The following is an 88,359-nucleotide window of genomic DNA, read 5'->3' on the forward strand; positions in this document are numbered from 1 at the left end:
ATTTGGCATATCGTTCGTTCATATTTTCTTTGTTTTTATTATTATCGGTAATGGTTTGCAGCGTTCCGCCTTATTCAGTCGGTAGTGCTGTTTGTTATAAACTCTTTTTTCTTTATTCTTTTGCCGTTACATGTAAAGCCATAAGCAAAAGCTGCATCTATGGCTTGTTTTGCACTCTCAAGAATATAATGATACAAATTATCATATTTACTAAAGCATGGAGAAAGAATGTAGAAGTTTTTAATATTTAAAGGAATATAAATCCCCGTCATATCGGATATTCCATAGCGTGCTTCCTCCAAATTTGGTACTGGTATGGAAATAGATATTTCAAACTCTTTATTAGATGGGAAACGTTTTGCCCGTTTGAAAATCCCAATCCCCCCATTAGTATTTCGAAGATTTATCTGTATGAGAAGTTTCCAATCTCCCAAATCATCTAAGTTGATTTGGTTATTGTAATCTTCCATATAACCATTCAACTCTCGGTAAATTGAGCGCAGTAAGTCCAATTCTCCAAGTTCGGGGATTTCACTACTTATTAAAACTGCATATTGATTATTCATACATTCATCCTTATATCCAGAGTTTATAATGGCTTGGAAAGGAACGCCGTTTAGGAGTTAGCTTTCCTTGTTATCAATTTTATATTCTTCATATTCAAGAAACGCAGTATCAATATCTCCTTCTAATAGGTAGTAGAAACAATCTTGTATCATATCAACCCATTCTATGATTTGCTTTTGCTGCTCTTGTGTAACAAAATCAGCTCCGTCAATCCACCTCCTGCCTAAATGTATTATGCTATATACATCACTTAGTAGGGTTTGATTGATCGTTGGCTTCATAAAATCATCTGCAAGAACTTTAAGACATTCCATTATCTCGATAAAATTACACTCATATAGTTTTCCTTGAAATGGACGAAGTGAACCAAGAAATCCATTTTCCCATTTCTCATTTTCTATATCATTGTTTTTACAAGAATGGAAACTTAATAAAATATATGCTTCTTCTTTTGTCATTGCGTTTCTGTTTAATTATTGATAATGTTGGGTGGCTAACCGACCTTTCAGGGGAGGTTGAGCCGCTTGTTAGTGTCATTTTTTATCTTATTCTCAACCAATTAATGAACATATCTGTAAATGATTGGGATAAAAATCTATTCTCAGATAAGTCTAAATCTCCTAATGGTTGTAAAAAAATAAAAGTAGGTTCTCCAAAATAAAAACCGATACAATTATCGCCTCCATCAGTGCCAATAACCAAAGATTTTTTCGACAAATACTTTTGTATTTGGTATTCTTTGTTCAGTTGCATCAAATCTTCAATCTTCCATAATGATAAATATTGACTACCAATATTACCTTCTCCACCATTACTCCATAACATAAATTCCTTATAATCATCGGGTAATGGAAACAACTTTCCCACACTCAACATTATTTGTTGATCACATGGAGGATTGGAGTGCCAACTTTTATTGATTTTTTCTATTATCTGTTTCATTATAATTTTATATGACACTAACGTTATACTATCAGCCGATTTGGCTGTTATTTTCTTTAAGTATCAGACCTCGTCTTCCTCCATCAACAGATCGTCCAACGGGCTTTTGATATTGCTTTTGAAAGTGTCGGCTATGTGGACATACCTTTCCGTTGTCTTGATGTTGTTATGTCCCATAAGCTCTTTCACAATCTTGATGTCGGTTCCTTGCTCCAGCAAGTGGGTGGCGAACGAATGGCGCAGCAGGTGCGGATAAATCCGTTTCGTGATTCCCGCTTCCCGGGCCGCTGCCTTCAGCCGTTTCGACACGATACTCTCGGTGAAAGGTTCGCCCGGTCTGTGTTCAAAAAGCCACACTTTCGGTTTGTATAGTCTGTTATATTCCGTCAGCTTTTTCATCAACGGTTTTGATAGCAGGGTGTAGCGGTCTTTTTTTCCTTTACCCTGCCGCACCCGTATCAGGGAGCGGGATTCGTTGATGTCGCCGGGTTTCAGTTCCAGCAGTTCGCTGATGCGCAATCCTGCGGAATAGAGTATGGAGAACATGCAGAAGAAGCGCAGGTCTGTCACCGTCGCGTCGAGTATCTTCTTTATTTCCTCCTTGCTCAACACGTCGGGCAGCGTCTTCTCCCGTTTGGCACGGTTCACCTTGTAACACCGCCGTTCCTGACCGAGAACTTTCTCGTAATAGAACTTGATGGCGTTGATACGCTGGTTTTGCTGGCAGGAGGATATGTTTTTCTCGTGGATGAGATACAGCAGGTAGTCGTTTATCTCGCCGGGGGTAACCGTTTCAATCTTACGCCCCTCGAAATGCTGTTGGAAATCGCGGAAATAGGAGGTATATACCCTTACGGTATGGTCACTGTAACGCACTTGCTGAAGTTTTTCCAGATAGCCTTCCGGCAGTGGCGGCCGTTTGTCTTCCTCTTTACGGGGGGCGGTTTCCTTGATGGCAGAATAGTCTATAAACGCCATTTTCACATAGCGGTCGAAGAACTCGGCAAGCACGAAATCTTCTGCCGGCAGATAAGCCCTGCCGCCGACAAGCAGTACGTTTTCTTCCTTCGACAGCGACAAGCGGATGTCATTGTCATTACCGAAAGTCACTTCGACAAATTCTCTCCCGTTTCTTATCACCGGAGAAAGTTTGATCTTGGTTTTTGGGGTATATATTTCCATGCCTCACGTTTTGTCGGATATTGAAACCCGTTTTCGCAAATTTATAAAAAAACACGGGTTATCCATGCGCTTTATTGACATTTAACAATAGATCCCGACTACCTGACAATAAGGTGAGGAGCCACGAAAATACCCTCTGCCAAATCCGTCCTTCCCGGCACTCCGTTTCTCCGATTTCCTCTGCCCTGCGCCACAAGCGGCCACTTCTGTGCCCGATGCTTCCATAGCCTTTCCAACTCTTTTACGTTCAGCCGGTTCCCCTTACTTTCGTTCCCGCATCGCTATTGGTGCTAACTAAAAACACTCGTAATTATGGACGAAAACGTAAAGAACGACGCTAAACAAGTCATGCTCGTTCAGAATGCCGACGACGGACGACTGCAAGCCGTTACCGGCGTGGATCGGGACGGCAATATCCAGACCGCCGACCCCACGGATCAGAATGTGGCGAGCCTGCTGAACGTGAACACGCAGGATTCAGCCCTCGAAGCCTTCTTCAAAAAGTTCATGGAACAGGCCCAGAACCCCGTCCACACGGGTATCTTCGTCATGACGGAGAATGCCCTGAACAAACTTATCCGCATCGACTTCGACCCGGAGATTCTGGAAAATTACCGTATCGACCCCTCCGAACGGCTTCAGACGCAGGAGCAGCGGCAGTTCGAGCCGCTGGACGTCACGAAGATAGACCTGGCGGATATGGAGAAGAAAGGTATCCGCATGGAGGACATCGAGCCGCACCTGAAAGCCATGTCTTACGGACATAAATCCAACGGGCTGGTGGAGATGAACCCCGAACTGGAGAACGGGATGCGTGTTTCCACCAAAGGGCGCGTGTCGCTCGAAGAGCAGGCGGACGGCTCGCTGCGCGTCGTGCCGCATTACTGGCAGGAACGGCCCGACCTCGACGCCCCCTTCCACGGGGTGCTGCTCGACGAGGAGGCGAAAACGAACCTGATGAACACCCGCCACGCCGGGAAAGTGATCGACCTGGAGCTGGAGCCGGGCAAGCTCACGCCCTGCTACGTGTCGATAGACAAATGGACGAACACGCTGGAACCCATGCCCGTTTCGTTACTCGAAAAACGTGCCCGCATCAAGGAGGCCGACCTCTCGGAAGGCAAGCAGATGGATTTCTACGGCGGCGGCAAGGTGTTGCTCGAAGGATATACCACCCGCGCGGGTTATAAGCGGGATGCCTATATCCAAATCGACGCGGCCGAACGTAACTATTCCTTTACCTACGACGGTTTGGATCGCAACCGCTACGCCCAGGAGAACAAGGAGATTTACCGTCAGAAGGCCGCCGAGAAAAACGGACGGCAGGAAACTACGGCCTCCGAACGACAGCCCACGCTCACGATTCACCGGACAATCCTCAAAGCCTCCGTGCCCAAAGAGGCTTATGACCAGTGGACGGAAGCGGTGAATGATCCCTCCAAGCGGGCGGATGTCAAGGCTTTCTACATCAAGGGCATGGTCAAGGACGGGCAGGGTGAGCCGTTCAACGCCTGGGTCAAGCCCAACTTCGAGCGTAACAAGATGGACTTCTTCCGCTGGAATCCCGACCGTGCGAAACGGCAGGGAGCGGAGGTCAAACCCGCCGTTGAAAGCCGTACCCAGGTCGCCGTCAATTCCGAGGGCAAGACCGTCGAAGCGGTCAAAGGTGTGAAAGAGCCGCTCAAGCAGGGACAGCAGGAAGCCACCCCGACGCAGAAGAAAAATTACCGCAGCAGCAAAAAGAGCAACTCCAAAGGTGTCAAGGTATAACGTATGAAATGGTTCTACATGCAGGCCGGAGCCATGCCGCTCCTGATCGCGGCGCTGGCCGCCTTGTACCTCCGGCCGGGTAAACGCAGCCCCCCGGAGGAGGCGGACGACGGACGGCAGTATTACGACGGGAACGGCAACCATGTCTATTACGACCGCCGGCTGATCGCCCGTCCGGAAAAAGAGAAAGAAGAAGAACTACAAGAAAACAACCACTGAAAAATCCGAATCATCATGCAAGTAATTATCGCAGAAAAGCCCTCGGTGGCGCGTGAGATCGCCGCCATCGTGGGAGCCACGAACCGTAAAGACGGTTTTATCGAGGGAAACGGCTACGCCGTAACCTGGGCCTTCGGCCACCTGGTCGGGCTGGCAATGCCCCAACAGTACGGCATCGCGGGTTTCCGCCGGGAAAACCTGCCTATCCTGCCATCATCGTTCATCCTCCTGCCCCGGCAGGTTCGGGAGGGTAAAGAGTATAAGGCCGACCCGGGTGTCGTGAAGCAGCTCGGTATTCTCCGGGAATTGTTCGGCATGGCCGAGCGCATCATCGTCGCGACCGACGCGGGGCGTGAAGGGGAGCTGATCTTCCGCTACATCTACTCTTACCTGGAATGCCGCACCCCTTTCGTGCGGTTATGGATCAGCAGCCTGACCGACCGGGCCATCCGCGAGGGGTTACAACACCTCCGCCCCGGCAACGAATACGACAACCTTTACCTCTCGGCCAAAGCCCGCAGCGAAGCCGACTGGATCGTCGGTATCAACGCCTCGCAAGCGCTTGCCGTGGCTGCCGGGCGGGGCGTCTGGTCGCTCGGACGGGTGCAGACCCCCACGCTGGCGATCATCTGCTCCCGTTACCTGGAGAACAAGGCGTTCAAGCCCGCCACCTATTTCCGGCTGAAGCTCTCCACGGCAAAGGAGGGCACGGAGTTCACCGTCCTCTCCACGGAGAAATTCGACGGCAGGGAGAAGGCGGAAGCAGCCCGCGCCGAGGTTATCGGCGTCCGAACGGTACGCGTCGTGAACGTGGAGCGCAAGGAGGCCAGGGAACAGCCGCCTCTCTTGTACGACCTGACGACACTCCAGAAAGAGGCCAACAGCCGGTATGGTTTTTCGGCAGAAAAAACGCTCGACATCGCCCAGTCGCTTTACGAGAAGAAGTTCATCACTTATCCCCGTACCGGCTCACGCTATATATCGGAAGATGTGGCCGAGGAGATTCCGGCACTCATCGGGAACATGACACGCTATCCCCGTTTCGCGGAATACGCGGGCAGGATGGATACCGCATCTCTCTCCCGCCGAAGCGTGGACAACGAAAAGATCGCCGACCACCACGCGCTGCTTCCCACCGAGAACCTCCCCTCCGAACTGGATGCCGACCACCGCATCGTCTATGAGATGGTCGCGGGGCGGATGCTCGAAACCTTTTCCGGGGCCTGCGTGAAAGAAAACACTTTCCTTACCCTGCAAAGCGCGGGACATGATTTCACGGCCCGCGGCAGTATCATGGTCGAGACGGGCTGGCGGGCCGTCCTGAATGAACCTGTCGAAGAGAAAGAGGAGGACATGACCCTCCTTCCCGACATCGTGCAAGGCGACGAGCTGCCCGTCAAAGGATGCGGCACGGAACAGAAACAGACCCGGCCGCGCCCCCTTCACACGGAATCGAGCCTGCTAGCGGCGATGGAAACCGCCGGACGCGAACTGTCCGACGAGGCCGAACGCGAGGCGATGAAAGATGCCGGCATCGGCACGCCCGCCACCCGTGCCGCCATCATCGAAACGCTCTTTGCCCGCGAGTATGTCAGGCGAGAGAAAAAGTCGCTTGTACCCACGGACAAGGGACTGGCCGTGTATGCCGTGGTCAGGGACAAGAAGATTGCCGATGTCGCCATGACGGGCGGCTGGGAACTGGCCCTCTCGAAGATCGCCACCGGGGAGATGGACGCCCCGACGTTCCATCGCGGTATCGAGGTCTTCACCTCGCAAATCGCCAAAGAACTGCTGGAAGCAAGAATCGACGGCGCGGAGAGTGACACAGCCTGCCCGCGTTGCGGCAGGCCCGTGGTGTTCTATCCCAAACTCGCCAAGTGTCAGAATCCCGATTGCGGCCTGACCGTATGGAGAACCGTGGGCCGCAAGGAGCTGACCGACAAGCAGCTCGCGGAACTGCTGACCAAAGGCAAAACCGGCACGATCCGGGGATTCGTCAAAAACGGCGGCGGAACGTTCGACGCGGCCCTCACGCTCGATGACCAGTTCAAGACCTCGTTCGTTTTCGAACCGCGCGATACTCCCAGGCAGGGAAAGAGGAACAAACGGAAATAATCGTTACCTTTGCCACTGGAAAAGACCTGTCATAACGAGATACGCTTGTTTGATAAGGATTTTTTCAGTGGTCGGCGCTTCGGGTGGGAACCCGGGGCGCCTTTCTCTTCCCCGATTATCAACGACCACTAAAAATTCTTATCATGCCAGACAAGCAACACCATACCCCCACGGGGGAATTGTCCTATTACGGACTTTCGTTACTATCCTACCTCAAGGACAGCCACCCGGAACTCATCGCCGAAAGTGAGTTCATCGCCGAGCGGGCCGACAGCGCCGCCCAAGCGTACAGCGAGGCGATCCGTTCGGGCTGCAACCACATCGAGGCCGAAGAAATTGCCCGCGAGGAACTCTGCCGCGGACTGCACTTTTCACCCTACAACACGCTGGTAAACATCCTCTGGAGGGAATTCGAGGCGGAGATTCCCGAGGATACCGCCCGGCAGGCGGCTCTACGCCTGCTGCCCCTCTGCCGCGGGGTGCTGGAGAAGTACGACCTCACGGACGACTTCGCCGACACGCCCGACTACGAACTGTTCTATACCGAACTGACGGGAACCGTCCAAATACTTCTCGAAGATGGCATTCAATAAGAAAACCCACCTCCGCCAGAATATCGACGCGCTGAAGACGGCCTTCACGCTCGACAGGGAACGGCGGGCGCCGACTCCCGAAGAAGAAAGGACACTCGGCGCATACAGCGGCTTCGGCGCCATCAAGGAAGTGCTGGAAAACCCCACCGGGAAACCGGACAAGGACGGCATGGCAACGCTCGTGGCCGAGTTGCACGAGGTCATCAGGGCGAACACCCCCGACGAACGGGAATACAAGCGCTACATGGACGGGATCAAGAACTCCGTCCTGACGGCTTTTTACACGCCCCCGAAAGTGGCAGACGCCATCGTGGAGGCGATATGGGACACGCGGATCGTCCCCAAACGTATTCTTGACCCCAGTGCGGGAACGGGGGTTTTCGTCAGTGCCGTGGATTTCCACGCCCCCTATGCGGAGATCACCTGCTTCGAGAAAGACCCCGCCACGGGGTTGATCCTGAAGCACCTGCACCCCGAAAAACGGGTGCGGGTACAGGGATTCGAGCGCATCGAACCCAAATACGCCGGTTACTACGACGTGGCCGTGAGCAACATCCCTTTCGGGGACGTGGCGCTCTTCGACCCGTTCTTCTCCACCCATACCGACCCCGTGCGGCGGCAAGGCACACGGGCGCTGCACAACTATTTTTTCATGAAGTCCGTCGATATGGTACGCGAGGGCGGCCTGGTGGCATTCATCACCTCGCAGGGAGTATTGAACGCCGAGCAGGGACGCCCCGTGCGCGAGTGGCTGATGAACCGCTGCGAGCCCGTATCGGCCATCCGGCTGCCGAACAACCTCTTTACAGAACACGCGGGGACGGAGGTCGGCAGCGACCTGGTTATCCTGCAAAAGAAAGCCGCCACGGGGGAACTGTCCGAACGGCAGCGGGATTTCATCGAATCCCGCAAGCTGTCGAACGGCATCCGGATAAACAACCTTTTCCAGTCGTTCGACAGGGTGATCCATACCGAGGCCAAAGTAGGCAAAGACCCCTACGGCAAACCGGCGATGGAGTTCACCCACGCGGAGGGCGTGGACGGCATCGACCGGGAGATGCGGCGTATGCTCTCGGAGGATTTCAACCGGCATTTCAACGAGAGTTATTGCCTGGAACATGCTCCGGAACAGACACCCGGTACACCGGAGCGGGAATTGTCCCGTCCCCGTCAGGCGGAACGCCAGCGTGCCGAAAGACACGAGCCCCGCCTTGCCGGAGAAATCGTCAAGGAGATTATCGCCGATGCCCGTAACCTTCAGCAGCAGCGGGAAGAGGAGGAAAAACGCCGCGTCGTCGCCGAAATGGCGGCACAGGGCTACCATGTCGATACCGAAACCGGGGAGATTACCCGAATCGAAAACAAACCCGGACAAGTGTTACCGGATTCTGCTGCCACACCCGCCGGAGAACCGACCGGGGAGGATCTGGCCGACTTCGGGGCCTGGTCGAAAGAGCGGGAGAATCGCTTGTGGGGGCAGCACCCGCCGAAACCCGAAGATTTCGGCATGGCAGATACTCCCGTGCAGCACGTGGGCGGAATAACGGAACCGAAACCGCGGGAGGGCTTCGCCGGGTCGCTTTTCGACACGGTGGAAACGGCGGCTCCCGTACCTGCCACCCAAGCTGCCGAACCGGTAAATGTGCAGCAGGAACCGTTGCTGACGCTCTACGATCTGTTCGGCTTCAGCGCCGAGGAGCGGCGGCAGGCAGAACTCGGTATATCCAAGAAAAGGAACAGCCGCCGGGGAGCAAAGCGGAAGACGCCCCGACAACCCTCATTATTCGCCCCGGCCTCCTCTCCGGAGGAACAGAAGAGCGAAATGCCGAAAACGACGCCACCGGAGCGTGATCCCGAAGACTTGTATGCCTCCCTGAACTGGGAGGACAACCCGCCGATCAACGGCTTTTACGAGATGATGATGTCGCTTACCCCGGAACGGAGGGCGGAATTGCGCCGACAAAGCGCCCGGCAGCAGGAAACCCCGGAACAGCGGGAACGGCAGGCGGTACGCCCCCCGACGGAAGCCCCGAAAGGCAAACGGAAACAAGCCGCCGGTACGCCGAGAACGGGCGGCCTGTTCGACACGCCGGAAAATCCGGAGGAGGAAGAACCCGGTAAAGAAATGCCGCAGATACGGGAGGCGGATATGAAACCCCGACCGTTCGAGGGGGAGGTCGCCCCCTATTTCCGCGAGGGAACACTCGTCACGGACGGACAAAACCGGGTCGGCTACCTGCGGGAGACTGAATCCCTGCAACCCATGTTCCACCCGCTGGAACTCACGCCTGCACAACGGACGAAAGCCTCCATGTATATCGAGATACGCGATGCCTATTACCACCTTTATAACAACGAGGCGGAAACGCTGACGGCGAACCCCGCCCTGCGGGAGATGCTCAACCGGCTTTACGACAATTTCACCGAACGCTTCGGACGGCTCAATGACAAACGCAACCTCGACCTGATCAAGATGGACGCGCGGGGGACGGAGATTCTGTCGCTGGAGCGTTACATCGACGGCAAGGCACGCAAAGCCGACATCTTCGAGCGTCCCGTGGCCTTCAATCCCGATGAGATCACGCACGCCGACGACGCTTCGGAGGCCCTTGTGGCCAGCCTGAACAAGTACGGCCGGGTGGAACCGCACTACATGGCCTCGCTCACGGGAACTACCGTGGAGGGAATACTCGGGGAACTGAAAGGACGTATCTATTACAACCCGGAAACGGACGGCTACGAGGTTGCCGACAAGTTCATCGCCGGCAATGTCATCGGGAAAGCCGAACGGATCGAGGCGTTCCTGCGGGAGAATCCCGACCACGCCCCGGCCCGGGAATCGCTGGAGGCTCTGCGCGAGGCGACGCCCAAACCCATCGCTTTCGACGACCTGGACTTCAACCTGGGCGAACGGTGGATTCCAAAAGGTGTTTACGAGCGTTTCGCCTCCTCGCTCTTCGATACGGAGGTGAAGATCACCTTCGCCTCCAACCTGGACGAGTACGGCGTGAAGGCGGAAGCGACGAACGTGAAGATCACGGAGCAGTATGCCGTCAGCGCGCAGACCCGTAAGTACAACGGCCTGCACCTTTTGAAACACGCCCTGCAAAACACTTCGCCCGACATCACCAAGACCGTCCTCAAATGGGTGGACGGAGAACGGCGGGAGGTCAAAGTGCGTGACGGGGAGGCCATACAGCTCGCCAACAGCAAGATAGATGAGATCCGGGGTGCTTTCCCCGAATGGCTGCGCGAGCAGTCGTCCGACTTCAAAGACCGCCTGACAGACCTCTATAACCGTACTTTCAACTGTTACGTGCGCCCGAAGTACGACGGGACGCACCAGGAATTCCCCGACCTCGACCTCAAGGGGCTGGGAATCGACAAACTGTATGACAGCCAGAAGGACGCGATATGGATGGACAAACTGCTCGGCGGCGGGATAATCGACCACGAGGTGGGCGGCGGAAAGACCCTTATCATGTGCTGCGGGGCCTACGAGAAGAAACGCCTCGGGCTGGCCAATAAACCCATGATTATCGGGCTGAAAGCCAACATCCATGAAATAGCCCGGACGTTCTGCACCGCTTACCCGATGGCCAAAGTCCTCTACCCGGGCAAGGAGGATTTCACGCCCCGGAAGCGTGAGCGCATCTTCCGGGAGATACGCAACAACGACTGGGACGCCGTGATCCTCTCGCACGAACAGTTCGGCATGATACCCCAGTCCCCGGAGATACAGCAGGAGATATTGCAGGCCGAGCTGGACTGTGTGGAGGAGAACCTCGAAGTGCTCAAAGCACAAGGCAGGGACGTTTCCCGCGCCATGATGAAAGGGTGTCAGAAACGCAAGGCCAACCTGGAAGCCAAGTTGCAGAAGGTGGCGCACGCGCTGGAAACACGCAAGGACGACGCCGTGGACTTCCGCCTCATGGGTATCGACCACCTCTACGTGGACGAGAGCCACAAATTCAAGAACCTGACTTTCACGACCCGGCATGACCGGGTGGCGGGCCTCGGAAATCCCGAGGGGTCGCAGCGGGCGCTCAACATGCTTTTCGCGCTGCGTACCATACAGCAGCGCACGGGCCGCGACCTGGGGGCGACGTTCCTCTCGGGAACGACCATCTCCAACTCGCTCACGGAACTGTACCTGCTTTTCAAGTACCTGCGCCCGAAGGAACTGGAGCGTCAGAATATCCGCACCTTCGATGCCTGGGCGGCCATATTTGCCAAGAAAACCATCGACTACGAGTTTTCCGTGACCAACGAGGTCGTGCAGAAAGAACGGTTCCGATATTTCATCAAGGTTCCCGAACTGGCCATGTTCTACTCCGAGATTACAGATTACCGCTCGGCGGAGGATATAGGGATCGACCGACCGCAAAAGAACGAGATATTGCACAATATCCCGCCGACACCCCAGCAGACGGAGTTCATAGAACGGCTGGTGCAATTCGCCAAATCGGGCGATGCCACGCTCCTGGGCCGCCTGCCGCTCTCGGAGCGGGAGGAAAAGGCGAAAATGCTCATTGCCACAGACTACGCCCGCAAGATGTCGCTCGATATGCGTATGATAGACCCCGAACTATACAGCGACCACGTGGACAACAAGGCGAGCCACTGCGCCCGTATGATTGCCGGTTACTACCGCCGTTTCGAGGCGTACAAAGGTACGCAGTTCGTATTCTCCGACCTGGGAACCTACAAACCCGGAGCGGGGTGGAACGTCTATTCCGAGATACGGCGTAAACTCGCGGAGGATTACGGCATACCCCAAAGCGAGGTGCGGTTCATCCAGGAGGCGACCTCGGAAAAAGCGCGCAAGGAGATGATCGCCGGTATGAACGCCGGAAAAATCCGCGTACTCTTCGGATCGACCGAGATGCTCGGGACGGGAGTGAACGCGCAGAAACGCTGCGTGGCGATACACCACCTGGACTGCCCCTGGCGTCCCAGCGACCTGGAGCAGCGCGACGGGCGGGGAATACGCACCGGGAACGAGATCGCCAAACTCCATGCCGACAACAAGGTGGACGTGATATTATACGCCGTCGAGAAGTCGCTCGACGCCTACAAGTTCGGGCTGTTGCACAACAAGCAACTGTTCATCCGCCAGCTCAAGACCAACAACATGGGAAGCCGTACCATCGACGAGGGGGCCATCGACGAGAAAAGCGGCATGAATTTTTCCGAGTATGTAGCCGTCCTCTCGGGAAATACAGACCTGCTGGACAAGGCCCGCCTGGAGAAGAAGATCGCCACGCTCGAAAGCGAACGCCAGGCATTCGTGCGCGGCAAATCATCGAGCCGCTACAAGCTGGAGCAGATCACGGAGAAGATAGAGAAGAACAACGACCTGATACGGCGTATCGGCAAGGATCTGGAACACTTCAAGGCCCGCGTCGAGTTCAACGAGGACGGCTCGTACCGCAATCCCGTGAAACTGAACGGGCTGGAAACCTCCGACCCCAAGCTCATCGGGAAACAGCTCAACCGTATCGCCGAAACGGCACGCACGCTCGACAGGCTCGAACCCATCGGGAGCCTCTACGGGTTCGAACTGCTCGTCCAGAGCGAAACGACCGGGAAAGACGGGCTCGACCTGGTGCAGAACCGTTTTTATGTCCGGGGTGAAGGGGATTATCTATACCAGTATAACTACGGGAATATCGCCTCCGACCCGCGACTGGCGGCGATGAACTTCATCCACGCGCTCGCGACCATCGAGCCGACACTGGAAAAATTCCGGAAAAAGAACGAGGAACTGGAGAAAGATATTCCCGTCCTGCGGGAAGTGGTGGAAAGTTCCTGGCGCAAGGAGCCCGAACTGACGGCCCTGAAAACTGACCTGACGGAAATAGACCGCAGGATACAGCAAAGCCTCAAACCGATAGAAGAGAGCGAGGGAAAGGAGGCGGAGGAGGATAACGACGTGTGCCGGGAACGGCATGACACGGCGGAAGAGCTCCCGAAGGAAGACAACACGGCGGCCCGTATTCCTTCCCGGCTGCGGCAGATTGCCGACGCCTCCGGGGGGCGCATCGTGATCGCGGGCGTGGGCAGCCCGCCGGAGAACGGCCCCGCAAAGAAAGGGATTAAGATGTAAGCGAAAAGCCGACGGAAGTACAGATTTCCGTCGGCTTTTTTCATATGCCCATGAGCGTTGTTGTCACACTTCCTGCAAGAGTGTTTGCAGCTCCTCCTGCGTGGGAAGATAGGTCATGTACTGGGCGGCGAAGACCTGCTTTTCATCTTCGGGCAGCGTATAACGGACGACCGCGTCGTTTTTCTCCGCGCAGAGGACGATACCCACCGGAGGGTTATCCCCGGGATTCATCAACTCACGGGTGTAGTAATTGACATACATCTGCATCTGCCCCAAATCCTGATGGGTCAGCTCCCCGGATTTAAGGTCTATTAAAACGAAACAGCGGGCCAGGTAATTGTAAAAGACCAGGTCGATGTAGAAATGCTTGTCGTCGAAGGAGATACGCTTCTGTCGCGCGACGAAGGCGAAGCCTTTCCCGAGTTCGAGCATCAAGCGCTGCAAGCGGCTGATGAGCAGTTGCTCCAGATCGGTTTCCAGAAAATGCTCTCCCTGGGGGATACCGAGAAACTCCAGGATATACGGGTCGCGGATGATCTCTTTGGGTTCGACACGCCCGGGTTCGGTACGGGAAATCTCCTCTTTCACGGCTTTCTTGTCTCGGCTGGCCAGCAAGCGGTCATAGAAAAGCGTGTTGATTTGGCGGTCGAGCTGCCGGACACTCCAGTTTTCCTTGACGCACTCGTGCAGGTAAAAATCACGGGCGGCATCGCCCGACACCTTGAGAAGCGTGCGGCAATGCGACCAGCTCAATTTATCACACAGCGTGTGATATTTCGGGTAGCACTGGTAAAACTGCCTCATGTACCGCAGGTTGGTGGCCGTGAACCCGTTTCCGAACTCCGCCACGAGCCGCCTGGAAAGGGTGTTGATGACAGCCTTGCCATATCCGGCACGGCCGGTTCCCTGCTGCTCGTACTCCACTATATATTTCCCTACCTGCCAGTAAGCCCTCACGAGGGTCGAATTGACATGATGTATCACCTTCGCGCGCGCTTCCTGCAAGATATGGCGCACGTTATGCAGCAGCTCTTCCTCCCCTTTGTCGGCAGGATATATTTTATCTGTTTCTTTCATTGTTCATTATTATATAGGCTTCCAAGTGCAAACATACTGATTTTACGGCAAATATCGAACGGTTGTACCGCCTTGTCGTGCCTTATTCCATGTATCTCCGCGTTTTTCCATGACGCCGGACTCTCGGGACAGGGCCTAACCGGAACCGGCAGGACGATCCTTTTTCAGCTTGCGGAAATTACTGAAGTTACGCTCGATGAACCGCAGGACGTCCGATTCCCGGTAGAAGGTCTTGTGATAGATCATCTCGTAAGGCAGCTCTCCCGAGGTGCGGTAACGCTGGAGTGTGCGCTTGCTGATATTGAGCATACGGCACAGGTCGTAATTGTCCAGAAGACGCTCCCCGTCAGGCAGGATGGAAAGCGGTTGCTCCACGTCCCCCGCGCACAGCTTCTCAATACGTTCCAGCCGTTCCGAGAGCCGCTGCATCCATCCGTCGAAATATTCCTTATCCAGAAACATGGCCTACTCCTTTGGTCGGTTTTTGCGCCGCACGGAACGCTCCTTCAGCACACGGCGGATTTCCGTGAGGGAATAATACAGCTTCCGGTTGATGGCCGAATAGGTGATCACGTGATCCGAGCGGAGGCGTTGAAGGGTACGCCCGCTGATGCCCAGGTAACGGCAGACCTGCTCGCCGTCCATCCATTCGTCGTTTATATACTCCTTATTCCATGCACGCCCCTTTTCAGGGAGAGAGGCGATTGCAGCCTCTATTTTCTCTATACGCCCGACAAGCTCGTTATAGGCTCGCGAACTGATCACTATGATTTTCATACTCCTTTGTTTTTTAGTCTGTTACAAAGGTCGGGCTTATATGGACAGCTTAAAACGAGGTCGGTACGACTTTTTTTTGATAATTTGCAGTGAACTGATTCTCAACGGTTCATGCGGTGAAGAAGGCAGTGTTTTTTACCGAAATCCGCGGCCCGTACTCGGTATTTTTATTGGCAGAAATGCGATAGCATACTGTGATTCAACGCTTAACGGTGTTCTAATCCGGACGGGGCTACAACGGAACACCCGTATCGGCTCCTTATACGGGTGCAAATACGGGCGTTCGGGAAAGTTCCTTTCGAGAGTTACGGGGGAAAACCGACCTCGGTTCTTTTGTTATATACAACACTGATTATCAGTGCTTCTATAAGAAATAGAGTGCTTTACCGGTTCATGTTCTACTCGGAATTGCCGTTTTTCTTGTTTCGCTTCCACGTCTGCATACGTTTAAGCAGGGCCTCTTTCGCCTTGTCAAGCCACGGTGTCGGGTTGTTTCGGATTTTCATATCGCAGAATGTCCTCGAAAGGTTCATGTCGAGGTGTACGTTGAAAGCGTTGGAAATGTAGCTGGCAAGTTGCGTGAGTGGCACATTGCCGAAACAGCCTTTACTGTCGAGCAGGTAAATAAGTTCCGTCAGATCCGTCTTCGAGTCCTGCCATGTCGGACGCACGTCAGACAATGGCAGAACCATGTTCCGGAGGTTCGTGCTCTCCAGTGATTCCAATTCGCCCATAAGATAAACCGACAACATATCGTTGGCCAGGATTTTCGCCACCTTGAAATCCGCGTTTGTCGAAAACTGCGGGTCGAGTTCATAGTAGAAGGTTTCCAGGTATTGCTCCGTGTCGGTCTGCCCGCGCAGGAAATAGAGGCTGTCCAGGTGTGTAGCGCCGCTGCGGAAATAGCGGATAAAGTCGAGGCGTTTCTGCGTGTACGCGTTGATGGCCCGAACATGGGCGTCCAGGTACTCCCGTTGTGCCTCGATACTTCCTACCGGACGGTTCATCTCGATATTGTAGAGCTTGCGGTAATAGATCAGACGGCAAAAAAGACGAGGTTTGATTTCTTTGAAGAACTTTATTTCCTCGTCATCGTTTTGAAAACGGTAGCCGATGATATATTGTTTCAAACGGTCGAACGCTTCTCCCAGGACACGTGACGCTTCAAGCGACTTTTTCAACACGTCGGTATCCCGCGATTCGATACGTTCGATACTCCGCAGGACTTCGCTGTTTAATTTTTCTATAAATGCAATCATAATCCGTCTTGTTACTTTCGCGTATAAAGTTAGCGAATCGAAAAACCGGCGGATTACGATTTTTATCTTTCTCTTCGTTTTTTTATCACGGAGCCGATTTTAATGTCAGATCCGACCTTCCTGGCGGATGGAAGTGGGATTGCTCCCCATATTCCGCTTGCAAAAGTCCGTAAAGTGGGATTGGGCGGAGAAACCGCACATGTAGGCTATTTCCTGCAACGTGTAGTGTGTCGTCCGCAACAACTCCCCGATACGTTCGATACGGCGCTGACGTAACCACGAGGAGGCCGAGCAGCCGAAAACCCGCTGGAAACGCCGGCGGAAGGTAATCGTGCTGGAATACCCGCAAACCCCGGCGAGTTCCGTGACGTTATCCGAGGCAAGATAATTCGATTTGACACGGGAGATGAACTCGTAATCGTCCCCCAGGTGCAACAGCTCCTCGAACTCCCCGACATCGGCGGGAGTGAGATGTTCATAAGAGGCGTCGAGCATTTTCAGCATGACAGCAGCGTTACATTCAACGGGCATACCCAATGTCTTACGGGCTTCACGCAGGTAATTCTTGAACCGCAGCCGCAGCGTGTCGTGATGCGGGTAGGAACACTCGGACAGAATGGTGCAAACCGTCCGCAGTTCATCGACACAACAGTAGCCGAAATACCACGTTACAAGACGCTCGACGTAATGGACGATATGAAATTCCTCCGAAAGCATCAGAAGAAGCAGGAACGGGGTGAAATCCTGGTATTCCCTCGTTATGGGACGGGGTGCTTCGTCAAGCAAGGAGGCGATGTCCCGCATCAGCAGAGAATCTCCCGAGTACGCTTTTATTTGTTCGGAACTGCGGGCATAATCCCGGTAACGCGATATGACCGCCGACAAAGCATTGAACTTCACGGCGTGAACGCCTTCTATAAAGGAAGGGCGAAGACTGTTGTAAATGGATAAGTCGGTTTGCATAAGTCATTTCTATAAAACGGAGCCGCATCCCCTTGTTGCCAAAACTCCGCAAGTCGTTACTTATGAACCGCTTGGAACACGGTACGAATCCTAATTACAAATATATCGCATCTGATAATCCGGAACAAATATCAGCAGGTAAAAATGAAAATAAACCTCGTTATTTTTGATTATTACCTGCAATAATATTATATTTGCAAACAAATAAGAGTTGTTTGACAGCATGAGAAATATAGTGTATCAAAGCACTTTACCAATTTCTTATCCGTTGCCCATTCTCATGCGAGTTTCTTTTAATCTATTTGTAGTCAATTAAATACCTTCAGACTACATCAAATATATTAAAAGAATATCGTTATAATTGTTATGCCGTATGGGAGCTCACAGACACTCTGTTTAAAAATCGGGAATATTTTATAAATCATATAACACGTTCTATTGGACAAAAATACAAACTTACAATACTTCCGTAATTAGTTTCTTGCATGATACTATTATATAAGTAACAAACAACCTAATCCTCTCTTAGTGAATACATATACAAATATTAGGTAGTTCGAGACAAAACACGTAAATTTGTGCCTCGAATTAGAAATAACAGTATAAATCACTATAAATAAAAACTTTATCACTATGGAGTACAATTTCAAAGAAATTGAAAAGAAGTGGCAGAAAAGGTGGGTAGAAGAGAAAACCTACCAAGTTACGGAAGATGATTCGAAGCAAAAATTTTATGTACTAAACATGTTTCCTTACCCATCAGGAGCTGGTCTACACGTAGGTCATCCGCTGGGATACATTGCTTCAGATATTTACGCCCGTTACAAACGACTGCAGGGCTTCAATGTACTCAACCCGATGGGATATGACGCTTACGGTCTGCCGGCAGAACAGTATGCCATCCAAACCGGACAGCATCCCGCCATCACTACCGTCAACAATATCAACCGCTACCGCGAGCAGTTGGACAAAATAGGTTTCTCTTTCGATTGGAACCGTGAAATCCGCACGTGCGACCCGGAATATTATCACTGGACGCAATGGGCCTTCCAAAAAATGTTCAACAGCTATTATTGCAACGATGAACAGCAAGCCCGTCCTATCGAAGAACTGGAAAAAGCCTTCGCCATCTACGGAAACAAAGGACTGAACGCCGCTTGCAGCGAAGAAATCAGTTTCACTGCCGAAGAATGGAACGCCAAAAGCGAAAAAGAAAAGCAGGAAATCCTGATGAACTATCGTATCGCTTATCTGGGTGAAACAATGGTAAACTGGTGTGCCGAATTAGGAACTGTACTGGCTAACGACGAGGTAGTAGACGGAGTCAGCGAACGTGGCGGTTTTCCTGTTATCCAGAAGAAAATGCGCCAATGGTGTTTGCGTGTATCTGCGTATGCACAACGCTTGCTTGATGGATTGGACACGATCGAATGGACAGATTCTCTGAAAGAAACCCAAAGAAACTGGATCGGACGTTCGGAAGGTGCTGAAGTGCAATTCAAAGTAAAAGACAGTGACCTCGAATTCACAATTTTCACCACTCGTGCAGATACCATGTTCGGTGTTACTTTTATGGTATTAGCTCCGGAAAGTGAATTGGTGGCACAATTAACGACTCCTGAACAAAAAGCAGAAGTAGACGCTTACCTCGACCGTACCAAAAAACGTACGGAACGTGAACGCATTGCCGACCGTAGCGTTACCGGTGTATTCAGTGGTTCGTATGCTATCAATCCGTTCACAGGTGAAGCAGTGCCCGTATGGATCAGCGATTACGTACTGGCCGGATACGGAACAGGAGCTATTATGGCTGTACCTGCTCATGATAGCCGCGACTATGCATTTGCCAAACATTTCGGATTGGAAATCCGTCCGTTGGTAGAAGGTTGTGATGTAAGCGAAGAAAGTTTCGATGCAAAAGAAGGTATTGTTTGCAATTCTCCGCGTCCGGATGTCACTCCTTACTGTGATCTTTCATTGAACGGACTGACTATCAAAGAAGCGATAGAAACGACCAAGAAATATGTAAAAGACCACAATCTGGGCCGTGTGAAAGTGAACTACCGTCTGCGTGACGCTATCTTCTCCCGCCAGCGTTACTGGGGTGAGCCGTTCCCTGTTTACTACAAAGACGGAATGCCTTATATGATCGACGAAGCCAGCCTGCCGCTTGAACTTCCGGAAGTCGCTAAATTCCTGCCTACCGAAACAGGTGAACCTCCATTAGGACACGCAACTAAATGGGCTTGGGATACAGTAAACAAATGTGTAGTAGAAAATGAGAAGATTGACCATGTAACTGTCTTCCCGCTGGAGCTAAACACCATGCCGGGATTCGCCGGTTCTTCGGCTTACTATCTCCGCTACATGGACCCGCATAATAATAAGGCATTGGTTGATCCGAAAATTGACCAGTACTGGAAAAATGTAGACCTATATGTAGGTGGTACCGAACATGCAACAGGGCACTTGATTTATTCTCGTTTCTGGAATAAATTCTTGTACGACATGGGTGTGTCTGTAATGGAAGAGCCATTCCAAAAGTTAGTAAATCAAGGAATGATTCAAGGTCGCAGCAACTTTGTATACCGTATCAAAGATACCAATACTTTCGTTTCACTGAACCTGAAAGATCAATACGAAGTTACTCCTATCCATGTAGACGTAAATATCGTATCCAATGATGTTTTGGATTTGGAAGCATTCAAAGCATGGCGTCCTGAATATAAAACAGCCGAGTTTATCCTCGAAGACGGAAAATACGTTTGCGGATGGGCAGTTGAAAAGATGAGTAAATCAATGTTCAATGTAGTCAATCCGGACATGATTGTTGAGAAATACGGTGCAGATACACTTCGTATGTACGAAATGTTCCTCGGCCCGGTAGAACAGTCTAAACCGTGGGATACCAACGGAATCGACGGTGTACACCGTTTTATCCGCAAATTCTGGTCGCTGTTCTACAGCCGCACGGACGAATATCTGGTGACAGACGAACCTGCAACGAAAGAAGAATTGAAGAGCCTTCATAAATTGATTAAGAAGGTGACAGGTGATATTGAACAGTTCTCTTACAATACATCTATCAGCGCATTCATGATTTGCGTAAACGAACTCTTCAACCTGAAATGCAGCAAGAAAGAGATTCTGGAACAGCTCGTTATCACGCTCGCTCCTTTCGCTCCGCATGTCTGCGAAGAGTTGTGGGACGTATTGGGACACGAGACTTCCGTATGCGACGCCCAATGGCCTGCATACAATGAAGAATATCTGAAAGAAGATACTGTCAACTATACCATCTCTTTCAACGGAAAGGCACGTTTCAATATGGAATTTGCAGCAGATGAAGCTTCGGACGCTATTCAGGCGGCGGTATTGGCCGACGAACGTTCGCAGAAGTGGATTGACGGCAAGACTCCAAAGAAAATCATTGTCGTTCCGAAGAAGATTGTAAACGTTGTAATTTAAAGTATTAAGTAATAAGTATTAAGTATTATCCGTAGCCGCTATCCCAATATATCCGCCAGGTTAATACTTAATACTTTATACCTAATACTTTAAAAATCCTATTACTTAAAATCCTATGCATAAACTATCAAAAGCAGAAGTAATGAGAGAAGTGAAAGATTATATCTACATCACTCTCGGATTGATAAGCTATTCTTTGGGATGGGCTGCATTCCTGTTACCTTATCAGATAACTACCGGAGGAACTACCGGTATCGGAGCTATTATCTATTATGCAACGGGATTTCCAATCCAATGGTCATACTTCATTATTAATGCAGTTCTGATGACCTTTGCCATCCGGGTATTAGGTCCAAGATTTAGTATAAAAACCACTTATGCTATTTTTACACTGACTTTTCTGCTTTGGTTATTCCAGTTGGTGGTGAACAATTATGTAGAAGCGCCGGATATGACGCCGGACGGTAAACCGTTGTTACTCGGTACAGGGCAGGATTTCATGGCCTGCATTATCGGTGCAGCCATGTGCGGTGTAGGTCTGGGTATCACTTTCAACTACAATGGAAGTACGGGTGGAACAGATATTATCGCCGCTATCGTCAATAAATACAAAGATGTATCACTCGGACGAATGATTATGATTTGTGATGTATTCATTATCAGTTCCTGTTACTTTATATTTCATGACTGGCGCCGGGTTATTTTCGGTTTTGTCACTCTGTTTATCATTGGCGTTGTGCTCGACTGGATTATCAACAGTGCCCGTCAATCGGTTCAATTCTTTATCTTCTCAAAGAAATATGACGAAATAGCCGACCGGATTATTAAAGATGCCGACCGGGGAGTTACAGTACTCGACGGTACGGGATGGTACAGTAAAAACAATGTGAAAGTATTGGTAGTACTTGCCAAGAAACGTCAGTCACTCGACATTTTCCGTTTGGTAAAACGCATTGATCCAAATGCTTTTATCTCTCAAAGTTCTGTTATCGGCGTGTATGGCGAAGGATTCGATAAGCTAAAAGTGAAATAATAACTGGTTGATAAGTATTGAACCACCTTGTTAAAACAAAAAAATAAGATGATGAAACGCAAACTTGTATTTGCTACCAATAACGCTCATAAACTGGAAGAAGTAGCCGCTATCTTAGGAGACCAAGTGGAATTACTAAGTCTCAATGATATCGGTTGCCAAACAGATATTCCCGAAACTGCCGAAACACTGGAAGGAAATGCGCTATTAAAATCTTCCTATATCTATAAAAACTATCATCTGGACTGTTTTGCCGATGATACAGGATTGGAAGTGGAAGCCTTGAACGGAGCTCCCGGAGTTTATTCCGCCCGCTATGCAGGAGGTGAAGGACATGACGCCCAGGCTAATATGCTCAAACTCCTTCACGAACTGGAAGGAAAGAAAAACCGTAAAGCGCAATTCCGCACCGCTATTTCGTTGATATTGGACGGAAAGGAGTATCTCTTTGAAGGAGTGATAAAAGGCGAAATTATCAAAGAAAAACGTGGTGATTCCGGATTTGGCTACGATCCTATATTTAAGCCTGAAGGCTACGACCGGACTTTTGCCGAATTGGGAAATGATATAAAAAACCAAATCAGCCATCGTGCACTGGCTGTACAGAAACTTTGTGAGTTTCTGCAAAGCTAATTATACATACCCACTTAAAATATAAAACACAATGAAGAAAATTACTTTATTTACTTTACTTACGTTACTGTTATGTACTTCATGTGTAACAAAAAAGAAGTTCATGCAGGCAGAAATGGCAGCTACTATAAGCAAAGATAGTTTGCAAGGATTATTGACCGACTGCCGCAATATAAACGCGCAAATGTCGGCACAAATCAAGAACCTTTTGCGTGATACCACCAAAATGGGAAACAGTATCCGCCAATATCAGAGTATGCTGAACGTGAATATGACCGAACAGGAAAAACTAAATGCCCTGTTGAGCCAGAAGAAAAACGAGCTTAACGAAAGAGAACGTACCATCAATGAGTTGCAGGATATGATTAAAGCGCAAAACGATAAGGTACAGAATCTTTTGAGCAATGTAAAAGATGCCTTACTTGGTTTCAGTACCGACGAACTGACCGTTCGCGAGAAAGACGGAAAAGTATATGTAGCTATGTCCGATAAACTATTATTCCAATCAGGAAGTGCCCGCCTGGATAAACGCGGAGAGGAAGCTCTCGGCAAACTGGCGGAAGTACTAAACAAGCAGACGGACATTGATGTATTTATTGAAGGTCATACGGATAACAAACCGATCAATACTGTACAATTCAAAGATAACTGGGATTTAAGTGTGATCCGTGCCACTTCCGTAGTTCGTATCCTCATCAAGAATTACAATGTGAATCCTTTGCAGATTCAGCCTAGTGGCCGCGGTGAATATATGCCTGTGGATGATAATGAAACAGCCGAAGGCAGAAGTAAGAATCGCCGTACGGAGATTATCATGGCTCCGAAACTGGATAAGTTGTTCCAGATGCTTCAAAGTTCGGAAGGACAAAACTAAGAATTTCATATTGAAAAAAGGAAGATGCAGATTCAAAACGCTGTATCTTCCCTTTGCTTTCTACTATTCAACGAAATAATTTCATCCTTATCTCGATATCAACTTTATACGTGTAATCAAAATGAAAAAAAATACATATTTTCTTTTCACCAAGATAGTGGCACTCGTAATGATGTTAGGTATTGCAGTGAATTGTGTCGCTTTTTCTACACTTCCGGAATCAGAGCTTGTCTGGAAGAATGTTTCCGGCATCGGAAAGAAAATGTCTGTATATTGCATTTTTACTGACAGTAGGGGGATAGTATGGTTAGGGACAAATAATGGCTTATTCTTCTACGACGGCGTGACGACTCATGCAGTAAGTGAGACGGAAATAGGAAGAAATCCTATATACTCCATCATTGAAAATGACGGCGTATTATTGTTGGGTACGAATAAGGGGCTTATGACGTTTTCCTTTTATAGGAACACACTCGAATATTATAAAACTGATTCTCCCAAAGAAATAAGATGTATGCTGTTGATTGATGACATACTTTGGGTTGGTAGCATATACGGAATGTATACTTTCAATCTAAATACAAAAGAAATCAAAAATGTTTCTGAAGGATTGCCGCACAAGTCAGTATATTCAATTCTAAGAGATTGTAGAGGAATATTATATGCAGGGACGTATGACGGTCTCGCAAGATGGGACTCGAGTGATAAAGTATTCAAGGAAGTGAATATTCCGGAATATGAGAAAACCTCAAACAATCTGTTTGTCAACTGTTTGCTCGAAACGTCTGACCACCAATATATTTATGTAGGAACCGAGGGAACATTGTACTGCTACACTCCTATGACAGGGGCTTGGGAGAAAAATGCCCATGTGAATGGAAACAACATCAAGAGCCTCACACAATCAGACAACGGGCACCTTCTCGTTGGAACCGACAATGGCGTATTTGATCTTTCCGGCAATAACGTCAAACAATACTTCCACGACTCGCGACAAGAACAGACGCTTTCAAACAATGAAATATGGTGTATTCATTCCGATAATACAAATAATGTATGGGTAGGACATGAGGTAGGATTTTCCATAGCTTCAAGTTCTAATGCCATACGTATTGTCAAGTTAAGTACTCTCACTCTTTCAGGCGAAGGAAACGACATACATTCAATTTATAGAGACAGGCAAGGAGTTTTGTGGATCAGTGGAACCAATGGCATTATAAAACTTGCTGAAAACGAACCGGCAAAGTGGTATCGACCTTCGAAAAAGCCACATTCCCTATCCCACAATCACATAAGGGCTATAAAGGAGGATTCTGACGGGAATATCTGGTTTGCCACTGATGGAGGACTAAATTGCTACAACGCCGTGGCAGACAATTTTGATGTATTCCACATAGTCGACAAAGAGGGCAAACATTCTTCAAACTGGGTTTATGCCTTAGAGGAAGACGGTGCCAATTATATGATTGGCAGCTATCTGGGAGGACTCCATTATGTGTCAAAATCCAAGTTCGATTCTTCGGGCGGGGTAATTGTCTCCGACAATTCGATTAATGTCAGCTCACCGATTTTTAAGAATCTGAATTTAAAGTTGAATAATGACCTTATAAATAAGGTTATAAAAGATCCTTCCGGCAATATTTGGATATTGTGCTTCAGCGATAACATATTGACGGAAGTTACGCCCGACGGACGTGTAGAAAGATACAATATAGAAGAGATGACTGGTAATTATCCCACTCTTCTTGCTCTGGATGAACAAGGAAGATTATGGTGTGCCTTTAAAGGCGGTGCAGTTGTCTTCAATAAGGACAATTCCCATCATATTATCAAATTCCCAAAAACCGATGGCGATGAAAGCATATTGGCTATTGGAAAAGTTGGAGAGGGCATGTGGATATCGACTGTGACCAATGTATGGAACATCGATGGCAAAACCTTTGAGGTAAATCTCTTGCCGATACCGCAAAAGTCGTATAAATCCATCTTCGCCGATTCTGTAACCCAAAAAGTTTATTTAGGTGGAATTGATGAGATTACCGAAGTTGACCCCCGTATCATAAACGATGGGACTGATAAGGCAAAGATTAAGATGATTCTGACAAGTGTGAATGACGGTATTTTTGATTTGTCCCGGCTGAATCCCGAGGAGAAAGGACTGACTATTCCCTACGGTGGAAATTTGACGCTTGTTGTCAGCAACCTCGACTATTCTCCCGATGCATTGCAACGGTATATATATAAGTTAGCCAAATCGCAGACCGACACCATCGGCAGATGGATTATAATGCCTGAAGATTTCAACACCATTTCGTTGTCCGAACTGAAGATGGGCGACTATTTCATACTGCTGAAAACAGTGGGTACGTTGGGGCCTGCATTTTCATTGCCGTTGAACGTACAAGCGCCCTGGCCTCTGTCATGGTGGGCTTTCTGCCTGTATTTCTTAATGATTCTTGCCATTATAGCATGTGTCATATTATATATGCGTAAACGTAATGCCCGACTTATTCAGGAAGAAGACAGACGCAAATCCCTTGAGAATGTAGAACGAAAACTGACTTTCCTTTCCAGCATCTCTCATGACCTGAAGACACCGCTTTCAATGATTATGGGGCCGGTAAGCGTGCTCAAAGAAAAAGTGAAGGACAAAGAAATGCTGAAAAGTCTCGAAACTGTCTATGAAAATGCTGTCAAGCTAAACAATATGATACACCGTACGCTTGAAATCAATCACTTGGAAGACGGGGGAGAAAACTTATTGATACTTTCTACATTCAATGCAGTTGATTTCTGCAAAAGCATTTTTGAAACATTCAAGGAGAATCATCCGCAAAAGAAATTCGTATTCCATTCCTCGGTGCCCCAGCTTTTAATAGAAGCTGATGCAGTTAAGTTTGAATCTATCATCACCAATCTTATGTCAAATGCCTGCAAGTATTCTGAAGATGATTCTACCATCTCATGCGGCATAAGCCGTGTTGACCGGAATATTCATATCGTGGTGTCGGATGACGGCATCGGTATAGCCGAAATAGACCAGCCTCTGATATTCCAACGTATGTTCCGTGCACCTTCTACATCCAAGATGCGTGAGGGTACCGGTATCGGTCTGTACCTTATCAAAAAATACATCGAACTGATGAAAGGCAAGATTGAGCTTTACAGTGAAAAAGGTCAAGGCACATCGTTCATTGTTACCTTACCTTTGTCAGAGAAATCCATAATCGAGCATAATACAGATATGGATAATGCTGATTATAAGAAACCCAAAATTCTGATAGTCGAAGATAACCGGCAAATATCAGAGTTCATATATGATTTGTTAAAGAAGGACTATATATGCTTGTCGGCGGAAAATGGACGCGCCGGACTCTCTATCGCGCAATCTTTCATTCCCGATTTGATTATATCGGACGAATTGATGCCTGTAATGAAAGGATTGGAAATGATACAACGCTTAAAACAAAATACCCGTCTGGCAAATATCCCTATTATCATGCTTACCGCAAAAACAGATAATAGTACGGAGAATGAAAGCGTCAAACTAGGTATTGACATCTTTATGTCGAAACCTTTTGAACCTTCAGTGTTATTGGGCAGGGTCAAGCATCTGCTGCAATCGCGCGCCAAGTTGCAAGAGGCCATTCGTATCGAGGCCATTACCGAGGTAAAACCCATTGAGGCGGAGTCTGTGTCGGAAAAACAACTGGCCAGGATTTCAAAAGTCATAGAAGATAACATTTCCGACCCGGATCTGAATGTCAATTTTGTCTGTGAGAAGTGTGAGATGCCCAATAAACAGTTGTATCGTATCATTAAAAAATACATGGGGGTCGGGCCTCTGGATTATATCCGCAATGTAAGACTTCAGAAAGCCGCCATGCTATTAAGCCAGAAAAGATTTACCGTGTCCGAAATCTGCTATATGGTGGGATTTAAAACGCCGTCATATTTTGCCAAATGTTTCCAGGAACGGTTTGGTGTGAAACCGAGCCAGTACCAGTCTGATGACAAATCCGTGATATGATTTCAGACATAAATATCAAATATTTCGTTTAATCGGCGTGATGTCTGAACTGTTGCATCAATTGTCCGATTATTGACCAGAATCCTTTTTTTAATCACATACCTTTGTTCCCAGAAGTAGATATCGAATGGATTATCCCCCGTTTGATAGCCTTAAATTATTTTATTAATTAATATCATGTTGATCTATGGTTAATGCTTATGGAGCTTCCGAGGTAAAGACTTGGTTAATGGGAGTATTACTCTCAATACTACTGTTGCCCGCTTCGGTATACGCTCAAACACAAAGGACGGTTACGGGCACCGTCGTCGATGAAATGGGAGAATCTATTATTGGAGCTTCTGTCAAAGTTGCCAATGCTCCTGTTGGAGTAATCACTGATTTTGATGGCAAATTTACGCTAAAGGTTCCTTCCAAGACCAAACAACTTATCATTTCCTATGTAGGATATATTACGCAGACGGTCGACATCACATCTGATGTGATTCATGTGAAAATGCGAACCGACAATCAGCTTCTCGAAGAAGTGGTCGTAGTTGGTTATGGTGTGACCCGCAAGAGTGACTTGACCGGTTCTGTCAGTACAGTAAAGGCTGATGATTTCAATGGAGGTATCGTCAATTCTGCCGAACAGCTCATTAACGGTAAAGTATCAGGTGTCCAAATTATGAGTTCAGGAGGTTCCCCGTCAGCAGGCAACACAATCCGTATTCGTGGCGGAGCATCTCTGAATGCTTCCAACGACCCTCTTATTGTTGTCGACGGTGTGCCTCTTGAAAGCGGCGGTATCACCGGTAGCGGTAACTTTATGAGTATGATTAATCCTGCGGACATTGAAAGCATGACCGTGCTAAAGGATGCTTCGTCGACAGCCATTTACGGTTCGCGCGCATCAAACGGTGTATTGCTTATCACGACAAAGAAGGGTGGAAAAGACCGCTTAAAGGTCAGCTTCGTAACCAACAATTCACTTTCAACAAAGACCAAAGTCAGCGATGTGCTCGATGCCGACCAGTTTAAATCCGTTATCACGACACAAGGTACCAATACTCAAAAATCACTGCTTGGAGATGCCAGGACTAACTGGACTGATGAAATCTTCCACACCGCCTTTGCTACCGACAATAATGTCAGCGTATCCGGCCGGGTCGGAATGTTGCCTTTCCGTGTGTCAGTTGGTTATTTAAACCAGGAAGGTATCCTTCAATCAGACAGAGTGGAACGTTACACGGGTAGCCTTGTCCTTAATCCCTCATTTTTTGACGATCATCTGAAACTCACGCTTAACGCCAAAGGGTCTGTAAGCGAAACCCGTTTTGCCGACTCCGGTGCGATCTATGGCGCGGCTTCATTCAATCCGACCATGCCTGTCCATTCTGCGAACGGGGCATTCGGTGGCTATTTTGAATCTGTCAGCCCGGGCGGTGTTCCCGACGCGACGCTCAATCCTGTAGGCAGACTTGATTACATCAGTCACAAAGCAGAGGTCAAGCGTATGATCGGCAACTTTGACGTCGACTACAAATTCCACTTCCTGCCCGAGCTGAAAGCTCATGTTTCACTCGGTCTTGACTATGCTGAAGGATGGGGTGTTTATTACTGTCCGGAAGGTGTAGGCCTGAACTATGAAATTGGAGGTACAAACAACAAATATGGCCCTCAGACCAATACGAATAAACTTTTTACCGCTTATCTCAATTACAACAAGAACATCGAGAGCATCAAGAGCAACTTTGATATCACAGCCGGTTACGACTACCAATATTGGAAGTCCAAAACTGCAGAATATGATGAATATAACGTATATGGAGAAGTACAGAAGTCTGTTGCCCCTACAGATCAGCGTCACTTATTAATATCATGGTATGGCCGCTTGAATTACTCATTTGACAGCCGCTACCTGTTGACGGCGACCATGCGTTCCGATGGTACATCAAGATTTTCTCCTGATAACCGCTGGGGTTATTTTCCATCGGTCGGTCTTGGCTGGAGAGTTGACGAGGAAAAGTTCATGAAAGGAATTTCATGGTTAGACAATCTCAAATTGCGTGTAAGCTATGGTGAGACGGGTCAGCAGGATATTAATAACAATTATGGCTACATGCCGGTATACAACATCAGTAATCCCGGAGCATACTATCTTATGGGGGGCGAATATATCCCCATGTATCGTCCTCAAGGCTATATCGGTGACTTGAAATGGGAGACAACCACCTCGTGGAATTATGGTTTTGATTTTTCTGTATTGGACAACCGCCTTAGCGGTAGCTTTGATTACTATACCCGCAAAACCAAAGATTTGCTGGCTGAAGTGCCGGTTCCGGCAGGCGCCAATTTTAACTCGCGCATGACTACCAATGTAGGCAATGTTGATAGCAGGGGAGTGGAATTAAACATAAATGCGACTCCTATTGCCACTAAAGACTTCAACTGGGATGTAAGTTTCAACGCTACATGGCAGACCATGAAGGTTAAGAATCTGTCGCTTGCTCCCGGAACAACGACCGTAAATACACTCACAGGACCTACTTTCGACTCTTATTCCATACAAGTGCTTTCCGAGGGTTATGAACCATATATGTTCTATCTCTACCATCAACTTTATGATGATAACGGCAAGCCTATTGAAGGAATGTATGCTGATATCACCGGTGATGGCGTGATTGACAATAATGACCGCTATCGCTGCAAGTCTCCTACTCCGGATTGGATTCTCGGCTTCAGTACCAACCTGACATGGAAAAAGTGGACTTTGGGCTTCGGTTTACGAGCCAATATCGGCAACTATGTTTATAACGGCAATGCTATGAATATGGGTGCCTGGGAGACTGTAAGTTTCAACACATACCAGATCAATAATCTCAACCGCAGTTATCTTGAAACCGGATTCCAGCATCGGCAGCGGTTATCCGATTATTATTTGGAGAATGCCTCGTTCCTTAAGATGGACAACATTTCACTCCGCTACACATTCGGTAAACTCGCTTCCTGGTGCAGTAACCTATACGTAAGCGCAATGATACAGAATGTATTTACCATAACAAAATACAGCGGCGTTGATCCGGAAGTGCCCAATGGATGCGACAATTCGTTCTATCCACGCCCGCGTACCTATTCAGTTTCTGTCGGTATCGACTTTTAATTATTCACAATCATAGATAAATTGATTATACAATGAAAACTTCAAAATATATCACAGGGTTGCTGATGGCAATAATGATGAGTGTTGTGAGTAGCTGCTTCGATGATCTTGACCAATATCCTCATATTGAGCAGACTCCCAAGGATATCTATACCTCAGTCCCCAATTATAGGCAAGTACTTGCCAAACTTTATGGCTCGTATGTCCTTGCAGGTCAGGATAAGGGCGGTGGTAACACCGATATCAGCGGCAGCCGCGAATTCGACTATATGCGTTGTTATTTCAATTTGCAGGAAATCGGGACTGACGAGACGGCTATGCTTTCGTACGCTTCTGACAACCAGACCGGACTTACATTCCTTTCATGGGATTCCAATGATGTATGGGTTTACGACACTTATTACCGGATCTATTATACCATAGCACTTTGTAATGAGTTTATCCGTTATTCGAGTGACGACGCTTTAGCTAAATTTAGCGAGGATGAACAGGTTGAACTCCGGAAAATGAAAGCAGAAGCACGTTTCCTGCGCTCACTCGCCTATTCCCATGCGCTTGACCTTTTTCGGGATATACCCTTTGTGGATGAGAATTCTCCTGTCGGAACTTTCCTTCCACCCAAATACACCGCACAACAGATATTTGACTATATAGTCCGGGAGCTTGAAGAAGTATCCCTTCAGCTTCCTGATCATCCTGAATATCCACGCGCCGGCGCAGCTGCCGCCTATGGTATTTTGGCACGGGTTTATCTCAATGCAGAAACTTATGGCTGTGGCAATCACTATGATGACTGTGTGAAAGCCTGCAAGTCGCTGATTGACTTGGGTTATGATACGCTTGAACCGAAATTCACCAGACTTTTCGGTGCCGACAACCACAAATGCACCAATGAAATTCTTTTTGCATTCGCTGTAGACAACGAACAAAGCGTATCATGGGGCGCAAGTACCTATATCGTCTGTGCGCAAACAAGCTCATTGTACGGTGCGGAAATGGGTGTCGGGACACAATCTTGGGGAATGTTCCGTTGTCGTAGCCAGATTCCTCCGCTTTACGAGACAAATGACAAGCGCAATCTTTTCTACACTACCGACCGTGATCCGAAAATCACCGATGTCGGTGACGAAAACGTCGGCTATTTCTATAAGAAATGGAACAACTTGACTGATGAAGGAAAGGCACCTGCCAAGACCACTGACGGTGTTTGTACCGACCTTCCCATCATACGCTTGGCTGATGTATATCTGATGCTTGCCGAGTCGTATCTGCGTGGTGCAACAAACATTACATTAACAGAGGCTTTAGGTTACGTAAACAAAGTAAGAGAACGGGCCTTTGGCAATTCTACCGGCAATATCCAGGCCGCAGACCTTACACTCGACTTCATTCTTGACGAACGAGCACGGGAATTATCGATAGAGATGGTCAGACGCACAGATCTTGTCCGTTTTGACTGCTTTACTACCGACAAATATCTTTGGGACTTTAAAGGCGGCCAGCCTGACGGTACGGCAGTGGATAGCAAATATAACATCTATCCCATACCTTATGCTGAACAAACCGCCAATCCAAACATGAAACAAGATTATTAAAACCATAGTATCCAATGAAAGCATTATATAAATTCTTAACGGCAGCCGTTATGGCCGGAAGTTTTGCTTCCTGTTCAACGGATATCGAGATGCCGAAACTCCAGGGATTTGACAACCTTGATCCTAGGGAACTCATCGCATCGACAAACGAAGTGGTAATGGAAGGAGTGAACGAAAGTAACGAAGCGGTGACACTTACATGGGGAGATTATCAACTATCCGTCGATAACCCTTCTTATGCCGTTCCGGATGGAAGCGTCAAGAACTATCTGGAAATGTCACCAACTTCAGACTTTTCACTCATTGAATTCGTGTCAGTGGAAGGCCTTACGAAAACTTTTACAGAGAAGGAATTAAACCCGATTCTTATCCGTCTCGGCTATCAACCCTGGCAGAAAGCACCTTTACATATCAGAGTGAGATATGTAGTTGCCGAAAATGTCGCATATCAGTATAGTATGCCTATTGAAATCAACGTATCACCTTATGGCCTACGTATGAATCGAATGGATGTACTCGCTACAGACAAGACAACGGTATTGGCAGCCCTTTATTCACCGTCAGAAAATGGCATCTATACAGGGTATGTAGCTGCTTCCGGTTGGATGAACTTCTACCTCCAAGAACGCGACAATACGATTTGGGGTAGTCAACCCGGCTCAGCATTCACGATGAGTAAAGATGGAGTTACATTCTATAATTTATGGTTCCCCGGAGATGCAGGCTCTTATCGTGTGACTGCCGACACTAACGCAAAAAAATGGACTGCAGAGTATCTCAACAGCATGACGCTCACTTCAGCTGCAGGTACGAATACTGAAATGAAATTCAAGCAGTCTACCAATTCATGGTCGGCCAAGGTAACAACCACCGGAGCTGAAACCTTCTCTGCAAAAGCTACTACCAAGAAATACAACATAGAGAACGAAGGTGGTATTGATAGTGATCCGATTGACTTCGGTCAGCTCCTGTCAATTTCAGAAGCAGGTAACTGGATTGTAACCATTAACATGTCGGGAGAGAATCCAACTGCGACCTATGAAGTAGACGAGACTCCGGTCGTAACATACGATCCTTATCTTGAGATGATAAACATCGAGAATCATAGCGATGTGAAATGCCGCTTGTTCTCTTCGAAAAGCAATGGTGAGTACATGGGCTTCTATTACGCCGGCAAATGGGAGAATTATAAGTTTGCAACAGTGGGTAGAGAAACTGTTTACGGTTCAAACCCGCAGTCTCTTCAAGAACTTGATTCGTCAAATAAGGCATATAATATATATGTGGATGGTGGAAAAGAAGGTCTCTACCTCTACTATGTGAATCTTCCTGAAAACTATTGGAATGCGAAAGAAATCCAGTCTTTGACGGTGTTCGGAGATCATGATTTGAAGAGTGCCATGACCTATGACAAGGAAACGAAAGTCTGGACTGCGGAATTAGATATTCAAGAAGTGGGATGGGGTATGCAGATTCTCATTGATGAAGATTGGAGCAACCATTTCAAGTCTAAGGGCGACGGCGTACTCGGCTATCTTGAAGGTGACAATATTGTACCTCCCGGATCCGGCAAATACCTTCTGACTGTCAACCTCTATGATATGGGTAATATGACTTATACCTTTACAGCTTTATAATCAATTATAAATATACGATCATGAAAAGAATAAATATAGCATTACTTTCTGTGATTTTAGCTATCACCATTACATCTTGTCTGGACGAGCATGAGTTCAAGGAACGTCCAACGGTCGACCCGCCTGCTCCTACCGAGCATTTCGCATCAGGTGCTGACATTAGTGGAGTAACAGAATTTGAAGCTAAAGGAGTGAAATTCTATAACAAAGCCGGGGAAGAACGCGAATGTACGGCCCTGATGAAAGAATTGGGGATGAATACCATCCGTCTTCGTGTATTCGTGGATCATGCTCTTGATTTGTGCGAAAAGGAAGATGTACTTGTGAAGGCTAAACGTGTACAGGCTCTCGGAATGCGCCTGATGATAGATTTCCACTATAGTGATGATTTTGCTGACCCGGGAACTCAAGACATACCTGCAGCCTGGATAGACTACGATTTGAATCAGATGAAACAAGCCGTGGCAGATCATACGGTAGATGTTCTTTCAACACTCAAAGAGAATGGCATTGATGTGGAATGGGTGCAGGTCGGCAACGAGACAACCGGCGGCATGTTATGGCCTATGGGGAATGTGGATAAGAATATGGGCAACTATGCTGTCTTGACACAGGCCGGTTATGATGCTGTCAAGTCAGTTTATCCCGACGCCCAAGTGATTGTTCATCTGGATCGCGGCAATCTGCTCGATATCTATACCCGCATATTCAACGGTTTAAAGCTGAACAATACTAAATGGGACATCATCGGCATGTCGTTCTATCCCGATGCCGGCGACTGGCAGAAGCAAACCGATGCGTTGACAGACAACATCATAACCCTGTCCGAAAAATACGGTACTCCTTGCATGGTCGTAGAGACAGGTATGTTACGTAATGATCCTGGTACGGCACGGGAATACTTTGAATATCTTTTCGATAAAATGATGAACGATACCAAAGGATACTGTAGAGGCATCTTATATTGGGAACCGGAGACTTATAGGGAATCAGGCTATGATAAAGGCGCTTTCAGCGACGATGGCAAGCCCACAGAAGCTCTTGAACCTTTTAACATGAGTCAATATGAATAAGAAGTGTCAGATATGGATGGCTGCTGTACTGGCAGCCATCACACTCCCCGCATCCGCCCAACGTACAGAAACCAAACTTACCGACGGATGGGAATTCCGCCGGGACGGACTTGAATCCGACAAGACATGGAAGGCGGTAACAATCCCGCATGATTGGGCTATTTATGACCCGTTCTCCCGTGAGAACGACCTGCAACACGTCACAGTCGAACAAAATGGAGAAACGGAAGATACCTGGAAAACAGGACGTACCGGCGGACTCCCTTTCATTGGCAAAGGTGCTTATAAACGTATCATTGAAATACCCGACACAACAGATTGCAGCTATACCCTCGTTTTTGACGGCGCCATGAGCAATGCCAATGTAAGTATTAACGGCAAGCATGCCATTGCCTGGCCCTATGGATATAATTCATTTTATACAGTTATCGATTCATTGATCCGACCGGGAAAAAATGAACTGATTGTAGAACTTGAGAACAAGGTAAAGCAATCGCGCTGGTATCCCGGTGCCGGACTATACCGGAATGTCCACCTTGTCAAGACTGATAAAATCCATATTCCCACGTGGGGTACATACATCACTACTCCCACAATAACTCCCGAATACGCGTCCGTCAAACTTCAGACGGAGATTGACGGAGCCGGAAAAGGAAAGTGGGTGGACGTCATCACCGAGATAAAGAGTCCGGACGGAACAGTGGTCGCTACATCCAAAACTACTTATGTCAGCCATGGTCAGCCCTTGATTCAGAATTTCATTGTAAACAATCCCATTCTCTGGTCGCCCGAAAAGCCTGACCTTTATACAGCATCCATCCGCCTGATTGTTGAAGGAAAAAATGTGGATACCTATGACACTTGTTTTGGAATACGCAAGATAGAATATATTCCGGAGAAAGGTTTCTTTTTAAACGGAAAAGTAACAAAATTCAAGGGAGTCTGCAACCACCACGATCTCGGCCCGCTCGGTGCAGCCGTAAACGAAGCCGCTCTTCGTCATCAGGTTGAACTTTTGAAGGATATGGGAGCCAATGCGATACGTACCGCTCACAATATGCCGGCACCTGAACTCGTTAAAATTTGCGATGAAATGGGTATGATGCTTATGATTGAACCTTTTGATGATTGGGGGTTCCGTCCAAAGTCAGAGAATGGTTATGGAAAAATATTCAATGACTGGGCCGAATGTGATATCACCAACATGATAAAGCAATATCGCTCCAATCCGTCAGTCGTGATGTGGTCTATCGGTAATGAAGTCCCTTCGCAATGGGGGCCTGATGGAATTTCAGAACTGATGATGCTTCAAGATCTGATACATCAGCTTGACCCTACACGCCCTGTCACATGTGGTATGGATCAGATTGGCGCTGTCCTTGAAAATGGTTTTGCTGCCGCTCTCGATATTCCGGGCTTCAATTATAAACCTCAACACTACGACAAGGCTTATGAGAAACTTCCGCAAAAAATGATACTTGGCGCCGAGACAGCATCCACTTTCTCTTCACGCGGCATCTATTATTGGCCTGTTATATATCGCGGCCAAGTATTAGTATATCATCCCGAGAATCAGAGCAACAGCTATGACAATGAAAATGCATCATGGTCTAATGTTCCGGATCTTGATTTCATTATGGATGATGATAAAGAATGGATGATAGGGCAGTTTGTATGGACTGGATTCGATTACCTTGGAGAACCGACTCCGTATGATACGGACGCCTGGCCTTCACATAGCTCTGTATTTGGAATATTTGACTTGGCCAGTCTTCCGAAAGACCGCTTTTACCTTTATAGAAGCCTTTGGAACAAGGAAGACCATACCCTGCATGTTCTCCCCCATTGGAATCTTGAAGGTCGGGAAGGTAAAAAGGTTCCTGTTTACGTCTATACCGACTATCCGGAAGCTGAATTGTTTATCAACGGTGTGAGTCAAGGTCGTCAACGCAAGTTAACCCGTACTGAATATGAGTCGTCAACAGATTCGCTTGCTCTTCAGAAACGTTATCGCTTGATGTGGAATGATGTTATATATCAGCCAGGGGAAGTTAAAGTGACAGCATATGACGAGAATGGAAATCCGGCAGACGAAAAGATAATCAAGACAGCCGGTAAACCTCACCATCTCGTACTTTCGTCCAATCGCACTTCTATGAAGGCCGACGGTGAAGATTTAGTTTATATAACAGTTCAAGTAGCTGACAAAAATGGAAATCTGGTACCGACAGATACACGAAAAGTAAACTTCAAAGTTTCAGGAGCCGGCAAATTTCGCGCTGCTGCAAACGGTGACCCTACGTGTACCGAACTGTTCCATGAACCGGACATGACATTGTTCAGCGGTGCTTTGACTGCTATTATCCAAAGTTCTGAAGAATCCGGTAAAATAGTTTTTGAGGCTTATGCAAAGGGGGTTAAACCCGCAAAAATAATTTTGAATGTAGAGTAATTAGTGTTTTTTAATAGGTATTGATAATGAAATATAGTTTTATGCATAAGATATTTTTTGCTCTGATTACTGTTGCTAATGTCGTTTCGGCAGCAGCAACGGTAATCAGTCCCCCTGTTATCCCCGGTGATGAGGATATGGAAGCAGAGATTAAGCGCTGTGTTGCATCAATGACCATTGAGGAAAAAGTGGGTCAGATGTGCGAACTTACGCTTAGTGTTATCAGTTCGGCAGATCCGCGTTGGAATCCTACGCTCACACTTGACAAGACGAAACTCAATCATGTGATTTCCCAGAAGAAAGTCGGTTCTATTCTCAATACGGCCGATATTGCCATTACTCCCGAGCAGTGGTATCGTGTTGTCAAGCAAGTACAGGATGAATCAATGAAAGGTATCGGTATACCATGTATATATGGACTTGATATGAATCACGGCGCAAGCTATACTATGGGGGCGACACTTTTCCCGCAGAATATAAATATGGCTGCCACGTTCAACCCGAATCTTGCATTTAGTGGCGGAGAGATTACGGCCTATGAGACTCGTGCCTGCAATGTTCCATGGACATATAATCCCACTGTCGACCTTGCGCGAAATCCCCTCTGGCCGCGTTTCTGGGAGAACTATGGAGAGGATGCCTATCTTTCTTCGGTTATGGCAACTGCTACTGTCAGAGGCATGCAGGGCACCAATCCCAATAAGATAGACCGTTTCCATATTGCTGCCAACATTAAACATTATATGGGCTATGGATCACCTGTCAGTGGCAAAGACCGTACATATTCCTCTATCAGTGAGCAGGAGATGCGCGAAAAACATTTTGCTCCTTATCTCGAAGCCATCGTTAAGGGTGGCGCATTGTCGATAATGGTCAACTCAACGACTAACAATGGTATTCCCTTTCATGCCAATGCCCGTTATCTTAACCAGTGGCTGAAAGAAGAACTTGATTGGGATGGACTTATCGTGACCGACTGGGCCGATATCAACAACCTCTATCAGCGTGAATATGTAGCTGCCAACAAAAAGGAAGCGATAGCCATGGCCATAAATGCCGCCATAGACATGGCAATGGAGCCTTACGACACTGATTTCTGTGATTTGTTGATTGAGTGTGTTAATGAGGGTTTAGTGCCAATGAGCCGTATTGATGATGCTGTTAGTCGTGTGCTCCGCATGAAATACCGGCTCAATCTCTTCAAGGTGCCTAACACCAAGTACACCGATTATCCTAAATTTGCAAGTAAGGAATTTGCCGATGTATCCCGGCAAGCCGCTGTCGAATCAATGGTACTATTGAAGAATGATGACCATATACTTCCTATTAAGAAAGATATGAAAATACTGGTCACCGGACCGAACGCTAATTCTATGCGGTGTCTTAACGGAGGATGGACTTACTTATGGCAAGGCCACATGACTGATGAACTTCCCATATCGAAGAACTACAAGACTATTCTTGCTGCCATGGAGGATCGTTTCGGCAAAGATAATGTTGTCTATGAACCTGGCATGACCTATGGTCTTACCGATCAGTGGGTCGGTAACTGGGGTGTGGAACATGTCGGGGATTTCGACAAGGTTATAGCTGCCACCAAGGATATTGACATTGTCGTAGCTTGTATCGGTGAAACCAGTTACTGCGAGACTCAAGGGAATATCAACGACCTCAACCTGTCTCCTAATCAGATAGATTTGGTGAACCGCCTTTATGCTACCGGTAAACCTGTTGTATTGATTCTCAACGAAGGTCGTCCGAGGCTTATTAACTCTATAGTTCCGGGAGCAAAGGCTATTGTCAACATTATGCTTCCTTCCAACTATGGTGGTGAGGCACTTGCAAGCCTGTTGGCAGGCGATGAGAACTTCAGTGGTCGTCTGCCGTTCACCTATCCCAAACATCATGGAGCTCTTGTCACATACGATTATAAGAAAGGAGAAGTTTCAGCTACTATGGCCGGTGTCTATAACTACGAAGCAACTATAGATGTACAGTGGCTCTTCGGCTATGGCCTTAGTTATACTACTTTCAAATACTCCAACCTGTGTGTCAACCGTAAAGAATTCACCCATAAGGATACGCTTTCTTTCTCGGTTGATGTCACCAATACCGGCTCTCGCAAAGGTATGGAAAGCGTACTTCTCTTTTCCAGCGATCTTGTGGCTACTACTTCTCCGGATATAAGACGCCTGCGCGCATTTGACAAGATAAGTTTGAAACCTGGCGAAACGAAAACGGTGACATTAAAACTTCCCGCAAGCGACCTTGCTTACGTTGGTTACGATGAACACTGGATTCTTGAAGCTGGCGATTTTCGTATTACAACAAGAGATCAAGCTATAAATATCAAAGCCACCGAAACTTATCGTTGGACTACTCCAAATCGTTAAAATACAGATAGAAAATGATGAAAAATATTATTTTAACAATGGCTGTAGCTGCATTTTCTACAGCATCATTGGCACAAGCGCCTCAGCTTCGTACCGACAATATCGATGAAATTCTCAATGCGATGACACTGCGTGAGAAGGCAACACTGCTGGTTGGTGAGCTGGCTGCTAATCAAAATGCCCAAGGTACTCAAATAGGCAATACGGAGAAATACATACCCGGTGCGGCAGGAAATACTTATAGTATTCCGCGTCTGGGAATACCGCCGACGGTAATGGCCGACGGACCTGCAGGTCTGCGTATCTATACCAAGCGTAATTACGATAGTAATACTTACAATTGTACAGGTTTTCCTATCGGGACAAGTCTTGCAGCATCTTGGAATGAAGACATTGTATATCGTGCCACTAAGGCCATGGGAAACGAAGTACTCGAATATGGTGTGGATGTACTTTTGGCTCCCGGTAACAATATCCAACGAAATCCTCTCTGCGGCCGCAACTTCGAGTATTTCTCCGAAGATCCTGTCCTTAGCGGAAATATAGCAGCCGCTTATATCAATGGTATTCAAAGTAATGGTGTAGGTACTTCACTCAAGCACTACGCTTTCAATAATCAAGAAACACGCCGTTTAGGTAATGATGCCAGAGTGTCACAACGGGCAGCTCGCGAGATTTATCTTAAACCATTTGAAATTGCAGTGAAAAAATCACAGCCATGGACAGTGATGAGTTCTTACAACAAGGTTAACGGTGAGTATACCAACTCACGTCGTGACCTGCTCACCGACATTCTTCGTAACGACTGGGGATACAACGGCATAGTGGTGACTGACTGGGGTGGATACTTTGACGCGGTTAAATGTATTACTGCCGGTAATGACCTTGTAGAACCAGGCTCACCTAAATTTATCAATGAGATAGTGGAAGCTGTGGAAAGTGGCAAACTCGACCAAAAGTATGTTGACGCCTGTGTGCGTCGCATGTTAGCATATATCGTTAAGACTCCACGCTTCAATAAATATAAATTCAGCAGTAATCCCAATCTAAAGGCTCATGCTCAGATAGTGCGTGAGGCTGCTGCCGAAGGTACAGTCTTACTGAAGAACAATGAAAATCTGCTACCACTTAATCATATGGAAAATGTAGCTCTCTTCGGTTGCGGCTCTTATAGACCCATTGCCGGAGGTACCGGTTCTGGTGATGTAAATAAGGCTTATATCGTGTCGCTTGTCGAGGGGATGCGCAATGCCGGTTTTAATGTTGACAATAATCTAGTGTCTGAATATACCAAATATCTATGGGCTTACGATGAAAAGATGGCAAAGCTGGAGTGGTGGCAAAGAAATCCTGTAGCCCCGGAATTTATTCCGGACGCTTTGGCAGATGCTGTCAAGAATAACGATATTGCCATCGTCACCATCCAACGTCAATCAGGTGAAGGCCGTGACCGTCCGGCAGCTGACTTCGAGCTTGATGCCGATGATAAAGCACTGCTTACTCAGGTGGCTGATGCGTTCCACAAGGCAGAAAAGAAGGTTGTGGTAGTGCTCAATGTAGGAGGAGCTATAGAGACCGCTTCATGGAAAGATATTCCCGATGCTATCCTGTTGCCATGGCAGTGTGGACAGGAAATTGGACACAGCATCGCCGATATGCTGACAGGCAAGGTAGCGCCGTCAGGACATTTACCCATGACATTACCCGAGAAATTAAGTGACCATGCTTCTACGAAAAATTTCCCGCTTGATTCTCCCGACATAAGTGGATGGGGCGATGAAAATAAGAATGACCGTAAAAACATAGATTATACAGAATATGAGGAAGACATATATGTAGGCTACCGTTGGTTTGACAAGCAGAGACTGAACGTATCTTATCCATTCGGATACGGACTTACATACACCACATTTGAGTTTGAGGGACTAAAGTTAAACGTAAAGAATGGGGATACATATTCTGACGATATCATAGAGGTCAGTGTCAACGTTAAAAACACAGGTATCACCGCTGGCAAGCAAGTTGTTCAGGTTTATGTGACAGCCCCTAAAGGAAATCAGGACAAACCGGAACAGGAACTGAAGGGCTTCGCCAAAACACGTTTATTAAAACCGGGTGAAAGTCAGTTGCTCACTATCTGTATTCCAAAGATAAACCTGGCATCCTTCTATGACAAGAAATCAGCCTGGATTGTTGATGGCGGCACATACGTTTTCCGTATCGGTGATAATAGTCGCAACATCCTTTGTGAAGGCAAAATAAAGATTAAAAAACAACAGGAGAAAGTCAGTGTCAGCTTATAAGGGATTTTAGTATATGTTCTCTATTATCCACTAAGAAATAGACAACAATGTTTAAAACTACAATAAAAAAGGATTATGGCTTTTTATCAGCTATAATCCTTTTTTATTGTAATATCTCCAGATAAACTAAAATTTATAATCCCAACTTAGCCGAAATCTCCAACATTCGTTGAATCGGCTTCACTGCCTTCTTAGCCACCTCCGGATCTACTGTAATCTCCGGTGACTCATTCTTCAGACACTCATAGAGCTTCTCTAACGTATTCAATCGCATGAAGCTACACTCGTTACATCCACACGTACTATCGTTCGGTGGAGCAGGGATAAACGTCGTCTGCGGACACTTCTTCTGCATCTCATGCAAGATACCCGATTCGGTAGCCACAATATAGGTGTTTTCCGGATGATTCACTGCATACTTCAACAATGCTGCCGTAGACCCTACCACATCCGCCAGTTTCAAAACCGTACTTTTACATTCGGGATGTGCCAGCACCAATGCTTCGGGATGCTGCGTCTTCAATTCCACAATCTTTTCAACAGAGAACTGTTCATGCACATGACAGGCACCGTCCCAAAGCAACATATTCCGGTTCGTAACTGAGTTGATATAATTCCCCAGATTTCGGTCCGGACCAAAGATTATTTTCTCATCTTTGGGGAAGCTTTCCACAATCTGCTTCGCATTGGTGGAAGTCACCACCACATCCGTTACCGCTTTCACTGCAGCCGTCGTATTGACGTAAGAAATAACGGTGTATCCCGGATGCTCTTTGACAAACTGCGCAAACTGATCCGCCGGACAACTGTCCGCCAACGAACAACCTGCCGCCATGTCGGGCACCAGCACTTTCTTGTCCGGACAAAGCACTTTTGCCGTTTCCCCCATAAAGTGAACGCCACACATCACAATAATATCCGCTTCCGTTTTGGCTGCCCATTGAGCCAATGCCAAACTGTCGCCAACATAATCAGCGATGTCTTGTATTTCCCCCTTCTGGTAGTAGTGTCCCAAAATGATTGCATTCTTTTCTTTCTTTAGCTCGTTAATAGCCTTTATGAGTTCATTCATAATAATATTCTTATTTCTTTCCTTTTAAAAAAAATCCTTTGTTAGTGATGATAGCCTGTTAATAATGTTAGCAAATAAATACGATTTTTCTTGCCGGATAAGTTATTAGTCCATACTTCTGTTTTATGAGTTGGTTATGAACTGATGTAAAGGACAAGATATTCTATTCTACTTGCTTCATTATCAATGAAAGCATCGTTAAATGCCGTCAAATAGGAGTTTGCTATTAACTCCCTGTTGATAAAGTGCAAAGTTAAAAACTTTATGGATATAAACAGGCAGATAAGTGCTGAAAAATATGTTTATGTCTGTGTAGAAAGTTTTGGGTTAGTTTTTTGGAATGTTCATAACGAAGGCCTCTTATACCTTCTTTTGAATAATGCAAGAATTATTTTTCAAAATCTTTGCCGATAGTTTTGACAGGTTTTAAACCGTTATCAACATCTTGTTAACTGAAAAGAATTACCTTTGTGGACAAGAACATAATAAAAGAAAAGACGTATGCGTAAACTGAAAATAACAGAACTGAACCGTATCAGTGCCGAAGAGTTTAAACAGGTTGAAAAACTGCCTCTAGTAGTAGTGCTGGACGATATTCGTAGTTTGCACAATATAGGTTCTGTGTTCCGTACTTCGGATGCTTTCCGTATTGAATGTATCTATCTGTGTGGTATAACAGCTACCCCGCCACACCCTGAAATGCATAAGACTGCATTGGGTGCGGAGTTCACTGTCGACTGGAAGTATGTTAATAACGCTGTTGATGCTGTTGATAACCTCAAAAACGAAGGGTATATCGTTTATTCTGTAGAACAGGTGGAAGGAAGCATCATGCTTGATGAACTTCAGCTGGATAAAACCAAGAAGTACGCTATCGTAATGGGAAACGAAGTGAAAGGGGTACAGCAGGAGGTTATTAACCATTCGGATGGCTGTATAGAGATTCCTCAATACGGAACGAAACACTCTTTGAATGTTTCCGTAACTACCGGTATTGTGATTTGGGATTTGTTCAAAAAGTTACGTTAATAGCTATAATACAGGATTGGTTAATAAGTTGTTTATAACGAGTTAATAGCTTAGTTAATTCATTTATAATCAATAACTATGTATTGTTTATAACTATATGGAACCATGTTGATTCTATGGATGTTGGGAAGTTATTATTATAGTTGTTGATAGTTTGTTTTCAGGCTGTTAATACTTGAGTTGTCAGGTATTAACAGCCTATATGATACGTATTAATAGCTGGGAACTTAAGTATTAACTTTTGAGAAAACAGAAATTAATACCTTGCAGGAAGCTTGTTAATTCTTGAAATGATAACTGGTAGGGTTGAGTAGTTGATAAATTGGCTTGTAAGGTTGATAAACTTATAAGCCGATTGATTTTAGATCTGTCCGTTCTCCACCATCAACACCACACGTTCTGTTAGTTTATCCTCACCTTGCGGATCATATTCTTTTTTTAAACTGGCTCCGAATAATGCAGCAAAAGTCTGATAGAATCCCGCTTTGAAAGGTCCCATAAATGCTTTCACCAGTTCATAGCTGGTAGAATTGCTTTGGCGGTCTATTAATTTAATCAACAGTTTTCCCTGTGCAAAAGAAAGTTTCTTCATTCGGGGAGTATATTGCTCTTTCAATCCTTTTTCAACCCGTTTGATATGTTTCTGGCGGGCTTTCTCATTGGGTAATGTCTGAAGATATTCGTAAGTTTCGATGATGGCCTGGTTAATTTCTCTGGAGATAGGATATACCTTTTTCACATTGCGGATCAGTCGGTAATATTCCTGGCGTTCTTTTTCATTCTTGAATTTCAACGGACGGAAAATATACACAGTTCTTAACTGGACACATGGAATGGTATCTCCATTGTAGATACACATCGGAACCAAATATCCATTGATGCTTTGTTTTTCTTGAGCTTGCAGGCGCAACGAACAACAAACAATAGCAAACAGCGTCATTACTACTATGTTAAGCCTCCTTTTCACGATACAAAAATAGAATTAAAATTTTATTATTCAGACATTTCTCTTCGATGTTAACCTATTTAAAGTATCTTTGCGGCCTTATCTGTTAAAAAGCAGGAAGAATAAACCATTTTATTGATGAAAACGATTCAACTTTTACGGTTGATAAGTATTATAAACAGCCTGTTAATAATTCCTGCTTGTAGTGCTCAAAACCCTTCTGAAACTCTTTTGGAGGATATTCTTGAAGATTTATCTGTTAATAACGATACTGATAACTCTGTTAATACTCCTAATTGGGAAAATGAATTGGAAGAACTTTCCAATCGTATGCAAGAACCAGTAAATTTGAATGTTGCTACCCGTGAACAACTCGAACAGTTTCCTTTCCTTAGTGATATTCAGATTGAACATTTGCTGGCTTACATCTATATACACGGACAGATGAAAACTATCTATGAACTTCAATTGGTAGAAGAGATGGATAAGCAAACAATCCAGTATCTATTACCCTTCGTCTGTATAAAAGCTATTAACAATGAACCTTCTTTTCGGTGGAAAAGTCTGTTGAAAAGCGCAGCAAAGTATGGAAAGAATGAACTGTTAACTCGCTTTGATATACCATTTTATAAGCGGAAAGGTTATGAACATACCTATTTAGGACCTTCTGTTTATAACTCTGTGAAATACAGTTTTCGGTATAGTGACCGACTCTATGCAGGAGTCGTTGCTGAAAAAGATGCTGGAGAACCTTTTGGAGCTTTACATAATCGCTACGGCTATGATTATTATTCCTTTTATCTGTTATTAAAAGATTGTGGACGATTAAAAGCATTAGCTGTTGGTAACTATCGGCTTAGTTTCGGACAAGGTCTGGTGATTAGTACTGATTATTTGATGGGAAAAACAGTTTACGCTTCTTCTTTCAATAACCGTAATAGCGGGATAAAGAAACATTCTTCTGCTGACGAATACAACTATTTTCGAGGAGTAGCTGCCACTGTTTCTTTGACAAAAGATTGGGATATTTCTGGTTTCTATTCACACCGTTCTCTGGATGGAGTAATCACTGATGGAACAATCACTTCTATCTACAAAACCGGGCTGCATCGAAGTCAAAAGGAAGCGGATAAAAAGAACCTGTTCACCATGCAATTAACAGGTGGACACGTGAGTTATCAACACAACCGTATCCGATTGGGTATCACCGGTATTTACTACCTTTTCAACCGACCATACGAACCGGAATTAACAGGTTATTCCAAATACAATCTTCATGGAAATAACTTCTATAATCTGGGAATAGATTATGCTTACCGATGGCATCGTTTTTCTTTTCAGGGAGAGACGGCAATCGGAAAACAAGGTTGGGCTTCTTTGAATCGTTTGCAATATTCACCGGTTCAAAACACTCAAATCATGTTGATACATCGGTTTTATTCTTATAACTATTGGGCTATGTTTGCCCATTCATTCGGTGAAGGAAGTACGACACAAAATGAACAGGGATATTATATCGGCTTGGAAACTTCTCCTTTTGCTTATTGGAAGTTTTTCGCCTCATTCGATTTATTTTCCTTTCCGTGGAAAAAATACAGAGTGAATAAACCCTCTCGTGGAACAGATGGACTGTTTCAAACCACTTTCACTCCACGCAGCAATCTATCCATGTATCTAAGGTATCGTTATAAACAAAAAGAGCGTGACTGGACAGGTAGTAAAGGAACACTAACACTTCCTATTTTTCACCATCAACTTCGCTATCGTTTGAACTATTTTTGGGGAGATGTGTTAAGCAGTCGTACAACTTTAGATTATAATCATTTTCATTCTCAGGACAGAGCTGCTAATAAAGGATATCAGGTTACACAAATGATATCCTCCCAACTGCCTTGGGCCAGGCTGTTTGCTGACGTTCAGGGCAGTTACTTTTTTACAGACGATTATGACTCGCGTGTATATGCTTCGGAAAGCGGATTGCTTTATACGTTTTATACTCCGTCTTTTCAAGGTCGTGGATTCCGGTGTAGTATCCGTTTCAAATATGAACTGAACAAACACTTTCTATTGATAACCAAGTTCGGCGAAACCGTCTATCTGGACCGTAACGAGATAGGTTCCGGCAACGATTTGATCTGTGGAAATAAAAAAGCAGATATACAAATGCAACTGCGTATTAAGTTTTAGGCTATCTTTGTACGCAACTAATTGGAGAAATTAGTAGACAAAGTGAGCAGTTTAATTTTGCGGTATTGACTATGGATTATTAGTTGATAAAGTATGTAAATTGTAAATGATAAAATTAGAATAAGATGACTATTATTTTTTCTTCACCCATCTTCGGCCCTATCCATTCCCGCCGTTTGGGCGTTTCTTTGGGAATCAATTTGTTGCCGGATGACGGTAAGGTTTGTTCATTCGACTGCATTTATTGTGAGTGCGGTTTCAATGCCGAACATCGTACGAAGAAACTTCTGCCTACCCGTGAAGAAGTCCGCACAGCTCTCGAAGAGAAATTGAAAGATATGCAGGCAAACGGTCCTGCTCCCGATGTATTGACATTTGCCGGAAACGGTGAACCGACTGCGCATCCTCACTTCCCGGAAATCATAGAAGATACGCTTGCACTTCGTGACAAGTATTTTCCAAAAGCGAAAGTAAGCGTATTAAGTAACTCTACGTTTATTGATCGTCCTGCCGTATTCGAAGCACTGAATAAAATAGATAATAATATCTTGAAACTGGATACGGTGGATGAAGAATATATTCATTTATTGGATCGTCCTAACGGAAAATACTCTGTTAAGAAGACTATCGAAAAGATGAAAGAATTCAAAGGAAATTGCATCATACAAACGATGTTCCTGAAAGGAAGTTATCAGGGAAGAGATGTAGATAATACATCCGACAAGTATGTGCATCCCTGGATAGAAGCAGTGAAAGAAATTGCTCCCTGTCAAGTGATGATTTATACGATTGACCGGGAAACTCCCGATCACGATTTGCAGAAAGCTACGCATGAAGAGTTAGACCGTATTGTGGCTTTATTGGAGAAAGAAGGCATTTCGGCAACAGCTTCTTATTGAAAATATAATTCGAATAGGAATCATCTTTCTAATCTGACAATAAATGAAAGATTAAACATCAAACATAAGAGAGCGAACTCTAGAATTCAGCAGTTTTACACTCTTACTCTATTGTTCGCTTTCTTCTATTATTTTATTTAAAAAGAGCTGTTTTATTAGTTATCGTATCAATAATTGATTATCGCGCTGCTATCAGATACTAAGTATATAGGATGTCAGACTACTATCCTGATCAAAATTAAGTTTCCGTTTGAGCCTGTACTTCTTCAATTCGACAGAACGAATTGCAATCCCCATAATAACAGAAATTTCTTTGGTAGATAAGTTGGCGCGTATCAGACAACAGAATTTCAATTCCGAAGGTGACAAGTCCGGATAAACCTTTTGCATGCGTAGCATAAATTCATAGTGCACTTCTACAAAGTAGTTTTCAAAAGATAATAACTTATCTTTTTCCGTAGCGCCCTGCTGAATAATTTTCATTAATCGGAGGTAGAGCTTGTTAGGATACCGGTCGCCCAGTTCATTCTTTTGTGTTTCCACTTCTGTAGAAATAGCGTCCAGCAATTCTTGTTTTTGAGTTAAGAAACGCATCCGGTTTTTAAGTTCACTTTCTTGGTTCCTTACTTTCTCCTGCAGTTGTTCGTAGGCTTGGTGTTGCAGTTCTTCCACATGTTTCTTCTGTTCCTCTTCGTATTGTTTGAGTAATCTTTTCCGTTTTCGTTCGCTGAAGAGAGTCACTATTCCGACGGTGATTATTACCAATAACAATATATATAGCGCAATCATCCATGTTCGTTTGTAGAGAGGCGGAGATACGAGTATCGGGACTATTAATGTGTTTTGATTGCTATCTTTTATTTCGAGTTGATAAGCACCGGACGGCAGGTTGGTGAAGTAAATAGTACCTGACGTCTGCCATGGACTCCATTCATTCGTTACCCCAGGAAGGCGGTAAGAGATGGAAGTGGCATGACTCCCCAGTCCCGTAGTGACTTGAATAGTGATATTGGTGGCGGTATTAGGTAATTCTATTTCCTGCTGGTGGAAATCTACATAAAAAGTATTGTTATCATAATCGTTGAAACAGAAAGTCTCTATCTGTAACGGGCACGGATTGGAGACATGGTGGTTCACCATTCTATTGTTGATAACAACAGTTCCTTCACAGGTAGAAACAAACGTAATTGAATCATTAATCGATTTCAGATTATAATGTTTGTCGTAAAGCATAAGTTCATTATCAACAAATGGCCAGTGCATTATTAATTCGGCAGATAAATCCGCAATGTGATAGAGGAGCAACTCTTCATCCGTAGCTACCCAGATATTGTTCTTGTAGGCTGGTTTTATAGATTGCAACTTGTTCAGATATACTATTTCCCTGCTTATTTGTTCTTGTTTTCTGAAACTCTTTCCGGTAATATCGAACATGTATATTCCTTTAGGCGTCGCAAACAGAATTTTATCTTCCACTTTTACCAGACTGATTCTGTTATAATTGGCATATCCGTCTATTTCGGCGAAGTTCTCGAAATCCGTTATCTGATTTAGGTCTTTGTTGATACGTAGGCGGAAGATTCCTTTTTCCGGATGGATAGCCCATACCGTATGAAGATTTTCTGGCATGATGTTGGCGTAATCTTCCGTATTCATAAGTAAAGACTTGTATTTCCAGGTGTTGTTTTTATATTCGAGCAGGGCAATACCAGAATAAGAACGTAAGAAGATATATTCATCGCCACGATCAGCCATATATTCAAACTGTCTGACACCGTTTATGTTGTAGAACGGTTCGAAATTGGCTTGACCGGCTTTCATTTTAAATAGCTGGGTAGTAGTACCGCATAACAATTCATTTTTTAAGTTGCAAAACTGGAGAGGGTACATGGAAGTTTGCATTTTCCTGCCGTCTTCCTCATAAAGATAAATACCTTGATTGGAGCCGATATAAGTCTTTCCATCGAAATAGGCTGCGTCGAAGAAAGTACCTATATCAGTGTTTGTCTTCCAGAGATAAGTTGCCGGTTGGAGGATAACCGATGAAATTCCGTTGTCGAGCGAAAGCCATAGAAAGTTTTCGTTGGCGAAACACAAACCGTGAATATTGAGATCTTGCAATTGCGAAGAATGATAATGTGTCTGTTGTCCGTTTTTCAGGTTAATCAGGAATAAGCCGTCGCCAATGGTTCCTACAGCAAGTATCTCGTCTTTCCAGATACTTCCACAATCAATTCGGACGGGAATCTGATTTTTATTCTCCAATTGGATGAATGGGGTTACCTTATTTTCTTTCAGGGTGAATATTTTTCCACTGGTCTGTCCTATGATATACTCGTCATTAGCGATTTGATACATGAATTTAGTTTCTCCGTTCAGAAAGGTGGTATCCTCACAAAAGCTCTTCAGTTGGCTACCGCGAATCTGCATAAGAGGACCGCCGCACTTTTGAGTAAACAGCCTTTTCCCTATCGGATAGAGAGAAACATAACAATCATTTCTGACTAGGTAATCCATCTCCTTACCGTCATACCAGATAATGTTGCCGAAGGAATGGAAATAAACTTTGCCTTCAGTTTCTCCTATGCTCCAGAAAGTTTCTCCTTTGATTCCCAGTTTATTTACCAACGGTAGAAGGGAGATATAGTTTATTTTTCCGTTTGCGTCATATTTCCAGTAGCCGATATTATTATCGCCTGCTGTATAAATTCGGTCACCGATACAACGCACTGTACGTACGGTACTACGTTCACCCGGTTCGAGAAGAGTCCAGTCGTTGCCGTTGTATCTTAATAATCCGTTATTGTTGCTGCTATATAGAATCTGTTCGGGAGAAATCGTAATGCCCCAGTTCTGAATTCCGCCTTTATAGTTCTTATAATTATAGTTGGTGATTTGCACAGGTGTCTGTGCTATACCTGGAGAGAGGCAGGTAAAGGATAATAAAATAGATAGTCCAAAAAGAATCCAATTGTATCTCATTCGTATTGTATTAGCATGGAATGTACTTATTACAAAGATAAAGAGAAAAATCGAAGATACAATAAAGCAGTTTAATTTGCTAGCAGTTAGCAAATATTTGGTGGAATCACGAGTAAAGGCTTGTTGTTGAATGATAGATATATGCCGGACCATCAATTGTTAGTCCGGCATATATGCTAAAAACACAGTTACCTTGTTACCTGAAAAGTTCCGCAGACGCTGTTTGCGCCATTCCATAATCCGTCTGTTCCTGCATAGACATAAGCTCCGTTGTCTATCCGGTAGCGGAAAGTATAATAATAAGTTCCTGCTTCTGAAACAGCCGGAGTAAAGCCTTGATAATAATACTCATTTCCCCAGTCACTATTCCAGGGACAAGTGGTCCATGTCCAGCCAGCACCAGAAGGGTTCGGATCTGTTGCAGAGTAACCAATTTCACACGTCACATGTTTGTTTCCGGAAGTTGCCGGTTCTGCCAAATTGGTCAGTCCGCTAATGAATACTTTCGAGCCGGCATTGAATTTTTCTCCCACACTGATGTTTCCTCCATCCCATTGGAGATTTGCCCAAGTGACGGAGAGCTTACTATAGTCTATACCATCGTCTTCTTCTTCCTCTCCTTTCACTTCGAAGGTTTTAAACGTACTGGTTGTCCCGTTCCACAATCCGCTTGTTCCTGCGTAAGCATAAGCTCCTTCGTCTATTCGGAAACGGAAAGTGTAATAGTACGTTCCTGATGTGGATATTGCAGGTGTTTTTCCCTGGTAATAATGATTGTTATCCCATTGTCCGTTCCAGTGGCAAGATGTCCATGTCCAGCTCTCATTTGACGGATCGGTATCTGTTGTGGAGTAACCTATTTCACATGTTACGTGTTTATTGGCCGTACCAGTTTGAAGATTCGTCAGTCCTTCAATATAAATCTGTGCACCGGTTTCAAACTGCTCTTCTTTTTCGATGGGATTTTTAGCCACCCAGCTGCCAAGTTCTGCCCAACTGACAGATAATTTACTGTAATCTTCTATGCTTGCGTATTCATCTTCTTCCTCTCCTTTCACTTCAAACTTTCCGTTGACGTTTACTTCTCCATCCCATAATCCGCCTGTTCCTGCATATTTGTAAGGTCCCGAACCGTTACGGAAACGGAATGTATAAAAGTAAGTGCCGACAGTGAGATTTTTAATACGTCCCTGATAATAGAAGTTGTTGCCCCAGTCTTGATTAAATGGACAGGAAGTCCATATCCAATCTTCTCCGGACGGATCTGTATCAGTAAGAGAATAACCGATATCGCAGGTAATTTCTTCTCCTGTTTCGCTGTCAACAGAATTGGTGATGCCGTCGGCAAACACACACGAACCAGCTTCAAAATCGTCTCCCTCATTGATTACGCTAGCGGCACACCATTGCAAATTGGCCCATGTGATAGGAAACTCTTCATCCGGTCTTTCTCCTTCATCCTGAATACTTTGCTTGACGGTCAGGGTGATTACCTCTTCGTCTTGTAGGAAAAAAGTAACATGTCCTTCGCGGGGCTGACCTGTTGCATTGTCGGAAACAGTGACAGCTACATTCGCTATGAAACTCTCATTTACTCCGGGATAGTTGTCCGGGCTTATGGTAATCCAGTATTCGGAAGCAACGGCACTCCAACGACGGGTAGCATTTACTTTGACGGCAAGAGTGCTTTTATATCCGGTGAATGACAATTCATTCTTGTTGATAGTCAGAGATGCCGGGGCTATCTCTTCGGAATCTTTACAACTCCAAGTGAATAGAGTCATGCAAAGAGAGATAAATATATAATATATGTGTTTCATACTGTTTAATTATTGGTTATTAGTTTTATGCTTATTCATATCTGAATAGGGCTGATCTATTTTATATCTGATTTTACCTATTCACATATGAATGAACAGGTTTTACCGTAAATAGGTTGTCACACGATATATACCCGGACTCCAGACTGCCTGATAGGAAGTAGGTGAATAAACAAATATCTTGTTGCTGTGGTCGGCATTGTAATTGTTACTCTTTTCCGATGTAAACATACGACGTCCTTTGGCAATCAGTACAGCGTTGTGGTAAGTCTCGTCACCATTGAGCAAACGGGTGGCTTTCCATTCACCGTCTGTATCATAACCACCTTCCCATACTTGCTTGATATAGCCCGTTTTCTTTTTGTTGGTAGAAGTGAAATAAACCTTAAAGTTGATTCCGGCAACGACGAACTCATTCTTTCCGGTTTGGATAATCAATCCGTAAGCATCTTCGGCATCGTATTTAATACATAGTTGATAATCGCCCATCGTCACTATACGTTCCGATTCACCCGGCATTTTCATTACGCCAATCATGCGGCTGCTACCTTGGTATTCGGAAATAAGCGGCATCAATTCATTCAGCACTTTATAGGATTGGGCAAAGACGAAATTATCCGCTCCATCTTCGATACCAAAAGGTGAATAACAAAGTGCACTGTGTTCGCCGAATGCCCAAAATGCATTAGCCGGTTTCATCACTGCTTCGGGAATCAGCAACGGATTGTCTGCCCGGTGATAGTCTGCCACAATATTTTTGAAGTCAGACAGATAAATATCCGGAGCAAGCACATCGATATGCGGTGCGGCTGCTTTCCAGATGTCCATTACACGGGATACCGGTCCGCCGTTGGGGTAAACTCCGGGCATGTCATCAGGCTTTTGCACCAGCCAACAGTTGCAGAAGGTAGGTAGCGAATAAATCTCTTTCGCACCGGCAGAGATAAAATCTATGTAAGTGGCATACTGCCAAGTAGTGTAGAAACTCTTGCTCCAGACATTATCTCCGAATACCGTTTTCCATGTGCCGGAAGTCTTGGCTCCATTCTCATCCCATACGGAAAGCAGCTCTTTACGCAGGTTTTTGCGGTTCTTTTTCATATATTGGATAAGTGTCTGCGGAACCTCCTGTCCATATGCCGCAAGTGAGGCTTTCGAGTAGTCCATATCCTGAAAGATACCCACTTCGTTTTCCGGTTGCAGGGCGATGATTGTTCCCGTTGTCTGATCCACCTTTTTGATGTATTCCACCAATGTTCTGAATGCTTTGGCATCCGCTTTCATAGTATTTTCGCAGAAAGGGGAAAGCGTTTCGATTTCTTTGCCTTCCACGCTTTTCACGCGGAAAAAACGCTTGGTATCCTCTTTCACCCAAGTAGGCGCATAGCTCGATTCTCCGTTTTTCCAGCTGCCGAACCACAGGATAGACAGTTTGAGTCCGTTTTTCCGGGCTCCATCTATCATATTGTCTATCAATGTATAATCAAATATACCCTCTTGCGGTTCAAACTGTTCCCAAGCGATTGGGGCGAGCACCGTATTCAGGTTCAGTGTTTTCAAGGGAGTCCACAGATTGTTCAGATATTCGGTGGTTGAGGCCGAAGAGTTGTGCAATTCGCCTGCCAGCATGATGAAAGGTTTTCCGTTCACTATCAGTTGCCAGCTTCCGTGTTCGTTTTTTACGAGTTTGGAGGGAACTTCAGTATTTGTTGAAGTCTGGGCCTTCATTGTGGAAATTCCCGTTATTAAAATCAGGCACATTATGGTAGTCAATAATTTCTTCATCGTTGTTATTTATCTTAAAGTTACAGGAATAGAATAAGACTGGTTTGCACCATCGGTCACTGTGAGCGTGTATTTCTTTCCTCTAAGGATGGAGTTGTCGAAGAAAGAAATGATATTGGTTCCTGCTGTCAGTTCGATATTGGTGCGATAAATCTCTTCGTTTTTCGTATTAGCCAGTACAAGCAGTCCGTTACCCGAATTCTTCGTATAGAAATCTATTTCATACTTTTCACGATCGGGATGACGCATCATATCATATACATGGGTTGCGGTGTTGACTGTTGCCAGATAAAATCCCGGGGTATATTCGGGACTCGTTCTGATTTCTGCCAGTTGGAGGCCTTTTTGCACATATTCGTTTTTCATCAGGAGTTTCCAGATAAGTCCTGTACGGTAGTTTTCCATCATGATGGCCATTGGTGCATGTTCCATTGCCAGATATTCCGTTCCTACCGATTTATCAGAAGGGCAGTAGGATATGTTAAGTCCGTAAGTACCGTTTAGTTTTGGATAATTTCTTATCAGGTTCATCAATACTTGTGTAGAGTAGAACGGGGTATATGGAAAAGCGCTGATTGCTGCCGTAGGTGCAATGATACCGTCGTCTTTGAATGGTTCACGCGATTTGTATTCAGGATTTTTGCCGCACCCTCCACAGGCGGTTAGTCCCCAGTCGGATTCTGAATATTTATACTCTTCTGGAGCTTCGTATATGCAGTAATGGCGGTTGATCATTGTATGGCTTACGTTCTGTGTCCAGTAGTAGGTATATTTGTCTTCCATGGCTCTGGGATCCAGTCCAAGGAAAGAATATTGAGACAGGAAAAGTGCATTGCCATATTCAGTGCCTAATGGCATCAGGTAACCATATGTTTTTCTGCCGGGAGTGGCAAAGTTGCGGCCTTGCCAACAATTCTTGTAGATATCTGTCGATACTTTATGGTTGTCCGGTGCTGCCATAGCCAATATGTATACCAACAGAGTTTCGTTCCAGCCTATCAAAGGTAGTTCGTAGGTATTAGTATCTTTGTGCCATATCCAGTATAAGCGGCCGTTGTTTACGAAATGGTTCCATTCGATGGTCTCCCAAAAATAGTTTGTCGTTTCGCGGATTTCCTTTTCAGCTTCGCTGTTACCGGTGAAATATTCGCAGGCAGTTAGTAATCCGCCCATCATGAAAGCTGTTTCCACAATTTCTCCGGCCTCATTCTGGTTTCCGAAGGGGAGGATTTTGCCGTCGGGTCTGTACCAATGTGCCCAGGCTCCGGCAAAACGGTCGGCTGTTTTCAGGAAGCGGACTATCTTTACGATATGTTCGGCAGCATCTTCACGACTGATCCATCCACGTTCCACTCCTATCACAAGATTCATAATGCCCATTCCTGTGGCACCTGTGGTAAGGGTTGTTTTACTTGTAGATCCGTTGTAAGCCATTCCGGTTGTCTGATTAGCGCCTTCATAGAAATAACTGATAACCTTCTGCTGCTGATCGTTCATGGCAGCTTTCACGGTAAGCGGCGAATAGGTGTTGTCGTTGTTCACGGTTGATTCGCCTACTGTCGATTCATCTTCCACGCAGTTCCACAGCATGAGTGCCGAGAACAGGGTAGCGGTTATATTTAATATCATCTTTGACATATTTATAATTGTTATTTGGTTTCGATTAATATTTAGGATTTTGTTGCAACTTACCATTCGACTTGTCGATTTCCGTTTGCGGGAGAGGGAATACCTCGTGCTTGCCGACAACGAAGTTGGCTACTTTGTCTTCGGCAATTCCCCAACGTACCAGGTCGAAGTAACGTTCAAATTCCAGCGCCAGTTCGATGCGGCGTTCGTGACGGATTTTCTCTCTTAATTCGTCTTTGTCGGTAGTCTTTATTTCGGGTAATACCGACTGACCGTTACGGGCACGGGCTCTTACCATTTCCAGCTTTCTCTTTGCTTCATCAAGGTCATTGGTTTCGCAGGCAGCTTCGGCGTGCATCAGTACGATGTCGGCATAACGGATGATGCGGAGATTGCTCCAGTAACCATAACACCAGTCGGCACGTCCGTAGAGCGAACGTTCGCTTTTCCGACAATAGGCTTTCCTGTTGAAGTATTTGTAGTTGCTTGCCACCACTTCTTCACCATCCACTTTTTCACCGTGTTCCAGTATAGTAGCACCGAAACGCGGGTCGTTACTTTCGTAATCGTTCATCAGATTTTCACTGGGTGCATTATGTCCCCAACCTAAGTTCGGGAATCCGCGGACACCGTTCATCAGGCACCATTGGTTGTTTTCGCCGATGATAGAGATGTTTTGGTCCGGTTTGTAGTCGGCGTTGATTTCCCAGACAGATTCGGGACCGAATTCGTTCTCTTCCCAAAATATTTCCGCATAAGGAGTAGAGAGGTCATTATCTTCGGAACTGATGATTTGTCCGGTGTAGGTCAGACAGTTGTCGTAATCCTTTTCATATAGGTAAGTTTTGGCGATGATGGCACGGGCGGCGTTTTGGGTGGCACGTCCGATGTTTCCCGAGTTAACTGCTTCTTTGCGGGTAGGCAGGTCGTTTATCACTCCGATCAGTTCGGACAGATACTTGTTGCGGATAACCGTTGCACTAAGCTGGTCGGCCATTGCTTCATCCTTTCCCATTACTCTGTCTACGTAGGGTACTGCACCAAATGCCTGTGTCAGTCGGAAGTATGCTGCTGCACGGATAAAATAGGCTTCGGCCCTGTACTGTCTGGTTGCTGCTGTTTCCCCATTGGCTTCTTCTATGTCTTTCAACATTTGCAAGGCTTCGTTGGCTTTGGTGATGGCAGTGAATTGAAGAGAATAATAGGTATTAAACATACTGTTGGCCGGCGTGAATGACATGGTAGGAAACTGGCTGAAGTCTACCCCACCGTCGCCCGAAGGTCCTCCGGGGTGACTGTTATCCGTTGTATGACATTGCATGGCCGTTATAGGCCAGGTCTGTTGGGCGAATACATTGTATCCGTCCATTAACGTGGCAAGGACGAGAAGTTCCTGCGCGGTACCCATATCATAATTGCCTTCGTGATATTTACCTTTCGGTGCATTATCGAGGAAGGTGTCGCTGCAAGAGGTACAGGCGAACAATATTGCTATTATATAAGTAATTCGTTTCATAATTCGTTGATATTTCTAATGACTTAATTTTTAATTCAACAGTTGATTGGGTGAGCCACTTACTCAACTGGTATTTCTTTTTAGGTCAACGGTGGATGGGATGAGTCATTTCGCTCAATCGATGTTGACTTAGAAATTAATGGATAAACCTACGGTATATACCGATGGTAATGGATAAGTATCTCCCTGGTCCATCCCTCCTTGCAGAGCACTTCCTCCTATTTCGGGTGTGTATCCGGTGTTATGTTTGAAAGTCAGCAGATTTTGTCCGCTTACGTAGACACGTAAACCGGATATACCCAACTTACTGATAGCCGATGATGGCAGTGTATATCCCAGCTGCACATTGCGCAGTCGGAAATAGGGGCCATTTTCCAGCAGATTGGTCGAAGAAAGATAATTGTGTCCACGTGATTTATCAAGAATCGGTTCTTTGTTGGACGTTCCTTCGCCGTGCCATCTTTGCAGACTTTTCTCGTAAAAGTTGGTTGTCGTCCACGATACGGTTTTCTTCAAATCTAAAATCTTATTACCGCTTACACCATTAAAGTCTACGTTCAAATCAAAATTCTTATAGCCGAGCATAAAGCCGAATCCATAGGTAAAAGTTGGCATCGGGCTACCGAGGTAAGTACGGTCGGCATCCGTGATCTTTTTGTCACCGTTTAAATCCTTATAGCGGATATCGCCTGGTTTCGCTGTCCATGTCATCGGGTAATAGTTGTCGATCTCTTCTTGTGTCTGGAAGATTCCGTCTTGTACGTAGCCGTAATAAGAACCGATAGGATGACCTACGGAGGTACGATGATAATCTCCTGAAATAATGTCCGAGTTGTTATCACCCAGTTTGGTTACTTTATTCTTTAAGGTGGCGCCGTTGACATTGATACCATAGTCCACATCTCCTATCCGGTCTTTCCATGAAAGGCTGAATTCGAATCCTTTGTTGTTGATGGATCCGGCATTGGTAATGGCATAGCCTGCACCTATCGAGGAAGAAGGTGATACATAAGCCAATAAGTCATCGGTCGTTTTGCTATAATAACCGAGTTCCATGCCTAGGCGGTTGTTGAAAAGCTGTGCGGAGATACCCACATCGATACCTGTCATGACCTCCCAATGAATGTTTTTGTCGATATCATAACTAAGAGTAGGAATAAACTGCGTCACTCCGTTGATGATGACTTGTTTCCCTTTCGGGTTGATGGTTGGGTAGTAAAGATAGTTTCCTATCTTGTCATTTCCTAGTTTACCCCAACTGACTCTTAACTTAGCGAAGTCTACCACTTTTTTCAGCGGCTCCATGAAGGCTTCTTCACTAATTACCCAACCCAATCCCACAGACGGGAAATATCCCCAACGATGAGACGGTGAAAACTTGGAAGAACCGTCGGCACGGAAAGTAGCGGTAAGTAAATAACGATCTTTGTATGCATAGTTCACACGTGCCAGATAAGAGATAAAAGATTCCTCGTTCCACCAGTCACCTGCGGAAACACGGTTGACGGACCCCATGCTAAGCATCCAAAGATCATTGGGTACGATATTCATTCCGTTAGCCAGACTGTCTACTTTGGCGTTGAAGCCTTCACTAATAGCTTTTCGTGCCGTATATCCCACTGTTGCATCAATACGATGATTGGTTATCATCTTTTTATAACTTAAAAGGAAATCTGCCTGGAAGGTGCGAGCCTCATCGCTTTTGCGATAGAAATTGGTAATATCGTTCTTATGTGCCGAATGGCTGGTAGAGTTATTCACGTCATAGCGTGGTGTATACTGTTCGCCCCGATAGAGTCCGAGGTCCATATATCCGGTTGCTTTCAACGTAAAATCTTTCAGGAAGTTCCACTCACCATAAATGTTACCGATGATGCGGTAATCACGATACTTCTCCGTATCCTTGTAAAGCTCCATTTGTGCTACTGGATTGTTCACGTTAGATTGTATATCGGCAGACGGATGATAGAGCGAACCTAGATTTTCCGGATCGTAATCTTCTTCCGGAGCATAAGGTACATAGGTAGGGAGTGCCATAACAGCATTTTGGATTTTGGCGGAAGCAGGTTTGCTATCCATCTGTGAGAGGTTGATGTTTCCTCCTGCTTTCAGATTCTTGGTAATGTCATAATCCTGTGAGAAACGTACGTTGAAACGTTGATAAGTATTATATTTCAGTATACCGTCCTGCTTGTAATAGCCGACTGATAATAGAGACTTGCTGTTCTTCCCGGATTTGGATACCGTCAGGTTATGATTGGTAATCATCGCTCTTTCTCTTAATACTTTGCTTTGCCAGTCGGTTCCCGTACCCAGCATGTCGGGTACCCATGAAGCAGCGTTTGGGTCCTGATTCTGCAACATCTCATTGTAGAGCATGGTGAATTCAGTTGCGTTAGTCAGCTTTACCCGATCGCGTTTCCAAACGGTTTGTGCACCGAAATACCCGTCGTAGGTAACCGATGTCTTGTCTCCTTCGGCACGTTTGGTTGTGATAATAATTACTCCGTTCGCTCCCTGTACTCCGAAGATAGCAAGAGAGGAAGGATCTTTCAGAATTTCCATGCTGGCAATGTCGCTGTTGCTCAAAAACTTGATGTCCGACATCAACATACCGTCCACTACATACAAAGGATTACTGCTGGCATTCAACGTACCGATACCACGAATTTTAATATCCGGTTCCGCACCTGCCGATCCGGAATTGGTCACCATCAGTCCTGGTATTTTTCCTTGCAGGGAAGACATTACATTATTAGTAGGCGAATTTTTAAGTTCCTCACCGGATACAGAGACAATCGCTCCGGTTAAATCCCTTTTGCGGGCCGTACCGTAACCGGTTACTACTACCTGTTCTAACTGGTAATTATCATTCTTCAGATAAACATTGATTCCGCTTGAACGGTTTTGATAAGTGATAGGAATAATTTCCGTTTTCATACCGATAAAACTGACCACCAGTTTATCTCCTATTTTCACGCCTGACAGTGAGAAGGAACCGCTCATATCTGTTTGAGCTCCGTTGGTCGTTCCTTCAATTAATACTGCGGCTCCCATTAATCCCATTCCGGTTTCTTCTTCGAAAACTGTCCCCCGGATATTGAAATCCTGCGCTTGTACTAGGCAGGTACAAGATAGAAAGAATAGATACAATACTACATGTTTTATCATTCTCTTAAGATTTTAAAGTTAATGAATCTGCTATCGTCAACAAAAATAGATTCAGATAACGGGAGTTCCTAAAATTCTTCCCCTACAAAACTTTCAGTTCTTTTATCTGATACCCGACAGCGGCACATCAAATATACATCATATTTCGAATTTGAAATATAATGGTTTGTATATTAACAATTTACATCCTGTGTTAATCTACAAATCCGTCATATACTTTTTAGCGGTAACGATTAATCAACATGTTCTTTATGAGTATTTTTCTGCCTTATTTATCTTATAATTGATAGGATATTTTTATTTGTTCATCAGGTAATATTAGTCGTTTTGTCTGCATGGGACTAATCACTTCTTCCCATCCTTTAGCCAACTCTATTGCATTTATTCATTAAATGCACTTGAACAACCGTTGTACATCCGTCTGGTTGCTCAAGTCTATCCTGGTGGTTGCTTAAGTGCAAACAGGTACTGAATTGAAAGGAAAGTTTTGGAAGGATACTATGATGAAAATGTAGAACCTATATGCTGATAAATAGGATATTATATGAAAAATGCAATTTTCTTGCAGAAAAACGTAAAAACACCCTATTGTTTCTTGTAAACTTCCCTTAAAATAGGGTTCTTTTGAGGGTTAAACGATTGATTATTAACCTTGCCACATTTTTGTTTTTCCCCGTATAATACGTAAGATAAGAATTAAAATGTGGCAAGTCTAGCTTCCTTTCTTCACATAATCTTTCGGCAATATCCCGAACTGCTTCTGAAAGCAATGGGCAAAGTATGAAGGATTATTGAATCCTACAATGAAACAAACCTCATTGATCCGGTATTCTCCTTCACGCAGAAGTTCTCCGGCAGTCTTGAGACGTATCAACCGGATATAATCATTGGGCGGCATTCCGGTCAGCCCTTTCAACTTGCGCTGTAAGTTGGAACGGCTGATAGCCATCTCTTCTGCCATCTTATCGATGGTAAATTCTTCATTGGTGAAATTTCGGGTAATGATTTCATTAATCGTGTTCAACCATTTTACGTCTGTTTTGTTCATTAATGTCTGGTCGTATGACATATTCGGAACGGTTGTAAAGTGGTTGAACAGCATACGCCGGTTTTCCAGCAGATTATTGATGGTGGCTTTCATGTGGCTTGGAGAGAAAGGTTTTTCTATATAAGCGTCTGCGCCATAATCAAGACCCGCAATTTTCGAATCGATGCTGTCGAGTGCCGAAAGCAGGATAAACGGGATGTGGCAAAGCATATTGTCGGAACGGATGGACTTTAGTAGTTCAAATCCGTCCATGTGAGGCATGACGATGTCACTGATAATCAAATCCACCGTTGTTGTTTCCAGACATTCCAATGCTTCCTTACCATTGGTAGCGGTATGAATCGTATAGGCGTTTCCCAGATTCTTAGCCAGAAATTCCAACATATCCGTCGTGTCTTCCACTACCAGAAGAGAGTAACCGGCGGGTTCGCCCTCTTCTTCCAAAGCGGGAACCTTGTCGGGCATGGAAATGACGGCGTGGGCCGTCGGAATTCTTTTCTCCAAATAAGGAATTTCGACGCACACTTCGCAACCATCGGTATAATTAGGGTTGATATAAACTCTCCCATTATGCTTTTCGACCAATAATTTAACCAAGCTTAGTCCGATACCTACTCCCGATCCGTTATTACCGGCATTTCCCACTTGATAAAACGGTTCGAACACCTTACCGCATTCCTCTTGCGGAATCCCCGGACCGTCATCACGTACACAAATAGAAAGAATACGTCCTTCGGAAGACAAATGTTCGTCCATAATCACCCTGATACAGGTACGGGCATATTTCATGGCATTGGTCAGCAGATTACTGACGATTTTTGTTAAAGCCTCTTGATCTACATTATATTGCAAATGTTCCTCGGGCAGAGAAACACTGAAAGATATTCCGGTCAGGGAGATGGCACGGAAACGGTCGATGATATCCTCAATCATCCGGTTAATATCTACTTCATTGAATGAAAGCGTATCCCCTTCCTTATCCACTTTGCGGAAGTCGAGCAGTTGCTTGATAAGCTCCATCAGCCGGTTGGTGTTCTTCTGTATCACAGACCGGTTGCTTTCTACTTCACTGTTCCATTCACGGGTTTCCAAAATAGCTTCTAGCGGAGCTTTGATAAGGCTTACCGGAGTCTTGATTTCATGTGCCACTTGAGTGAAGAATGTAATTTTCGACTGGAACAACTCCTGATTCTTGATTTGTTCCATCTCTTTCATCTTTCTTACTTTCACAGCCTGTTGCTTACGCAGATAAAGCCTAACCAGAAAATATGCGAGACCACATGCAATTAGTAAATAGAAAATTTTGGCATAGATCGTTTTCCAGGGTGGAGGAAGAATTTCAATATGCAGGCAACAGTCGTCATTGCTCCAATCTTCATCGTTGTTACTGGCTTTTACACGGAAAGTATATTCGCCCGGAAGCAGGTTGAGAAAAGATACATTATGTTTGTCCGTGTATATCCATTCTTTGTGAATACCGTCCAGTTTGTAGGCATATAAATTCTTGCTGGGAGCCACATAACTAAGGCTTTCGAATGTGATGTCGAACGATACCACCTGGTAAGGAACAGTTACCTGTCCGCTAAGAGCAGGAATACGTTTGCTAAGGCTCACCTTGTCATCGGGACTGTGCATATATACCGCCGAGATAGACGCCGTAGGTCTTACCTTATTAATAGATAACTTGAACGGATAGAAACTATTAAACCCGTTCACCCCACCGAAATAGAATTTCCCGTCACTGGCTTGCAGGGAAGAACGGAAATTGAACTGGTTGCTTTGCAATCCGTCCTCGATGGTATAGAGTTGTGCCCGTTTGTTTTGCAGTTCATACCGGATCAGTCCCCTGTTGGAAGAAAGCCAATAGTTACCCGATTGATCATCCAGTATGCCATAGATGATATTGTTTGGCAGATTCTCTTTGGTGGAGAAGTTTTCAAAGCGGTCTTCCTGATAGTGATAACGACAGATGCCACCGCCTTCGGTGCAGAACCATAGGTGCTGTTTGTGATCGATATACACACGGATTACCCAGTTGCTACAGGTAGAAGCTGGGTTAGCCGGATCGTTACGGTAGTTGTGCAGCTTACCGGTCTGGCGGTTGTAACGCCAGATACCGTCTCTTTTACTTGCCAGCCATAAGTCCCCATACTGGTCTTCCACCATATCGTAGATAAAGATATGGCTTAAAGGCTCCAATGTCCGGAAAGAATCACTTTCCGGGTCATACTGACAGAATCCGGAAAGCGTACCCAAATAAATGCTGCCATCCTTCGTTTGATAGATGGAGTAGATATGATCGTTAGGAATAGAGTGTGGGTTTGCGCGGTTATGGCGGTAGTTTTTCGTTTTTCCCGTTTGAATATCCAGGATATATAATCCCCGGGAAAAACTGCCAATCCACAATTTTCCTTCATTGTAGAGCAGTGCATGGATATTGTGATAACCGATATTAGGGTTACTGCTTCTCAACAGATGGTTTTTAAACTTCTTCGTCCGGGGATCAAAGAGATTCAGCCCCCGTCTTCGGTAACAATCCAAATGTTACCGTCGGGATCTTCGCAGAATTGGCTGATAACATTTCCCGAAAGAGAATTTTCCGTACCATTGGGATAATACCACTCGATATCCTTATGCTTGGGAGACAGGTAACTCACTCCACTGAAATAAGTCCCGATCCAGATTCCCCCCTCCCTGTCCTGATAACAGGCATAGATACTTTCTTTATTTTGTTCGTCGTCGGTAGGCAGACATTCTCCTGTTGTGGTGTTGAATGTATAAAGTCCGTCGTCGGAACCGAGATAGAAAGAGTTGGCCGTCCGTTGAAACAAGGTGCGGATGCGCGGAATGGTAAGCGTGTCCCCTTCTCCGAAGTAATAGCGGAATTGCCCCGTTTCCTTATTGAAACGTGCCAGTCCTCCATACCATGTACCCGCCCATAATACTCCCTGCGAACTTTCCATCAAAGAGATAATCTCGTTGCAGGCAGGGCGTCCGAAAGAAGTGTCCTCGGATATATACCCTGTGAAGTTGTCCGTCCGTTGGTTGTATTTCGCCAGACCGTTCCGAGTGCCTATCCAGATCGTCCCGAACGAATCATTATAAATCACCCACACATGATTGTCCGGCAATGAATGAGGATCGGAAAGAGAATGTAGATACTGCCTCAACGTACCTTTTTTTTCGTTGTAGACAAACAGTCCGTTAGCTGTTCCGATCCATAACTGCCCGTTGTTGTCATAAGCCATTCCGAAAGCACTGTTGACTGTCACCCCGTCTTCCGTCTGTGCATCGAATACGGAGAACTTTTCCTCCCGCGAGTCGAATAAATACAGCTTCTCTGTACTGGCCACCCAAATCTGATTGTTATCCTGATGGCGGCAGATCGTTACTATATTCATATAACTGTTTCCACTGTTTTCTGACGAATGTCCGTAGTTGGTAAATTCGATACCGTTGAAACGATTCAACCCATCCTGTGTTGCAAACCACATATATCCGATGCTATCTTGGAGGATGCTCCGGACGCAATTGCCCGATAACCCTGATCTAACGTCATATTTCTTGTAGATATTGGCGAAGACCAGAGAAACCGATGCCAGCAGTATACATATAGATAAGATGGATCGTTTCATAATTTCCTTTCTTTAGTTATCAGGTTCGGTTTAATCCTGTTCAGTTCTGTTTTTCAGTTTAATTTAATCCCGTTCAGTTTAGCCCCGTTCATTCCGGTTTAATTCCGTTTAGTTTTCGTAGGCAGTTATCTGCTCCACAAGCTATGATAGCCTGTTTTATTGGCGATATATCTTCTGTTTGCAGGAACTATATACCCTGCATGTTGGATCTATATACCCAACACGCAGGACATATATTGCCAACAGATTGGATCTATATCTCCTGTAACCCGGGTAACTATCCCCTCTATAGAGCTCTTTATTTCACGTCATCCCACGTATCCGTGCGGAACGGGAAAGCACTCAATCCGAAAGTGTTGCGCAGCGTGATATTTCCTACGTAATTACGGAAAGCATAGCGCACGGCAACCGGTTGGGCAACCTCTTCGCTTGATACTTCTACCGTGTTGGTACGTCCTATAATCTTCGCTTTCGCTGGATAGAACTTCTTGTCGGCTCCTGCAATCTCGAATCCCTCCAGTTGGGCGAAAGTAGGGAACAGTCCCGCAGGTGCGTTATTGAATGTTACTATGGCCTTGTTGTCCTCATAGTCTACTTTAGTCATCATCGGACCGTTGGACGGCAATCGGCCGATGCCGTATGTTTTAGTCAATGCAAGCGTAGCCAACCGAAGCCCTACTACATCTTTCTGTGGCGGATGGATGCAGAATTCATCACCAATATCCGTAGTGGGTACGATGCCCGAATTAGGAATCGTTTTCAGGGCTTCCATCTGTGCTTCACGCAATAAAGCGGCACCCGTATCCCGGCTGTCCTTATATTTATGAGGAGCAATCTGCACATAATAGAAAGGCATAGCGGGATCTTCCCATACATTTCTCCATAGCTGCACCATAGCAGTCATCATCGGAGCATAGAATTGATAGTTGGATATGTTCGATTCTCCCTGATACCAGAGGAAACCACGTGCCGTGAAGTTCTTAACAGGCCATAACATCGAGTTGTACAGACATTCCAAACGTTGATGAACTCCCCTCTTGGGATTTTTGGCAGCTTCAATATCCATACCTTCAACGATTTTCAATGTCGGTTCATCCATCCATGCTTCGATAGCCGAACCTCCCCAACTGTTGATAACCAGTCCTACCGGGAGATGGAGACTTTCAGTCAGTTGTCTGGCAAAGAAATAGGCGGCAGCACTGCAATCAATGGTCGTTTCAGGTGACGATACTTCCCATTTTCTTTTCTCAAAATCCATGCGACGTTCTGTTTCATTAGTTCTCGGAACAGTGATAAAACGAATACGGTCGCGGTAATTTCCCGAGTTCAGTAGCGTTTCAAGCGAGTTGTCAATGGGTTGCGCTGCATTTCCCATCATACGCATTTCCATATTCGACTGTCCGGAGCATATCCACACTTCCCCTATCAGTATATCCGAAAGAGTGACCGGAGTGCCGTCACTGATGGTAATAGAATAAGGTGTATAACCCCCTTCAGGAGTGTCTACTTTCACCATCCAAGCCCCGTCTTTATCCGTAGACGCCTGATAAGTCCGGTTGTTCCACGAAGTAGTGACGGTTACTTTTTTGCCGTCCGCCCAACCCCATAATTTAACGGAACTATTCTGTTGAAGTACCATGTGATCCCCCATCATTGCAGGGAGTTTTATCTTACCTTGTGTGACAGGGAAGAATAAAAGTGATAAAACGAGAATTAAAAGATGTCTTTTCATACTATTATTTATTATAAGATATTTAATAAAATGTGTATGAAACAAAATTACAACCTATTTTTTTAATAGTATAAAATTATTTGTTCATTTTCTGATAAAAATAGATTGTAATTCATTGAAGCTAATAATATCGATCCGATAAAGGGTTCTTTTATTCTTGTTTTTCGAGATTGTTCATTCTTATTAATGCTTCGATAAAATAATAATCAGCATAAGTAAGCGGAACGTCTACTTCTCCTTTCATCGGCTTATGTCCGACACTGTGTTTGAGAATAAAATTTCCATTAGTGTTGGGAGCTGCCAGATATTCAGGGGAAGATAATGTGCGGAGTTGGCGCTTTGCTATACTCCGATACTGGATCTTCTTTTCCGGTAGATATTCACTTAATTCTGTCAGTGCTGAAGCCATGATGGCTCCTGCAGATGCGTCTCTCAAATCATTGGGGATATCCGGAGAATCAAAATCCCAGTATGGAATGCCATCTGAAGGTAGAAGCGGAATGAACATATCTGCAATGGATTGCGCTTGTTTGAGATAACGTGATGAATGAGTCGTTCGGTACATCATTGTGAATCCATAAAGTGCCCATGCTTGTCCGCGTGCCCATCTGGAGTGATCATTATGTCCTTGCACAGTTTGCTTCTTTATTATTTTCCCGTTTTCAGGATCATAGTTGACAAGATGGTAAGTGCTGTAATCCGGTCGGAAATGATTCCTCATTGTTGTGTTTGCATGTGTAATGGCAACAGTTTTTAAATAAGGGTCGTTATACTGATTACCTACCCACATGAGCAGTTCAAGGTTCATCATATTGTCTATGATAACCGGGAATTTCCATTTATCGCGGGAGGAGTCCCAGCTACGGATGGAACCAATGATAGGATTGAATCTTGTTGCTAATGACATAGCGCCATTATGGAGAATATTCAAATACTCTTTGTTGCCTGTCAATCTATATCCATTACCATAACTGCAAAATAGCTGGAAACCGATGTCATGATCTGTTTTGAGGAATTGCAGTGGAGCAAGTTTTTGTGTATAGGTGTGGGCTAGTTTTTTTATATTTTCAGAACCGGTATATTCATAAAGGTACCACAATGTGCCTGGATAAAAACCGCTACACCACCAATAGATATCTGAAGTGATGAGTCTGTTTTTTGAGAAACTGCGTGGGACTCTATCTTTTTCCAGGGTGGAAGCCATGTTGGTATATTGGATAGAAGCTCGTTCCATGACTTCCTGTGTTATTTGTTGGATGCTCTTTTCTGTCTGGGCATTCGTATATATGACTGTTAATGACAGAGTCAGCAAGATGATTATTTTTCTCATTATTTTTTTGATTGAATTTTTAATTAATATTCTTTGGCTCTTTAGCAAATGTAGTGGTAAATACCCTTGTATCTTTCGCACTCATTTGTGCTTCAAATCCTACCATTGTCACCCCTGGATTGGCTTCATCATATTTATTGTCTGTAGAGGCCGGCCATGTTTTCAGAGTAAACGGGTGATTGTTTTGTTCTTGTACGGTCAGATACAGGATTTTTCCATTCTGTGATAACTTGATACAGTGGTTTGAGATTATTTCTGCTGTTGCAGGTGTAGCCATGGCCCAACGCACCAGAGGAGTTTTGTTTGCACGGCTTTTGATTTCATCTTTTATAACCAGTTCCAGATCACCTCCGTTATCAATGAATTCGGCGGTGCGTACAGGGGCATCGACATCGTAATCATTTCCATTTCTGTTTACTCCAAAGCACTCGAATTTGGCGCCAAGTTTAGTCCCGATAGCCTTCATATAATCTGTTCGTACAAAAGCTTTTCCTTGATAATGATATTGATTGTTATTAATGGTAATAACATTGTGACTGAAGTTATTGAGACGGAATATGCTCCATCTTGTAGAACTTTGGCTGCTGTTCCAAAGATCTATACCCGCAGCTTCGAGAGGAGCATATTCCTGCATACCTAAATCCATTGCCCAACGTTCTCCATAGGCATCGTATACGAATGTTGCGCCATCCATGTGACCATGACTTGTGTTTGAACGTCCTCCTTTCATTCCGAAATATTTATCAGTGTCTGAGTAAGTCCAGTCTGTATGAATGAGTACTACCGGAGTATCTCCATCTCCCCACCATAACTTTTTTTGTGGGGCGGAAATAGTTCCTTTTACTTGCTCGGAATCGATGAATCCCATGATAATAGGCAATAAGCGGCGTTCTTCGAATTTGCTGGCATATGCTCCTTTTTTTAGCAACCTGAGTTCATTAAACAATAACGAGCTGTTTCCCTGTTTTTTAGCAAACCACCACATAGGTAGTTTAGGTTCTTCGGGTTCGGTGCAATCCGAGTAGTTAAAACATTTTCCAGTTGTTCCGGCCATGAATAACATATATTCTGCGGTTTTCAAAAAACCGGCAGTTGTTTGGGATAATCCGTTATCTGTATTGAACACCTTTTCCAGTGCAGCGATTAATATTACTTGATAAGTAGTTCCATATCCCCAATACATATATCCTTCGGGGTAATTCCCGTCAGTGCCGTAGGTAGTCATGCCTTTGGTTTTGTTACTGTTAAAGCTTTGTTCTATGATTTCAACAGCACGGCTTTTGTCCTTCTCGTAAGTAACGAGTGCAGCGGCCAGTAACCCTCCATTGCATACTTGGTTCCAATTTGTAGTTGTTTCAATAAACTGTTTCGAATAAGTGGGGTCAGTAGCAGTTTTAAATGCGTAGTTTTCAAGTGCCGTTTGAGCCATCTTTCTGGTTTCAGGCTGCAGATCATTATATAGCCAGTCTAATCCGATTGCAACGGCTAAAGCCATTTCTCCTATATCCAGATAATGGGTTGGATTCCAGTCGGGGAAGGAACATACCGAACGAATATCCTTCTCTGCCTGATTCAGATAAGTATAATCATTGTTCATTCTATATCCGTATGCCAGATGGCAAATTCGTTCCAGTGCTTTACGTGAAACAGTCAGAAGTCGTTTGCCACTTTTTTGATAAGTGAGAGTGGAGGCTCCGACAAATTCTTTGTTGCATCTGTTTATGATGATCTCATGAATGATTTTAAGTATGGAGTTATTTGTAATTTCCTGTTTCAAGTGATCAAAATCTTGGGCGTTTAGGAATAATCGTGGATGCTCTCCTATTTTGGAATAGTCGAATATGCCATTGGGATCAGCTGAAGGATCATCCTCATCATCCGGTTGCGAAGAAGAGTCTTTCTCTGGTAAAACAGGCTTTTCAATTTCTGGAATATCTACATCGCAACTTCCGAAAGTGAATATAGCTCCCCATAATAGAAGTGTATATAATAATATTTTTTTCATGTGTCTATTTATTTTTAATAAGGTTGAACTTTACTTTGATTGTAATTTTTTCTTTGGGATTTAGGGCAATGTCATATCCCACTCTACACGTACCCGGATTTTCATAATCGTAGTCGTGAGGTGGAGTATTATCCCAAATATGCAGATTCACCTTTCGCGGAGAGTCGACTTGTAGTGAAAGCTGTTTGTTTCCTTGGGTTAACATGATAGTTTGGTTATCCGTTATTTTAGGAATAGTAGGAGTACACATTGTCCATCGAATTAGAGAGACAGTATCTTTGTTCTCAAGATAATCTGTTATTTCCAATGAATTGTCGGGAGTGAGAATCACAGTACGTGTTGCCTGATTGATAGCTTGTCCTAATGTTGAAGTCAAATTAACCTTTGCTCCCTTGTTCCCTTGATTATCAGTGAAACTTTTTAACTCGGCAAAGCCATTCACCTGATGGCTTTTTCCATCGATAGTAAGTGTGTTATGTGCACTGCTTCCTATTCGAAATACTTGCCATCTTTGAGAATACTGTTTTGTATTCCACAAGTCTACCCCTTTACTTTCAAGACTGTAATAATCCTGCATTCCCAAATCCATGGCCCATCGGACCCCTGCTTGTTCATAAATGAATGATCCGGCATCCATATGGGCATGTGAGGTAGAAGCTGTTCCGCCTTTTACTCCCAGATAGGTATCCGTTTTATAGTTCCATCCGCTTCGATAAATATAAACGGGGGTTGTCCCTATACTATGCCACGTGTTGCCTTTAGGACTGATTACTTCGTCTAAGTCGATGCGTGAAGCAAAGATGAGTAGGCATGGTAAGAACCTTTCTTCGAGGTATTCACCAAATTCCAGGTTTGCATCATTCAGATACTTCTTCTCAAGCCAAAGCAGCGACGGATTTTTAGTTTTATGGGCAAACCAGAACATCATGATATTTCCATACGCTTTTGGACTAGCATCAGAGAAGTTGAAACAATCTCCTGTTGGAGCTGTCATATATTGAATGTATTGGGCTGATTGTAGAAAACCGGGATAATCACTTAGTCCGGCATCATGACCCAAGGAACTTTCTAATGCATCATTAAGCATCACTTGGTATGAGGTACCATAAGACCAATAGCCAAAGCCTTCGGGGTAACCGCCATCGGGAGCATAACATTCTAAAGCTAGAGGTACTGTTTGAAGTGCCTTGTTAATGATCTCTTTTGTTTTTTCTGGTTCATCTTCATAGATAGCAAGTGCACTACATACAAGTCCTCCATTACAAACCTGATTCCAGTTTGTTCTTGATTGGTAGAAACTGGCATGTTTTGTTTTAGAGGCTTCTATTGCTTTTTCTACAATAGCCTGCCGGATTTTTTTCCGGCTGTCCGGTAACAGTTCATTGAATAGCCAGTCGTAACCAATGGCCAGTCCCATACTCATTTCGCTTACATCCAGGAAGTGACTGGGATTCCAATCGATGAAAGAAGCTGCTGCCAGCATTTCTTTTTCGGCTCGCCGGAGGTATTCCTTTTCACCTGTCATACGATAAGCGTATGACAGGTAGAAGACTCTTTTGAGAACAATGCGCGAAACTCCCAGAAGCCGTTTGCCTTCTTTGATTCTTTTAACTGGAGCCTCTTTAAGAGTTTCATCACAGTAGTCTAATATTCGCTTGTGGAATGCTTGTAAAACGGTGCTTTTTTGCAAAGCTATATGAATATTTCTCTCTTCACCTTCCTTGAGTAACAGGCGGGGATGTGGAGCAATATGGCTATAGTCGAAATCTTTCGTATAGCCTTTTGCTCCTCCCGCAATAAGTATGAATATAATTATTAATAGTTGCTTCATTTTGCTTTTATTTAATACGTCCATCCTTCTGTAGGTTTGAGATTCGGATTTCTTTGGGTTTCTACTAGTGGAATAGGCCATACCGTCATATAATCTTTCCAATACCATTTACTTCCAACGATGTTTCCCCACCATGCTTTCAAACCGCTATAATCACCTTGAAACTTGGTCTCTTTATAGGTACCCCATCTGATTTCATCGAAATAATTGATACTCTCGAGACATAATTCTACCCGTCGCTCATAACGAATTCTGTCTCTCATATCTTCCTTACCGGAGACAGAATTATATCCTGTACCCCCTTTTTCTAAATCTCCCATACCTGCACGTTTACGGATTTTATTGACTGCTATAATTGCTTCATCCAATCTATCTTTTTCATTAAGCGCTTCAGCATAAAGCAGCCATACATCGGTAAAACGAATTAGTGGATAATCACAATGACAACGCAGTCGTTCTATATAACGGCCTTTCTCTGTTTCATTGTACTTTTTATAAATGTAGTACCCTGCATTCCTTTGATTATGCCACATATCTCCATTATTTCCTCCACGATTCAGATAAGGCCATCTAAGAACTTTATTTTGCATGGGTTCTCCACTATTCCAGTATGGGCTGTAGCAATTAGTGCTTGAATAAGGAGTGATGATGGTCTGTTGTAATCGTGGGTCACGTGATTCATATGCTTTTTTGATACGTGCTTCATTTCCGGAGTCGAGATAATATTTATTCATCACTTCGGCTCCTATTCGTGATTTGGCATCATTATAAGCACTTTGATTGGAAGTTAGATTATTGCGTAGGAAAAAAACTTCTCTTTGAGCCGGGGTAAGGTCATCCCATCCGGTTAGATAGGCACTCCATTTGAATTCGGATCCATCAGCATTACGATAGTAATCTACAAAATCGGCTGATGGGATTAATTCCGTCCAGCAATCATAGTGGTCGCGTGAGCCGACCATCAGTTGAATATTGTCGCAATATCCACTAGCTTCATCATATTGTAACGGGAGTATCATTTCTTTATCTTTTTCATTCTCATACTTAAAGAAGTCGATATATTTTCCCTCCCATAAGTCATAACCACACTTTTTAACTTCTTCAAAATCTTTAATAGCTGAATCATATTCTTTCTTCCACATATATATCATCCCTCTTAAAGCATAAGCCGCTCCTTTGGAAGGTCTTCCATAATTTTCTTTCAGCGTGTTATTACCTAAATGCGGGCTTTGAATACATGCAGTGAGGTCATCTAAACAAATTTCCCAGACATCATCGGCGGAAGACTTTCCCCGTGTGGCTTCACTACTGTTAATGGGTTCCAGATAGATGGGGACTCCTTGAAAGAACATATTAAGCCGGTAATAAAAGAAAGCTCGCATAAATTTGGATTCACACATTAGGCGTTCCAGCTTTTCCTCTGAAAGTCCGGCTTTATGTAAGTTGGCAATAGCATCGTTGCATCGATGGATTCCTTCATAGCCAAATTGCCACTCACGTGAAATATAGGCATATCCGGCGCTTGGGGCGGTTGAAGTTAGCAGGGCGATGCTTGAATAGTATCCGGAGCAGAATCCCATTGATTCTATTCCCAGTTTATTGATACCTGTTACTTCCGACTTTTCAGGGTTAAGGACTAGGAGGCTTCTGTTGTATAGTACGTCATAAATACCGGCAACTCCTTTGTCTGCCAGCTCTTCACTTGTCCACATGTTACCCGTGGCTATTTGATCGTACGGAGTTGTGTCGAGCATATAAGTACATCCCTGAAGGATGCTACAGATTGTCAGGCAGAATATTATTACTTTTTTCATAATTCATTTATTTGTTATATGAGTAATCGATGAATTAAAATGATAGTTGTGCACCGAATGCAAACTGTCTGGTTAATGGATAAGTTATTGAAGTACCCATTTCTGGATCGAGTCCCGGATAGCTTGTTATGGTTAACAGATTTTCTCCGGAAAAATAAAAACGTAGTTTCTCTACCATGAATTTTCTGGTCCATTTCACGGGAATTGTATATCCTATCTGAATGTTCTTTAGTTTGACATAATCACCTTTATACTTCCAAAAAACACTGCTGGTACCATTATCACGTTGTGTCTGGTCTGTGATTCGTGGATACTTTGCAGTTATATTTGTTCTGGAGTCAGATGGATTTTCCGGGTTATAAAAGTAATGATTGTCCGCTACACGCTGGCTGATTCCAAATCCATTTTCAGTTCGAGTACCATTGTAGGAAGAATGGTTCCAATAAAGATCGAATCCTGCACTACCAGCCCATAGCATATAGAAATCAAAACCTTTGTAGGCCACTGAAAGATTGAGACCAAAGTTATAACGGGGCTGGGTAGAGGTTCCGGTAAAGTTCATATCATTGGTATCACCATAATTGCCGTCTCCGTTAGCATCTGCATAAATCAAGTCGCCATACCATAATTGATCTTTTGCCACCTTGGTTACTCCATTAAACTTATATCCATCAGCTATCATGGCTTTTACCCAGGCCATATCAGATTCTGTACGAATCATACCGTCGACTGGTCCAGCATTGATGTCAGGTTTTCCTTCGGAGTATGAACCATTACCACAATAAGGTTGTCTCAAATACATTTCTCCTAACATCCTATTTTCAACGATGACACCTCCAAAACCGCTTTGTGCTACATCCCCGTAATTACTGACGAATCTCGTAGGGTTTCCGGCATTATCATATTCCCAGTATCTGGCAAGTTCTCCTTTATATTTCATTACCTTGTTTTGATTGTAAGAGAAGTTACCTTCTATACGGTATGTAAAATCTTTGATATTATCTTGCCATCCTAAAGTCAATTCTACACCGCGGTTACGTACTTCTGCTATATTTTCTGTAGAACCGGTGACTTTACCCATGGATAGGGGAATGGATGGAGTGAATAGTATTCCCGTGGTCATTTTATTATACCAGTCGAATTCTCCTGTCAGTCTGTTGTTGAAGAAACCTAAGTCGATTCCAACATTGGTGGTGGTTGTAGATTCCCACTCAAGAAAACTGTTTCCAAGTTTACTGATAGCCAGTCCTGTGGTAGGTGAAGAGTTGATAACTACTTTATTAGTACTATAATTGGCTTGCCAGTCATAGTTTCCTGATGCGTTATTTCCAAGTTTTCCCCAAGAGGCACGAATTTTTAAATTAGAAAGATAATCTTGTGCAAAACTCATGAATTTTTCTTCATTTATTCTCCAACCAGCAGAGAAAGATGGGAAAACTCCCCAACGACTTTCCGGGGCGAACCGCGACGAACCATCATAACGGACATTTGCTTCAAATAGGTAGCGCCCTTTGAAGGCGTAATTAAGACGTCCGAAATAAGAAATCAGAGCCCAGTCTGTTTCATTACTGTCGCTGGAAACGAGTTCTGTTGCTGTTTTAAGTTGAGTTAGGCTCCAGTCTGACATACCTTTTCGTGTTACGTCGAAATAATTTTCATTATAGTAGGAAGTCGTGAATCCACCCAATGCGCTTATTTCATGATCGTGGGAAAGGGTTGTGTTATAGCGTATCAGAATTTCGGAGTTTTCTCTACGTCTTTTAAATGATTTGTTATTAATGCTTGCATTTTCTAAGGCACTTTCATTGGCACGTATGTTTTTTACGTAATCCCATGTACCGTTTGGAGCTCCCCATGTGGCATAATCTCCCCAATCAGGAGCATAGTTATAGCTTGCTTCGATGGATAATCCTTTCATCGGGCGAATACTGCCGAAGAGTGTGAAATTTCCGCGAAACATTTTATCATATCCACAGCGTCTCATTTTTTCGAATATGTTATTGGCATTAGTGGATTCTTCTGTTGCCGCTGGTAGCCCCCATTTATCATTTTCTCCCGGATAGACTCCGGGAGTTGTTTTATAAAGATATTCAAATCCGCGGCTGATATTGGCAAGGCCTATATCTTGTTTTAATCCATTGAGACGGGTACCAACGGAAAACCATTTATTAATTTTTATTTCGATGTTTGTTCGGAATTGGAACTGCTGGAATCCGGAGTCTGTTCCTTTTTGGTTCATGACTCCATCTATATCTTGATATCCTAAAGATAAAAAGTAGTTTACCTTGTCATTACTTCCTGAAATAGATAGATTATGTTTTTGTGAGAATCCCGATCCCATGATTTCATTAAACCAGTCTGTATTAGGATAGGCCATGTAATTAGGTATCCCGAATTCATTAGTCCCATTGGGATTATTTTGGGCTTCACGCCATTTATCTATGGTTGATTGTTCAAAAATATGAGCTTTTCCTACATTTTCTGCACCCTCGTTGATAAGTTCCATGTGTCTGGCATAGTCACTGACTAATGAGAGTTTGTTTTGAGGAGTCTCTATAGAGCCATAGAACGAATAGTTTACTCTGGTTTTTCCCTGTCCTTTCTTGGTAGTTACAAGAATCACTCCATTGGCTGCACGTGAGCCATAGATTGCTGCCGAAGCTGCATCTTTCAGTACAGTGATACTGGCAATATCTTCCGTATTCACATTGTTCATGTCCCATTCGATACCATCTACAAGTACTAATGGATTATTAGAGTTCAATGTTCCGGTACCACGAATCCTGATAGTTGCTCCATTTGAACCGGGCTTTCCGGAACTTTGTTGCACTTGAACACCTGCCGAAAGTCCTGCCATTGCACTAGAAGCGTTGGCTATAGGGCGGCTTGACATTTCCTGATTAAAGTTTACTGTTGATACTGAACCTGTTAGATTTGCCTTTTTCTGAACGCCGTATCCTACTACGACTACTTCTTCAAGTGATTCTGATTTAGGAAGTAGAGTCACATTTAGTATCGTTTTATTATCCACGAGTATTGTTTGGGATACATAACCGATATAACTGAATTGAAGTTTGGTTCCCGGCATGACTTGAATGGAATACTCTCCTTCCAGATTTGTAGAGGTTCCATTGCCCGATTCCAAAATGGAAACGGTAGCTCCGGGCAAAGGATAGTTACTTTCGTCGGTGACTTTTCCCGAGATTTTTATTTGCTGGGCAGACATTGTCAGGCAATGTAAAGCGAATATAGCCATAAATAGAATGTGTTTTTTCATATAATACATATAGAACAAATGGTTTTTAATTAGAAATATTCCTTTCAATAATGCTCTAAATATTTTCAGTTCAATCGCTATACGTCAAATAACTTGTCCGGACATATAATTAAGAAGTATAGCTGGTATATTAGAAAATATCAGAGAACTAAATGATGGTTACTGCAAAAATAGATGGTATATTGCAATATCAATAGTCCGGATGAGGAAAATAATACCAATTTTAGTAATGAAGTGAAAAGGCTAAAACATAAAATAGCTCAAGTTAGTCAAATAAGGCTCCGAATTAGTCATATTTTTGTGACGGGGGGGTGATGAATGAAAATAAATTCTATATTTGCGTATATCATAAATGTTGCACAATGAATCATTTATTTCGTATATTAGTGCTGGTCATTACGATTGCACAAGCTGATTTTCTTTGTGGCCAGACTTTTTCTGTTATGAGAAAATATGATGTTAAGACCGGATTGTCTGATAATACGGTGAGGACCATCATGCAAGATTCAACCGGATATATATGGCTGGGAACGAAAGATGGAATAAACCGTTGTAATGGGACTGAATTTACTAAATTTGCTGATTCTGTAGATTCATCAAATAATACATTAATTAATGTCTTGAAGCTTTATCCGCATATCGACCGAGTCAATATTTGGACAGCTACTACAGACGGGCTCTATCTTTTCAATACTCAATCTAAAGATTTCACACTATTTGGTGAGAAAACAGACCTGGGAGTTAGTGTTGTGGGTACTGTGAACGATTTGTGCTATGATGATGACGGACGATTATGGATTGGTACTTCGAGAGGATTATTTGTATATAATGAAAAGAAAGGGCAGCTACGAAGATATGTGAAATCGCAGGTAGAACCGACTTCTATCCCTGATAATCAGGTAATCTCAGTGTTTAAAGATTCTTCGGGAACTTTATGGTTCGGGACTCGTCAGGGATTGGCGAGATATAAAAAAGCTTCGGATAATTTTGCAGTATATCGCCTGCCTCGTCTTACAAAGGTTTCTCACCCATTTGAAATAAGCACTTTGATGGAAACAGCTGATGGTGAAATTTGGATAGGCACCAGATATGATGGATTGTTACATCTGGACAGATCGGATGGTTCTTTTAGCGCTTATCCTGTAGTAGCGACCTATCAAAACAATACTTGGATTCGGGCTCTTTTCCAATATAGCTCGAATGTGTTTTTTATAGGAACAGAAGATGGGTTATTTCTATTTCGTCAGAAAGAGAAAACTATTCACAAATTGGAGGCGTTCGGTTCAAAGTGTATTTATTCATTCAGTCGTGATCGCGAAGGTGGAGTATGGGTGGGTACTTATTTTGATGGGGTATATTATATATCACCGCAAAGTAATTATATCAAATGGTATTATGAAAAACATAAACAAAACTCATTATCCGGAAATGCGGTTAGCCAGTTTAGTGAAGACTCTGAGGGAAATTTATGGATTGCTACAGAGAATGGTGGTTTGAACTATTTTAATCCGCGTACTGAAGAGTTTACACGTTATATGGCAAATGGTTCTTCTACAAATGTCAGCCATAATAATATACATGCTTTATTACTGGACGATCATCAGCTATGGATAGGAACTTTTTCCCGGGGTATTGATATCATGAATCTGAAAACGCGTTCTGTAGTGAAAAACTATCTATATAATATGAATGATTCTAATTCCATTCCTCATAATCATATTTATTCGTTATATAAAAACAGACGCGGAGAAATCTTTGTTGGTACAATGGGAGGGTTTTGTCAGTTTTTACCGGAAATAAACAAGTTTCATCGTTTTGAAAAGTTGAAGGATGTGTTTGTATATGATATGTTGGAGGACAGTGCGGGTATACTATGGATTGCCACCAAAGGAGATGGGATATGGCGTTATGATCGGAGAACAGGAGGATTCAAGAATTACAAGCATTCAGTGTCCGATTCAGGCTCTTTGAGTAATAATCGTGTAGTTCGGGTTTATATAGACCGTATCGGGCAACTGTGGTTTTGTACGGAAGGAGGTGGAATATCCCGTTATGATTATGATTCCGATTCTTTTGTGAATTATAATTATCGAAAGAAGTTGTATAGCCACGTTATATATGGGATACTGGATGATAAGGATGGTAATTTATGGTTGTCATCCAACTATGGAATCATAAAGTATAACCCACTCACGGAAGAGTCGAAGCTATATACTCATGAAGATGGTTTGCAGAGTAATTTATTTAATTTTCGTTCATCTCTAAAGGCCAGTAATGGACTGTTTTATTTTGGAGGAGTGGAAGGATTTAATTGTTTTTATCCGGATAAGTTATATACAAACACGGTCAAGCCCACTGCAGTAATTTCTTCTATTAATTTGCATGATAGTAGTGGGAGTGCAGGAACGCATAAAATAAATATCAGTAGGCAGAGTGAATTTACCGTTGATTATCATATTTCTTCTTTTGAGATAGAATATGAATGCCTGAGTTTTGTAGCTCCTTCTAAAAATCGTTATGCCTATAAAATAGATCAGGTGCATGATGACTGGGTTTATACGGATAAACACTCGGTGACTTTCATGGATCTACCTTCAGGCACATATAAATTTATGGTGAAGGCAGCAAATAATGATGGGGTGTGGAGTGATAATCCTTGTTTCATAAACCTACATATAGAGGCTCCCTTTTGGAAAACTATATCAGCTAAAATCGTTTATGTCTTTTTACTTTTATTTTCTGCTTATTTACTTCTACTTAGGTACTCTAAAAAGCAAAGTGAAAAGCGTGAACGTGAGAAAAAGGATATGGAGCTGATGATGGAGCAGGAGATGTATCGATCTAAAATTCAGTTTTTTACTCATGTTGCACATGAGATAAAAACTCCGGTCAGCTTGATAAAGGCTCCGTTGGAGGCCATTTTTGAATCTGGCACATGGAGTGAGGAGACTGAAGCTAATCTTTCTATCATCCGGCAAAATACAAACCGATTACTCGAATTGATCAAGCAGTTGTTGAATTTCCGTAAAGTGGATCAAGAAGGCTATAAATTGTCATATAGCGAGGTGGATATTAATTCTTTTATGAAAGATATCATCAGGAGATTTACTTCATTTTCATCATCTGTTACTATTCAGACGAAGTTTGCACAAGAGCATCTGATATATAATGTAGATGCTGAGGCTCTGACAAAAATAGTCAGCAATTTGCTGACCAATGCTTTCAAATATGCGCGTAATGAAATTTGGGTTTCTGCTGGTGAAGCTGTTGTGGAAGATGCTGTAATGCTTGAAATTTCTGTCGGTGATGATGGCCCGGGAGTGACGGAAACCGAAGCTGCTAAGATTTTTGAACCATTCTATCGTTCTGGAAATAACAACTCGGCAGAGACAGGTTTTGGAATAGGGTTGAGTCTTGTAAAATTGCTGGTAGATAAGCTTGGAGGTAAAATATCTGTTGGTAAAAGTAGTCAAGGCGGGTTTCTGCTTACGATACATTTACCTAAAGCGGAGGTTAGCGTAACCAAGTTGGCCGATAATCGGAATGAACATGAATTTTATGGGCATTTTGAAATATACGAATGTAATCTTCTTATTGTAGAGGATACACATGATATGCTGGAATTTTTATTGAAAAATCTAGGGTATAATTACAATGTTTTGGGAGCAACAAATGGAAAAGAAGCATTAAAAATATTACATAACAACACTATTGATATTATTATTAGCGATATTGTAATGCCCGAGATGGATGGTTTTGAATTGTTGAATGCAGTTCGTGCGGATAAGATGTTGTGTCATATTCCATTTATATTGTTATCAGCACAAAGCTCGGTTAATTCAAAGATAACAGGATTGGATTACGGAGCAGACGCCTATATTGATAAACCTTTTTCTTTAAGTCATATCAAGGCAACAATAGATAATCTTCTGAAAAACAGAAAGGTTCTGTTTGAGCGTTTTGCCAGTATGTCTAATTTGGAGTATGGTCAAGGAGAAATTAAACGTTCTGATCTTGAGTGGCTTGAACAAGTTAATGAGATTATTATCCGCAATTTTACGAATGAAAGTTTTACGGTTGACATACTTGCTTCAGAAATGGCTTTGAGTCGTTCTAATTTGCAACGTAAATTGAAGGGAGTTACGGGACTTCCTCCTATTGATTACATACGGCTTGTCCGATTGAAGTCGGCCGCACAGTTCTTGAAAGAGGGGAAATATCGAGTGAATGAAGTCTGTTATCTGGTAGGTTTCAGCAATCATTCTTATTTTGCTCGTTGTTTTCAGAAACAATTTGGAGTATTACCGAAAGATTATATGAAAGGTAGTTGAATTAAATCTGTTCTGTTTTTAAGATATTCACGGAAAAAGGAAAGAAAGAAAAGGGCCAAACAGAAAATAAACTGCATGAACAATTGCAAGAATATGCGTTTTTTCTTTTTATATTGTATTTATTTCCTTGAAATATGCAATATATGGCGTCACTAAACCATCGGTTTGGTGTAATCAAAGCTTCGGTTTGTTTAAAACAAACGCTCTCTTTGGTATAAACAAACCGTTGGTTCCTTTTAAAGGAAGCGGAACTAGGCTTTTGAAGAGGGTATTTAGCGCTATTTTGTCTTTTTCTATTGCTTATTTATAAATAGCAATCTGCTGCATTTCTTGTGAGATGATAGCTATTTGTACTTTTGATTGGCTACTTTTATTGCAACTTGTTTGCTAATAGTACCTATCTTATGTTATTTGCGAAATCTGTAACTCTAAATGGCGGGCGTTTTTCATGAAGTGCAAGGAAACGGCTCGAATGATGAAGAGCAGGACAAGTAAAATATGCAATTCTTCATGTTGGCACTTTTTTCAGCGATCAATGTCATTCTTCTTTTCTGTTCCGATAATTGGCCGGTGATGTTCCCAAATGCGCTTTTACGTATTTCCCGAAAAAGGACTGATTGGGGAAGTTGAACTCTTCGGCAATTTCCTTGATAGACTTTTCCGAACGTTTTAATCGGTATTTGATATGCTCCACGGTAGTTTCGTTAATCAAATCCAACGGAGTCCTGCCACACGCCTGCTTGATGACTTTCGAGAAATGCTTCGGAGTGTAGCAAAGCTCGTTGGCAAAATAGCTCACCGAACGGTGCATCCCCTTGTCCTTCGATAACAGTTCCATGAACTTCCGCAAAATGTAATTCACCTGTTTGATGCCTTCTTTCGAACCTTCCGTGTTGCCGGCAGCTTCCATTTCCTTGTGAAGCTGTCCCAGCATTTCGCAAAAGATAGCGGAAAAGAGATATTGCATCACTTCTTTGTGGTAGCAATGAGGCTCATCGTTTATCTTGGCTATAATTAAATCCCGGTAGAATCCGAAGAAAGTTTTATCCTCCCCGTTGCCAACCGACTTCACCGGATTGTTGTGGATATGAATGGCAGTATTCCACGTTTCCTTTTCCATTTTAATAATACGTTGCAGGAAACGGGTAGAGAATCCGGCAAGCCTGACTTTATATTTAGGACTAAGCATCGTATGACTGATAATCGTGTTGGGTAGACCGAGCAGCAGCTCGCCCGCCTGCAACTTGTAGGTCCGGTAGTTGACGTCCAGCTGGATGCACCCTTCTATACAAACCGCGATGAGAAAACAATTCAGTTTGATTGTATCATTACTATAAGGAGTCCCCTCCAGACTGTTGACTATCGCAAAGTCATCATCTATATAATCAAGGACGTGCTGACTGTCCTTAAAATCCTCTATATCCACCGTAATAATGTTCTCTTTTTCCATGTTCTTTCCTTTTTTACTTTTTGCAAAGTTGGTGAATAATCGGGAAAACAGAATGTCCCATACTTCTTCAGATTTGTTTGATATGTCGTTTATTGCCAAATAGTTAGATATAATAAACGTAAATGGCGAGAATGGGACATTTATGGAGGGAAATTGGTCACTCTTGCCTTGTTCTTTTCTCCTACTTTTGTCCAGGATTTAACAAAAGACCAAAAGAGAAAGTATGATTACAGTAAGCAAAAAATGGATACGGCTGATAGGGATTGTCGGTTGTACAGTGTGGATGGCATCTTGCAAGCAGGCATCGGATGCGGGAGTGAAATCTTCTTCTTATGCAGTAATGCAGATAGAAGCGGTGGATAAGGAATTTTCTTCTTCCTATTCGGCGAGCATACGTGGGCGACAGGATATTGATATTTATCCGCAAGTGTCGGGAACGATTGAGAAACTCTGTGTGACCGAAGGGCAAAAAGTACGCCGCGGGCAATCGCTTTTCATTATCGACCAAGTGCCTTACAAGGCCGCACTGAAAACCGCCACTGCCAATGTGGAAGCAGCACGTGCCGCGCTGGGTACTGCCGAACTGACCTACAAGAGCAACAAAGAACTGTATGCGCAGAAAGTAGTTTCGGAATTCAGCCTGAAAACAGCCGAGAATTCTTATCTCACCGCCAAAGCTCAACTGTCGCAGGCCGAAGCCCAGGAGATCAGTGCCCGCAACAATCTCTCTTATACCGAAGTGAAAAGTCCCAGTGACGGAGTCGTAGGTGCATTGCCTTATCGTGCAGGCGCATTGGTAAGTGCCAATATGCCTTATCCGCTTACTACGGTCAGCGACAACTCGGATATGTATGTCTATTTCTCCATGACCGAGAATCAGTTGCTTGCCCTCACCCGCCAGCATGGTGACATGGACGAAGCCTTGAAGAACATGCCGGAAGTGGAATTGCGCCTCAATGATAATTCGGTTTATGATAAGAAAGGTGTCATCGAATCCATCAGCGGCGTCATCGACCGGCAAACGGGTACTGTGGTGGCGCGCGTGGTGTTTCCCAACGAATCGCGGTTGCTTCATAGCGGAGCCTCGGGCACAGTGGTAGTGCCGAGCATTTATAAAGATTGTATCGCCATCCCGCAGACGGCCACCGTGAAGATGCAGGATAAGACGATTGTATATAAGGTAGTGGATGGGAAGGCTGTCTCTACCCTGATAACAGTGGCCGAAAACAATGACGGGCGCGAATATGTGGTGCTGGACGGACTGAAAGCAGGTGATGAAATCGTATCGGAAGGCGCCGGACTGGTGCGTGAAGGCACGCAAGTTAAATAAGAAAGAGATTGATTATGAAAGGAAATGTGTTTATAAAACGGCCGGTGATGGCTATCTCCATCTCTGTCCTGATTCTGGCCATAGGGCTTATTTCGCTCTTCACGCTGCCGGTGGAGCAATATCCTGACATTGCGCCTCCAACGGTATATGTAACTGCCAGTTATACGGGTGCCGATGCCGAGGCAGTGATGAACAGTGTCATCATGCCACTGGAGGAGAGTATCAACGGTGTGGAAGACATGATGTATATCAGTTCCAGTGCTTCCAATGCAGGTTTGGCTATTATACAAGTTTATTTTAAGCAGGGCACAGACCCCGATATGGCGGCAGTCAACGTGCAAAACCGTGTGGCGAAAGCACAGGGATTGCTTCCGGCTGAAGTAACGAAAGTCGGCGTCAGCACAATGAAGCGGCAGACCAGCTTCTTGCAGATTGGTGCTTTGGTCTGCACGGACGGTCGATACGACCAGACGTTCCTCGCCAATTATCTGGACATCAATGTCATTCCCCAGATTAAACGTATCGAAGGAGTGGGAGACGTGATGGAGCTGGGCGATACGTACAGTATGCGTATCTGGCTGAAACCGGAACGGATGGCGCAATACGGACTGGTTCCGTCGGACATTACCGCCATATTGGGTGAGCAGAACATCGAAGCTCCCACCGGTTCACTGGGCGAGAGTTCGAAGAATGTTTTCCAGTTTACAATGAAATATCGCGGACGCCTCAAAAGCGTGGAAGAATTCCGGAACACGGTTGTCCGTTCGCGGGAAGACGGTTCCATACTTCGCCTGCAAGATGTGGCAGAGGTGGAGTTGGGTACGATGACGTATAGTTTCCGCAGTGAAATGGACAGTCAGCCGGCCGTTCTTTATATGATATTCCAGACAGCCGGTTCCAATGCTACCGCTGTCAACAAAGAAATCACTGCGCAGATAGAGCGGATGGAGAAGAATCTGCCGGCAGGAACGGAGTTCGTTACGATGATGAGTTCGAACGACTTCCTTTTCGCTTCCATACACAACGTGGTGGAGACGCTGATTATCGCCATCATTCTGGTCATCCTCGTGGTCTATTTCTTCTTGCAGGATCTGAAGAGTACGCTGATTCCCTCCATCTCTATCATTGTGTCGTTGGTGGGTACGTTTGCCTGTCTGGTGGCTGCGGGCTTCAGTCTGAACATTCTGACACTGTTTGCGCTGGTGCTTGCCATCGGTACGGTGGTGGATGATGCCATTGTGGTGGTGGAGGCCGTGCAATCCAAGTTCGATGCCGGGTATAAGTCTCCTTACCTTGCCACGAAAGATGCAATGGGTGACGTGACGATGGCTATTGTCTCCTGTACCTGTGTATTTATGGCTGTGTTTATTCCTGTAACCTTCATGGGAGGTACTTCGGGCGTGTTCTATACACAATTCGGTATCACGATGGCAACTGCCGTAGGTATTTCGATGATTTCGGCTTTGACGCTCTGTCCCGCTTTGTGCGCCATCATGATGCGTCCGTCGGACGGAACCAAGAGCGCCAAGAGCATCAACGGACGGGTACGTGCAGCTTACAATGCTTCGTTCAATGCCGTATTGGGTAAATATAAGAGAGGTGTGATGTTCTTCATCCGCCATCGCTGGATGGTGTGGACTTCACTGGCTGTTGCCGTTGCCTTGCTGGTTTACCTGATGAGTACCACTAAAACAGGACTTGTGCCGCAGGAAGACCAAGGTGTCATTATGGTGAATGTCAGCATTTCACCGGGAAGCACGCTCGAAGAAACCACGAAAGTGATGGACCGCCTGGAAAATATCCTGAAAGATACGCCCGAAATAGAACACTATGCCCGCGTAGCAGGATACGGACTGATATCCGGTCAGGGAACTTCGTACGGTACGATGATTATCCGCCTGAAAGACTGGAGCGAGCGAAAGGGCAAGGAGCATAGCTCGGATGCTGTGGTGTCCCGCCTCAACGGACAATTCCAGTCTATAAAGGAAGCACAGATATTCAGCTTCCAGCCTGCCATGATTCCGGGTTACGGTATGGGTAACTCCCTCGAACTGAACCTTCAGGACATGACGGGTGGAGAACTGGCTACGTTCTATGAAGCGGCTATACAGTTCCTCGGTGCTTTGAACGAGCGTCCGGAGGTAGCGATGGCTTATACATCGTATGCTATCAACTTCCCGCAGATATCGGTGGAAGTGGACGCTGCCAAATGTAAGCGTGCGGGAATTTCGCCGAGTGCGGTGCTCGATGCGGTGGGCAGTTATTGCGGTGGCGCGTATATCTCCAACTATAACCAGTATGGTAAAGTATATCGTGTGATGATGCAGGCTTCGCCTGAATACCGCCTCGACGAGCAGGCGCTGAATAATATGTTTGTACGCAATGGTACGCAGATGGCTCCGGTGAGCCAGTTCGTGACGCTGAAGCAAGTGTTGGGACCGGAAACGGCCAACCGTTTCAATCTTTACAGCACCATCACCGCCAATGTAAATCCTGCCGACGGTTACTCCTCCGGCGAGGTGCAGAAAGTGATTGAAGAAGTGGCTGCGCAGTCTTTGCCGGCAGGTTACGGATATGAATATGGTGGTATGGCACGCGAAGAAGCAAGTAGCGGTGGTGCGCAGACGGTTTTCATTTACGCCATCTGTATCTTCCTTATCTATCTGATTCTGGCCTGTCTTTACGAGAGTTTCCTCATACCGTTTGCCGTTATCTTCTCCGTGCCGTTCGGGCTGATGGGGTCGTTCCTTTTCGCCAAAATACTCGGGTTGGAGAATAATATCTATCTGCAGACAGGTGTGATTATGTTGATCGGTTTGCTGGCTAAGACAGCCATTCTGATTACGGAGTACGCCATAGAACGTCGTCGCAAGGGAATGGGTATTGTGGAGTCTGCCTACTCTGCCGCACAAGTCCGCTTGCGTCCTATCCTGATGACGGTGTTGACGATGATCTTCGGTATGCTTCCGCTGATGTTCTCTTCCGGTGCGGGTGCCAATGGCAATAGTTCGCTGGGTACGGGTGTTGTGGGCGGTATGGCTGTCGGGACACTGGCATTGCTCTTTGTCGTTCCGGTTTTCTACATCATCTTTGAGTTTTTGCAGGAGAAAATCCGTAAACCGATGGAAGAGGAACCAGATGTGCAGGTGCTTTTAGAGAAAGAAAAGAGTGAAGTTGAACGCGAACGTAAATAAATGAAAGAAAGAATGAAGAAGAATATCATCACATTAGTTGCCATCAGTCTGTCGTTGAGCGGTTGTGGCATCTATACCAAATACGAACCCGCCACTGTCGTTCCCGACGATCTTTACGGCGGGGGAGGGGGGGCCGAAGA

At 44.6% G+C, this 88,359-nt stretch carries 48 protein-coding genes and 1 pseudogene; 23 read left to right on the top strand and 26 right to left on the bottom strand.

The window, feature by feature from the left end; all coding sequences use genetic code 11:
• Nucleotides 1-74: 74 nt before the first annotated feature.
• The 5 genes from imm9 to DWZ47_RS30645 form a co-directional block, all read right to left on the bottom strand.
• Nucleotides 75-566 carry an Imm9 family immunity protein gene (gene imm9 / locus DWZ47_RS12150; protein ID WP_007558984.1) on the bottom strand — a complete coding sequence of 164 codons (492 nt, stop codon included), beginning with the start codon at nt 564-566 and terminating at the stop codon, nt 75-77.
• A 57-nt stretch (nt 567-623) separates the two neighbouring features.
• Nucleotides 624-1,025 carry a hypothetical protein gene (locus DWZ47_RS12155; RefSeq protein ID WP_117513271.1) on the bottom strand — a complete coding sequence of 134 codons (402 nt, stop codon included), beginning with the start codon at nt 1,023-1,025 and terminating at the stop codon, nt 624-626.
• Between the two features lie 82 nt (nt 1,026-1,107).
• Complete coding sequence (locus DWZ47_RS12160) at nt 1,108-1,509, bottom strand: SMI1/KNR4 family protein (RefSeq protein WP_032581400.1); 402 nt, start codon at nt 1,507-1,509, stop codon at nt 1,108-1,110.
• Between the two features lie 63 nt (nt 1,510-1,572).
• The gene (locus DWZ47_RS12165) at nt 1,573-2,691 is read right to left on the bottom strand and encodes a tyrosine-type recombinase/integrase (RefSeq protein ID WP_007565622.1); all 1,119 of its coding nucleotides are present in this window, start codon (nt 2,689-2,691) and stop codon (nt 1,573-1,575) included.
• 81 nt (nt 2,692-2,772) lie between these two features.
• On the bottom strand, nt 2,773-2,916 hold the full coding sequence (locus DWZ47_RS30645) for a hypothetical protein (RefSeq protein ID WP_007558962.1): 144 nt from the start codon (nt 2,914-2,916) through the stop codon (nt 2,773-2,775).
• 87 nt (nt 2,917-3,003) lie between these two features.
• Between DWZ47_RS30645 and DWZ47_RS12170 the strand changes: the two genes are divergently transcribed.
• From DWZ47_RS12170 to DWZ47_RS12190, 5 genes are all read left to right on the top strand, one after another.
• Nucleotides 3,004-4,461: a DUF3945 domain-containing protein gene (locus DWZ47_RS12170; RefSeq protein WP_007558960.1), complete on the top strand. Its 1,458-nt coding sequence runs from the start codon at nt 3,004-3,006 to the stop codon at nt 4,459-4,461.
• 3 nt (nt 4,462-4,464) lie between these two features.
• Nucleotides 4,465-4,680, top strand: coding sequence for a hypothetical protein (locus tag DWZ47_RS12175; RefSeq protein ID WP_004319199.1), 216 nt, complete (start codon nt 4,465-4,467; stop codon nt 4,678-4,680).
• A 15-nt stretch (nt 4,681-4,695) separates the two neighbouring features.
• Nucleotides 4,696-6,795, top strand: coding sequence for a type IA DNA topoisomerase (locus DWZ47_RS12180; protein WP_004319201.1), 2,100 nt, complete (start codon nt 4,696-4,698; stop codon nt 6,793-6,795).
• Between the two features lie 143 nt (nt 6,796-6,938).
• Complete coding sequence (locus tag DWZ47_RS12185) at nt 6,939-7,388, top strand: DUF1896 family protein (protein WP_004295482.1); 450 nt, start codon at nt 6,939-6,941, stop codon at nt 7,386-7,388.
• Nucleotides 7,375-13,497, top strand: coding sequence for a helicase-related protein (locus DWZ47_RS12190; RefSeq protein ID WP_117513273.1), 6,123 nt, complete (start codon nt 7,375-7,377; stop codon nt 13,495-13,497). The genes DWZ47_RS12185 and DWZ47_RS12190 overlap by 14 nt, the downstream gene beginning before the upstream one ends.
• 63 nt (nt 13,498-13,560) lie before the next feature.
• Here the strand turns inward: DWZ47_RS12190 and DWZ47_RS12195 are convergent, their stop codons facing one another.
• From DWZ47_RS12195 to DWZ47_RS31310, 5 genes are all read right to left on the bottom strand, one after another.
• Nucleotides 13,561-14,574 (bottom strand): YhcG family protein, encoded by a 1,014-nt coding sequence (locus tag DWZ47_RS12195; RefSeq protein WP_004319206.1) that lies wholly within the window; start codon nt 14,572-14,574, stop codon nt 13,561-13,563.
• A gap of 135 nt (nt 14,575-14,709) precedes the next feature.
• Nucleotides 14,710-15,036 carry a helix-turn-helix domain-containing protein gene (locus tag DWZ47_RS12200; RefSeq protein ID WP_004295487.1) on the bottom strand — a complete coding sequence of 109 codons (327 nt, stop codon included), beginning with the start codon at nt 15,034-15,036 and terminating at the stop codon, nt 14,710-14,712.
• 3 nt (nt 15,037-15,039) lie between these two features.
• Nucleotides 15,040-15,351 carry a helix-turn-helix domain-containing protein gene (locus DWZ47_RS12205; RefSeq protein WP_117508529.1) on the bottom strand — a complete coding sequence of 104 codons (312 nt, stop codon included), beginning with the start codon at nt 15,349-15,351 and terminating at the stop codon, nt 15,040-15,042.
• Nucleotides 15,352-15,749: 398 nt separating this feature from the next.
• Nucleotides 15,750-16,610, bottom strand: a complete 861-nt coding sequence (locus DWZ47_RS12215; RefSeq protein ID WP_004303821.1) for an RteC domain-containing protein — start codon at nt 16,608-16,610, stop codon at nt 15,750-15,752.
• Between the two features lie 105 nt (nt 16,611-16,715).
• The gene (locus DWZ47_RS31310; protein WP_117513276.1) at nt 16,716-17,573 is read right to left on the bottom strand and encodes a helix-turn-helix transcriptional regulator; all 858 of its coding nucleotides are present in this window, start codon (nt 17,571-17,573) and stop codon (nt 16,716-16,718) included.
• Between the two features lie 633 nt (nt 17,574-18,206).
• Here DWZ47_RS31310 and leuS point away from each other — a divergent pair.
• The 12 genes from leuS to DWZ47_RS12280 all read left to right on the top strand — a co-directional run bounded on the left by leuS (nt 18,207) and on the right by DWZ47_RS12280 (nt 42,206).
• Nucleotides 18,207-21,041: a leucine--tRNA ligase gene (gene leuS / locus DWZ47_RS12225; protein WP_117513278.1), complete on the top strand. Its 2,835-nt coding sequence runs from the start codon at nt 18,207-18,209 to the stop codon at nt 21,039-21,041.
• 115 nt (nt 21,042-21,156) lie between these two features.
• Complete coding sequence (locus DWZ47_RS12230; RefSeq protein ID WP_004302802.1) at nt 21,157-22,074, top strand: YitT family protein; 918 nt, start codon at nt 21,157-21,159, stop codon at nt 22,072-22,074.
• Between the two features lie 51 nt (nt 22,075-22,125).
• Nucleotides 22,126-22,707, top strand: a complete 582-nt coding sequence (locus tag DWZ47_RS12235) for a non-canonical purine NTP diphosphatase (protein WP_117513340.1) — start codon at nt 22,126-22,128, stop codon at nt 22,705-22,707.
• 31 nt (nt 22,708-22,738) lie between these two features.
• On the top strand, nt 22,739-23,581 hold the full coding sequence (locus DWZ47_RS12240) for a flagellar motor protein MotB (RefSeq protein WP_117513280.1): 843 nt from the start codon (nt 22,739-22,741) through the stop codon (nt 23,579-23,581).
• 121 nt (nt 23,582-23,702) lie between these two features.
• Entirely contained in the window at nt 23,703-27,611 is a 3,909-nt protein-coding gene (locus tag DWZ47_RS12245) for a two-component regulator propeller domain-containing protein (protein ID WP_117513282.1), read from the top strand.
• A 229-nt stretch (nt 27,612-27,840) separates the two neighbouring features.
• Entirely contained in the window at nt 27,841-30,753 is a 2,913-nt protein-coding gene (locus DWZ47_RS12250) for a SusC/RagA family TonB-linked outer membrane protein (protein WP_233525043.1), read from the top strand.
• A 32-nt stretch (nt 30,754-30,785) separates the two neighbouring features.
• Nucleotides 30,786-32,348, top strand: a complete 1,563-nt coding sequence (locus DWZ47_RS12255) for a RagB/SusD family nutrient uptake outer membrane protein (RefSeq protein WP_117513286.1) — start codon at nt 30,786-30,788, stop codon at nt 32,346-32,348.
• A gap of 14 nt (nt 32,349-32,362) precedes the next feature.
• The gene (locus DWZ47_RS12260) at nt 32,363-33,985 is read left to right on the top strand and encodes a DUF5111 domain-containing protein (RefSeq protein ID WP_117513288.1); all 1,623 of its coding nucleotides are present in this window, start codon (nt 32,363-32,365) and stop codon (nt 33,983-33,985) included.
• A gap of 20 nt (nt 33,986-34,005) precedes the next feature.
• Entirely contained in the window at nt 34,006-35,058 is a 1,053-nt protein-coding gene (locus tag DWZ47_RS12265) for a glycosyl hydrolase 53 family protein (RefSeq protein ID WP_032845835.1), read from the top strand.
• A complete protein-coding gene (locus DWZ47_RS12270; RefSeq protein ID WP_117513292.1) occupies nt 35,051-37,510 on the top strand; it encodes a glycoside hydrolase family 2 TIM barrel-domain containing protein in 2,460 nt (819 codons plus the stop codon). Before DWZ47_RS12265 ends, DWZ47_RS12270 begins: the two co-directional genes overlap by 8 nt.
• 41 nt (nt 37,511-37,551) lie before the next feature.
• Nucleotides 37,552-39,903, top strand: a complete 2,352-nt coding sequence (locus tag DWZ47_RS12275) for a glycoside hydrolase family 3 N-terminal domain-containing protein (protein ID WP_117513342.1) — start codon at nt 37,552-37,554, stop codon at nt 39,901-39,903.
• A 14-nt stretch (nt 39,904-39,917) separates the two neighbouring features.
• A complete protein-coding gene (locus tag DWZ47_RS12280; RefSeq protein ID WP_233525038.1) occupies nt 39,918-42,206 on the top strand; it encodes a beta-glucosidase in 2,289 nt (762 codons plus the stop codon).
• A 133-nt stretch (nt 42,207-42,339) separates the two neighbouring features.
• On the opposite strand, the gene nadA is transcribed toward DWZ47_RS12280, so the two are convergent.
• Nucleotides 42,340-43,278 (bottom strand): quinolinate synthase NadA, encoded by a 939-nt coding sequence (gene nadA / locus DWZ47_RS12285; protein ID WP_032845840.1) that lies wholly within the window; start codon nt 43,276-43,278, stop codon nt 42,340-42,342.
• Nucleotides 43,279-43,779: 501 nt separating this feature from the next.
• On the opposite strand from nadA, the gene DWZ47_RS12295 reads away from it, so the two are divergent.
• Nucleotides 43,780-44,307, top strand: coding sequence for an RNA methyltransferase (locus DWZ47_RS12295; RefSeq protein WP_032845842.1), 528 nt, complete (start codon nt 43,780-43,782; stop codon nt 44,305-44,307).
• A 361-nt stretch (nt 44,308-44,668) separates the two neighbouring features.
• On the opposite strand, the gene DWZ47_RS12300 is transcribed toward DWZ47_RS12295, so the two are convergent.
• The gene (locus tag DWZ47_RS12300) at nt 44,669-45,247 is read right to left on the bottom strand and encodes a DUF4294 domain-containing protein (RefSeq protein WP_004302817.1); all 579 of its coding nucleotides are present in this window, start codon (nt 45,245-45,247) and stop codon (nt 44,669-44,671) included.
• A 144-nt stretch (nt 45,248-45,391) separates the two neighbouring features.
• On the opposite strand from DWZ47_RS12300, the gene DWZ47_RS12305 reads away from it, so the two are divergent.
• Nucleotides 45,392-47,440, top strand: a complete 2,049-nt coding sequence (locus DWZ47_RS12305) for a helix-hairpin-helix domain-containing protein (protein ID WP_117513296.1) — start codon at nt 45,392-45,394, stop codon at nt 47,438-47,440.
• Between the two features lie 125 nt (nt 47,441-47,565).
• The gene (locus tag DWZ47_RS12310; protein WP_032845846.1) at nt 47,566-48,339 is read left to right on the top strand and encodes a radical SAM protein; all 774 of its coding nucleotides are present in this window, start codon (nt 47,566-47,568) and stop codon (nt 48,337-48,339) included.
• Between the two features lie 192 nt (nt 48,340-48,531).
• Here the strand turns inward: DWZ47_RS12310 and DWZ47_RS12315 are convergent, their stop codons facing one another.
• The 13 genes and pseudogenes from DWZ47_RS12315 to DWZ47_RS12375 all read right to left on the bottom strand — a co-directional run bounded on the left by DWZ47_RS12315 (nt 48,532) and on the right by DWZ47_RS12375 (nt 77,893).
• Nucleotides 48,532-51,321 (bottom strand): triple tyrosine motif-containing protein, encoded by a 2,790-nt coding sequence (locus DWZ47_RS12315; protein ID WP_117513298.1) that lies wholly within the window; start codon nt 51,319-51,321, stop codon nt 48,532-48,534.
• A gap of 188 nt (nt 51,322-51,509) precedes the next feature.
• Nucleotides 51,510-53,141, bottom strand: a complete 1,632-nt coding sequence (locus DWZ47_RS12320; protein WP_233525039.1) for a BACON domain-containing protein — start codon at nt 53,139-53,141, stop codon at nt 51,510-51,512.
• A 102-nt stretch (nt 53,142-53,243) separates the two neighbouring features.
• Nucleotides 53,244-54,926 (bottom strand): DUF5597 domain-containing protein, encoded by a 1,683-nt coding sequence (locus DWZ47_RS12325; RefSeq protein WP_182281607.1) that lies wholly within the window; start codon nt 54,924-54,926, stop codon nt 53,244-53,246.
• Between the two features lie 9 nt (nt 54,927-54,935).
• Nucleotides 54,936-56,555, bottom strand: a complete 1,620-nt coding sequence (locus DWZ47_RS12330) for a glucoamylase family protein (RefSeq protein ID WP_229115755.1) — start codon at nt 56,553-56,555, stop codon at nt 54,936-54,938.
• A gap of 34 nt (nt 56,556-56,589) precedes the next feature.
• On the bottom strand, nt 56,590-58,071 hold the full coding sequence (locus DWZ47_RS12335) for a RagB/SusD family nutrient uptake outer membrane protein (protein WP_032845854.1): 1,482 nt from the start codon (nt 58,069-58,071) through the stop codon (nt 56,590-56,592).
• 129 nt (nt 58,072-58,200) lie between these two features.
• Nucleotides 58,201-61,242: a SusC/RagA family TonB-linked outer membrane protein gene (locus DWZ47_RS12340; RefSeq protein ID WP_117513302.1), complete on the bottom strand. Its 3,042-nt coding sequence runs from the start codon at nt 61,240-61,242 to the stop codon at nt 58,201-58,203.
• Between the two features lie 712 nt (nt 61,243-61,954).
• A pseudogene (locus DWZ47_RS12345) lies at nt 61,955-65,925 on the bottom strand (two-component regulator propeller domain-containing protein).
• Nucleotides 65,926-66,223: 298 nt separating this feature from the next.
• On the bottom strand, nt 66,224-67,657 hold the full coding sequence (locus tag DWZ47_RS12350; RefSeq protein WP_117513304.1) for a sialate O-acetylesterase: 1,434 nt from the start codon (nt 67,655-67,657) through the stop codon (nt 66,224-66,226).
• A gap of 151 nt (nt 67,658-67,808) precedes the next feature.
• Nucleotides 67,809-68,987, bottom strand: a complete 1,179-nt coding sequence (locus tag DWZ47_RS12355; RefSeq protein ID WP_032845860.1) for a glycoside hydrolase family 88 protein — start codon at nt 68,985-68,987, stop codon at nt 67,809-67,811.
• 19 nt (nt 68,988-69,006) lie between these two features.
• Nucleotides 69,007-70,992 carry a heparinase II/III family protein gene (locus DWZ47_RS12360; protein ID WP_055235696.1) on the bottom strand — a complete coding sequence of 662 codons (1,986 nt, stop codon included), beginning with the start codon at nt 70,990-70,992 and terminating at the stop codon, nt 69,007-69,009.
• Nucleotides 70,993-70,996: 4 nt separating this feature from the next.
• Nucleotides 70,997-72,823, bottom strand: a complete 1,827-nt coding sequence (locus tag DWZ47_RS12365) for a heparinase II/III family protein (RefSeq protein WP_070101907.1) — start codon at nt 72,821-72,823, stop codon at nt 70,997-70,999.
• An 11-nt stretch (nt 72,824-72,834) separates the two neighbouring features.
• Entirely contained in the window at nt 72,835-74,637 is a 1,803-nt protein-coding gene (locus DWZ47_RS12370) for a RagB/SusD family nutrient uptake outer membrane protein (RefSeq protein ID WP_117513306.1), read from the bottom strand.
• Nucleotides 74,638-74,671: 34 nt separating this feature from the next.
• A complete protein-coding gene (locus DWZ47_RS12375; RefSeq protein WP_158570385.1) occupies nt 74,672-77,893 on the bottom strand; it encodes a SusC/RagA family TonB-linked outer membrane protein in 3,222 nt (1,073 codons plus the stop codon).
• A 383-nt stretch (nt 77,894-78,276) separates the two neighbouring features.
• Between DWZ47_RS12375 and DWZ47_RS12380 the strand changes: the two genes are divergently transcribed.
• Nucleotides 78,277-82,245, top strand: coding sequence for a hybrid sensor histidine kinase/response regulator transcription factor (locus tag DWZ47_RS12380; protein WP_117513344.1), 3,969 nt, complete (start codon nt 78,277-78,279; stop codon nt 82,243-82,245).
• A 538-nt stretch (nt 82,246-82,783) separates the two neighbouring features.
• Here the strand turns inward: DWZ47_RS12380 and DWZ47_RS12385 are convergent.
• Nucleotides 82,784-83,695, bottom strand: coding sequence for a helix-turn-helix domain-containing protein (locus DWZ47_RS12385; protein ID WP_055235694.1), 912 nt, complete (start codon nt 83,693-83,695; stop codon nt 82,784-82,786).
• 223 nt (nt 83,696-83,918) lie between these two features.
• On the opposite strand from DWZ47_RS12385, the gene DWZ47_RS12395 reads away from it, so the two are divergent.
• Nucleotides 83,919-85,025, top strand: a complete 1,107-nt coding sequence (locus DWZ47_RS12395) for an efflux RND transporter periplasmic adaptor subunit (protein ID WP_044132194.1) — start codon at nt 83,919-83,921, stop codon at nt 85,023-85,025.
• 14 nt (nt 85,026-85,039) lie between these two features.
• On the top strand, nt 85,040-88,219 hold the full coding sequence (locus tag DWZ47_RS12400) for an efflux RND transporter permease subunit (protein WP_060451107.1): 3,180 nt from the start codon (nt 85,040-85,042) through the stop codon (nt 88,217-88,219).
• Nucleotides 88,220-88,359: the final 140 nt, after the last annotated feature.

Origin of the sequence: Bacteroides sp. AF32-8BH (assembly GCF_003435205.1) — a bacterium.
GTDB classification, from domain to species: Bacteria; Bacteroidota; Bacteroidia; order Bacteroidales; family Bacteroidaceae; genus Bacteroides; species Bacteroides ovatus.

Bases quoted from the DNA above. Each gene is read 5' to 3' on its own strand.
- DWZ47_RS12245 (WP_117513282.1), top strand. From the start codon at position 23,703: ATGAAAAAAAATACATATTTTCTTTTCACCAAGATAGTGGCACTCGTA.
- DWZ47_RS12380 (WP_117513344.1), top strand. From the start codon at position 78,277: ATGAATCATTTATTTCGTATATTAGTGCTGGTCATTACGATTGCACAA.
- DWZ47_RS12190 (WP_117513273.1), top strand. From the start codon at position 7,375: ATGGCATTCAATAAGAAAACCCACCTCCGCCAGAATATCGACGCGCTG.
- nadA (WP_032845840.1), bottom strand. From the start codon at position 43,278: ATGAATGAACTCATAAAGGCTATTAACGAGCTAAAGAAAGAAAAGAAT.
- DWZ47_RS12385 (WP_055235694.1), bottom strand. From the start codon at position 83,695: ATGGAAAAAGAGAACATTATTACGGTGGATATAGAGGATTTTAAGGAC.
- DWZ47_RS12160 (WP_032581400.1), bottom strand. From the start codon at position 1,509: ATGAAACAGATAATAGAAAAAATCAATAAAAGTTGGCACTCCAATCCT.
- imm9 (WP_007558984.1), bottom strand. From the start codon at position 566: ATGAATAATCAATATGCAGTTTTAATAAGTAGTGAAATCCCCGAACTT.
- DWZ47_RS12185 (WP_004295482.1), top strand. From the start codon at position 6,939: ATGCCAGACAAGCAACACCATACCCCCACGGGGGAATTGTCCTATTAC.
- DWZ47_RS12170 (WP_007558960.1), top strand. From the start codon at position 3,004: ATGGACGAAAACGTAAAGAACGACGCTAAACAAGTCATGCTCGTTCAG.
- DWZ47_RS12180 (WP_004319201.1), top strand. From the start codon at position 4,696: ATGCAAGTAATTATCGCAGAAAAGCCCTCGGTGGCGCGTGAGATCGCC.
- DWZ47_RS12270 (WP_117513292.1), top strand. From the start codon at position 35,051: ATGAATAAGAAGTGTCAGATATGGATGGCTGCTGTACTGGCAGCCATC.
- DWZ47_RS12305 (WP_117513296.1), top strand. From the start codon at position 45,392: ATGAAAACGATTCAACTTTTACGGTTGATAAGTATTATAAACAGCCTG.
- DWZ47_RS12355 (WP_032845860.1), bottom strand. From the start codon at position 68,987: ATGAGAAAAATAATCATCTTGCTGACTCTGTCATTAACAGTCATATAT.
- DWZ47_RS12360 (WP_055235696.1), bottom strand. From the start codon at position 70,992: ATGAAAAAAATATTATTATATACACTTCTATTATGGGGAGCTATATTC.
- DWZ47_RS12175 (WP_004319199.1), top strand. From the start codon at position 4,465: ATGAAATGGTTCTACATGCAGGCCGGAGCCATGCCGCTCCTGATCGCG.
- DWZ47_RS12260 (WP_117513288.1), top strand. From the start codon at position 32,363: ATGAAAGCATTATATAAATTCTTAACGGCAGCCGTTATGGCCGGAAGT.
- DWZ47_RS12315 (WP_117513298.1), bottom strand. From the start codon at position 51,321: ATGAGATACAATTGGATTCTTTTTGGACTATCTATTTTATTATCCTTT.
- DWZ47_RS31310 (WP_117513276.1), bottom strand. From the start codon at position 17,573: ATGCAAACCGACTTATCCATTTACAACAGTCTTCGCCCTTCCTTTATA.
- DWZ47_RS12325 (WP_182281607.1), bottom strand. From the start codon at position 54,926: ATGAAGAAATTATTGACTACCATAATGTGCCTGATTTTAATAACGGGA.
- DWZ47_RS12265 (WP_032845835.1), top strand. From the start codon at position 34,006: ATGAAAAGAATAAATATAGCATTACTTTCTGTGATTTTAGCTATCACC.
- DWZ47_RS12320 (WP_233525039.1), bottom strand. From the start codon at position 53,141: ATGAAACACATATATTATATATTTATCTCTCTTTGCATGACTCTATTC.
- DWZ47_RS12195 (WP_004319206.1), bottom strand. From the start codon at position 14,574: ATGAAAGAAACAGATAAAATATATCCTGCCGACAAAGGGGAGGAAGAG.
- DWZ47_RS12215 (WP_004303821.1), bottom strand. From the start codon at position 16,610: ATGATTGCATTTATAGAAAAATTAAACAGCGAAGTCCTGCGGAGTATC.
- DWZ47_RS12365 (WP_070101907.1), bottom strand. From the start codon at position 72,823: ATGAAGCAACTATTAATAATTATATTCATACTTATTGCGGGAGGAGCA.
- DWZ47_RS12200 (WP_004295487.1), bottom strand. From the start codon at position 15,036: ATGTTTCTGGATAAGGAATATTTCGACGGATGGATGCAGCGGCTCTCG.
- DWZ47_RS12165 (WP_007565622.1), bottom strand. From the start codon at position 2,691: ATGGAAATATATACCCCAAAAACCAAGATCAAACTTTCTCCGGTGATA.
- DWZ47_RS12230 (WP_004302802.1), top strand. From the start codon at position 21,157: ATGCATAAACTATCAAAAGCAGAAGTAATGAGAGAAGTGAAAGATTAT.
- DWZ47_RS12235 (WP_117513340.1), top strand. From the start codon at position 22,126: ATGAAACGCAAACTTGTATTTGCTACCAATAACGCTCATAAACTGGAA.
- DWZ47_RS12350 (WP_117513304.1), bottom strand. From the start codon at position 67,657: ATGAAAAGACATCTTTTAATTCTCGTTTTATCACTTTTATTCTTCCCT.
- DWZ47_RS12370 (WP_117513306.1), bottom strand. From the start codon at position 74,637: ATGAAAAAAGTAATAATATTCTGCCTGACAATCTGTAGCATCCTTCAG.
- leuS (WP_117513278.1), top strand. From the start codon at position 18,207: ATGGAGTACAATTTCAAAGAAATTGAAAAGAAGTGGCAGAAAAGGTGG.
- DWZ47_RS12155 (WP_117513271.1), bottom strand. From the start codon at position 1,025: ATGACAAAAGAAGAAGCATATATTTTATTAAGTTTCCATTCTTGTAAA.
- DWZ47_RS12395 (WP_044132194.1), top strand. From the start codon at position 83,919: ATGATTACAGTAAGCAAAAAATGGATACGGCTGATAGGGATTGTCGGT.
- DWZ47_RS12205 (WP_117508529.1), bottom strand. From the start codon at position 15,351: ATGAAAATCATAGTGATCAGTTCGCGAGCCTATAACGAGCTTGTCGGG.
- DWZ47_RS12275 (WP_117513342.1), top strand. From the start codon at position 37,552: ATGCATAAGATATTTTTTGCTCTGATTACTGTTGCTAATGTCGTTTCG.
- DWZ47_RS12255 (WP_117513286.1), top strand. From the start codon at position 30,786: ATGAAAACTTCAAAATATATCACAGGGTTGCTGATGGCAATAATGATG.
- DWZ47_RS30645 (WP_007558962.1), bottom strand. From the start codon at position 2,916: ATGGAAGCATCGGGCACAGAAGTGGCCGCTTGTGGCGCAGGGCAGAGG.
- DWZ47_RS12295 (WP_032845842.1), top strand. From the start codon at position 43,780: ATGCGTAAACTGAAAATAACAGAACTGAACCGTATCAGTGCCGAAGAG.
- DWZ47_RS12250 (WP_233525043.1), top strand. From the start codon at position 27,841: ATGGGAGTATTACTCTCAATACTACTGTTGCCCGCTTCGGTATACGCT.
- DWZ47_RS12400 (WP_060451107.1), top strand. From the start codon at position 85,040: ATGAAAGGAAATGTGTTTATAAAACGGCCGGTGATGGCTATCTCCATC.
- DWZ47_RS12300 (WP_004302817.1), bottom strand. From the start codon at position 45,247: ATGACGCTGTTTGCTATTGTTTGTTGTTCGTTGCGCCTGCAAGCTCAA.
- DWZ47_RS12240 (WP_117513280.1), top strand. From the start codon at position 22,739: ATGAAGAAAATTACTTTATTTACTTTACTTACGTTACTGTTATGTACT.
- DWZ47_RS12330 (WP_229115755.1), bottom strand. From the start codon at position 56,555: ATGATATTAAATATAACCGCTACCCTGTTCTCGGCACTCATGCTGTGG.
- DWZ47_RS12335 (WP_032845854.1), bottom strand. From the start codon at position 58,071: ATGAAACGAATTACTTATATAATAGCAATATTGTTCGCCTGTACCTCT.
- DWZ47_RS12310 (WP_032845846.1), top strand. From the start codon at position 47,566: ATGACTATTATTTTTTCTTCACCCATCTTCGGCCCTATCCATTCCCGC.
- DWZ47_RS12280 (WP_233525038.1), top strand. From the start codon at position 39,918: ATGATGAAAAATATTATTTTAACAATGGCTGTAGCTGCATTTTCTACA.
- DWZ47_RS12340 (WP_117513302.1), bottom strand. From the start codon at position 61,242: ATGATAAAACATGTAGTATTGTATCTATTCTTTCTATCTTGTACCTGC.
- DWZ47_RS12375 (WP_158570385.1), bottom strand. From the start codon at position 77,893: ATGGCTATATTCGCTTTACATTGCCTGACAATGTCTGCCCAGCAAATA.